This window comes from Burkholderia sp. PU8-34 (assembly GCF_053427725.1).
Map to the genome: position 1 here is coordinate 1 of NZ_JBSAXC010000018.1, position 114,469 is coordinate 114,469.

The following is a 114,469-nucleotide window of genomic DNA, read 5'->3' on the forward strand; positions in this document are numbered from 1 at the left end:
TCGCGCGGACAAGTTGAGGCCCTTCCTCGAGCGCTGAGCCCAGGCGGGGGCGTCCTCTTTCGACGCCCCGCTCCAGAGACCTGCACACCCGCTGAATTCGCCACCCACTTCTGCCGCGCGGCCCGACGTGGAACCACTGGCCACTTCCAGACTGCAACGGCGCTTGCCGGCGCCCTTGTGCGAACTTATCCTGTGCAGGAACCTCGCCCCATAAACGAGCATGCAAGTTCAACCTTTGCGCCTTTCTCCCGGCGATGACTTGCGCGCCGCTGTCGAGGACGTCCTGCGCCAGCGCGAGTTGCGCGCGGCCTTCGTCATCCAGGGCGTCGGGAGCCTCAGCGTCGCCCATTTGCGATTTGCCGGAGCCGCTGCCCCGACCGAGCTGCGCGGCGACCTCGAAATACTGACCCTTGCGGGTTCGATATCGCCTGATGGCGCACACCTGCACATGTCCGTTGCCGACGCGCGCGGTCAGGTATTCGGTGGCCATGTCGCTCAAGGGTGCAGGGTCCGCACCACTGCCGAGCTGATGCTCGCGCTGCTTCCCGAATATCGCTTCTCCCGGCAGCTCGACCCGAGTACCGGGTTCATGGAGCTGGTGATCCAGGCCGAGCCACGCGCGAATCCGGCTTGAACCGCGGATCCGGCACTGTACACATCGCGTGTCGCCGCAGGCTTCAAGGTACCGCCGGTGCAACCCGCGAAACCGGATGCTTCTTCTTTAGTCTGAGGTAAAGCCTGTTCAGATTCGCCTGAATGGGTTTGTCGCTGTTGCGGTCGGCCGGTTGTTGTTGGCGGTCCGCTGCAGTGCTAGGCTGAAAGCGTCATCTTGCTGGCCAGGCGGAGACAAGCACATGGTCGAAGCTTCCGGACTGAAGTCGGGCATGGTCGTCATGCTGGAAAACGAACTTCACAGTATCGTCAGCGCCGGGTACCACGCTGGGGGCGGCCAGCAGGGTAGCGCGGTCTTTGCCAGGGTCAAGAGCCTGAAGACCGGGCACATCAAGGAGCTGCGGCTACACCCGAGCGACAAGCTCGAAGACTACGCGCTCGATCGCAAGGATATGGAATATCTGTACACGGATGGTGTCGCGTTCTACTTCATGAATCCCGATACCTTCGAACAGATCAGTTTTCCGTCGGAAACCATCGGCGCATACAAAAAGTTTCTTCAGCCCAATATGCGAATCCCGGTGCAGCTCTATGAGGGCGAGCCCGTCACCATTGCATTTCCGCCTGCGGTCGAGTTGAGCGTCGTGTCCACGCCGCCGGGCCTGCACGAGCATGAAACCTCCACCTTCAAGGCTGCCACCCTCGAGAACGGCATGGAAGTGCTTGTTCCTCAGTTCATAAAGGAAGGGGACACGGTGCGAATCGAAGTCGCCTCTGGAAAATATCTGGAACGGGTGAGACGAGAGACCCGTAAGCCATGACTGCAACATTTCTCGTCCTGCCGGCGGCTGATCTGGCTGTGTCGCGCGCTGTCGGGGCGCATTGAGTCCCTCATAATTTTCGACGCGCTCTCGTGAGTGGCAGGCGCTCGCGAGTGAGATCGTTGCTCGAATTACCGCCCGCGTGACAATAAATCGGCCAGCTCCGCTTTCGCGCGTCAGATCGAGCCCCACCGCAACGTGGCGGCTCGCCGTTCAATCCGTCATGTCGCCGACTTCCATGGCCACGACGGATAAAAGGGCCCGCCGCCTTCGACGCTCTCCCGCTCATTCATCGCGGACGCTTCGCCACGCTCGACGTCGCCAACGACTGTGGGCTCAGCCACGCGCGCATCTTCTGCTCCCATGTCACACGGGTCGGCGCGCGTTTCTGCGGCTGCACCCTCCGCTGGCAGCCCGTCGCCGAACCACGCCACCTCCGGTTTCAATTCCCTGACATAGGCGCGCCACCCCGCTGTGTTAGCCGCGAACAGATTCCGCTGGACCATCGCGGCAAGATGTTCGCGGTTCAGTTCGGGCTCGAGCAATGCTCGCGGCCAAGTGCTGAAGGCCGCGCTTGCACGCTGAACGAACTCGTGCAGCGTCATCTGCTGCGACACCTGTTGCAGCAGCGGGAGGCCGGCGAGCGCCTCGTTCGCCGCGATCAACTGGTGCAGCGTCTTGCGCTCGCCCTCGCCGCCTGCCGCCAACCGTTCGATGGCCTCGAGTACGTCGCCGAGGTGTAACAGCAGTGCACGGCGTTCGAATGCGTCTTTCATGAATCCCTCTTCATGCATCAGTCCGGACTGTGATTCTAGACGCCTCGTCGGGCGAAGACATGAATCGAACTGGATGCCTCTGCCGGATCCGCAATCGGGTAACGCCTGTCCCCGCCGGCGGTTGGCGGCATCGGCCGCCGCGGTTTAGACTGCCCGCTGGGCGTGACGGTCTCGGGACCGCGTCGAAACGGTGCGCCGCAACGTCGGCCGGCGCCTCTCCGGCCACGCCATGTTTCTGGCCTCCCACGCGCCTGACGCGCGTCGGGGGCCGTCTGCATTGTCAACGCGCGGTTATGACGAGGTGTGGACAATGGATATCGTGCTGGCCATGAGAGTATTCGCCCGCGTCGTGGAAACGAAGAGCTTCACGCGCACGGCCGACACGCTGGACCTGACGCGGGGACGCGTGACCGTGATCGTCCAGAGCCTCGAAGCGCACCTGAAAACACGCCTGCTGCAGCGCACCACGCGCAGCCTGAACCTCACGGCGGACGGCGCGGCCTATTACGAGCGATGCGTGCGCGTCCTCGCGGACATCGACGACATCGAAAGCTCGTTCCTCGGCAAGGAGCGATCGCCGCGCGGCAAGTTGCGGGTGGACATGCCCGGCGCACTCGGTCGCCTCATCGTCATGCCGGCGCTGAGCGACTTTCACGAGCGTTATCCTGAAATCGACCTGATGCTCGGCCTCGGCGACAAGCCGCTGGATCTCGTGCAGGAAGGCATCGACTGCGTGGTGCGCATCGGCACCTTGCAGGATTCGTCGCTCGTCGCACGGCGCGTCGGCATCTATCAGGCCGTCACCGTCGCGAGCCCCGAGTATCTCCGTCAGTCGGGCGCCCCGCTCACGCTGGACGAGCTCGCGAATCACCGTACGGTGAACTACTACTTTGGGCGCACGGGCCGGATCATGCCGCTCACGTTTGAAATCGACGGCAGGATGGTCGACGTGAAGATGCGCGGCTCCATCGCGGTGAACGACGCGGAAGCCTATTTGCGCGGCGCGCTGAATGGTCTCGGCATCGTCCAGGGTGCCCGCTTCATGGCGCTGCCGTACCTCGAATCGGGCGCGCTGGTCGAGGTGCTTTCGCAATGGAAACCGCCGCCGCTGCCCATTTCCGCAGTCTATCCGCACAATCGGCATCTCTCCGCGACGGTGCGCACGTTCGTCGACTGGATCGCCGAACTCTTTCGCACCAACCCGTTGATGTCCAGCACCCCTGAGACGGATGCGCGATGCCGCCCGACGAGCATCGAGGCCCAGGACGGCGACGTGATCGACCTTGCCGGCGACGAAGCGGAGCCGATCGCGTAAGCAAGCCCCGCCGGTAAAGGACGAAGCATTGTTCTCTTGAGGAGAACACTGTTGGGGCGAGCCCAGGATTTATCCGCCCGGGGGTAACGACCAGAATTCGTGCATTGTTCCTGTAAGCGAGAACGCTGCGCGTTGGATGGTATGTCTACCGTTTCCCATTCGAGTTTGCTGATCGAAGAAGTTCGCATCAACGGCTACAGCCAGCCGATTGCGATGCGCAGCTTCAGGCCGTCGGCACGGAAGCACCGGCTCTCGATCATCCTCTATTTCCACGGTGGCCTGTTCACCGCCGGCTCGCTCGACGAGACGAACGCGGTGTGCGAGGCGCTCGCGCTGCACGTACGCGCGTGGGTGCTCTCCGTCGGCTACTCGCTCGCGCCTGCGTTCCCCTTTCCGACTGCCGTGGAAGACGCGCATCGCGCATTGCAGTGGGCCCGGTCGGAAGCCGGCGGTGTGTGCGCGGACAAGCGGCAGATGGCTCTTGCCGGCCACGATGCCGGCGGGAATATCGCCACCTGCGTTGCCGCCATCGCGCGCGACCGTGGCGACGCAGGCATCCGGGCCCAAGTGCTGCTCGCGCCGCTGCTCGACCCCAGCATGACCCGCATCGGTCGCGACACGACGCATGCCGCATCCGGCATCGACACGCTGGCGGCCAGCTACCGCGCCTATCTGCCCACGCTCGCGCAACGCGTCCATCCGTACGCCGCGCCGCTCGAATCGCGCCGCCTTGCCCATTTGCCGGCGGCGTTCATTGCCAGCGTCGAGCATGACCCGCTGCATGTCGAAGCCGAACATTACGCCGCGTCGCTGATCGCCGCGGGCATCCCCACGGAATGCGCCCGCTACGCGAACACGACGCGCGCCGGCATCGCGACGCACGCACCCGCCCTGCTCGCGGCCGGCGGATTTCTCCAACGGCATCTCGCAGGCGGCTGACGGCTGCGATCACCGATCAAGACATTTCCAGGAGCTACCCGACATGAACCCGCTTCCCGCATTCGATGCGCTGCCGGACGTCCTGCAGACGGTGCGCACGCGCCCGCTGTTCGTCATGGCACTCGACGTGAAGCCGCTCGTCGTCGTAGGCGCGACGCCTGGCCCGTTCCGCAGGATCGGCATTGTGCCTTCGGGACGCTTCGAAGGCGAAAGGATGGCTGGCCGCGTGATCGACGGGAGCAGCGATTGGCAGGTCGTCAGGAACGACGGCAGCGTCACGCTGGACGTGCGGCTCGTCCTGCATACCGATGACGGTACGGCAATCACGATGCGATATGGCGGCGTACGCCATGGGCCGCCCGATGTCATCCGCCGCCTCGAAAAAGGCGAAGACGTCGACCCCGCGCACTACTACTTTCGCATCGCACCGACGTTCGAGGCACCTGCCGGCCGCTACGACTGGCTCAATCGCATCGTCGCCGTCGGCACGGGCCATCGCTTTCGCGACGGCCCCGTTTACAGCCTGTTCGAAGTGCTCTGACCCACCTCCTGCCAAACAAGGAAAGCTCATCATGAAACTCACCGGAAACACCGTATTCATCACCGGCGGCACGTCGGGCATCGGCCGCGCACTGGCGGAAGCCTTTCACCAGCGCGGCAACAAGGTCATCGTCGCGGGGCGCCGCAAGGCGCTGCTCGACGAGATCGCGAAACAGCATCCCGGCATCGACACCGTCGAACTCGATATCGGCAATGCCGAACAGATTCGCGAAGTCGCCACGCAACTGATCGAACGCTATCCGACGTTGAACGTCGTGATCAACAACGCGGGCATCATGCCGTTCGACGACGCCGGCGGCCCGCTCGACGACGCCCAGGCCGTGCATCTCGTCGACACGAACCTGCTCGGCCCGGTACGCGTGAGCGCCGCGTTCGTCGAGCATCTGAAGCGGCAGCCCGAGTCGACCCTCATCAACAACAGTTCGGTGCTTGCGTATGTGCCGCTCGCAGCAACCGCGCTGTACTCGGCGACCAAAGCCGCGATCCACTCGTACACGCTGTCGCAACGCTTCGCGCTGCGCAATACGAGCGTGCGCGTGCTCGAGATCGCGCCGCCCTGGGTCGACACGGATCTCGTTCACAAGAGCGGCGACCCGCGCGCGATGCCGCTCGACGCGTTCATCGCCGAGACGATGAAGCTGCTGGAAGCCGCGACGACCGAGGTTGTCGTCGATGCGGCCAAGCCGCTGCGCGACAACGTGGGGCCCAACGAGCATGCGTTCGTCGAACAGTTCAACCAGTTCATCGTCGACAACCCGATTCCCGTCGCATGAGGGCCGCGCGCACCACGTGTCCGTGGCGCGCGACGACGTCCTGATGAAGCCTCTCGGTCAACCGCCGGTGTCGCGCGTGACCGTCGTTCCCGACCGGCAGCGAATCCCGAACGGGTGACGCGACACCCTCAACCATTGGAGTTCATGTCATGGCAACAACACTTGAAGAGCAGAACATCGCCCTCGTTCTCGAGGCGCTCGACACGCTGTTCAACAAGAAGGATTACGAAAAGGCGGCCCGGTTCTGGTCCGAATCCTACGTGCAGCACAGTCGCATCGTTCCTGCCGGACGAGACGGACTTTTCGGCCTCGTGCGCACGCTTCCCGACGTGCGATTCGAGTACGACAGGGTGGCCGCCCAAGGCGACTTCGTCTGGTTGCATACCCGTTACACCGATTCGGCAAGCCCCACCGCGTTGATCGGTGTGGATATCGTGCGCATCGAGGACGGCAAGCTCGTCGAGCACTGGGACGTTCTGCAGGACGAAGCGAAGCGCGACGAATCCGCCGGCGGCTATCCGATGTTCGGCGATACGTTCGCCGGCGAACGGTGACAGCCGCGAAACGCCGCTCCACACGAGGAACACACAATGAGCACACTACTCGCGCAGGCCGTGCTGGCGCATGGCGGAATCGACAACTGGGCGAAGCTCCGCCGCGTGTCGGCGGTACTCGATATCGGCGGAGCCGTCTGGCACCTGAAAGGCCAGCCCGATATGTTCCAGGGTATCGAACTGGCTGCCGACCTGCGGCACCAGCACGTCGCGATCAATTCGCCGGCTGGCGGCTGGCACGGCACGTTCGCGCCGGACGTCGTGCGCATCGCCTCGGCGGACGCCCGTGCCACCGACGAGCGAAGCGCACCGAGAACGTCGTATCGAGGCCATACCCAGGAAACCCGATGGGACCGCCTGCATGCGCTGTACTTTACCGGCTACGCACTCTGGACCTACCTGACCATTCCGTTTCTCTACACGCTCCCCGGTTTCCATACGGAGGAACTACCCGAATGGAAGGAGAAGGGCGAAGTGTGGCGACGCCTGAAGGTTACGTTCCCGGATTCGATCGCCAGTCACTCGCGCGAGCAGATTTCCTACTTCGGTGAAGACGGGCTGCTGCGCCGTCACGACTACACGGTGGACGTGATGGGCGGCGCGCGAGGCGCCAACTATGCGTCCGACTACCGCAGCATATGCGGCGTCATGGTGCCGATGTCGCGCCGGGTCTTTGCTTACGACGATGCAGCACAAAGGGTCGACGAGCCATTGCTGGTGTCGATCGATTTTCGCAGTATCGATTTCCACACTGAATAGCACCGCGCGTCGGACCCGATCCTCGTGCCGACAAGGCAACGCGTGTCGGGAGATCCGGCGAGTGCATGGCGGCCGGCGCCTCCTTCGACGGAGCGTGCCCGTAGAGGCCACCCGCGGTACATCCTTCAAACTTCGCAGGAAATGTTCGTGAACAAACCAAGCAACCAGCCCTTGCTCGAGCCGATTCGCCTGGGCAACCTCGACTTGTCCAACCGCATCGTCATGGCGCCGCTCACACGCATGCGCGCCGCCAATCCGGAGCAGGCCCCGACCCGCCTGCATGCCGACTACTATGCACAACGCGCGTCGGCCGGACTGATTGTCAGTGAAGGCGTGTTCGTGAGCCCCGAGGCGGTCGGCTGGGCAGACGTGCCCGGATTGTGGAGCGACGCGCAGGTGCGTGGCTGGAGCGTGGTGACGGATGCCGTGCACCGTGCGGGCGGACGGATCGTCGCGCAACTCTGGCATACCGGTTCACTCGGGCATCCGGATTTCCACGGCGGAAACGCACCGCTGTCCGCTTCCGCGGTCAACCCTGATCAGCAGAGCGTCACCGTGTCCGGCCGCAAGGACACCGTCGTTCCGCGTCCGATGGAAAGGGACGACATCCGTCGCACCGTCGCCGATTTTGGCCGGGCAGCACGCAACGCGATCGCGGCCGGCTTCGACGGCGTGCAGATCCAGGGCGGGTACCACTACCTGTTCAACCAGTTCCTCAACGTACGCACCAACCTGCGCACGGACGAATATGGCGGTTCGACGGAGAACCGCGCACGCTTTCTGTTCGAGGTTCTCGAGACGGTGGCCGACGCAATCGGCGCACACCGGACGGGAATCAAGACGGGGCCGGCGACATCCGAAACGGGGGCGTTCGTGTCGACGGATGAAACCCTTGCCACGTCCGAATACGTGATCGGCCGACTCAACGACTTCGATCTTTCCCATCTGCTGCTGATGGGCGCCATGGCCGACCTGTCGGCGACGCCGCTGGCAGCCCTGGCCGGCGACGGCATGTTCCGCCATTTCCGGAACACCTATCGCGGCCACATCATCGCCAATGTCGATATCGACCGTGCACGCGGCAATCGGCTGATCGAGGCGGGGCTGGTCGATATGGTCGCCTTCGGTCGCCCTTTCATTGCCAATCCGGATCTGCCGGCGCGCTTCGCCATCGATGCGCCGCTTGCGGAAGTCGACTGGCCGAAGGTCTATGGCCCGACTGCGGAGGGCTACACCGACTATCCGGCCTTTGAGGCTTTGCCGGCATGACTTGGCGCCACGCCATTCACGCGGATGGCGACGCCCGCCGCGCGGGGCAGCTCTTTCTGGATGCAGACCTTGCCATCCTCGCGGCCGACGAGGCGCGGCTGCTGCGGTACGACCGGAGCATTGCCCGCGAGTAGCGACGGAATCCGGACACCCCGTCCGACGCATTCCGCAACGCCGGCGGCACGCGCTCGAGCAGCTGCTCGAGCACGATCCAATTTTCCTGTCTGCCGGGTTCGCGCCGCTGGCCGCGCCGGCCCTTGCAAACCTCCGGCTGCTGATTCAGCGGCATTTTTGATCAGACGAACATTACCGCTCATATTTGATCGGTATTACGGGATAACCGATCAAATATGAACGGTAATTCGCCGTCCGTCTTGACAGGCCGCGTGCGCGGCGTGAGAATGTCATCACCTCGAAAACGAGGCCGTAACCGCTCAAATGAGTAACCTAAAGCCCAATAACCGATCAAATATGATTGGTAAACGCCCAGGCGAGTCGTTGCCGACCCCGGTCACGCGCGCCCTCAAAAAGCTTGGTACAGACTTGGCGCTGGCGCGCAGGCGGCGCCATCTGACGCAAGAATCGATGGCCGAGCGTCTGCGGATTTCCGAGGCCACGGTGCGTCGAATGGAGCGCGGTGACACTGGCATCTCGATTGGGACCATCGCGCAGGCATTCTTCGTCCTCGGCGAACTGGACAAAATCACCCGACTGCTCGATACGGCGTCCGACGATATCGGCCTGTCCCTGATGAACGAGCAACTGCCCCAGCGCGTACGCAGGAAGCGCATCAAAGCAGACTCGGGAGCCTTATGAGCAAGCCGGCGGCAAAACAGACCGTCAAGGTCGCGCTGGGCGAGGCGGCGCGACCAGTCGGCACGCTCACCTACAGCAAGGACGGCGGACGCGAATTCACGGCGTTTGCCTACGACGCTGCGTGGCTCGCGGCGCCGGACCGCTTCGAGTTGTCGCCCGACCTCGCGCTCGTCGAGGGACACCAGTTCCGCAAGGCGCCGTCGAAGGACGATTCGATTTTCCACTTCGCGTTTGCGGACACCGAGCCGGATGGCTGGGGCTGCCGCGTGATTGCGCGCGATCATGCGAAACGGCGCAAGGCGGCCCAGGCAGCAGGCAACCGCGCGCCCGGCGCGACGCTGACCGAGATGGATTACCTGCTGGGCGTGGACGATCTGAGCCGTATCGGCGCGCTGCGCCTGACTGACGAGGCGGGTAACTTCATGCGCACGATCGAGGATGGTGGCCGCGGCACGCCGCCGCTGCTCGAACTGGCGCAGATCATCGGCGCCACGCGCGCGGTGGAGATGAACAAGGAGACAGAGGCTGATCTGAAGTACCTGCGCGGGCGCGGTACCTCGCTCGGCGGCATGCGGCCCAAGTGCACGATACTCGACGAAGACCGACACCTGGCCATCGGAAAATTTCCGAGCATCAAGGACGACCGCAGCGTCACACGCGGCGAGGTGCTGGCCCTTCACCTGGCCGCGGCGGCCGGCATCACTGTCGCCGAGTCGCGCATCGTCATGTCGGATGACATCCCGGTCGCGCTCGTGCGTCGGTTCGACCGTGCCGCCGGCGGACGCATTCCGTATCTCTCTGCCGGTTCCATGCTGCAGGCATCGCGTGCAGACGACCACGCCTACACGCAGATTGCCGACGTCATCATGACGCGTTGCGTGAACCCGGCGCGTGACCTTGAGGAGCTGTGGCGTCGACTGGCGTTCAACCTGCTCATCACGAACGTAGATGACCACGTGCAGAATCACGGATTCCTGCACGTTGAGCACGGTCAATGGCGGCTCGCGCCGGCTTTCGACATCAACCCCTTTCCAGACAAGGATCCTGAGCTGAAGTTGTGGCTCACCGGGGATTCCGGGCCCGTCGATTCCATTGCGGACGTGCTGCGCATAGCCTCGTATTTCTGGCTGTCAAGGGACGATGCAATGCGCGTGCTCGCTGAGGTACGCGCGGCGGTCCAGAACTGGAGAGCGATTGCGAAATCTGCGCCAATCGGTATGACCGACGACGACCTCGATGCCTTTGCGCCAGCGTTCGAGAACGAGCAGATGCGCGTCGCAGCTGGCTTGCTCGCATAGCTGCCGTCAGTTCGCGCAAGCGGAGTCGAACGCCCTCGACAGCCTCCCCCTTGCGTGCGGAGGCACACCAGCGTACGCCCGCTTGCGCGCCGAAAGGGTGCGTGCTGCTGCGCCGCTGTCGCCAGCAAATCTCGATGCTCATGCATCCGGTCGGACGAGCCAGCCCCACGCGCCTCGGGATACTACCGCTTTGCAGACCGGCCGCGCGTCGTTGATTTCGTTGCGGTGACCGGTGTCGATTCCGTCGCCGCGCCCCCCGCGGGCGCGCGCTTGAACCACTGAGAACCCAGCGTGGCCGCGCCCATGTCGGAGGCCGCCTCGAGCAGCAGCGGCGCAAGCTCCTTGAGCCGGGATTCCGGCAGCCGACTCGTCGGGCCGGCGAGGCTCACGATGCCAACCACGGTGCCCGTTACCGGATTGCGCACCACCGCCGCGATCGATGCCATGCCGACCTCGTAAGTCTCGATCGCCATCCCGTAGCCGCGCTCGCGCGCGCCGTTCAGGTCTTTCAGGAAATGCTGGATCGTCTTCGGCGCGCGCGGCACGTTCTGCGCTTTGGAGCTGAGCCCGCCCTGCTTCGAAACGAGTTCGATCGCGCGTTCATCAGGCAGCGTCGCGAGCCACGCCTGGCCGCTCGCGGTGCAATGCAGCGGCGGCTGGCTGCCCATGTCCGGGTCGTAACGCAGCCCCGATTTCGCGCCCTGCGCCTTGCCGACGAACGTGATGCGATCGTCCTCGACCACGCCGAGCCGCGCCAGTTCACCGGACGCCTCGGCCAGGCGGTCGAGCACCGGCTGGGAAATGTCGAACATCCCGCTCGTCGACAGATAGATCAGCGCGAGCGAGACCAGCTTCAGCGCCAGCATGTACTCGCCGTGTTCCTCGTCCTGCCGCACGAATCCTTCGTCGATCAGCATCGACAGCAGGCGATGCGTGCCGCTGCGAGGAATGTCGAGCGTATCGGCAATGGTGGCCAGCGGCATGCGGCCGCCGTTCTTTGCCAGCAATTCCAGCACTGCGAGCGCACGCTCGAGATTTCCTGCCATGGCGCCTTCCCATCCGTATCGTGATGGGCAAATGAGAACACAATTCCACACTGGAATTCAAGCGGATTCGCGCGACGCGCCGCCATGCTCCGGCACGCCGCCTGTCGCCCCGCGCCCGCGTTCAATGACCGGCATTCACGCTCACGGGCACGAACGTTCCCCGGTGGCGCGCGCCCTTGAGGAGCACCGCCGCGCCGCCCACGGCCGCCGGCACCGCGAGCGCCGCGAAGACCTGGCCGAAGCTCCAGTTCGCATGGAGCATGGCCGCCCCCAGCATCGCACCCGCAATGCCGCCGAAGCGACCGACGCCGAGCATCCAGCTCGTCCCGGTCGCCCGCATCTCGGTTGGATAGGAACCGGCCGCGAGCGCACAAAAACCGGTGTTCGAGCCGTTCATGCAATAGCCGATGCCGAGCGCCAGCACGCAGATCACGCTGAACGGGTGTGCCGATGCGCCCATGAACCAGGCGAGCACGCCGCCCGCGAGCACGGTCACGCCGAGTGCGCGGTGCGGGTTGAAGCGATCCATCTGCCAGCCGATCAGCACGGAGCCGACCGTGCCGCCCGCCTGGAACAATGCGCCCACGACCGCCGCTTCGGCCAGCGAGAAACCGAGGCCGCGAATCAGCGTCGGCAGCCAGTTGCCGAGCAGATAGACGGTGAGCAGGCCCGCGAAGTAGCAGATCCACAGCATCACCGTGCCGAACGCGTGCTCGCGCGACAGGATCGCGCGCACGGGGCTGCGCGCGTCGCGTGCCGGTTCGTGCGAAACGAATCGCGTCCGACCGTCGGCGGTGCCGGGCTGCACACGGTTCAGCACACCGACGAGGCGTGCGCGCCGGCTCTCCTGCAGCGCGAGGTAACGCGCGGACTCGGGCAGCCACTTGACGAGCACCGGGACGTAGGCGACCGGCAACACGCCGCCGAGCAGCAGGACCGAATGCCAGCCCCACGTTTCGATCAGCCACGCGCTCACGAAGCCGCCGCCCGCCGCACCGAAGGTGAAGCCGCAGAACACCGCCGTCACCATCAGCGCGCGGCGCCGCGGCGGCGCGTATTCGGCCATCAGCGTAGCCGCGTTCGGCATCGACGCGCCAAGGCCGATGCCCGTCAGGAAGCGCAGCAGCGTCAGCGACGCCACGCCGGTCGCAAACGCCGACGCAACGCTCCACAGCCCGAAGAACAGCACGGCGCTGACCATCACCGTCTTGCGACCGAAGCGATCGGACATCGGGCCGGCAGCGAGCGCGCCGAACGCGAGGCCGAGCAGGCCGCCGCTCATCACCGGGCCGAGCGCGTCGCGCGGTATCGCCCACGCGCTGGATATCGACGGCGCGATAAAGCCGATCATCACCGTGTCGAGTCCGTCGAGCATCACGATCAACATGCACAACAGCAGAACGAGCCACTGGAAGCGGCCCACCGGCTGCGTGTCGAGGAAGTGCTGGACATCGAGCGGCCGCGCACGTCTCGCTTCGTGATCCTGATGAATGCGTTTCGGCCGCGAGGCCGTCTGCGAGGAAGTCATGTGTCTGTCTCCGGGTTGTTGTTCTTGTTGTCTTGCTGGATGCCCGATCCTCGCGCCGGCGTGACGCCTGGAACGGATCGGGCCTGTTATGCCGCCATACCGGCCGACGTGCGATCAGGCCGGCACGGCCGCCGCCTCGATCACGGCAAGCGTCGCTTCGCGCAGGCGGCGGGCGCGTGCCACGGCGGACGTCGTCTTCGCCCATCGCTCGTTCGGCACCTCGACGCTGACCGGCAGGTGAGCGGGCAGTGCGCGCAGGATGCCCGTCAGGTCGAGGCCGCCCTCGCCCGGCACCATACGTTCGCAGCGCGCCTGGAACAGCAGTGTGTCGACGTCGGTCGGGCGCTCGGCCGGCGCGTCGCAGAACTGCACGTAGCCGAAGTACGCGTGCGGCAACGCACGCAGCGCGTCGGGCGACGATCCCGCGCGATCGAAGTGGATCGGATCGACGATCAGCCCGGTGTTGCGCCGGCCGCATGCGTCGACGATGCGCGCGCCGGCGTCGATGTCCTTCACGTCGGTCCACGGCATCGGCTCCAGCGATGGCGACAGGCCGAGCGGCGCGGCGAGATCGCACAGCCGGCCGAGCCGGTCGGCGGTGCGCGCTTCGTCGGGATCGTTGCCGGCCACGAGCACATAGCGCGCGCCGAGTTCCGCTGCCGTTTCGAGCATCGGCAAGTAGCGCGTCACGTCGGTGTCTGGCTTCAGGCGCGCGATCTCGACGTCGAGCACGCGCATGCCCGTATCGCGCAGGATCGCCAGCGTTTCGCGCTTGAGCGGCGTGTCGCCGATGATCTCGTGGCGAATCTCGGTGTCGGTGGCCGGCAACAGGCGCAGGCCGACGTAGTCGTAGCACGCGTCGACCGCGCACTGCACCATCTGCGGCGGGCTCAGCTCGAGCACGGTCAGCGCCGACAGCGACAGCGGGCGGGGTTGAGGCTGGGTCATACCATCTCCTTGATCGTCATCGCGCGGCGCGCGTCATGTGATGTTCAGCGCAACGGCGAGAACGGCGCGGGCACGCAAATCGTCGAGGCCATCGTCGTCAGATGGGCAGGGCCGCCCTTCGGCGGCCAGATGCCGTCCTTGACCGCTTCGGCGCGAATGCGCGATCGCTCGTCCACGCTCGCATACGGCCAGATGTTGAGAAAGTGCGGCACGTCGCCGTCGAGCGCGTACATCGCGCCGACCAGCGGCGAGCGCTTTGTGCGCTCCGGCACGGCCTGTTCCCACACGTCGATCGTGTGCTGCAGGCTGCCGAGCTTCGTGCCATACACGCGCATCTCATAGATGCCGCCATGCACGGCTGGTTCGATCGGCGGCAGGAAAGGGAACAGCGCGTAGCTGGCCGTCTTCACGTCGACGATGCACTCGCCGCAGCCGAACGGATTGCCTTCGAGCAGCATCCGCTTGCGCTCGGCGACGAGCGCGGCCTCCGATTCGTAGCCGCGCAACACGAGCACCTGGCCCAACGTGCCGATGTCCGAGTACCAGCAGCCCAGCAGCCTGCCGCCCTGCGGGTCGCCGCTTGCGTTGATTCCTTCGAAGACTTGCGCGTTCGCGCCGATCTTCACCGTGAGCGTCACGACGTCATACAGTGTCATTGCATTTTCCTTGAGGACGAGTCGATGCCGACGCGCACGCGGTGTCCGGCGCGGCGTTGGCGAGAGAAAGCCCGGCGAGATAGCCGAAGGTCATTGCAGGCCCGAGCGTGATGCCGCCGCTCGGATAACAGCCGCCCATCATGCTGGCTGCATCGTTGCCCACCGCGTAGAGGCCCGCGATCGCGCGGCCGGCGCGGTCGCGCACGCGGGCATCGCGGTCGGTGGCAAGGCCCGCGAACGTGCCGAGGCTGCCCGGCAGGAGCTTCACCGCGTAGAACGGCCCCGATTCAATTGGCGCGAGGCAGGGGTTCGGACGATGTTCGGCGTCGCCCTGCACGCGGTTGTAGGGTGTCGAGCCCTTGTGGAATTCCGGATCGGTGCCCTGCTTCGCGTACTGGTTGTATGCCGCGACCGTACCCGCGAGCGCCTCGCCATCGATCCCGCATTCGCGCGCGAGCGCATCGAGCGTGGCGCCGCGCTTGAGATAGCCGGAACGCCGGTACGCGCCGGCCGGGAACGGAAACGGCTTCGAGAAGCCCAGCCCGTAGCGCCGCTGAAAACGATGGTCGCATACCAGCCATGCGCAGACTTCATCGCCGGCGGGCGTCGTATCCAGCAGCGCGGCGATGAAGTCGTGATACGACGACGCCTCGTTCACGAAGCGCTTGCCCGCGCGCGTCACGGCGATCACGCCCGGCTTCGCGCGCTCGATCAGATGCGGAAACGCGACGGCGGTGCCACCGGATTGCGGCACGAGCGAGACGGGCGCCCACGCGGCCGGCGCGTCGAGCGAATCATCGAAATGCGCGCCGATCGATTCGCCGAGCCGGATCCCGTCGCCCGTATTGCAGAGCGGCGCCGCCGACCAGTGCTCGCGCCCCGACGGCGTATACGCGAAGGTCTGCGCGCGCCGCACCGGATCGTGCGGAAAGCCGCCGCAAGCGAGCACGACGCCGCGCGCCGCGCGCACCTCGTGCACGACGCCGGCGATCTCCACGCGCGCACCCGTCACGCGCGCGGCATCGCGCATCAGGCCGATCGCTTTCGCGTGCGTGCGCAGATCGACGCCGCAATCGGCCGCCGATTTCAGCAGGCGGGCAACGAGCGCATTCCCGTTGACGAGATGCATCGAACGCCCGTAACGCAGCTTGTGCCACGCAAACGCGGCGAGCCGGCGGCCGACATGCAGCGCCGATTTCAACGATCGCGTCGCCCGATAGAAATGCGCGAGATCCTGGCCGGAAGCGAGCGCCATGCCCTTGATCGTCGTGACCGACAGCGGCTCGCGCAGCTTGTCGATCAGCGGGCCCAGTTCGCGGCCGTCGAACGGCATCGCACAGACCGAGCGCCCGCCCTTGCCAGCGCCCGGCGTGGTATGAAAGTCGGGAATGCGGTTGCCGTCGACGAAGCGCACCGCCGTATGCCGCTCGAAGAATTCGACCATCTCCGGCCCGCGTTCGAGCAGCGCATCGGCCTTCGCGGCATCGAACTGCGCGCCCAGCTCATTCTTCAGATAAGCACGCGGCGCATCGATGCCTTCGCGAATCCCCGCGCGCGTCGCGAGCGGATTGCGCGGAATCCACATCCATCCGCCCGACCACGCGGTCGTGCCGCCGAACACGGCTTCCTTCTCCGCGACGATCACGCGCAGGCCCTGCACGGCCGCCGTCACCGCCGCCGCGAGCCCACCCGCGCCGGAACCCAGCACCAGCACGTCGCAATCGAGTATCGGTTCACGTTTCATGTTCGGTATCGCCCGTTCAATGTCTCCAACGTCGAATGCGATGCAGTTGCGACGTTTATGGAATCTTCTTTCGATGTGGAATACTATTCCACAATATCGAGTTTCGCAAAGACTTTGTGACGACAAGGAGGCACGACAATGCGGGTACTGGTAACGGGCGGCAGCGGTTTTCTCGGCGCGTGGATCATCAAGAGGCTGCTGGCGCGCGGCATGGAATGCGTGAGCTTCGACATGTGCGCGAACCCGCGTCTCGTCGATGCGCTCGCGCCCGAGCGCGCCGCGACGGTGCAATGGCGCACCGGCGACATCGCCGATGCCGCCGCCACGACGCGCGCACTCGACGGCTGCGACGCGGTGATCCATCTCGCGGGCATCCTCACGCCCGGCTGCGCGAGCGATCCCGTGCGCGGCGCGCAGGTCAACCTGATCGGCACGCTGAACGTGTTCGAGGCCGCCCGCGCGGCCGGGCTGCGGCGCGTGCTCTACGCGAGCAGTGCCGGCGTATTCGGTCCGGATGACGGCGCCGTGCCATTACCGCAAACGCACTACGGCGCGTTCAAGCTGGCGTGCGAAGGCTCGGCGCGCGCGTACTGGCATGACCACGGGATCGCGAGCGTGGGCTTCCGTCCGCTGGTGGTCTACGGCGCCGGACGCGAGACGGGGTCGAGCGCGGGGCCGAGCCTGGCATGCCGGGCGGCCGTGCGCGGCGAGCGCTACACGATCCCGTTCAGCGGCACGACAGGCCTCGTGTTCGCCGACGATGTCGCGGCCGCTTACGAGGCCGCGCTGCTGCACGAGATCGAAGGCGCGCACGCATTCACGCTGGCGGGCGAGATCACCCCCGTGACCACGCTGATCGAGCGGATCGCGGCCATCGCGCCGGACGCGCGCATCGACGCCGACGGACCGCCGCTGCCGATCGCGACGGCGTTCCCTGACGATCCCGCGCTCGCGCGCCTGCTGCCCGGCCTGCCGCGAACCGCACTCGACGACGGCTTGCGGCAGACCATGGCGTTCTACCGCCACGCGCGCGAGGCACGCGCCGGAACCCGCGGCTAGGCGACGGCGACGTCCGCGGGTGGAACACCCGTGCGCGCCGCCACCGCGCGGTGCACGGCGAGCGTCGCCGCGAGCGTGCGCGCGGCGTCGTCGGCGGAACACAGCGGCGCTTCGTCACCTGCGATCACGGCCGCGAAGTGGCGCAACTGCTCGTGGTAAGGATCCGCGCCGTGCGGCGTGCAGCGCTCGACCGTCAACGGTTCGTGCCAGCCCTTCCCGCTGCGGTACTCCCACAGATCGAGCTGCGGCAGCGTGAGCGACGCATCGGTGCCGATCAGGAAATGGGTGTTCACCTGCTGCCGCGGATAGTGCGCGGCCTCGCTCGCCGCCAGATCCCAGTTCCACGGCGACGCCGCGCAGTCCGACACGGCCAGCGTGCCGAGCGCGCCGCTGCCGAAACGCAGCAGCACCGCGGCCGTGTCCTCCACGTCGAAACCGCGCACGCGATTCGACGCCTGCGCCTGAACCTCGACGATCTCGCCGAGCAGGAAACGCATGATGTCGATGTCGTGAATGAGGTTGATCAGCACCGGGCCGCCACCCGCACGACGGCGCCATTCGACGTCGAAATACGCGTCGGGCTTGTAGAACGTCGCAAGCGCATTGGCCGCGACCGGCTTGCCGAGCCGCCCGGACTGCACGATCTCGCGCGCGCGCCGCAGGATCGGATTGTGGCGGCGATGGTGGCCGACCAGCAGCGGCACGCCGGCTTCGCGCGCGGCGCGACTCAGGCTGGCCGCCGCTTCCACGCTGTCCGACACGGGTTTCTCGATCAGCGCGGGCACGCCACGCGCGATGCACGCGAGGCCGACCTCCACGTGCGTCGCATTCGGCGTCGCGACGATCGCGCCGTCCGGACGCGTCTCGTCGAGCATCACCGCGTAATCGGCGAACCAGCGCAGCCCCTCGGCGCGCGCGAACTGCTCCGCCGCCGGCGACGGGTCCGCAATCGCCACGACTTCCGCCTGCGGATGCACGCGCGCGCGCTCCACATGCATCCGCCCGATCGCGCCTGCGCCGATCACTGCCAGCCGTCTCCTTGCCATCTCTTCATCTCCATGTTCGGGTTGTACGACTCGCGTCGGGGGACCAACCCGGTGATTACCCCGATTTCTTGAAATCGTCTTTGATTGTTGAATCCTATTCCAGTTTGAACTAGAGTTCATAAAAAATTTCGACGCGTGTCGCGAAGGCGCGCGCCGGACGAACCATCCACCGGGAACAGGAGCGGAGACAGATGACTGACGAGCACCAGCAGGACGACAACCTTTCCAGCCATCGGGCAGGCGAGCCCGACAGCCCGGCGCTGTCGCGCCGCGCGTGGCTCGTGACCGCGGGCAAGGCGCTCGCGGGCGGCGCGGCAGCACTGGCCGCGCCCGCGATCGTGCGCGCACAGGGCGAACAGCCGTTGAAGCTCGGGCTGCTGATGGCCAAGCAAGGCGTGTGGACCGAACAGGGCGAAGTGATCGCAAACGGCGTCAAGCTCGCGCTCGACGAGGCGGGCAACCAGGCGCGCGGCCGACGCGTCGACCTCGTGTGGTACGACGAGCCCAATCCGCAGTCGGCGCAGCAGAACATGCAGAAGCTCGTCGAGCAAGACAAGGCGATCGCGGTGATCGGCGGCACGAACAGCGGCACGTCGCTGGCGATGTCGTCGGTCGCGTGGCGCACGAAGACGCCCTATATCGCGCCGAACGCCGCCGCGCGCGAGCTGACCGGCAGCAGTTGCAATCCGTATACGTTCCGCGTGCTGAGCCCGACGCCCGTCACCTGCCGCGCGCTCGCGCCGTCGCTGCTCGCGATCGGCAAGAAGTGGCACTTCCTCGTCGCGAACTATGCGTACGGGCAGGACATCCAGCGTTCGATGTCCGAATTGCTGAAGGTGTCCGGCGGCTCGATCACCGGCGCCGACGTCACGCCGCTCAACACGACCGATTTCAGCTCGTTCATCCTGAAGATCCGCCAGTCGAAACCCGACGTCGTGCTGCTCGGGCTGCCGGGCGGCGACCTGTCGACGTTCCTGAAGCAATACGCGGAAATGGGCATGAAAGGCCGGATTCCGGTGGCCTGCCCGATCATCGGCGATTCGGATCTCTGGTCGATCAGCGTCGATGCCGCGACCGGCTATTACGGCAAGCCTTGGCACTTCAGCTCGCCCGGGCATTCGCCGGACGAAGTCGCATTCGTCAGGAAGTACACGGCGAAGTACGGCAAGCCGCCCGCTGACAAGGCATGGATCGGCTGGTTCACGACCCGCGCGCTGCTGCAGGCCATCAACCAGGCGAAAAGCACGTCCGGCGCGGACATCGTGCAGAGCCTGGAGACCGTGCAATTCGGCGACGGCAGCGGCCCCGCGCACTTCCGCCCGTGGGACCACCAGATGCTGCGGCGCTGGACCGTGTTCAAGGTGAAGGACCGGATCAGCGACAAATGGGACTGGCTCGACCCGATCTCGGTCGTGCCGCAAAACCCCGCCGAACTCGACCGCCTCTACGGCACGCGCCAGGAGATCGGTTGCACGATGGCTGCGCGCTGACGCCGTGCGCCGCCGCACCGGCGCGGCGCACGGGCCGGCAAGCCAAAAACGTATCCCGCGCGCGTCGCGGCCCGCCGCTCGCCCCGTTCCGACGGGCCGCGGCGCGGCCCTGGCGCGCCGCAATCTGGAGTATGGGCATGGCTGAAATGGTGTTGTCCCAGGTCGCCAACGGACTGGTGCTGGGATTTCTCTACGTACTGCTCGCGATCGGACTGTCGATCATTTGCGGGCTGCTCGGCATCGTCAATTTCGCGCATGGCGCGCTGTTCGCGCTCGGCGCGTATTTCGCGATCGCGCTGTCGACGCAGTTCGGGTGGGCGGCCGTCGTGCTGGCGCCGGTGCTCGTCGCCGCGGTGGGCGTGCTGATCGAGGTGGTCTTCATCCGGCGGCTGTACGGCAAGGAGCCGCTGCTCAGCCTGATCGTGACGTTTGCGCTGTCGTTGCTGCTCACCGCGCTGACCCGCCTCGTCTGGGGCGCGGGCGGCCTGCCGTTCAGCCCGCCCGATGCGCTCAACGGCTTTCTCGTATACGGGCCGCTGCTGATCACGAAGTACCGGCTGTTCGTGCTCGCCGCGACGATCGCGATCCTCGCCGCGCTGTGGTGGTTCATGAACTACACGCCGTATGGGCGGATTCTGCGCGCGGGCAGCCGCGACCCGGAAATGGTCGGCCTGCTCGGCATCAACCTGCCGCGCGTGCTGACCGGCGCGTTCGCGCTCGGCGCGCTGCTCGCGGGCGCCGCCGGCGTGCTGGCCGCGCCGCTGCTCACGGTCACGCCCGGCATGGCGACGGCCGCGGTGATGCCCGCATTCGTGATCGTGACGATCGGCGGCCTCGGCTCGTTCGCGGGCGCCGTGGTCGCGGGCCTGCTGGTGGGCATCGTGACCGCGCTGGCCGTGCAGTTCTTTCCCGAAGGCTCGTCGGTCGCGATGTACGTGCTGATGGCCGTCGTCCTTCTCGTGCGCCCTCGCGGGCTGTTTGGTGAACGGTGGGAGCGTTTCGAATGAAACTCGGCTATCTGACCCGGCACCCGGTCGCGGTGCTGACTACCTCGCTGATCGTCGTGTCGCTCGCGCTCACCGCCACCGGCACGCCGCTCGAACGCGCGACGCAGATCGCGATCTATACGCTGTACGGCATGGGCGTGAACCTGCTCGTCGCGTACACGGGGCTCGTGCCGTTCGGCGCCTCGGTGTTCTTCGGCACGGCCACCTACCTGGTCGCCGTTTCGCTGCTGCGTGTTCTCGGCAACGAAGTGCTCGCCCTCGCGGCCAGCGTGATCGTGACGACCGCGCTGGCTGCGTTGATCGGTGCGATCGTGCTGCGCCGGCGCGGGCTGTACTTCTCGCTGCTCACGCTCGCCTGCACGCAGATCGCATTCGAGATCGCCTTCAAGTGGACCGACGTGACCGGCGGCGAAAACGGCCTGCAGAACGTGCCGCGCCCCACCTTCTCGACGACCGCCGGCTTCCACGTGTTCGCGTGCGTGACGGTGATCGCCGTCGCCTATGTGCTGTGGCGCATCGTGCACGCGCCGTTCGGGCGCGCGCTGCAGGCGCTGCGCGACAACGAGCAGCGCGCGGCGAGCCTCGGCTACGACACCTATCGGCTCAAGCTGCGCGCGTTCGTGATCTCGGCGGCCGTGATCGGTTACGCCGGCGGCCTGCTGTGCCTGATGCTGCAGGGCGCCTATGCGAACAACCTGAGCTGGGAACACGCGGGCGACAGCCTGCTGATGACGGTGCTCGGCGGCGTTCACCAGTTCCTCGGGCCATTGTGGGGCGCCATTGCATTCATCCTGCTCGAGGACAAGCTGAGCAGCCTGACCGAACACTGGTGGCTGATCTTCGCGCCGATCATCATCGCGTTCGCGTTCTTCTCGCCCGAGGGCATCCAGGGCATCGTGCAGCGGTTGCTGCGGCGCCCGGGCTGGACGCTCGTGCGTGACACGATTCCCGCGCGCCCGGACGTGATCGCGCCGTATCGCGCGAGCCGTATCGACTCCGATCCCGATACGCCCGTGCTGAGCGTGCGCGGCCTGTCGAAGCGTTTCGGCTCGCTCGTGACTGCCGAGCAGATCGACCTCGACGTCCACCCGTACCGCCTGCACAGCTTCATCGGCCCGAACGGCGCGGGCAAGACCACGTTCTTCAACATGCTGACGGGGGTGCTGTGGCCGACGGCCGGCACGATCACGTTCGACGGCCAGGACGTGACGAAGCTCGCGATGTTCCGCCGCGTGCGGCTGGGCATGAGCCGCTCGTTCCAGATTCTCAGCGTATTCCGCAACCTCACCGTGTTCGAGAACGTGCGGGTTGCGGTGCAGGCCGCGCAGCACGATCGCCTTGGCCTCTGGCGCGACGCGCACACGCTCGACGAACAGAATGCGCAAACCTGGTCACTGCTCGCGGCGGTCGGGCTCGTCGAGCGCGCGGCGCATGCGTGCGAAAGCCTGTCGCATGGCGAGCAGCGTCTGCTGGAAATCGCGCTGTCGCTCGCAACCCGGGCCCGCCTGCTGCTGCTCGACGAGCCGCTCGCGGGTCTCGCCGAAGCCGATCGCGCGCGCGTGGCCGCCATCATTCGCGAACTGGCAAACCATCACGCGGTGCTGCTGATCGAGCACGACATCGATCGCGTGCTGACGATCTCCGACCGCGTCAGCGTGCTGCATCGCGGCCGGCTGATCGCGGACGGCTCGCCGGCCGAAGTCGCGCGTCACCCCGAAGTGATCGAAGCCTACCTGGGCCATGCGAAGGGCGAACGGCCGGTCGATGCGCGGCTGGCCGCACGCGACGACGCGCGTGGCGGCGATGCCGCGGCCGCGCGCCGCCCGCTGCTGCGTCTCGAAGGCGTGAAGGCGGGCTACACCGGCAACACGATCCTCGACGGCATCGACATCACGCTGCACGAAGGCGAAGTGATCGCGATCCTCGGACGCAACGGCGTCGGCAAGACGACGACGCTGCGCGCCGCAACCGGCGTCGCCGACATCACGGCCGGCCGCATCACGTTCGACGGCCACGACATCACCGGCCGCCCGGCGCACGAGATCAACCGCCTCGGCCTCGCGATGGTGCCCGAGGGTCGCCGCCTGTTTCCGAACCTCACCGTCGCCGAAAACCTGCGACTTGCCGCACGCAAGGGCGGTGCGAGCGTCGACGAGATGTTCGCGCTGTTCCCGCGCCTCGCGACGCGCAAGGACGCGCGCGCCGAACATCTTTCGGGCGGCGAACGGCAGATGGTGGCGATCGCGCGCGCGCTGATGGCGCCCGCGAAGGCGATCCTGCTCGACGAGCCGTTCGAAGGGCTCGCGCCCGCCGTCGTGCAGGAAGTGCTCGATGCCGTCGTGAAGCTGCGCGCGCGCGCGAGCGTCGTGATCGTCGAGCACCAGGCCGACATGGTGCTGCCGATCGCCGACCGTGCGTATGTGCTCGTCAACGGCCGCGTCGCCCACGAAAGCAGCGCGGCCGCGCTCGAACAGGACGCGGCCACGCAAGCAAGATTGCTCGGCATCGTGCATGACGATGCCGGTTCTACCCTGGAGATGAAAACAGCATGACTTCCCCCTTGACCCCGGCCATCCCCGTTTCGCTCGACGAAGGCCTGAGCGGCGCGACGCGCATCCATTTCATCGTCGGCGATCCGATCGCGCAGGTTCGCTCGCCGAAGGGCATGACGGCGGCGCTGCGCGAGGCCGGGCTCGATGCGCTCGTCGTCCCCGCGCACGTCGCGCCGGACGACCTCGTGGCGTTCTTCGCGGGCGTGTCGCCGATGCGCAACGTCGACGGCGTGATCGTCACCGTGCCGCACAAGTTCAGCGCCGCCGCGTTCTGCACCAGCATGTCCGACGAAGCCGCATTCCTCGGCGCGGTGAATACGTTGCGCCGCACGGCCGACGGCGGCTGGCACGGCGGCATGTTCGACGGCACCGGCTTCGTCGCCGCGCTCGCCGACGAAGGTTGCGACCTGCGCGGCAAGCGCGCGCTGCTCGTCGGCGCGGGCGGCGCGGGCTCGGCGATCGGCCACGCGCTCGTGACGGCGGGCGTCGCGTCCGTCGACGTGCGCGACAACGACGCCGCGCGCGCCGGCTCGCTCGTCGATCGGCTCTCGACGCTGCGGCCCGGCACGGTACGCGTTGCCGCCACGGACGTCGCGCCCGAATCCTTCGACGTGGTCGTCAATGCGTCACCGATGGGCATGCGCGCGGACGATCCATTGCCTGTCGACGTGTCGCGCCTGCCCGCCACCACGTTCGTCGGCGACGTCGTCACGAAGCCGCCGCTCACGCCGTTCATCGAAGCGGCGCGCGCACGCGGCTGCCGAACCGTCACGGGCACGCAGATGTTCGCGCGCGTCTGCGACCGCATGGTCGCGTTCCTGACGGACGGCGCCGCATGAACTCATCAACACATCATTCGCCGCGCGTCGAATCCGGACACACGGCGGGACGGAACGAAGGAGACGTGGACATGGGTTCGGTCATCGAACAAGGCTGGGACGAAGAAGTGGACTTGCTGGTGTTCGGCGCGGGCGCGGCCGGCATGACTGCCGCGCTCGTCGCGGACCACGAGGGGCTCGCCGTCCTCGTGTGCGAAAAAACCGGTTCGGTGGGCGGCATCACGTCCACGTCGGGCGGCACGACGTGGGTGCCGGGCACCCGGCTGAGCGTCGACGCAGGCGTGCCCGACAGCGTCGACGATGCGCGGCGCTTTCTGCAATCGGTGGTCGGTGCACGCGGCGGCGACGACGCGCGCGAAGCGTTCCTGCAAAGCGGCCCCGAGGCCATCGACGAACTCGCGCGCATCAGCGACGTGAAGTTTGTCGCCGCCGCCGCGCACCCCGATTACGTGAACGGGCCCGGCGCGGCGTACGGCGGGCGCGCACTCGTGCCCGCGCCGTTCGATGCGCGCGTGCTGGGCAGCGCATTCGCACGCGTACGGCCGCCGCGCAAGGAGTTCATGGGCCTCGGCGGGATGATGGTTGCCCGCAACGACCTCGACGCGCTGCTCGCGCCGTTCGCGTCGGTCGCGAACTTCAAACGCACGATCGCGGTCGTGGGCCGCTATGCGATGGACCGGCTGCGCTTTCCGCGCGGCACCCAGCTCGTGATGGGCAACGCGCTCGCCGCTCGGCTCTATTACAGCCTGTGCAAACGCCGCGTCGAGGTCCGCTTCGACACGCCGCTGCTCGAACTGGTGCGAGAGAACGGCCGCGTCACCGGCGCGATCGTCGCGACGCCGGACGGCGGCCGCAAGCGGATCGGCGCGCGGCGCGGCGTGGTGCTCGCGACGGGCGGCATCGCGCGTCATCCGACGTTGCGCCCGCAGCTCTTTCCCGCCGCCGCGCGCCCGCTGTCGCTCTCGCCGGATACCCACACCGGTGACGGTGTCGATCGCGCGCTGCGCGTCAACGCGCGTGTCGAGAACGGCGGCGACAGCCCCGGCCTGTGGATGCCCTGCTCGATCCGCCGCGCACCGGGCGCAGACAACAGCGGCAACGGCAACGGCGACAGCGTGTGGCCGCATATCATTCTCGACCGCGCGAAGCCCGGCCTCATCGCGGTCAACCGCCGCGGTGAACGCTTCGTCAACGAATCGAACTCGTACCACGACTTCGTGATGGGGATGCTGCGCGACGACGGCAACGGGCCGAGCGTACCGGCCCATCTGATCGTCGATGCGGCGTTCGTTCATACCTATGGTCTCGGCCTGCTGATGCCGGCACGCAGCGCGGCCCGCATCGCCGATTTCGAACGTGCCGGCTATCTGGTCAAGGGCGCGACGCTGGCCGAACTGGCGGCGAAGCTGCAGGTGGACGCGACCGGTCTCGCGCGCACGGTCGCGGCCTACAACCGCGATGCCGAAGCAGGCAAGGATCCGGCGTTCCAGCGCGGCAGCAGTCCGATGAGCCGCTTCAACGGCGATGTTGCGCAACAGCCGAATCCGTGCGTCCGGCCCATCGGCGCGGGGCCATACTATGCGGTGACCGTGTGGCCCGCCGATCTTGCGTGCAGCGCGGGGTTAAGCGGCACGGCGAATGGCGAGGTGCTCGATGTCGAAGGGCGCGTGATTCCCGGCCTGTTCGCGTGCGGAAACGATCTCGCATCGATCTTCCGCGGCACCTACCCCGGCCCCGGCACGACGCTCGGCCCGGCCATCGTGTTCGGCTGGCGTATCGCGAAGTTCGCTGCGCGACGCGATGCGGCTTCGACGGGCACGTCGCCCGCAGGCGCGACGCCGCGCCGTTCGACGTGCGAGAACCCGCACGGCTGACGGACGTTCCGGCACCGCGTTCCAGCATGCAGGCGCCGCGCCGGCTCAATACGCCGAGGAGGAGTCCGATGTGCTGGCCCCTCGCTTCGGCGGCGTCACGTTGCCATGTCGATGTGGATGGAGCCGGCGGCTGGCGAAGCGGCACCGTTCGCATACGATGCCGCACCGCTGTGCGATCCGCGGTTCACCAGTTTTTCACCAGGTTCGTCACATTGACCGTGCCGATGCCGGTCGCGAAGTTCCAGCCGACCCCGGCGCCGAAGGCTTTCCGGTAGCTGTTGCTCGTCGTCGAGAGCACCCCGCTGACGCCGCCCCCGAGATAGCAGTTCGTCGAACCCGTACAGTTCACGTCCATGTCACCCTGCGTGACGTTATAGAAAATGCAGCTGCTGCCGACATTCCTGCCGTTGCTCGAATTACAGCTGCTGCTGCCGTGAGCCCCATATTCCGTTCTGGCGAGCCGGTAGAGAACCGGATTCGGGTTCCCTTGCCTGGCGTTCATCTTCTCGTTGACGAGCGCCTGGAATCCAGCCCAGATCGGCGACGCAAATGAAGTCCCGCCCGCCCCCGCCCAGCCGCTCGGCTCGCCGGTGCAGGCGACGCCGCCATCAGCGGTGTCGGAGTCGCAGAACACGTAGAAGTGTCCCCACGCGCCGTCGGCAGCGAATAGCGAAACATCGGGAAGATCGCGCACCTGGTCGGACGGATTGCCGACGAGAGACGCCTGCCAGGATGGCTTGGCGTAGCCCTTGCACGTGCCGCCGACGATGCCCTGTTTTTGCGGAACACCCGTCGCGCAGCCGCTTGGTCCTCCGCTGCCGCTCACCGTGGTCTGATAAAGCGACAGGCCGTACAAGCTGTTGCAAAAGCCCGCCGGTCCGTACGTCGTCTTGTAGCCGTATGCTGCGGCGAGCAGCGTGCTCGCGCAGGAGTTGTTCCATGGAATTTCGTTGACGTATGACAGCGCCGAGCCGTAAGTCGAGCTGTTGGTCGAACTCCAATAGGTCGAGTTTGTCCCGGCGTAGGTGTCGCCGAAGTCGGTGCCGCCGACAGCCACGTTGTGGGGTGTCGACGCAAGGCCGTTGACGCCGATGCCGTGCGTGGCGGTCGATACATTCGGATCGCAGCCGGCTGCCCCCTCGTCGCCGGCCGCCACGAACACGGAAACGCCCTGGCTGGCCGCCTGCTGATACGCGGCATTGTAGGCCGCGTTGGCGGCCGCGCCATTCTCTGCCTCGCATTCGCTGTAGCTGATGCTGACGATAGCCGGCGCGCTCTCGCTGTTGAGCAGGTTCTGAAGTGCAATCAGCCCACCGAACATGGTGCTGGTGTCCTGGCATGACGCGACCACGATGGCTGCGCCCGGAGCAGCCGCGCTAGCCCATTCGGCATCGAGTTCGGCCTCCATCTCGTTGCCGGCGACGACACCGGGGTCGGCGCAATTGCCGGGGTGCACCTGCGACAGCGAGCCTGTCTTGTAGTTGGACAAGCCGAAGGTCGAACGGAATGCGGTCCAGTCCGCCATGCTGTACACGTTTGTATCTTCGATGACGCCGATCGTCTGCCCGTTGCCGGTTATTCCGGCCGAGAACAGCGGCTGCAGATTGTAGATGGTCGCAAGATCGGCCGGGACGACTGCGTTGTACGTCGCGTACAACGACGGGATCGTATAAGCCCGCCTTGGCTTGAAGTTCGCGTGGGGGCGGAAGTCATGCAAGGACACGACGCCGCGCACGATACCGGCGAGCGCCTGCGGAACATGCGGATTGCTCATGTTCGCGATGTGGGCCATGCCGTTGATATCGAGCTTATGGATCTCGGTCTGAAACGTGCGGCGAACCTGCTCGGCCGTTCCCGAGAAATCAATCACCATCGCATTCTTTTGCACGTTGTTGACGGTAAAGCCATGACGGCCCAGCCAATCCGTGACCACGGCGACATCTTCTTTCGCGGGACCGAACTCGGCTCCAAACTGTTCCGGGGTGAGCCAGTGATGCGAATTGGGTGAATTCGGATCGTAGAGCTGATCGATGAACCGATCGAGCGCGGCTTCGGTTTCCGCAGGGCGGTTGAGGAGCAACTGCATGTGCTCCAGAACCAGGTTGTCGTCAACCCGGCCGCGATCGTTGCCGGCGGTTGCCTCGTGACGGATATTGCCGGGCAATTCCACCGTCTGGCGCTCGTCGATGATCTGGGTAACGAGTCGAGAAGGCGAAACCGTTCTTGCCTGGGGCAAGCCGGGAACCATGACGAGCAGAATGCCGAGCAGCGGTATCAGGATTTCCGATTTCAGTTTCTTGAGCATGATCTTCTCCTGGAAGCCGATTTCCCTGGTTGCCTTCGTCGTTGGATGCCCCAGCCACGCCGCTCCGGAAAAAAACCAAGAAGTCGTGCGCAGTGCGAGCGAGCTCGCGTTGAGCGGAACCCTGCCCGCAACGGGCGAATTGCCGATGCCAGGCAGGTTGGGTCAAGTCGAGTTCCGGCCCCATCTGCGCGAGCACGCATCGTTCATGCCATGCACGGGTAACCGAATGATTTGATTGCGGTTCGCCCATCCCCTGGCATGCAAGGCCGGGCAAAAACACGGGAGTTGTTTCAGTTCCGAAACAAGCCATCGGTGCCGGGAATCAATCTTTCCGATGCGCGAGCGGGGTGAGACCTTCGCACTCCGTCGCCCCAAAGTGCGGCCCGTTATCGCCGGGAGTCGAACACGCGTCGGCTTGCGGAAAAATGTTCGCAGCCGGCCGCGCAAATTTCTCCATGAACGACGCGTGGTACGTCTATAACACCCGAACGGGGCTGCGCTCAGATCATCGATGACCAGCTGCGTGATGTTCACGAAACGCCTGGATGGCGTACCGCCCTTCACGAATTCGTGGTTGTTGATGCAGGAAGGCGACTGGCAACATCTGTGTCCGTTTGGAGGCAAATATGGACAAGCGATTGAATGAAGACGGGATGGATCTGCTGTTCCGTCAGGCTCGAACCTACAATAGCTGGCTGCCCAAGACGGTCAGCGACGACACATTGCGCGAACTCTACGAGCTGATGAAGTGGTGTCCAACGAGCGCAAACTGCTCCCCGGCACGCATTCTGTTCCTGCGCACCCAGGAAGCGAAGCAACGACTTCTGCCGGCATTGGCACCAGGCAATATCGACAAGACGATGAGCGCACCGGTGACTGCCATCATCGCTTATGACGGCAAGTTCTATGACAAGCTGCCTAAACTCTTCCCGCACGCAGATGCGCGAGCCTGGTTCGCTGACACACCGGAACTGGCCGAGGTCACGGCACGGCGCAATAGCTCGCTACAAGGGGCTTATTTCATCCTGGCGGCCCGCTCGCTCGGACTGGATTGTGGTCCGATGTCCGGGTTCGATCATGCAAAAGTCGACCATGAATTTTTTCCTGCGAGCGTAGAGGAAGGCGCGTTCCAGCAGGAGTACTTTCCCGACAGCCACATCAAGTCGAATTTCCTCTGCAATCTGGGCTATGGTGATCCGGCAGGGCTGTACCCGCGCAGCCCACGCCTGGATTTTGACGAGGCCTGCAAATTGCTCTGACCAGGAACCCGGCTTCGCGAGCCCGATCTCCGTCGCTTGCCCGGGTATAAACGGCCCACATGCCGATGGATCGGCATGTGGGCCCAATTGCATGACCACTGCAAAGAAGACGTTCCGGCCTATTGTTGGTCCTGATCAGACGCTCGTGACCTGGAGCCCATCACTGGCGTAATGGTGCCGAACAGTCCGTTGGTTTCCTTGTTCGGACCTGCCGTGAAGTACAGCGTGTCCGGGCTTGAGCCGCGGCCGCCACCGAGTGTCAGTGTCCACAGGCCGTCGATAGCCAGTGGATTGCCGGACGCATTCTCCAGTTGATCGACAAACCTGCCGGCATCGTCAAAGACATTGATGTGGCCATCGCCAAAATTGCCGATCAGGATCTTGCCGCTGAAGCGGCCGAACGCAAACGATGCGCGTGCTATTCCCCACGGCGAGTTGAGCGACCCGTGAGTCGCAAAGCGGCGCAGCAGGTGGCCGTCCGTATCGAATACGTCTACGAATCCGTTGCCTCTGCCCGCAACGTCGTCGTGCTTCGCATCGTCCTGCTTCGCATAGGTGACGAAAAGGTCGCCGTCGATATTCGCAATACCGAACGGAGCGTAGCCGGCCGGGATGCGTCGGTCGATGAAGCCGCCGTCCGTCTTCGCTGGCGTAAACATGCCGTTCGTACCGTTCGGCCCGAATACATCGATGTGACCCGAGCGGAAGTTCGTCGCGAACAGGAAGGCTCCGTTCGCGTTCACGCCAAAGGCGAGCCCCTTGTAGACGGCCCCATTGGCGGCGGATGGCGTAGCCGAATTATCGACCGCGAGCACCGCGTTAGTTGCCGGACTCAACCCACCGGCCCAAGCGGAAATCGTGCCGTCCTCGGTCGCGAAGATGAATGCGGCCTGGGTCTTGGTACCGGGCACGAGAAATGCCGATGAGGGATTCCACACGATGCCAGTCGGCGCTGCAGGCGCGGGATTCGGTGGATTGCTGGCCAAGACGGGATGACAGGCGCTGGCCGGTATGACGTTGCCTGGCAGCGGGATGGCAACCTGCAGCGCCACCTTCGTCCCCACGCCGTCATACAGCGTGGCGCAGCCCGTGGCATTGTCGTTGATCCAGAATGGACTACCTGCCGGACTGAATGCAACACCCCACGCATTCTGCAGTACGCGGTCGACATTCGGCGCAGCGCCTGCCAGATTGGACACGAGTGGTGTGACGACGTAAGCATCATTGTCGGCGGCATGCCCGATTGTGACACCGGCGGCGACGACCATCACCGCCGCCGCTTTGAGACCCCACGAGACATAAGACATGACTCCCCTCCTCAGTCTGACTGGTGAGAAATCGCGCGGCGCAATAGCGCCGCCGCAGGCTAAACGTTCGCCGCATCTCGGATATTCCCGCCGTCGTCAAAAATGCCGCCCACCGACTGCTCGAATGGCGCGACAGGATTGCGAGCGCCGCCCTTCGACTCGTACCTCTGCACAGAAGTTATGACGGTTTGTTAGTGGTCGGTACGGGATAGGCATTGGCCAATTTTTCCGGGCCGTTTCGGTAGAGAACATCCAGTTGACGCGAGCGCCGCAGGCGTTTCGCAGTTGCTTCCAGGCCGCGACCTCGATGATCAGCCGGTCGCGGCAGTCGATGCGGCCATCCATGCACTGACTTCGCAGCACACCGATTTCGATCTCGACCATGTTGAGCCAACCGGCGTGCTTGGGGGTGTAGTGGCATTCGATCCGCTGCAGGATGCGGCTTGCCTCTGCTGGTGGCAGGGCTTGGTATAGTGCAGCAGGCGTGCGGGACGACAGATTGTCCAGCACGATCCGGACAGCTATATTGAATTATTTGACACAGTAAGATTAATTGAGATGCGGTCTATGGTGCTGTCACTCCGCTATCTGGGAGTTTTGGGAATCTGCGCTTTGTTCGCTGCTTGCGGACAGATTCCGTCCGAACAAGCTGCGTGCAGAGTGGATTCCTGTCGCATGCGACACGAGATGTTGCAATCCGGCGAGGCGTCATGGTATTCGGCAACGTTCCAGGGGCATCTGACCGCCAACGGAGAACGCTACGACGGCGGCGCATTGACGGCGGCCCATCGAACGTTGCCGCTCGGCAGCCATGTGCGCGTCAGTTCGTTGGCGACAGGAAAGTCGGTTGTCGTGCGCATCAACGATCGCGGACCATACATCAGGAACCGAATTATCGATCTCTCATATGCCGCGGCGAAGACCTTGGGTTTGACAGCCGCACGGTCGATGCAAGTACGGATTGAACGTGTGGAGAGTACGGCGAACCCACAGACGGAGTCGGACGGCGGCGGAATCTTGACGACGGGAAAGTGAGGGTTGGCCTGAAGAACCCGCGCCTGAAGGACATGTCAATGACGCCTGAGTGTCCAACTGGGTCGATTGGCAAATGGCTCGAGATGGCCACGTGCCGCGCCACGTGAGCGCAGGAGTTGATCGCCTCCCGCCACTGGGCATCCTCGATGGGCCATTCCGATCGTTATGCCAAGCCGGTTTCACGACCTTCAGTCGTGCTGGATCGGTCTGCACGCTGTGAGAGCGCCGTGCCGCGCGTGCGGGAACGGAAAGCCGTGCACAATACCCCCATGCGAGCCCCAGACCTTGAACGCCTTGTCACCCTCACCATGCCCTTCGGCAAATACAAAGGCCGACTCATCGCCGACCTACCCGGGCCTTACCTTAATTGGTTTGCCCGCGAAGGGTTCCCGCCGGGCGAGCTCGGGCGGCTGCTCGCGCTGATGCACGAGATTGACCATAACGGCCTGAGAGGCCTGCTCGAGCCGCTGCGCAAGCGCGGATAGCGCCAATCAGGCGCCATCGCCACGGCGCGCCACTCCGGCCCCCGTATCGATTGGTCGGTTGTCGCCGATCGTTATCGGCGACAACCGACCCGTTGCTGCCGGGGAGCCGTTGCAGTTCCAAGGGCAGGTGTCAGATGCGGATTCAACCCGCCGATGCAACACACTTGAAGCTGCATGGCAGCAAGGCGTGTTGCAATGAAACAGCGACGGCGGATTTACTATACAGACGGTCAGAAAGCGTTAATGTGGGAGCGCTGGCGCAAGGGCGAGTCACTGCAGCAGATCGCTCAGTTGTTTGATCGGAACCATTCCTCTGTACAACGGATTCTGGCCGAAACGGGCGGCATACAGCCGAAGCACCGGCGCCGTTCACGATTGGCACTGACCTTTGCCGAGCGTGCCGAGTCTTGTGGACTCCATGTTCTGAAGCGCAAAAGTTTACGGCAGGTTACTCTGCGGCGGCAGGCTGGCGCACGCGGTCAACACACAGGCAAGAACGCTTACGATGAGACGCTGAAGCTTTGTCATGTCCGCACCTCGCTGAAGCATCCAACGATCAGGTTTGACGCCGCGGCGCCACTCCAATGGGGTGCTCCAGACTCATTCAGGAATGGCCTGGATGCGTCCTGCCTTGACTGCCGCTTTCAAAACCGTCCAGTCCGCCTCATTTTGTTCCGCATACGCGAGCGCGAATCGTTCGATGGCCTCGTCGAATGCACCCGATTTACCGACATACCCGCTGATCAGCGCCGGATCGCCCGCTTTCGCCATCGAATGGGCCAGCGCGTGAGCGCAGGAAACCGCATATTCGCTGAGATCTTCAACGTCGAAAGTGGTGTAGTCGAATGCGCCCTTCATGTCGCGCAATTGTCGAACATAAAAATCATTGCCTGTATGGCGCATCTTGGACCAGCCCAGAAAGATGTCGCTGGCCGATTGGAGCAGACGCTGCCCGTTAACCACGCGCTGGCCATGATTGGGAAAGCGGCTGGGCGGCAGATAACCCTCCAGTACGGAAGCCCGGGCCTCCTTGAGTTGCAGGAACAGTGGACACTGTCCATCAGCCATGAAAAGTGCCTCGTAGCAGCGAGTCCCTACCGACCCGATGCCCACAACGCGAATCGCAGCATCCACCAGTTCATAGCGATCGAACAGCGCGCGTCTGTCGTCGGGAAGCGTCAACCGGTAGTCGGCGAAGAAGCGCCGTACGAGCGCATCGTACTGTTTGCGATCGTGGGGACTCTCCAATGGGACGTGATATACGAGCGGCGGCACGTCCTTGATGCGCAGCTTGCCGTTCACCAGTTCGGTTTGGTGAGTCATCAGGGCGCGCGACGACTGCTGTCTCGCCTTGTCGATGACGGCCAGTTCTCTTCTTCTTTCCTCCGGCGAATCGGCAATGGCCAGCATGCCCGCCGCCTTGAACTGGTAGTACCAGATGTCGAGTGTGTCCATCCGGCTAAAGTCAACGACCCGTTGGCGGAACGTATCGCACAGCCGGCGCACCACGCTGCGCTGGTCACGCGTCGCAAATCCCCGTTCGCGCGCAGCAATCACGAACGATGCAGCCAGCCTGCGCACATCCCAGTCGAAGGGGCCGGGCAGCGTTTCGTCGAAATCGTTGGGTCCGAAAAGAACGCGTCGCTCCGGGCTCGCGAACAGTCCGAAATTCGCCAGATGCGCATCGCCGCCCAGTTGCACGATCACATCCGAATGCGGCAGTTTCGACAGGTCATATGCCATCAGCGGCGCGGCACCGCGATAGAACGCGAACGGACTCGCGACCATGCGCCCGTAGCGAATGGGTATCAGCTCTGCGACCCGGCCCGCGTTGGACGCGTCGAGCAGCCCGATGGGGTCTCGATCCTCGATCGTGCAGTCGGCAAGCTTCGCGCGCGGCACCTTTGTGCGCGCCGCCTTGCCCTGCTCGATGCGCGCCGCCGACGAGCCTCGCCCCGCAAATAGCGTTGACGGGTCTTCTTGCACCAACAGGGTCTTCGGATCAGGGCGTTGCGCAGCAGATTCGTTGCGCGTTGCGGCAGCGGATTCAGACACGTGTCTCTCCTCTTTCCGATTCGATGTCAAAGCAGCTCTGCTTCATTCCGTGTGCGTCATTCCGGTTTTGCGCCAGGTGAAGGCGCTGATGCAGGCGGCGAAAGATCACGCAGCGCTTCAATCGCAGCATCCACTGTCGCAAAGATCTCGCGATGGGCGCCGCGTGCACGCAGTGCCTTGTACCGTTCGATCTCACGCCGCACACCCGTCGGAAGCGCGACCGCGGCTACCCCCACGCCGCGGCGGTCGAGCTCCGCACCCAACTGGATCAGTGTCTTGCCCGCCGTGTAGTCGATATTGTTAATCTCCGATGCGTCGATCACCACCCAGCGCAACGGCGGGCTCGCGTCATTGACGAGTTTCAATACTTCGTCCGTGAAGCGGCCAGCGTTCGCGTAGAACAGGTCCGCTTCGAACCGGTAGACGACAATGCCGGGCGCCGCGAGCACATTCGGCGCGACATGCTGCGTGATCCAACGGCCGGCGGGGCTGCGGGTCAACACGCGCGTGCGCAGCCGGTAGCTGTGCCGCGCATGCGCAATCAGCGACAGCACGACGGCAGCTAGAATGCCGTGCATCACGTCGACAAACACGACCACGCACGCCGCGAGCAACGCGACGACGAACTCGTCCTTCTGCATCCGATAGAGTTCCTTCATGCCCTTCACATCGATCAGCTTCACGCCGATCATGAATACGATGGCCGACAGGACGGGGGCAGGCAGAAGACTGAGCGGCTTGGTGAGGAACAGCAGCACCAGCAGCACGATGACGGCCGTGGTCAGATGGGCGGCCTGGGTGCGGCCCCCCGCATCGTCAACTATCTCGGTCTTGGTCGGACTGCCGTTCACGACAAAGGTACCCGTCAACGCGGCCGCCGCGTTCGCAGCCGCGAGGCCGATAATGTCGGCATTGTCGTCGCCCTTCTCGTTGTAGCGGTTGGCGTACGCGCGCGCCGTCGCCGCGCTTTGCGCGATGATGACGATGAAGCACGAGGCGGCCGTTGCCAGCACCTGGTTGATCTCGTTCATATGCAACGACGGGAGGTACAGCGACGGAAGTCCGCCGGGCACTTCACCTGTTACCGCAATGCCATGCGCAGCGAAATTGAACACGGCGCTCGCCACGATGGAGCCGATCACGGCAATCAGCGCACCCGGCGCCCGCGGCGCAAGCCGCTTGCAACCGACGATCACCACGAGCACGGCAATCGAAAGCACGGTCGTCGGCAGGTTCGCCCCGGCGACGCGTTGCAGCACCGATACCACTTGCATGATTGGCCCATGCCCCTGCTTCGTAAGCCCGATTAGCCCGGCGAGCTCGCCTGCGGCAACCTGCACGCCCACGCCCGTCAGGAAGCCGATCAGGGCGCTGCGGGAAAGAAAGTCTGCGAGAAAGCCCAGACGAAAGATCCGGGCAATCACGAGCATCACGGCGACCGTCAGCGCCACGGTACTGGTGAGGCCGACATATTCCTTGCTGCCCGATGCGGCGATGGCCGTCAGCGTGCCAGCGAGGATGGCCGCCGTCGCGGAGTCTGCTGCGACCACCAGTTGACGCGACGCACCAATGACTGCAAACGCGATCAGCGGCAGCAAGATCGTATAGAGGCCGGTGACGGTGGGCGTGCCGGAAATCTTCGTGTACCCCATCACCTCGGGAATGCCAAGGGCCGCCAGCGTGATCCCCGCGATGACGTCGTGCGGCAGTTGTGCGGGATTGACGGGCAGAAGTCCCTGCAGGAACGGCATGCGATGCGCATTAGACTGCATCGAAACCCCCGGCTTCATGGCGTTGCCTCCATCTTTGTGAGCTTGCTGACCAGTGCATCCGCAATGATCTCGTCTGCAATGACCACGTCAGATGCCCCCGCGCTCTCGAACAGCTCCTTTCTCAGCGGGTTTTCGCCGGGCACGACTATCGCGAGCGAGGCATTCAGCGTATGCGCCAGCAAGGTGATGGCCAGATTGTTATTGCTGTTGGGCGTCGTCACGACGACGGCTTTGGCGGTGTCCAGCCGCGCATGTCTGAGCACATCGTCGAACGAATCGGGCGAACCGAGCACGACCATGTGGTCGCAATCCGCCGCGCGGTCGGCCTGGCCCTGATCGCCGACGAGCACGAGCACCGTCTGCCCCGCTTCGCGTAATCGCTCGGCAACCTGTTCACCAAGCGAATGAAAACCGACGAGGACGACATGTCCAGCAAGTTCTTCGAGTTTGCGTTCCATGATCCGGTTCTCCCGATAAGCCATCACATCGTCGCCAGATAGCATGCCTGTGAGCCTCGCGACCGCAAATCCGCCGATCAGCAGCGTGGCAATCATCGCCAGCAGCATGAAGACCTTCTGGGGCTGATTGAATTCCGCAAAGGAACCAAGCGTCGTGACGAGATTGACCCCGTCCCAAAGCGCCGTGAAAATTTTGTTGGGGAGAGAAGTATCGGACTGGTCGAGCAGGACCAGCCCAGTGGCGGAGCAGACAAGCAGCAGAGCAAGAAGGCCGACAGCATGGCGCGCGCGGCGTCGCCATTCGCGCATGCGAATGACTCCAAGTCGCGGCTCAGCGACGCGATAGATCCACATCATTACCTCGGGTAGACAGCGTGATCGAGACAAGTGCGAACCTGATGCTAGATGTAAAGCTCTCCCTTTTTTTATCAACAGTCAATAGTCAAGAGTCCCAGTACGTGCCACACGCGCAGCGGAAGGGCGGGGTACTGAGCACATGCCACCATGCCGCAAGCGGGCCGGTGACTGGAGCTGCAGCGCACAAAGCACGCGAGCCTATGATCACGCGGATTCTCATGGCTCCATTATTATGTATGTCTGATCAAATAAGGTTCAGGAGTCAGGGACGCAATTGACTGCGTCTCCCTTTGGTATTTGCCTGCTGTGTGTTGTCCGCACACTGCAAGGACACTAATTGCATTCAGCAGTCGGGCATTTAATTCAGAAATTGATGCGCGTCGCGACGGCGAACGTGGTCTAATTGATTAGCTTAAAAAAGTGCCAGACTATAACGCTGCGTCGCCATACTAGAATTCATTTGAACGTGTTCGTCCTTTTCTTCCAATATCGTAAGCTCGACATTTGAGGCTGCTAAAACCGTGACAGACAGCGCGATGATTGAGGATGATCCAATTCTGACCGAGCCGATCCTTGGCCCGGACATGGATGTGTGGTTTTCCGCATACGGCTTCGGATGGGGGTATCGTGCGTTTACGTTGGGCGAACATGTTGTGCGAGAGGAACTTGGGGCGGCGGATGCGTCGCCAAAGCAACTTTTGCTGGCATTCAAGCTTGGCCGTCAGAGAATCCGGCTTGCTGTCAAGCAACATGGTGGATCGAACGCTGGTGAACGCGCTAGTCTTGATTCAGCCGACCTTTGACTACGATATGGATTCGGCCCGCCCTCGAGTAGACAATTTTCTGGCCGGGGCGGGCACCCGATCGAGTATCCCGCAGTGCTATAGCCGATTGCTCCTCCAGTTCTAGCCCAACGTCCATGTCCTGCGACGCGTGCGCCAGAATGCAAGAGACCCCGAATCCGACAGCCCATGCCGGGCTGGTGGAATCACGCAATCCCGCAAGATTGCGTCGGCTCGGGCGACCTGCGGTGGTCTTGCAATTGTATTGTTGCCGCCTATGCGGCAACAACTGGCTATCAGAGAACGACCCTTTGCATCTGGGCGCCGCCGAATGGCTTTGTCTGCACAACGCCTCGAATATCCTCACCCCGGTTTCATCGCTGCAACCGGGGACAGCCCGCACTTCGCATACCCCGGCTTTCGACGCGGCCTCGTGCAACCCGGCATTACAGACGGAATCGAGACGTCACAGCTTCAGCTAGCTACTCGACTTCCTCACGCCCGCCCTCTGCGGCCATCATCGTACGATATCTTTTAGCATGAAACGACGCGCGCACGCGCGTTTACGTATGGTCGTTCCCGATTGACGGACGCACGCACGTATACGACGATCCTCGCCGTGCTGAGAAGTGGGAAATGAAACCTGTGATCGTGCAAAGTGGGATCGGTGCGCCGCTCGATTTGCGGTTGCTCGCGGTGTTTGACGCGGTCATGCGTAAAAACAGCGTGACGGTAGCGGGCGATTGCCTCGGCATGAGCCAGCCGCTCATGAGTCAGTCGCTTGCCAAGCTGCGGCAATATTTCGGCGATCCGCTATTCGTGCGAACCTCCGGCGGCATGTCGCCGACACCCCGTGCGCGCGAACTCGCCCCGAAGATCGCGGCGGTCATCCAGCTCATGCAGGAAGCGCTCGAAAGCCCGGGCGATTTCGATCCAGCAAGGTCCGTGCGCACCTTCAGCTTCGCGGCGACGGATTTCGGCGCGGCCTTCCTGCTGCCCAAACTCCTGCAATACCTGGCCCAACATGCTCCCGGCATCCGCGTGAGGGCGACCCACGCGCCGCGGCATGGCGTCGAGGATCTCCTGGAGGATGGCGAGGTCGATCTCGCCATCGGCAGCTTCGCGATCAACAGGCTGCCGTTCTACCAGCGGCGCCTGTTCAAGTCCGACTATGTCTGTCTTGTGCGCAACGGGCATCCGATGATACGAGGTCCGCTTACGCGAGAGGCTTATCTGTCCGCGACGCATGCACTCGTCGCCCCACTGCCCGTCGGCTACGAGGCGCTTGAGCGCTTTCTTCTGGAGAACGTGGCTGCCGCGAACTTCACGGTCACCTTGCCGAATTTCCTGTCCGTACTCACGACGCTGCCGAGTTCCGATGCGGTTTTCACCATGACACGGAACTCCGCCGAGCACTTGGCGGAGCTGCTGAACGTACAGATCCTCGAGTTGCCGGTCACGATCCCCGGTTTCATCGTACGGCAGTTTTGGCACGAACGTTTTCACAAGGATCCCGCCAACAAGTGGTTTCGTGATCTGGTCTATTCGCTGCTGGCGCGGGACAGCAACGCGCCGGGCGAGGGATCCCTCGCAGTCGACTCCTCCGAACCGTAAGGCGCCGGCAGCCTACCTGCCGGCGCGATATGCCGATTCGGCATTCCTTCCATTACGGGGTGACGATGGCTATTCGCGCCCCCGGTCTCCATACTGCCTCTCAAGCCTGCCGGCACACGCGCCGTTGACTTGCGCCAGGCAGGCCCTTTTATTGATCAGGAGACGCAATGGAAACCGGGCTGATTCAGGGGCTCCACCACATCACGCTGTGCACGTCGAGCGCGCAAGGCGACGTGGATTTTTTCGTCAAGGTGATGGGCCAGCGATTCATCAAGCGTACGTTGTTCTATGACGGGCGCATTCCCATCTATCACCTCTATTTCAGCGATGCCGACGGCACGCCCGGCACGGTCATGACGACGTTCCCGATGCGTCGCACCGGCCTCGTGGGTCGCAAAGGATCGGGTCAGTTTACCGCTGTCGCCTATTCGATCCCGACCGGTTCGATCGACTTCTGGCGCGAGCACTTTGGCCGAAACGGCGTCAAGGTCGTCGAGGAATCGGAGCGCTTCGGCGAAAAATACCTGCGCGTCGTACATGCCGGTATTGACTTCGAAGTCGTCGAGGATCCGACCGATACCCGCGAGCCGTGGAAGTCGGAGTATGTGCCCGAGCAATATGCTGTCCGTGGCTTTCACAACTGGACGGCGATCGTGCGCGAGCTCGAGGACATGGAGGTCTTCCTGAAGGACGCGTGGTATTTCCGGCGGACGATGAGCGACGGCAAGTTCACGCGGTATGAGGCGGGTGCGGGCGGAGCCGGGCGCCGCATCGACATCCTGCACGAGCCCGACATGCGGCAAGGTATGTGGACGCTCGCCGAAGGGATCATCCACCACGGCGCGTTCGAGGTGCCGGACTACGATGCGCAGACCCGCGTCAAGTTCGACACCGAAGGCATGGGCTTCACCGACTTTTCCGACCGGAAGAACCGCGGGTACTTCGAGTCGATCTACGTCCGCACGCCGGGCGGCGTCATGTTCGAGGCGACGAAGTCGCTCGGCTTCAAGATGGACGAGGAGGAAGCGAGGCTCGGCAGCGAGCTGAAGATTTCCCCGCAATTCAACGTGTCCCACGATGACCTGCGCGCTCTGATGCAAGTGGAGGACCCCATCCATGTGTGATCGATACAAACGCGCAAGTGACGCCATCGCGGCGGAGGGGGCACTGTGAAATCGTTCAAGCTCTTCGGCCGCGGGCCGCGCAAGGTGCTGTTGCTACCCGGCTTGCTCGGCACCCGCGATTCGTTCGACGACATGCTGCGCCATGCCGATCTCGACGAATTCCAGTACGCAGTGGCCGAGTATCGCGGCTACGGCCATGCACGATCGGTGCCTGGCCTGATGACGCTGCGCGAGGTGGTGATCGATGCAGTGAGACTCGTCGAGTTTCTCGGCTGGAACACATTCACCGTGGCAGGTCATTCGCTTGGCGCGCTTTGCGCACAAATGCTCGCGGTTGCATTGCCGGAGCGCGTCAACGCCATCGTTTCGATAGCCGGGCTGAGTGCGAATGGCGCGAGCGGCGATCCCCAGCGGCTCGCGTTCATGCAGGCACTGGCGACGTCACGCGAGAAGCGTGAAGCGCTGGTGGCCAGCGGTACGGGGAACCGTTACGCGTCCGGGGTGGCGCGTGGGCTCGTCGCGCAGACGTGGGAAGAGATCGACGGTCACGCGCTCGCGAGCTACGCGCTCGACGCGAGTCGCACGGACATCCACGCGCAAGTGCAGCGGCTCGACACGCCTATCCTGGTACTGGTCGGCGAACACGATCCCAACTGCACGGAAGTCGCCGCTCGCGAGACGACGCTGCAATGGTATCGCCACGCGACACTGCGGGTGATGCGTGGTGCGGGGCATTACCCGATGTTCGAAGCACCCGCGGCAACGCTCTCCGAGCTTGAGCAATACGTCGAATCGGCCACGCGATCTACTCAGGAACGGGCCGCCGAGCAGCCCGTCTGACGCGTATCACGCGCAGAGGAGCCGCCGGACCGCCCCTGTATGTGCGGTCCGGACGGCGCTTCTGATAGCCGGGTGCGCAGCCCGAAGGCAAACCTTTCCCCTGTCACTGGGCCCCTCCCGGGCCCCGGGCTGCCGCCGCGCATTCACTTGCCGACTCCATAAGGATTTCCGATGTTCCAACGATCATTTACCTACGCCCCGCTTCCCGGGCGCGTTGTATTTGGCGCGGGCAGCCTCGATCAGCTTTCTCGCGAATTCAACGAACTGGGCGCCAGCCGCGCACTGCTGATCTGTACACCCGAGCAGTCAGATCTCGCGCAGAGCGTCGCCTCACGTCTTTCCAGCCAATGCGCTGGCTTGTTTCCGAAAGCTGTCATGCATGTGCCGATTGATGTGGCGCGCGAGGCGCGTGAGTACGCCAGCCATGTCGGTGCAGACTGCATCGTCGCGATCGGGGGTGGCTCGACGATTGGATTGGGGAAGGCGATCGCGCTGGAGTCCAGCATCCCGATTCTCGCCGTCCCAACGACTTACGCAGGCTCCGAAATGACGCCGATCTACGGCATCACCGAAAACGGCGAGAAAAAAACCGGACGCTCGCTGAAGGTATTGCCGCGCTCCGTGATCTATGATCCATTGCTGACACTGACGTTGCCCGTGAGAATGACCGCGACGAGCGGCATCAATGCCATCGCGCATTGCGTTGAAGCACTTTATGCGGACAACGCCAATCCGATCGCGTCGATGATGGCTGAGGAAGGAATTCGGAGTCTCGCGCAAGGATTGCCCCGCGTTGCCGAGCATCCTGAAGACCTTGATGCGCGAACCGCTTGCCTCTATGGCGCGTGGCTCGCGGGGTCGGTGCTCGCGGCAACCTCGGTCGCGCTGCATCACAAGCTGTGCCACACTCTGGGCGGCATGTTGAATCTCCCGCATGCGGAGACACACACGATCATCCTGCCGCATGCGGCAGCGTACAACGCCGCCGCAACGCCTCACGCGATGGCGCGCGTCGCCAGGGCCCTGGCGGTCGACGATGCACCACAGGGCTTGTTCGATCTGGCCGTGCGCCTCGAAGCGCCGACATCGCTCGAAGTCTTGGGCATGCGATCCACAGATCTCGACTGGGTAACCGATACCGCGTTGGCCGCGCCGTACCCGAACCCACGGCCCCTGCAACGCGAAGCGATTCGTGCGCTGCTGGAGGATGCGTATTACGGCCGTCGTCCTCGTGCCTCGGCAGCCGTGAATTAGTCGGATGCACAGCACCAATTCGGATTTCGCATGACGCGAATGCGTGTTCGAGAATCGACATTGCTCCTTCCATTCGTTAATTTTGATTCCGTAGTTCACCAAAACGATATGGATGGAGACAAATGTTCAAGGTTGCTTTCAGAGGCGCGACCGTCGCCTCACTCCTCGCGACGACGTTCATGACCACCGCCGCACTTGCCCAGAGCTCGGTCACGCTCTACGGCATCGTCGACACCGGCATCGATTGGGAGAATCACGTCGCGACCGGCCCTGGGCAGCGATCGGCAGCGGGCTCCGCAATCCGGATGACGTCCCTGTCCTCGACCGTCCCGTCGCGATGGGGACTGCAGGGCAAGGAGGATCTGGGCGGCGGCGTGCGCGCGATCTTCGAACTCGAAAGCGGCTTCTCGCCGAGTTCCGGGACGCTGCAATACGGCGGCCGTGAATTCGGGCGCACGGCGTTGGTCGGCCTCGAGACACCGTTCGGCACTGTCAAGCTCGGCCGCCAGATCAACATGACCTACGTGGGCTTGTTCAAGAGCACGGTCCTCGGCCCGAGCATCTATTCGATCGCCGCGCTCGACCCTTATCTCCCCAACGCGCGCTCGGACAATGCGATCAGCTATCTGGGCAACTTTCATCAGTTCGTTCTTGGCTTGTCGTACAGCTTCGGACGGGATGCGGCATCCGTTCCGGGTTCGCCCGCGAGCAATGGCGGCGCAGCGTACAGCCCGAGCGCATCGAACTGCCCGGGCAACGTCGCGGGTGACCCGCTCGCCTGCCGACAGATCACCGCGCTGATCGGCTACTGGGGCACGCTCGCCGGGGGGCAGTTGGTCTACGACGAATTGCGCGGTGGCCCGGGCGCGCTCGCCAACAGCGCGTCGTTCGATCCGTCTTCGCCCGTGGTTCTCCCCATCAGCGGAGACAAGACGACTCGCTACATGGCAAGCGGCTACGTCCAGCTCGGCGACGTCAAGGTTGCGGGGGGCGTCATTCACAGACGAACCCGCACCACTTCCACCTACGAAACGAATATCTATTACGGCGGGTTCTCGTACGCGCTGCGCGCTGACCTCGTCTTCGACGGCGAAATCTCGCGCATCTCGACGACGGATCGCAAGAACGCCAACTACTACGTGCTCAGGAGCACCTATCTGCTCTCGAAGCGAACCTCGATCTATTCGATGCTCGCTTTCATGCAGAACAGCAGCAATGCGTCGTACTCCGTTGGATCGGGTTACTTCACCACGCCCGGCGCGAAGCAAATGGGTGTGCTCCTCGGCATGCAGCATCGCTTCTAGGCCACGTCCGCACAGCGCACCCGAGCGCGGGCGTCTACTCACTATCAGGAAATCAACATGCATCACGATGAACGAATCGCCATCATTGGAGCCGGGCCGGTCGGATTGACGACGGCGCTCGGTCTCGCGCGCCGCGGCGTGCCTTGCGTCGTCTACGAGGCCAACACCCAGATAGCGCGCGAGCAGCGCGGCGCCGCGTTTCATCCGCCGACGCTGGAGATGCTCCACGCGCTCGGCGTCGGCCCTGCGCTGATGGAAATCGGCTTGCGTATCCCGGTCTGGCAGATGCGCGATCGCGAAGTGGGCGTGTACGCTGAATTCGATCTCGGCGCGCTTGCCGACAGCACCGATTTCCCGTATCGATTTCATCTGCCGCAGCACTATCTTTCCAGCATCCTGCTCGACGAGCTGAAGCGTCAGCCCGGCGTCGAACTGCGCTTTGGCGAAACACTCGAATCGGTTTCCACGGATGGCGCCTGCGCGCGGCTGACCTTCGCCGGCAAGAGCCGGCGCGGCGAGACCGTCGTGCCATGGGTCATCGGCGCGGACGGCGCGCGAAGCAGCGTGCGCAAGACCGGCGGTTTCACCTTCGACGGCTTTACATGGCGCGAAAAATTTCTCGTCACCAATGTCGCCGAGCCGCTCGAGGTGCTGGGCTACACAGGCACGGCATACGTGTCCGATCCCGATGCGTGGGCGGTCGTGCTGAAACTCTACGACGACGCACGGGAGCATCTATGGCGCGTCGCCATGCCCGCGGACCCCGATGTCGACGACGAAATCCTGCTCGACGAGCGCAACGTGCAGTCCCGATTGCGCGACGCGCTTGGCGTCGAATGTACCTTTTCGCTCGCCTATTCGGGAACCTATCGCGTCCATCAGCGCGTGGCCAATACCTTCGTGAACGGACGCATCCTGCTTGCCGGCGACGCCGCACATATCAACAACCCGATCGGGGGGTTCGGTCTCAACGGCGGGATTCACGACGCGTTCAATCTGGCCGGAAAGCTCGCGGACGTGTGGTTGCATCGCGCGGATCATGAGGTGCTCGAATTGTATTCACGCCAGCGCCGCACGGTCGCGCTGGAGGTCGTGCAAAAGAACAGCATCCGCAACAAGAGCCTGATGGACGAACGCGACCCGGAGGTGCGGCGGCGCAACCGGCAAGGCCTGTCCGAGATCTCGCTGAACCCCGTCAAGCGAAAGGAGTATCTGCTCGAGACCTCGATGATCAGCTCGATCCGCCGCGCGGAGCAGGTCGGCTGACGGGCGACTGACCCACATAACGAATCGCAACGAACGGAGACAACGTGATGAATGCTACGCCGGCCGAACTTGATGCGGCGCCTGATATCGAACGGATGGACGCGGAGCAGCGGCTGTCCGCCTTGCAGTGGTGGATGGTACTGCTGTGCTTTCTGGTCGTGATGCTGGACGGTCTGGATACGGCCGCGATTGGCTTTCTCGCTCCATCGCTGGCGCATGATCTCGGGGTTTCGCGAGGCACGCTCGCGCCGGTGTTGAGCGCTGCCCTGATCGGCATGGCAGGAGGCTCGCTCGTCGCCGGGCCGCTCGCGGATCGCATCGGCCGCAAGCCGGTGCTGATCGGCTCGGTGCTGCTCTTCGGGACGTGCTCGCTCGCTTGCGCATGTGCGCATTCGGTGACGTCGCTCGTGCTGCTGCGTCTGGCGACCGGCGTGGGCCTCGGCGGCGCGATGCCGTGTGCCGGGACATTGCTGTCCGAGTACCTGCCGGCGCGGCGACGCTCCCTGTTCACCAACGTGATGTATTGCGGCTTTCCGCTTGGCGCATCGGCAGGCGGCTTTCTCGCCGCCGCCCTGATACCCCGCTTCGGCTGGCCGGCCGTGTTCGCTGTCGGCGGCGTATTGCCGTTGATCCTGGCCGGAGCGCTGCTGAGCCTGCCCGAATCGATCAGGTTCATGGTGACCCGCAATTGGGCCGAGTGGAAGATAGAGCGCGTTCTCGCGCGCATGCCCGGCATGACCGTCACGATGGATGCGCCCGCCGTCGCGTCATCGGGTCATGTTCGACGGCTCGCGAGCATCGGTGCGATTGTCTCCCGTCGACTCGTGTTCGGCACCGTGATGCTGTGGGTTGGGTATTTCATGGGCCTGTTGGTTTTCTATCTGCTGACGAGCTGGCTCCCGACGATCCTCCTGGATTCCCATCTGAGCGCGGAACAATCGACTTCGACCGCGGCGCTGCTCCCGCTCGGCGGCGTCATCGGCACGATTCTGTGCGGCTGGGCGCTCGACCGCTTCTGGCCGTATCGCGTGGTGGCATGCACATTTGCGTTGGCCGGCCTGGGTCTGTGGGTGGCGAGCCAGGTACTGCCCCATGCTGCACTGCTCTCTGCCGCGATGTTCTTCGCCGGCTTCTTCCTCGTCGGATCGCAAGGGTCGATGCTCGCACTCGCGATGCGCTACTACCCGACGGATTGCCGCGCAACGGGAAGTGCCTGGATGCTGGGTATGGGGCGAGCCGGAGGAATCATTGGCGCACTGTTCGTCGGCGCCCTGTTGCACAGGGGATTCGACACGGCAAAGCTGTTTGTCGTCCTGACGCCGCCTTTGATGGCGGCCGCTGTAGCAGTTGGCATATGCGGGATCACCGCACAGGCGCGTATCGGAGGCGATAGGTAGTTGAGTGCCAGCGCACGCGCCCAGGTGGGGCGTGCGCCAAGGGCTATGATCGAGGTCGATTGCACGCTCGAGATCGCAGAATAAACTTTCGATTTGTCACTCAATGCCGGGCCGGAGCCGACTTCGGTCGCGGCGTCCGGGACTGGAACGCTCATTTCTGGCCAGACTACGACGCGCCGGCCATCCTCCCGGCCCAGTCGAGCGCCGAGGCCGTGGCCTGAGCGGCGCGCCCCCAACGGCCGCAAACTGCAGCCCTACAGCACGGTCACGTTCCAGCTCTTATCGAACACTACGGCAATCAGGAAGTCAAAATGCGCACCGGCCAAGTCTCGAATGGGACTCATTTGCGAATACACCTCAAAAAATCTGCGTTGCCGGTCAAATTGCTTTGCCTTTTTCCTACGTCAGCGAAAAGCCGCCCGCAAGTGCGCGTGCAGCCCGTTGCGCTATATGTCGACGAAGTACGGATCATCACGTCAGCGGGATCGGCGGCGGGGCTATGCGTTGTGGCTGGGCACACAGATATCCGGGTCACATCGTCGACGATTTCAACAGGCGTGTCGAACGGCCGGTTGTGGCCGCACTGAGACAAATCAGCGCCGTGCTCACGACGCATGCGAGACCGTGGCGCCCGCCCAGTGGCGGCATTCATCACGCCACGGAAGCGGCGGTGGGGTGTTGGGTGAATAGCAAGGGTGACGGGTCTCCATGCGCCGCACTCTGTACCGCAAGTCAGGGAGGGTCTAGCCGCACTCCCGGGAGCGTTCGTGGAAGACGGTTCGTCGTCTGCTGCCACGAGCCCGTGATGAAGGCGGTCAACGCGCATCAACCACATCGTGCGAATCTCGACGCGCAATGCAGCCAATTCGCAGATGATTTCGGACACAGCCCCGGAGGACCATATCGCATGGCGCCAGCGAAATTGCCAATGGCCTCCCTCACTGAGCGCCCAGCGGACTCCGCGTCAGTCTGGTAACGCAGACGGCCAGGATTTCGTATCCGGGGTCGGCATGCTCGTTCGCCGCCTTTTCCGCTTCCTCATACGAAAGAAAGGACTTGGCATCTTCAATCGCCGGTGCCATGCCGACGTCGCCGTCCTCGGCGGTGCAGAGAAACTGCTCACCGGTCTTCACCACGTAGATGGACATCATGCCTCCTCCATGGTTTGCATGGGTACTCTTCAGTCTAGCAGGCCGGAACGGTTGCGAGCGGTGCGCTGAGTCCTTTCCGTGATGTCCCCGCCGGAGGCATTCCCGCCTCGACTGTCCGTGCGTCGTTTCACGATTCCGAACACAACCCGGTAGTCAAATTGATCCGCTGCCGTCGCCTGCGACGAACGTCGAGCAACTGTCGAGGAGAATGTATTGGCAAATCCGTTTCCCGACGATTCAACATCCCCCGTTATTCCAGCTAGGGTCAAACGCTATCCCTCGCTCGCCAAAGGGAAAGCTGAGCGATAGGCGCTTGGCGACCCGAAGCGGCCGACCAACTTTCTCGTAAGCAGACGTTCGAGCGAGTTCGGATCTATGTAATCAGCGCTACTTTGTCGACGGAGTAATGTAGCGTCGATAAGCACGCCACAAAGACCGCATTCGCGCATTGCGTTCAGGACTCGATATCCAGCCTTTGGTCACCTTAATAGCTAGATCTAAACATTCCTTACGACAATGTGGTATCGGCCGCGTGCGAACACATATTTTTTTACTGAGTAGGCTCAATGGGTGTCGGGCGGATGCATTGCATTTGAAAAAATTATTAAGATTTTGGTGGTTTATAGGTTGGATCTGGAAATTTCCCTTTATATTGATACCCGACATCTGCAACACGGGAATCGTAAGGGTTGCGGATAGAGATAAGCACACCATAAATTACCAATGGAATAAGTTTAAGCCATGAAGCAATCCACTTCCACTTTCCACCGCGGGACTCAAAAAATATTATGAAACGCTTTGCCATCATGGACCCATGATCGGCGGCCAGCTTGAAATAGTGAATAGCCCTCTCCATATCTGCAGGCACCTCATTGCCACCATAATAATAAATTATCGCGATCCAAAAATACGATCTTTGAGTCTCTTTGCTCGCCGCACGCTCTAAGTGCGAGAGAGCAGATCGAAAGTCGCCTTGCCTTATAAAAATGCAGCCCAAACCAAACAAAGCCTCGCAATCTCCCTGCCCCGCCGCCTTAAAAAACCAATAAGCTGCAGTCTCATTCTCATTTTGTTGATAGTATGTCCAGCCAAGGTAATTTTGGCAATAAGGAAGCGCCGAATAAGGTTCAGTTTTGCAAAATTCAATCGCCTTATCATACTGCTTGTTCTTTATGAATCTTGTCACCACGGACCAGCAGTCATATGTATCCATATTTTTGCCCCGCCTGCTTTAATCGATTTCGACCAGAACGATCGAATCCGCCGTCATCGGCGATTGATCGTCGTCTTCATAGGTCATTTTTACAGCCGCTCAGCCATGGTTATATCGCAGCCTCCTTAATCCATTTTTTGGTCTGGCAGACGGTGCCCGGATAATAACGGGCCGGAACACACATATTCTGTGCACCGGCGAACCTATATCCCCGTCACACGCAATCAGAACATTTGGCACGGATTGACGACGATCTTGATGGTGGCACTGAACGTCTCAAACTGGCCGGACTGCGACGGCGGCAATACGTCGAGAAATGTTTTCAGTTGCGTTTCTGAACGACGCACCCCCAACCATCGTAGGTCAGCCCAAAAAACGCAGAGATACACGTCATGAATCCCGACACAGCTAAAATATTGTGCTGGAGAACTGGCATATGGATGAAGACTAGGACGCGAAAATGGTCGTCGACTTGTTGCACCGAAGCGCGGCCGTACTGGTGGTCGTTAATGAACCCCGAAACGATCGATGCCTTCTCGGCAGACGGTGCGATCAGGCAAAAATCGACTTCGCGAGGTATGCCAAAGTCGTCTCCTTGTGTATCCATTACACGCAATTGATCAACGTCAGCAACTGCATTTTCCATCAAGGTCTCGATAACTGACACGGCTTTCCCCTCTTTTTTATCGTTGAAGATTTGCAATGACGGCCATGATCGAGTGCTTACTGTCGATTTGCATATCGTGGATTTCACCATGCTACCTGCGGTGAATGTCGGGAGAGATGTTGTTCGTTGTCGACGATCTATGATCTGACACCGAATGTCCCTTCTTGGCCGCCCCCGGAAGTTTGCCGCTGGGTACCGGCCGTGCACTGCAACATCAGCCGCCAACCCTTCACGACCCGTAAAGCACGCCATAGATCAAAAGGCCTGCAGCGACAAAACCAAGTATTCCCTGAATTCTAAAATTCCATTTTTCTTTGGGCTGCAGCAATTTTTCTGACGTTTTGTTGAGCATCACGCGAAAATACCACGACCATATCCGACTCTTGATAATATATCCGACAATCCATTCTGGTCTAAAAAGAGCAACCGAGGAGTAGAACACGATCCAGCATATTGCTATGGACACGACAATTTCTTTTGTCACAATTTCCTCCCACATTCCCACTGACGCCCATCAGCGCAACCTTGCTGCTCAGTGCTTCCATGACAATGCTTCTTGCCCCGCGGCTGTCAGTGCGGCGCGTCGATAGGCGGGTGTCGAAGCGAACGAGCCGTACGAGCGACCGCGCCTTTCATCAATCCAACGACCGGAGATGGCTGCGCATTCAACCGGCCTTGCGCCGCAGCATCAGCCGCCAGCTTCCGTAGCCGACCCGAAGCGGGCAGACGCAATTCCCCAAAACGGTCATTCAATATGCGCCGCTTAACTTGATCCCGTTTCGTCCGGCCCAGGGACGAATCGCTGCCAGATTGCAGGCATTCGTTGGATATCAGTGCCGTCTACCTTATAAATTTCGATTTCGTGGCAAACTCCATCAACGACATGCAGGAGCACGCTGATTTGAACTCCATCAACATCAGGACCATATAGCTCGGTTGGAACGCGATGTAACACTGGTGCCGCGATCGCGTGTGGAGGAATGCCTACTTCAAGACTGCCGTCCTCATCGATCAGTCGCACGACACACTGCTGAAGTTGTTTGATCACTTCGGCTCGACCGGGGAACTCTGCAGCTGTCAATTCTGAGATTAGTTCTCTTTCGACCGCCGATGGCGAGCGAAAATTATTGATGTCCGTACTTCTATACATGGCAGTCTCCGCTCGCGGCCTTCATTAGCAAGTACACAAGACAAACGCTACCCCAGATTTCCCAGGCGCGCATCCAGATATTGCTGACGCAACCCAACGATCGTTCCTGCCCCATTGCGTCTCACGGCCGATCCCCTTTCACTCGGACGCCTCCCCGATAGCCCGAGAAATGAGGTGTTGATCGTCAATTACACTCTCATCTCCGGCAAAGCGGGACATTTCCATATGCCCGTCGTCGAACACGTCGATCTCGATACGCTCACCTGGCACGGTTATCGAGATCAGAATGGTGTCTGGACGATGCCGGCCCAATGTATAAAAGAGGCCGCGATCGTCGAGATCTCTAAGCAATTCGTATAAGGCATGCGTCATATGTCCTCCTTCGCGGTCATCGGAGGTGTGCCTTCGATTGTCATGGCCTGAAAGATGAAACATTTGTCGGATGGCAAGCCCTCGGTCGCCAGTCATAGGATGTTTTTCTGGCCTACGTGCTTGACCGTGCTTTGGCCGCACGAATGTATGCGTCTGTCTGCCACTCTTCGTAACCTAGAAGGAATCCCTCCATGCGTTCAAGCGCTTCGTTCCAGCCAGTCAATTCTCCTGTATGCCAAAGAAGTATATAGGCGTCGATCCGCCACGCTTCGTCAGGTCGCGCATACAAAACGCGCCTTGTACGGTAGCCTTTGAGAATCTTTGTTCCGACGTACTCTCTCTTTATAAATCGTCCAGCCGCCACATAACGGTCGAATAGCCGCTCTGGAATCACACTATCGTCTGTCAATGACGGATATTCTTCGGCGAAAGCGGCAAAGGGTTTCACGCCGTCAAGCATCAGCGCAAGCTCCCGAGTTGTGTGGACCTCGTAAGGAAGGTCATCAAGCCAATGGCGGGGTCTCAGAATTGCTGAGGCCGATTTTCCAACCGAGAAACCGAAATGCGCTGAGATTCTAGCCGTCGCGTGCGCGTCTAACTCATAGAAACCATGTGCATCAAATTCCTCGTCCTCCAGTAAAGAGGACACGATAGACGTATCTGGCAGTTCGATCGCAAAGCTCTTTGCAGGACACGCTGTGTCCACATCAATGATTTCGAGGATGAATTTCGCAATCATATCGAAGCCCCCGAAGTTTGGTGCTTAGGGTTGTCGCCAATCTAGCACCATCAGGCCAATGACCGCACCTGGCCGATTGCTCCACTGCGACGAACGTTCTAAGGAGCTGACGTTGGATATCTCAACGGCAGCTTTCGGGCGGTTTACGTAGACGCGTGCTGCTGGCCAGTAGCGGAAGTTCGTCGCAGCCGAAGACCTGTCGTTGGTATGGCTGCCTTACTCTGACCAGCCGCAAGGCCAATTCACACAACTCGGCCTGAAACCCGGGGCAGGTCAGCGCGCCTGAAATACCTGACTGCCACCTGCGGCGAAGTGCTATCGGCTCGCCGGTTCGCGCGCCGTCTCGCCAAGGTGAGCACGCACGAAGCGGACATGCTCACGAAGCACATAGAAGGCGTCCGCATAGGCAAGCGGCATGCGCAACGTATTGAGGGACTCGTCGATCTTGTCGAGTTCCTGAAGGAGCGCCTGTCCGTCACCCATCGACGCGTGATCCAGCGCGCGACGCTCGATCGCGATCAATGCGCCGTAGTACCGATAGAGGCGCGACTTCACGCGCCAGCTGTAAATTGCGGGGATCAACCGTAATGCTGGGAACACCAGAAAGGCGATCGGCAATACGACGACCAGCAGGCGGTCTGCAATGCTGGCGAGCCAGAAGGGCATCGTGCGATAGAGAAAGCTTTTGCCGGACTTGTAATAGCGCGCGGCGTCCTTGCTGATCGGGTACTCGCGTTCGGTCGGGCTCGGAAATTGCCCGGCGTGCTGCAGGAGCCCCGGCATGCTATGCACTTCCTGGGCAGCTTCGATAATGAGATCCGAAATGGCCGGATGCAGGTTCGACCGGGCCACGATTTCGACGGTCGGGCTGATCAGGCGCACCGTGTCGGGCGGTATCCGGTGTCGCAGATCGAACACACCCGCCGGCAGGTCAATTTCGTCGAGATAGGGAAAGAGTCGCGTATACGTGCTGGCATCCCGGAAATCCAGCAACGAGATACCTGGAGTGCGATACAGCTTCAAAATCAACGCGCGCGTGGCCGAGTCGCCGCTGAACACGGCTGCATCGATCCTCCCCGCCGCCAGTTCCGTGGCGGCTTGCGTGCCGTCCAACGGCAGGAATGCCGTCGCGCCGCCCGGTTCGATGCCGTTGACGGCGAACAGCTTGAGAGTAAGCTTGCGCGTGCCGCTGCCCTCGCGGCCGACTGCAATCTTCTTGCCCTCCAGCTGCAACAGCTGCGTCAGGCCCTTGCCTCGATAGAAGATCACCGATGGAATATAGAAGACGCTGCCAAGGGATACGAGCTTCGACACGGCGAATCCGTCCGATACGCCGCCTTGCACCAGCGCGACGTCAACCTGCCCTTTCGGGTCCAGCAGGCGTTGCAGGTTCTGGACTGAGCCCTCCGATTCCAGCACGTTGAGCGTGACGCCGTTGCGCGCGAGGATCTTCTTGTATTCTTCGGCCGTTTGCAGAAACGCGCTGTCGTGAGAGCCTGCGCTCATCGTGATCGATTTTGGCGGAGCCGGGTTCGCGACCCAGACAATCACCACGACCCCCACTGCAATGACGAGGGCAATCGACGCGACCATCAACGCGACGTCGCCCCACATCGAATGGCGGTGGCGCAATCGGAGTTGAAGCTGCTTAGGGAGCAGGCGAAATCGTTTCATGAAACGCCGTCCGTAGAGCCTGGTTGTCAGATCAATGCCATCATGCCAAATTTCGGCAAAAAGCTGCAACCCACCCGGCGCGAACAAAGGACCGTTGGAATCTGAGAACGGCCGTTGGCGTCCCTGCGACCTGAGTGACGGCAATGGGTGGCTACCGAAGTTCGGCGCTGCCACCCACGAGCCTGGCCAGACATGGTCACTCTCTACCTAAGATCGGAAGCACGAGCCTGGAACGGCTTGGTCGGCAGATACTTCCCGTCGAGTGTGATTACTGCGCGATGACCACCCTCGGGATCCGGTACCTTCTGGATGTCCAGCTTGAAGTTGATGGCGCTGATAATGCCGTCGCCAAATTTCTCGTGAACCAGAGCCTTCAGGGTCGAGCCGTAGATCTGCACGATCTCATAGAAACGGTAGATGGTGGGATCGGTCGGAACACCGCCTGGAATACTGCCGCGCACAGGAATCGTCTGGAGCTGGAGCGCGGCGTCTTCACCAAGCTCCAGCTTGTCAGCTATCTTTTTGGCTGCCTCGGCAGGAAGCGGGTGTTGGCCGAGCAGGGCTGCGGTCACGAAAGCCAGCGTCAGACCGGTGCCTTCATTGATCTCTTCAAAGGTCAAGCCTTTGCGAATCTTCGCGTCGATGACGGCGTCGGTGAGGGCCTGGCGATTTGCCTGGCTGTATTGTGATTGGGGCACTTTAATCTCCTTTAAGAGCGGGGAATGACTCAGGCAGTTACGCTGAGTCGGGGCGGATTCGCGGAGACAAGGGGGTTCTCTGCAAGCGAGACGAAGCGGTTAGCAATGCCATCCAGTGCATCGATGGAGCCAGTCTTGATGTCGTACACCCATCCGTGCAGGCCCAGCCGGCCCTGTTCGACGGCGAGTGCTACCGACGGGTGTGTCCTGAGGTTGGCGAGTTGCGCTATGACGTTCTCGCGGACCATGGAATCGACGCGTGCGCGGTCGGATGAGTGCTGCCGAGCTTCATTTACCGCTTTCGCGGCATCGGCATGACGCAACCAACCCGCCACCGCAGGCATACGGTCCAGGCACTTGCATGTGGCGACGGCAGTCATCGCACCACAGTCGGAGTGTCCACAGATGACGACGTCAGTTACGTTCAGGCCTGCGACTGCGTATTCGATGCTGGCTGACACGCCACCAGGCTGTACGCCGTAAGCCGGAACTATGTTGCCGGCGTTGCGAATGACGAACAACTCTCCTGGCTCTTGCTGTGTCAGCAGCTCCGGCACTACACGGCTGTCTGAGCAAGCGATGAACAGCGTTCGCGGATTCTGAGTGGTTGCAAGCTGCTTAAACAACTCCGTGCGCTTGGGAAACTCTTCGCGCTGGAACTTCAGGACGCCTTCGATCAGGTCTTGCATGATGTCGCCCGTTTGGTTGTGTGGGAACTCGATGTGCAAAATGGATGATCTGAGCTCTATCGGTTCTGGTCGCGTAGATGCCAATCACCGTGAGCAGCCCCAACGAGTTGCTCACGCCGATGCCGAACAGCGCACCCCGCACGCCAAGGCGCGACAGCGCCTCACCCAACTCGCCCGGACCGAACACGGCCGCGCTTTGCCGCAGGTCTTCCCATGCGAAGACATCGTCGTTGACGATCAGGCGGTCACCGAACCGCATGCAGGTCTCGCGTCGGCGTGAGCGGTATGCGCAATCGGGGCCGGCCGGTATCGAATGCGCTAACCGGCTCGCAACATACTGCCATCGAGGTGGCCACGAAAATATGCCTGCGCTTTATGCTCAGATCGTGCACCCCCGACATCCATGACCGGGGGCGCGCCTAGGCTGGGAATGCTTCAGACCGACTTACCTTCTAGCATCTTTACCGTATCGTCTGTGGTCCAGACCCCATCGGCGATGAAGCGATAATTGACTAGCGCAGCGCCATAGCCATCGCCTTCCGGCAGCTTCGGTCCCGCTACGGCGTCACGCACGACTGCCACCTCGAAGCCATTCTCGAGCAGATCGCGCAGATGCGACTCCACGCACAGGTTGGCCAGCATGCCCGCCAGAATGACCTGCTCCACGCGCTGCTTGCCCAGTTGGAGCTTCAGGTCGTTGACCTGGGGGCCATAGAGCTTGTGCGGCGAGCAGATGATTGTCTTGTCATCCTCGATGTACGGTTTGAACTCCGGAAGGAAGTCCGAGCCTGACCCGCGGAAGCCTTCAAGCGAGAGCGCACTCGGACGGTCGAACAGGCCGAGGTTGTGCTGAAATATCTCCGCCCCACCCTGGAACTGCCACCGATGGTCCTGCGGATAGTAGTAATGGGGGGAAATCGCTATCGTAATTCCGGCCTTCTTGGACGCCTGAAACAGTCGCACCAGGTTCGGCACCATATTCTGTTCGGTCACGCTTTCGCCCACCACCGGCCACGCCTTGCCCTTCGGGCTCATGAAGTCAATCTGCGGATCGATCACGACGAACGCAGTACGGGTGAGGTCAAGCTTCATGCCCGTCTTGGGCAGTGCCGGTTTGACCGGATCCGCGTACTTGGCACCGCCACCGGCGGGTGCTGAGTTGGCCAGCGAGGGCAGTTGCGTGGAGGCCACTGCCGCGGCGGCAGCCATGCCCTTGAAGAAGGTACGGCGGCCATGAAATTTTGAGGTTTCACACATAGTAATTCTCCGGTTGGCTGCGCGGGAACGCTAGCAGGTGCGGCAGACGCACTGTCACGGGTCCAATGCGCACGTTCGCTAAAGCAACTTCCAGAATCGGGAATAGACGGAGTGATTGTCACAGCCGCCAGTTTTCATCACGGCCTGGAAAGCTCACTGCGGCTACCCGAACGCCTTGTCAGACGAGCCGGGCGATGCAGGACGCAACGTTTACGGGGTACCAGTTGTTGATCGTCCCCACGAGGCAGGTGAGGATCGGCAGTTCCTGCTAGCTGTATTGGGTGTGCACGCGTTCTCGCGAATTGGCCCTTCGATCGTGATCTTCTGAAACAGCGGGCCGAACTCCATGCGCTTCGTGGACAGTTCTCTGGACTGCTTAACGTATGTAGGAAGTTGAGTCATGAGGTCTCCTGGATTAGATGACTGACGGCGTGTTTCTCGACCATGGCGGTGCGTTCCAGATCGAGTGTCATCGTGGGAACGGGCATGGCGCGCTCGCTCGGATCGGTGTACTACGCCGGTTGTTCTGCTGTTGGTAGTTGCTGTGTTGGGTCATGTTGGTTGCTGGGACTGGGGTAGACAACGAACACGCCGCGAGGTCTCGAGCCGATGCATCGATGCTGACGTGATGCTTTGAAATCTAGAAGCAAATGCCTGCCTGAACTAGGGGCCGGGTGCGGATAGTTATGTCAATCGCGACGCACCAATCGCGTTCAGCGAGAGTTCATCAAGAATGAGCCGGCGCATTTGAAGATCCTGTCGTGCGGATGGCTGAGCTCGGTGAACGACCCAGCGGCACGCGCTGGATGCGTTGCCGCAACATTGGTGAAGCACCTGCAACATCGAATTGCACGTGATGCATATCGCACGGCGAGGAGACCGTGGCTAGACTGATCGCGTCTCCACTCAGGTCTATACCCATGAAGATTGATCCCGCGCCAATACAGCCTAGCTTCGCTGGCGTCACGCGCCGTCAGTTTTTGGTCATCGGGGCAGGCACTGCAGCAGCAGTGGCTTTGCCATTCGCAGCGTCCGCTGCTCTTACTGCGCCGAATGGCGCCGAAACTCCGGAAGGAAATCCACCCATGAGCTATATCACTACCAAAGACGGGGTCCAGATCTTCTACAAGGATTTGGGTCCCTCCAATGGCACCCCGATCGTCTTCTCGCACGGATGGCCTCTGAGCTCCGACGATTGGGACGCGCAGATGATGTTCTTCCTCTCCAAGGGCTATCGTGTCGTCGCGCACGATCGGCGCGGGCATGGCCGCTCGGCGCAAGTCTGGAACGGCCACGACATGGATCACTACGCCGACGACCTCGCCGCGGTCGTGAACCATCTCGACCTCAAGGGCGCGATCCACGTCGGCCACTCCACCGGCGGCGGCGAGGTCGTGCGCTATCTGGCTCGCCACGGCGAGAAGCGGGCCGCGAAGGCCTGCCTCATTAACGCCGTGCCGCCGCTGATGGTCAAGACCGCGTCGAATCCCGGCGGCCTGCCGAAGGACGTGTTCGACGGCCTGCAACGGCAGACGGCCACGAACCGGGCGCAGTTCTACCGCGACATTCCCGCCGGGCCGTTCTACGGCTTCAACCGGCCGGGCGCGAAGCCGCAGGAAGGCATCATCCAGAACTGGTGGCGCCAGGGGATGATGGGCAGCGCCAAGGCGCACTACGACGGCGTCGTCGCGTTCTCGCAGACCGACTTCACCGACGACCTGAAGATGATCGGACTGCCGGTGCTGGTGATGCACGGCGACGACGACCAGATCGTCCCCTACGCAGACTCCGCGCCACTGTCGGCCAAGCTGCTTAAGAACGGCACGCTGAAGACCTACAAGGGCTTCCCGCACGGCATGCCGACAACGCACGCGGACGTCATCAACGCGGACCTGCTGGCTTTTATCAAGGCCTGATCGAGTCCGAATCAGTCGGCACCGTCGATGGCCGGTCCACCCTTGGGGTGAAGGCCATCGACGCGACGCCCACTCTGGACGTCCAGTCCTCCCTCCTGAAGACGCTCCGCTGAACCCTTCTTCTTGCCCACATTGCCATGACCAAACTCACTTTTGCCAACGGCGCCCCCGTTGTCGACAACTTCAACATCGAGACCGCCGGTGCGCGCGGCCCAGCGCTGTTGCAGGACATCTGGCTGCTTGAGAAGCTCGCCCACTTCGACCGCGAGGTGATCCCCGAGCGGCGCATGCACGCCAAGGGCTCCGGCGCATTCGGCCACTTCACGGTGACGCACGACATCACAGCGTACTCGAAGGCCAGGCTCTTTTCCGGCATCGGCAAGAAGACGGACGTCTTCGTGCGCTTCTCCACGGTGGCCGGCGAGCGCGGCGCGGCGGATGCCGAGCGAGACATCCGCGGCTTCGCGGTGAAGTTCTATACCGAGGAAGGCAATTGGGACCTGGTGGGCAACAACACGCCCGTGTTCTTCCTGCGTGACCCGCTGCGATTTCCCGACCTGAACCACGCCGTCAAGCGCGACCCGCGCAGCAACCTGCGCAGCGCCCAGAACAACTGGGACTTCTGGACGCTGCTACCCGAGGCGCTGCATCAGGTAACCATCGTGATGAGCGATCGCGGCCTGCCCGATGGCTATCGCCACATGCACGGTTTCGGCAGTCACACGTTTAGCCTCGTCAACGAGGACAACGAGCGGCACTGGGTGAAGTTTCACCTGCGCAGCCGGCAAGGCATCCGTAACCTCACCGACGCACAGGCCGCCGCGATCGTCGCCAACGACCGCGAGAGCGCGCAGCGCGACCTGCTCGAGGCGATCGATGGCGGAGACTTCCCGCGCTGGACGTTGTGCATCCAGGTGATGACCGAGCAGCAGGCGCAGGTCTGCCCGTTCAATCCCTTCGACCTCACCAAGGTCTGGCCGCACGGCGACTACCCACTCATCGAGGTGGGTGTGCTGGAGCTCAATCGCAACCCCGACAACTACTTCGCCGATGTGGAGCAGGCGGCGTTCTCGCCTGCCAACGTCGTGCCGGGCATTGGTTTCTCGCCGGACAAGATGCTGCAGGGGCGGCTCTTCAGCTACGGCGACGCGGTCCGCTACCGTCTGGGCGTGAACGCGCACCAGATCCCGGTGAACGCCCCGCGCTGCCCGATGCACAGCTATCACCGCGACGGCGCGATGCGCGTGGACGGCAACCAGGGCGGGCTGCCCGGCATCGTGCCAAACAGCCGCGGCGAGTGGGCCGACAGCCCGCGGCTGGCGGAGCCGCCGCTGGCGGTCTCGGGGGCAGCCGCGCACTGGGACCATCGCGCGGACGAGGACTACTACTCGCAGCCGGGGGCGCTGTTCCGACTGATGTCGCCCGAGCAGAAGCTGCAGCTCTTCGACAACACGGCGCGCTCGCTCGGCGGCGCGAGCGAGGACGTGCAGCAGCGGCATATCCGCAATTGCACGATGGCCGATCCCGCCTATGGCGCAGGAGTTGCCGAGGCGCTGAAGAACCGCTAGTCAGGTACCGGCCGCGTTGGTGCTGCAAGTTGCCCAACGCGCCCGTGAAAGGCGGGGCAGAGTGCGTACGCTTATGCGCATCAATGAAGAGGTTCACTTGAAGCGATGATCACAATGCTTAAACTGTCCTCCCTTGGCGCGGTGCACACCGCATTCGCCCTCGTGGCCGTTGTCTGCGGCTACGCAATGCTCCTGCGCTTCGGCCAACATACCAACGTCTTACCGCAATCTCCCAACTGACAGATTGTCACGTGCCGAACGTTCCCTTGATCCTCACCACTTTCGCAGTGGCCGAACTTCAATACGTCTACAGCGCTCGCCGTCCGTTGGATGCACCCGGCGCAAGGAGGCTTTCATGAGTGCCCCATCCATTGTCCGCTCATCGTCTCCGCTCCCAGCGACGAGTGCCTGTCCGACCTCGCTGCGCTTTGCCGTGCGGTATGGACGAGCCCTCTTAACCCGTACTCACATGTCCACAACGACCTGGTCTGCCGCGCGGGTGGCGGCGAGACTGTCGGCAAGCTCGCCGACAGTCACACGACCATCCTGCCGGTAGGCTCGGGACGTCGCACGTGCAGACGCCGGAGCTCGTTGCCACGCCGGAGCCCGGCCGCCTGCAGGCCGTATCGGCGGGCGAATTCGGTGGGGGTGGCCCAGTCCAGCGCAGAGTGGGATCGACTCTCGTTGTTGTGGGTCCGCCAGGCAGAGATCTTGGCCCTGGCGTCGTCCACTCGTGGCGCAGCCGGTCGTTGAAGTCGCGTTGTCAGTCGTCCTGCCAAGTCTATTGACTCGGCAGGGGCACCAATGGCGCCGAGGCGGCCTGTCGATCATCACGCGTTGGTGAAAAAGCCCCCGTGCATTGAAGGTCCAGCGCCCGGATTGCTTCCGTCATGTGATCGACGAACACGCGAATACGCGACGGCAGATGCTGACGACTCAAGTAGCAGATGTGGTGGCCGCAGTCATCGGGTGCGTACTGTGGCATGGAGTAAACCAGTTTCCCCTCGCGCAGCAGATCGCAGATCAGGTACCCCCCCAACTGAGCGATGCCCTTGCCTTGGAGGACGGCCTCCAGCACTAGCCCGACATCGTTGAACATGAGGCGCGATGGCGGAGTCAGCTTGCGCGATCCCCCCTCCACCTTGAACTCCCATTCGTAGACGCGGCCCGACGGCAGACGGACGTTGATGCAGTCGTGCTGCATCACCGCATCTGGCGACTCGGGCATACCGCGCCTTACGGCATACTCGGGCGAGGCGCATACCAAAGTCTGCATCGGGACGATCTGTTTTGCGACGATCCGGGTGTCGGCCAGGCGCCCATTGAGAAACGAGACGTCGATGCGGTCCGACGTGAAGTCGCTCGCGACATCGCTCAGGTGCAGCTCGATCTCGATGCCGGCGTACTTCTCCTGGAAGCCCCACAGCAGCGGTGCAACCACCTTGCGGCCGAAGCCCACGGAAGCGGAGACCCGCAGGCGTCCTCGCGGCGGACCGTCGCGCAGATCGCGCATGTCTTCCATCGCCTCTTTGATGAGAGCGACGCTGGGCTGGCAGCGGGCATGGAAGATCTCGCCTTCGCGCGTGAGCGAAATGCTGCGCGTTGTCCGACTCAACAGACGCAAGCCGACCTGCGCCTCCAGTTTCCGGATGCCGCGGCTGACCGCGGAACGAGTGATCCCGAGCCGGTCAGCAGCCTTGGAAAAGCCGCCTTCGGCCACAACGGTGATGAAGGCGACGACTCCGGGATAGCTCATCGCGAAACTCGATGCAAGCGCGTCCGAGTTGTCCGCAGCGGCAGTCGCCAAAAGAGGGGACTGCATGGCGAAGCAGGACTGAGCCTTGTAGCGATCGAGCCAGTCCTCGAACCGGATCGCGCCGATGCGGGGGTTCTCCCCGGGCGTGAGCGTCCGATCCGAGAGGAGGCCACCGAAGTAGCGCGCGTGGATGTCCGGCACGACCTTGCGCGTATCGTGCGTCGCCCGCAGGAAGCGCCTGACCAGTTCGTCCAGTGGCATCGCCTCCGGACCGGCGGCTTCGACCGTGCCGTTGACCGGCGGCGCGACTGCGACCTCGGCAAGCGCCGCTGCCACGTCCGCTGACGCGATCGGCTGGATCAGCGCCGGCGACAAGCGAATCTCCTTGCCTAAGGTGGCCAACTGGGCAGCCGACTGGGCAATGTCGCCGACAAACTCGTAGAACTGCGTCGCACGCACGATGGTGTATGGAATGCCGGATGCCTTGATGAGGCCCTCCTGCGCGACCTTCGCCCGGAAATAGCCGCAGTCGGCAAGCCGTTCGCTACCAACGATCGACAGGGCCACATGGTGGCGTACGCCGGCGGCAGCGCCCGCAGCCAGCAGGTTGCGGCCCGATGTCTCGAGCAACTCGATGGCCGCCTTGTCTTCCCATACTGGCGCGTTCGCCGCATCGACGACGACCTCGGCGCCGTCGAGCGCTTTGGCCAAACCCTCGCGGGTGATGGTGTTGTCGCTGGTGTCAGGGGCGGCTCTGAGCACGTCATGGCCGCGCTTGCGAAGGTCCTCCACAAGCATCGTTCCGATGAGGCCGGTGCACCCGATGACGACAATTTTCATGTTTTCTCTCCGTTTCTCGACCGCAAACCGTTGTCGTCGATGTGTATGGAGATTGCCTGCGCGCTCCGGGGAAGTCCTTGCCTTCACCTTGAATTTCTCTGCAGGAGAGCTTGATTCTTCGTCCAAGCGTTGCCCGATCGGGATGAGATGCTCTCACCTCCGGTTGCAGTATCATCCATGGACGGAATTCGCCAGTTGCCCCCACCTGGGAGCCGAATCGGCCACGGGATGTCAAGTGAAGTTCGAGTTTGGAGACTACGTGATCGACCCGGAACGCCGGGAGCTTTCGCATCGCGCGAAAGTCGTACCTCTCGGGCCGCAGGTCTTCGATCTGCTCCTGCATCTTGTCAGGAACCGCGACCGTGTCGTCAGCAAGGACGACCTGCTGCAGGTGGTATGGCGCGGCCGAATCGTCTCGGAATCGACGATCACCAGTCACATCAATGCGGTCCGCAAGGCCATCGGCGACACCGGCGGGGAACAGCGCTTGGTCAGGACTGTCGCCCGCAAGGGTTTCCGCTTCGTCGGCGAGATCGGCGAACACATCTCCAGAGAATTGAGGGAGCCGCCGTCCGCGCTCATTCTTCCGGGTAAACCCTCTATTACCGTACTGCCCTTCCAGAACCTGAGCGGCGATCCCGAGCAGGAGTATTTCGCCGACGGCGTGGTGGAGGACATCATCGCTGCGCTATCGCGCATACGCTGGCTGTTCGTCATCGCGAGCGACTCGAGCTTCACCTACAAGGGCCGCGCAGTCGAGGTGAAGGACGTCGGCCGCGAGCTTGGCGTGCGCTACGTGCTGGAAGGTAGCGTGCGCAAGGCTGGCAACAAGGTGCGCATCACAGGGCAGCTCATCGATGCCAGAATCGGGGCACATCTCTGGGCGGAGCGCTTCGAAGGCACGCTGGACGACATCTTCGAACTGCAGGACCAGGTTGCGGAAAGCGTCGTCGGCGCCATCGCGCCGCAGCTCGAGCGGGCGGAAATCGAGCGTGCCAAGCGCAAGCCGACGGAGAACCTGTGCGCCTACGACTATTACCTTCGCGGCGCCGCGCACGTGCACAGCGGAACGCGCGAATCAATCGAGGCGGCGCTGCCCTTGTTTTACAAGGCCACCGAGCTCGATCCGGATTTCGCATCGGCCTATGGCATGGCGGCCTGGTGTTATTTCTGGCGCAAGATGAATGGCTGGATGACCGATCCGCCCCGGGAGATTGCCGAGGGCACTCGCCTGGCGCGACTGGCGGTGGAGCTTGGCCGGGACGATGCTGTGGCGCTCACGAGAGGAGCTCATGCACTCGGGCATCTCGCCGGCGACCTCGACGGCGGTATCGCGCTGTTCGACAGAGCTTTGCTGCTCAATCCGAACCACGCCCCTGCATGGTCGCTGTGTGGGTGCCTGTACGCTTGTCGCGGTGAAACAGACGCTGCGATTAAGTATTTGGCGCGTGCCATTCGCTTGAGTCCATTGGATCCAGAAATGTTCAGGATGCAGGCTGGGATGGCGCTGGCACATTTCTTTGCAGGACGCTTCGACTCCGCTTCGGATTGGGCCGAAAGGGCCAAATGGAATCTACCAAGTTTCCTTGCCCCGGTCGGCGTTCTGGCGGCGAGTCATGCGCGCGCTGGACGCATGGACAAAGCGAAGGAGGCGATGCAGCGCCTGCGCACGCTCGATCCGTCACTCCGCGTCTCCAATCTCAAGGACTGGCTTCCGATCCGTCGCCCAGAAGACCTGACCGAGTTTGCGGAGGGGCTGCGGCTGGCCGGATTGCCCGAGTGACTACGGCACGATTGCTCCTCGTCGATGGCGCATACCGTGCCGAGCAGAGCGTACTCTCGAACGGCCGCACCGATCGCATGGATGAGACCGCGAAGGCCTACCGCTGTCGAGCGGTGTGCCGCCTGGTGCGACCGGTGCTGCGATCATGCAGACCCATGGATGAGCGTCGGATCGGATCGATGCCTTTCGACCCGCGAGCCACCGCCATGCCGCGGGTGTCCATGCCTGACTTGTTAACGGCCATTCGCAACATGCAGCGCAATGTCGCCAACTGGCCGACAGCCGCCCGACGCGACGGGCTGCAACGACCCAAAGTGGTAGTTCGCGATGAGCCGATCAAATGACGGCTTTCATGTGAGAAGCGGACACATTCGCCAGAGGCGACCTCGATCGGACGCTCGCTACGCACGATTTCAACGTCCGTTCGACCCCGAAGTTGTTACGGATCCTGGATTCAGTTCGTCGTTACCCGCCGACCTGTTGCTCGCCGAAGCTGCACCGCTACCTGCCAGCGGCCCGCAAACCGCCAGCCTGTTCCATGGCTGGCGTTACTCATCCCCGCGGATCAGGGTTGACGTTTGCCACGGCCACCAGCGGGTTTGCCAGCCGGCTTACGTGAACCCGCAGCTGGCTTACCGGCGGGTTTGCTGCGTGGCTTTTGCACGCTGAATGGGCTACCGCCGGGCAAACTTGTGCCTTTACCTGCGGCTACAGCGCGCTGCGCCGCAGGCTTGCGCTTGTTTTCGCCACTTTGCGGGCGCGGCTTTTTGCCGAGCGTCTGCACGGCGCCCGCCGCAGCTTGCGGCACTTTGGGCTTCTTGGGCTTTTTGGGTTTCTTGATGATCTGGCCCGTTGCGCTGGTTTCCGGCACGCGGTGTTCGGCTTCAAAACCCGGCTCTTCTTCACGGGGCAGCGTTTGCCGGATCAGCGCTTCGATCGCGGCCAGTTGCGGCGCTTCATCGGCACACACAAGGGATACCGCCACGCCGCTCGCGCCCGCGCGGCCGGTACGGCCAATACGGTGCACATAGTCTTGCGCCACGATCGGCAGATCAACGTTGATCACCAGCGGCAGGTCGTCGATATCCAGCCCGCGCGCCGCCACATCGGTGGCTACCAGCATATCGACTTCGCCCGTCTTGAAGCGCTCCAGCGCACGCAGGCGCGCGGGTTGCGGTTTGTCGCCGTGGATGGTGTCGACCGCATAGCCGGCTTCATCCAGCATGGCCGCCAGGTAATCCACGCCTTTTCGGGTTTTCACGAACACCAGCGCGTGCTCCCAGTTGTTCTCGGCCACAAGGTGCATGAAGAGGTCAGGCTTGTTCCTTTTATCCACCGGCACCACCCACTGCTTGATCTTGCTGGCCGTGGCATTGGGCGGGCTGACGCTGATATTGACCGGGCCGCGCAGAATGCCCGCCGCCATGGCGCGGATATCATCGCTAAACGTCGCAGAGAACAGCAGCGTCTGGCGCTGAGCGGGCAACGCAGCAAAGACGGCGTCGAGTTCGCGCGCAAAGCCCAGATCCAGCATGCGATCGGCTTCATCCAGCACCAGCGTTTGCACTTGATCAAACTGCACTGCGTTCTGGCGATTGAGATCCAGCAAACGGCCCGGCGTGGCAACGAGCACATCCACGCCTTTGCGCAACTTCATCATCTGCGGGTTGATACTCACACCGCCGTAGGCGGCCAGAAATCGTAAGTCGAGGCCTTTGCCGTAAGCGATAAAGCTTTGCAGCACCTGTTCGGCCAGTTCACGCGTCGGCACCAGCACCAGAACACGTGCGCGGTTGCTGGACACCGCAGGGCCGTGCTGCACCAGCCGTTGCAACAGCGGAAGCGCAAAACCCGCCGTTTTGCCAGTGCCGGTCTGTGCCGCCGCCATGACGTCCTTGCCACCGAGCACGGCAGGAATCGCCTTGGCCTGCACCGGCGTAGGTGTCTGGTAATTGAGGTCCTGCACATTACGCAGCAAGGGATCGATCAGGCCAAGCGAGGCAAAAGACATGGGCGTATTCCGGGCTAAAACCGCAATTCTAGCGGTTACCGCGCCAGTGGCCGCGCAACCAGCCACGCGCGTACCTGCATCGCCACCAACTGCCCGAAATAAGGCCAGCGTCCTGCCAGGCCATCCATGATCGAATCTGTCGCGGCAACGAAAATCAGGAAAAGCGGGACGGCACGAACAGGAATGCTTATTTCGCGAGATCGTAGAACTGCCAGGCACTGAACTATGCGGGCTACCGTCACCCCTCATCTTCCCTTTCGCTATCATCTGCGTGAGTTCGACACCGCGAAAAATGATGCGGGCGCAACGAAAGCTCCTGAATCCTGGCACCGATCGTACGATGCGTTCGATCGCTCGATGGTCCTGCTCCACCGCGTTGGATTGATAAAAACCACGTACCCGAAACGATCACAGTGGACAAGAGCGGCGCCAATCTGGCCACCCTCGAAGCGCTCAATGCCGGGCGACCGACGCCGATCAAGGTCCGCCAAAACAAGTATGGGACTCACGACGCCCGCAACTCACGGACCCCCTTGCCCAGCCGCCGCCGCAGTAGCGTGCGCAAAGTGACGCCGTCTGCATAGCCGACCTGCTCGGCGATGCGCTCCACGCTGTCCTTGCTCGTCTTCAGCAGATGAACGGCGCGCTCGACCCGCAGATCCTGTATGTACTCGACGGGTGTTTTACCGAGCACTTCGTTCAGACGTCGCGTCAATGTCCGCGTGCTCGTCGCCAATGCGTCTGCGGCGTCGTCGAGTGCAATGGCCGTGTCGAGGTGTTCGCGCACCCAGCGATCGAAACGCTCGACGAGCGGGTCCGAATGGGACAGGTGATCGGAGATCGCAAACGCGGACTGGGACGGCCGCGAATCGAATACGAGGTACTTGGCCACGAGCCCCGCAAGCTCAGGGCTGTTGTTGCGGATCAGCCAGAGCGCAAGGTCGAGATGGCTCAATGCGGCCCCCGCCGTCACCGTGCTACCGCTGGGAACGACGATGCGATGCGCATCCAGGTGCACTTCGGGGTAACGCTGCCGGAACACCGGCGAGAGCCACCAGGTGGTCGTGGCGTCGCGCCCATCGAGCAAGCCGCTTTCGGCCAGCACGAAGGTTCCCGTACAGGCGGCTCCAATATGAGCGCCGGCACTGTGCCACGAGCGCAATGCACCGAGTGCATCGATCACGTCGGCGCGGCTGAGCGAAGGCACGAGCAGCTCCGTCGTCGTCCTGTTGAGCGCCGGTACGATGACCCAATCCGGCGCACCGGCGTTTGTCGTGTCGTGGACGGGAACCTGCAGCCCAAGCGCGGTGCGTACCTCCGGTCGCATCCCCGCCACCGTGACTTCGAAGCCCGGTATGGCCATCCCGGTCGCGCGCGCAAGTTCGTTGGCGGTCGTCAACGCATCGAGCACGGTGGTGAGGCCGGTGTCGAACACGCCCTCAAGCGCGAGAACAAATATTCGCATGGCGGAATCGATATCAAAATTGTCGATTCAGACAGTGTTCTCCAGCCTGCCGCGTTTGTAAAGTGCGCTCATCGCGTGGCCCCTCACGCGGAAACTGGAGAACGCAGATGATCAAGCACGCTTTATTTGTCCGACTTGAAGCCAAGCCCGGAAAGGAGCAGGCGGTAGCGGACTTTCTCGCCGACGGCCTGGAAATGACGAATCAGGAGGCAACTACGCCGATCTGGTTTGCTCTCAGGCTGTCGCCGAACACGTTCGGTGTCTTCGACGCTTTTGCGAGTGAAGAGGATCGCCAGGCGCATCTGGCCGGCAACATGGCAAACAGCCTGATGGCGCGGGTCGACGAGATGCTGGCACGCCCGCCTGCGGTCGAGACGCTCGACGTTCTGGCCATGAAGAACGTACTGGCCTGAACCCCTTTACATGAATATGCGCAAGCAATCCTGGAGATTAAAATGTTCGCATTCCGAAAAATGTTTTCCGTTGCCGTCATGGTTGCCATGGGTAGCACGATGGCCCACGCCGAAACTGCGAAGCCGGCAAAAGATATCGTCATTGTTCACGGCGCACTCGTGGACGGCTCTGGCTGGCGCGCCGTCTACGACATCCTGTCGAAAGACGGCTACCACGTGAGTATCGTGCAAGAGCCGCTGACCAGCCTGAACGAGGACGTCGACGCGACCAAACGTGTCATCGATCGGCAGCAGGGCCCTGTCGTGCTGGTCGGTCATAGCTATGGCGGTTCCGTCATCACGGACGCAGGCGCCGACCCGAAGGTCAGCGCGCTCGTCTATGTCGCCGCGCTCCAGCCCGACAAAGGCGAAGCCAGCGGCCAGCTTTTGCAGAAGTTTGCCGCGCCAAACGATGCCATGCGCGCCACACCGGACAAATTCTTCTACATCCCGCCGGTGAGATTCCGTGAGACCTATGCGGAGGATCTCCCCCCTGCGCAGGCGCAATTCCTGGCGGACTCGCAGCAGCCACTCGCAGAGAAAGCCGTGGCAGCCCCCGTGCCTGTCGCGGCTTGGCGAACCAAGCCTAGCTACGCGGTTCTGACCACCCAGGATCATGTAGTCAGCCCCCAGCTTCAGCGCTGGATGTACCAACGCTCGGGCGCCAAGGTCACCGAAGTGAGCGCAGGCCACGCTGTCTATATGTCGCAACCGGCCGCGGTCGCTCGAGTCATTGAGGCAGCCGCAAAGTAGACGATAGGGCAAGCTGCCCGCGGCCTCGTGCACACCGGGACGTAATCCGGGCGCGAGGCCGTGCGAATCGCGCCATGAACCCACCACGGACGTCGCTCCCATGCTTTTACTGATCCTTGCTTACCTGGGCGGGGTACTCACCATTCTGAGTCCCTGCATCCTGCCTGTGCTGCCTTTCGTATTCGCGCGCGCAGACCGACCGTTCGCGCGTAATGGACTGCCTATGCTGGCCGGCATGGCGCTCACCTTCGCCGCAGTTGCCACCCTGGCCGCTGTCGGCGGCGGCTGGGCCGTCCACGCGAATCGGTATGGCCGCATCGTGGCTCTCGCCGTGCTCGTCGTGCTCGGCCTTACCTTGCTTTCGAATCGCGTCGCCGAGTGGATCGCCCACCCGTTCGTGACGCTCGGCAACACGCTCACCGAGCGCAGCGGGAGCGAAAGTGATTCCGTGCTCACGGCGGCGGGCCTGGGCGTGGCGACCGGACTGCTGTGGGCGCCTTGCGCAGGTCCCATCCTGGGCCTGCTGCTCACGGGTGCGGCTTTGAACGGGGCCAGCATCAAGACGACCTTCTTGCTGCTCACCTATGCGGCCGGCGCAACAACGTCACTCGCGCTGGCCCTGCTGATTGGCGGACGCGTCTTCGCCGCCATGAAGCGCTCGCTTGGCGCCGGCGAACTGGTGCGCCGCACTTTGGGCGTGCTGGTGCTCTCGGGGGTGGCCGCCATTGCGCTCGGGCTGGATACTCACCTGCTGACACGGGTGTCGCTGGCGGGTACCGGCGCAGTCGAACAGAAGCTGATCGACGCGATACATCTGGTCGGCCCCGTGCAGGCCGCTGCCAGAGCCGTGGGTGCGCTGCCGGTAGAAGGTGAACTGCCATCACTGGCTGGCGCCACCCAGTGGCTCAACAGTGCGCCGCTCACTGCACAGTCGCTGCGCGGCAAGGTGGTGATGGTCGACTTCTGGACCTACTCGTGCATCAATTGCATCCGTGCGCTGCCCTACGTGCGCGGCTGGGCCGGCAAATACAAGGATCACGGCCTCGTGGTGATCGGCGTGCACGCGCCCGAGTTCGCCTTCGAGAAGGATCCGCAAAACGTCAAGCAGGCCGTGAAGGACCAGGGCGTCGACTACCCGGTCGCGCTCGACAACGATTACGCCATCTGGAAGGCGTTCGGCAACGAATACTGGCCCGCGCATTACTTCATCGACCCGCAGGGGCATATCCGTCACCACCATTTTGGCGAAGGCGGCTACAAGGAGAGCGAGGACGTGATACGCCAGATGCTTGCCGATGCCGGCCAGAAGGACTTGCCCGGCGGCTACGTCCAGCCAAACGCGCAGGGCGCCCAGGCAGCCACCTCAGGCGATGCCGCGCGTTCGCCGGAAACCTACGTAGGCTATGCACGCGCAGAGAACTTCGTCGGTGGAGATCTGGCGCACGATGAGCCCAGGACATATCGCGTGCCCGGCACGCTGATGGCCAACCAATGGGCGCTCGACGGACGCTGGTCGGTGGCCGACGAAAATGCGCGGCTGGACAGCCCCGGAGGACGTATCGTCTACCGCTTCCGTGGCCGTGACCTGCATCTGGTGCTGGCGCCCGGTCGAGACGGCAAGCCTGTGCGCTTTCGCGTGCTGATCGACGGCAAGGCGCCCGGCGCCGACCGTGGCATGGACATCGATGCGGGCGGAAACGGCACGGTGACCGAGCAGCGTCTCTACCAGCTCGTGCGGCTGGCCATTGGCAGCGGCGAACATACCTTCGAAATCACGTTCCTCGACCCAGGCGTGCAGGCTTACGCGTTCACGTTCGGCTGAGTCCTTGGGTGCGAGGGGGAACTCATGTCCTGCATTCAGGAAGTCATGAAGCTGGAGCGGCGCCGCTTTCTGCGCGTCACGGTCACGGGCAGGCAGTTGCGCGCCGCCCGTCTTTATGCACCAACGCCCTCACGCCTGCGACTGCAGGCCGAATGGCCGTATTCTGAGTCGAACCGACGATTCATCGTCCAGGCCAACGCGCCAGGCAGTGACCGTTCATGGCCGGCTACTGCCCGATGCGGTCGACCGAAGCCGACCGAGCGTGTGTGAAAAGGCAAAGCTACTCGGTTTTCGGGTGTCGCTTAACCATTCCCAGGCCGCTGCCGACCCGATAGAGGGTGATCTGAAGGGTCGAGTTTTTCGAGATGAGCGTCCGGCTGCGGCGGGTGTTATTCGCGGGGTACAAACGCACACAAAGGCGGACGGCGAACCGGAAAAGACATAGACTTATCCACAGTCGGCTCCCTCCCGGACCAGCCTCCGCCCTGGCACAAGATTCAGTCGGCACAGCGGCCCAAAATTCAAGCAACGCGGACGGATGCATGTTCTGATCGCAGCGCTCCGCGCGGTGCTCGCCTCCCGGGCACGCTTGCCGACATGCGAAGGCGGCGGCCAATGTCGTCGAATGGGGAAGCCGCAGTTTGTGCTGAGCGGTGAGCGTCCACTGAATCCCTGAATCCCGTGAAATGCAGTACTCGATCGCACCGCGTACCTGCTGCCCGATCCTTGCGTGCCGCTCTCACCCGAGTCGAAGGAGGTAAAGCAATGTCCAGCAGCCTCACACAACGAATGACGATCGGCGACTTCCTGCTTCGCCGTCTGGAAGAGGCCGGCGTTCGGCACCTGTTCGGCGTTCCCGGCGACTACAACCTCGCGCTGCTGCAGCAACTCCAGGATGGCGGCGCGCTGGAATGGGTCGGCAATACCGGTGAGCTGACCTCCTCCTATGCAGCGGACGGCTATGCACGGCTGAATGGCCTGGGCGCGCTGCTCGTCACGAACGGCGTAGGTGCCCTGAGCGCACTCAACGGTGTCGCCGGCTCCTACGCCGAGCATGTCCCGGTCATCTGCATCTGCGGTTCGATCCCGCTCAGGTCCATCGATCGTGGCCTGGGGATGCACCACACCATGGCCGACGGAAACTTTGACCACTTCCTTCGCGCATACGCTCCGGTGACCGCGGCGCAGGTCAGGATCACCCCGCGTAACGCGGCAATCGAGATCGACCGCCTGATCCTCACCGCCTGGCGCGAGAAGCTCCCGGTGTACATGGAGCTGCCGTCCGACATCGCTTATCTCGAGATCGAGGTGCCTGCAACTCCGCTCGTCCTTGCCGAGCCGCCCGGCGATCCGGAACGTCTGCGGTCGTGCATCGCCGCGGTCGCGAACCGGCTGTCCGCCGCCAACTCGCCGGCGATCCTGGTGGATGCGGACGCGGACCGGTTCGGCGTCGCCCCCGAGCTCGTGGAGCTGGCCCAGAAGATGCAGGTTCCGGTGGCGGTGATCAACGCGGCCAAGGGCGTGATCAACGAGTCGTTCCAGCATTACCTTGGCATCTACGCCGGCAAGGGCAGCGAGCCGCAGGTACGTGAGACGATCGAGAGCAGTGACTGCCTGCTCGCTGTTGGCTACCGGCCGATCGAGGTAACCACGGGCGATTTCACGGCAACGCTCCCCGCCGGCACGATCCACGCCCGCGGACACGCAGTGGACGTCGGCGAAGACAACTATCAGGCGGTGACGCTCAAGGAGGTGCTCCGCGGCGTCATCGATGCGGTCCCTCAGATCACGAACCGCGCTCCGCGCCCTGTGGCCGCAGCAGTGTCGGACGTGCACGTCGACGGCTCCGCCACGCTGACTCAGGCTGTGTACTGGCAGGCCATCCAGGACTACCTGCGGCCCGGTGACGTCCTGTACGTCGACAATGGCACGTCATTTTCGCTCCTTGGCCTGAAGCTCCCACCGCACTGCACCTTCATCGGGTCGATCAACTGGGGATCGATCGGCTATTCGGTCGGAGCCCTGCTTGGCGCGCTCACTGCGGCGCCAGACCGTCGTCACGTGCTGCTCGTGGGCGATGGCTCCTTCCAGGTCACGGCGCAGGAGTTGTCGACCATTCTGCGACACGATCACAAGCCGGTGATCTTGCTGATCAACAACGGCGGATACACCATCGAACGCGGCTACCTCGGCAAGACCGAGCCTTACAACGACATCGCCAACTGGGCCTATGCCGATCTGCCGAAAGTGCTCCATCCCGGCGCCTCGGCGCATTCGTTCGTGGTCAGGACTTGCGGGGATCTGCAAAATGCCCTCGGCGCGCCGAACGACAGGCTGATTTTCGTCGAGTCGATCATGGACCCGTGCGACGCTCCCGCCGCAATCACCAGAAGCAGCAACCTGGGGGCCGAGCTCGACTACGGGCCTCGCGGCCCGCAGCACCGCGACAGCCTGCAGCTCCGGTCCGACACATTGTAGATAAAGACAAAGTCGGCGCGGCGCGCCGCGTTTGATGAGGCGATCACGCGCCGTACCAGAATCGCACCGCTGCGCGAGTATGAACGCCCCTCGGGTGCAGTTGTGCCTGCGTCGAAATAGTCATCGAGTGACTTGAGGACGTTCATGGAGACGACTTCGACGTGGCGGCGCAACGCGAGAGCTCCATTCGATGCCTTCTCCTTGAGGTTGTTCTCCATGCTGGAAATGAACGCAGCAGGCAGTCCTTTCAGACGGCGAGACTCAATAGCCGCATTTGGATGACTGGCGCACCGGCTAAATGAATGCCAGGAAACGTCGATGACCAACCCGACGCATCGCTTTCGCGAAGGTCTGCTCACTGATGCCGATCAGCGTTCAAATGACTGAGCGGCGCCATCCGCCCGCCTCGTTCGACGAACGCCGCCGCGCATGTCTGATATTCCTCGAAAGATGGCAATATCGCCACTGCCGCTCGTTTCGGCCAAGCCCGATAATTTGGCGACTCTTCATTTCCGGAACCCGAACATGCCTGGAAACGCCTTTTTCTCGACGAACCTGCTGCTTGCCTATACGGCGTATTTCGTTGGCACCGCGAGTCCAGGGCCGAGCAACCTTGCAATTATGTCCATAGCGGCCAGTCACGGCCGGAAAGCGGCGTTGATGTTCGCACTCGGTGTCATCTCGGGGTCGATGTTTTGGGCGACGGTGGCGTCGCTAGGCGTGTCGGCTGCTCTGATCGCCTATTCGCAATTCATCATTGCAGTCAAGATTTTTGGTGGTCTGTATCTGTTGTGGCTAGCCTTCAAATCCGGACGCAATGCGCTTGCGACAGCAGCTGAATCCGTCCTGAAGGTGGAACGAACACAGACATTGACGCACCTCTACTCCCGCGGAGCGATGCTCCATCTCACTAATCCGAAAGCTATCCTCGTGTGGGTTTCAATTGTTGCTCTATCGTCGAACAGCACGGGGTCAGCCCATAGTGCTGTAATTGCAGGTTGTGCAGCCATCGGATGTCTGGTGTTCGCCGGTTATTCAGTGTTGTTTTCAACGGACTCGGCTCGCAGGTTGTACGTGCGGACCCGTCGTGCCCTGGAAGGATGCCTGGCCGTAGTATTCGGGATTGCCGGCATCAGACTTCTCGCGTCGCGTGTCTAGTTGGCTTCAGTACCTTCGCTTGTCCAATGGGATACCGAGGGTCATACCGCGGAGCAGTGCACGGGCAGCGGGCCTTGATCGTCAGCGCCCTTCTTTTTTCGTCTTCGGTTGTTCGGGTTGCCGCTGCGCGTCAGGCCCGCGTTGCTGCGGCGCCCGCGTACATGCGTCCGGAGGGGTCACATAGGGCACGTCCTTGCAGCAGCACGCATAAACCGGAAACCCGTACGCGTTCGTGCCGATGATGGTCGTTGGCCCGTGCAGCGGGCAAACCGCTTTCATGGTTTCCATATGAAATATTTCGGAGAGCTGGCCTCGGCGTCTCACCGAGGCCGCAGCGTTCCATCCACGCACGTGACGGAATGCCCGCCGATCCATACCCCATCATCCCTATAGCGCACCTCGATCTGGCCGGTTCGACCCATCGCGGCCCCTTGGCGCACGCGGTAGCCGTGCTCCGGCGCCATGTCGGTGCGTTGCAGATAGAGCGCCAGGCACGCATTCGCAATGCCGGTAACCGGGTCTTCGTTGATGCCGTCGGCGGGAGCGAAACAGCGGACCTCATAAGCGGCGCCCGCCTGTGGCCCGAGTGGCCCGAAAGTCGCCACGCCCCCTACGCCCAACTGCTCGCTGAGTCGCGTCAGAGCGGCGAAATCGGGGTGCAGCGCGAGACAGGCCTCGCCGTCGCGCAGGCAGCACAGCAGCCACGCCACGCCGATGTCGACGATCTGCGGCGGCGGATTGTCTTCCACGCGCTCGGCCCCCAATGCACGCGCCAGCGACGGCCAGTGTTCGCGTTCCACTTCACGCCAGCGCGCGGCCGGCACTTTGAACGCCAGCGATCCGTCGTCATCCTGACGCAGCTCCACCAGACCGACACCACACTCCTGCCACAAATGCCCCGGGCTGTGCGGCGTCAGGCCGCGCTCCAACAACGCGTGCGCGGTGCCCAGCGTTGGGTGGCCGGCGAACCGCAGCTCCATTTGAGGTGTGAAAATCCGTACCCGGTAATCGGCTCGCGAATCCGTAGGCGTGACCACAAAGGTGGTTTCCGACAGATTGGTCCAGTTGGCGATGGTTTGCATCTGCGCATCGCTCAGCCCGTCGGCCTCGAAGATCACGGCGACGGGATTGCCTTTGAAAGGCGTGGCGGTAAAGACGTCGACCTGCTTGAAGGGTAGAAGCATGGCGATCTCCCGAAATGCTCACTCGACTTCACGCGATCAGCGCAATCTCCACTCAAGCTCCCAACGGGATCCGCGTTCCGGGCGCCGAGGGCGCTTCCTTGCCGCGCTCCCCAGGCACGTCGTCCAATCGTTCCGATACTCCCGTGGTCTCCAGGTGCTGCCCGGTGAAGCCGGCGTCCAAGGTCGGCGGGCGGAGTACTCGCGCAGTGCCGTGATTCAGCATAGGCGCCAGTTGCAGTCTGTAGTGGACTGGGTAAACACTGGTTCATCCGGGCCCCGGCCATGAGGACGGTAAGGTCGGCGCCACTCCCCCGATTGCTCGGGCGTGTTCGTCAGGTCACGACAGGGCCACTTGTTACCGGGCGCCCCACGCACAGATTCCGGCGTGCGCTATTCGCGCACCAGGCTGCTTGCGTTGAGTACGCGGCATCCAAGCGCCCGAGCCTGGAAATCCGGCACGCGGCCGATTCCAGCATCAGCCCAATGACCGCAATTTGGCCACCCAACGAAACCGCTTCCGAGCGAGGGGCGGGCCTCAGGGCACCGTCATCGCAGTTCAATCGGCACGCCGTGCGGCGTTCGCCGGGCAGCTTCGTCCCATGCGTCCCGACGTTGCAGCAACGCATCAACCGTCACATACCCCTTTTCCGTGACGATGCGTTCGAGTGCCGTCAGCCAGTGCTCGTAGTATGTGTCCCCGCGGTCCGGATCGCCAGTTGCCTGGGCATCGCGTATCGCGCTGCTCAAGTGAACCGTCCACTCTGCCCACGTGAACAAGCCTCGTTCATGCAGGGCAAGCGTCATTGCGAATGCCGCGGCTTGCCATGGCGCACTAAAAACCGGGCCCGCGCTGCCGTGAGGCATGCCCGGCAAGTGCGTGTATGCCTCCGATGGCGGCATCTTCATTCGAGTCATGTCAGGCTGCCCGCGTGCGCGGCCTCGAGATACGGTTCCCAGCAGTCCACGCAGACCGATGACGCAGTCGTATCGGGGCCCCACAGTTCATTAGCTTCGAAGCGCACCGTGTAGAGCCAGTGCGGTTGCTCGCCCTCGCCGATCGCGTTGGTATCGGGAAATACATGCGCGCCATGCCGTGCAACAACCTGGCCTTGCTTGCCACGACAATAACGCGGCAGCCGAGTGTGCGTGAGAGGATTCATCAGGCGAGTGCGTACCCTGTCGCCGACCGCAAAGCGTGCTTCTCCGGGCGCCGGACGGTCAACCGGGTTGCCTCGCGCCAGCGCCGCGCCCACTTGGCCAGCAGTCAGGACACGCGCGACAGGCGCCGCCGCTGTCAACGACTTGCCCCCTTCGATTTCGTCGGCGGTGGCAAGGCCCGTCTGGATCAGCAGCGTCTTGAGGCCCTCGAACCATTTTTCGTAGTAGGTACTGGCGAGATATTGCGCGGGCGGCAGGCTTTCGCGAGCGGCGCGGGACATGTCGATGTTCCACTTGCCGGTAGCGCCCATCGCCAGCGTCAGAGCGTGAACGCGACGTTCCCAGCCTGCGTGAAAAGGCGGCTCATCGGGCTCCGGCTGAACGGGGCCGAACGCTTGCATGCCACCGAGATCCTGAGCGCCGTTCATCGGACTACTCCTTTCCATTCGTCAGGCGCCTTGGGTAACCCCGTACCGATCATCGAATCGCGCGTGACGAGTTGGGCGAGTGCATCCTCATTCATGCCATCGGTGCCGGGCGGACGCATCGGCAACACCAGATAGCGAACCTCGGAAGTCGAGTCCCATACGCGAACCTCGATGTCGGCTGCCAACGTGACGCCGAATTTCTCCAATACGCCGCGCGGGTCGATGACCGCGCGCGATCGGTAGGGTGCCGACTTGTACCAGACAGGCGGCAGCCCGAGTACGGGCCACGGATAGCATGAGCAAAGCGTGCAGACCACCATGTTGTGCACGCCTGGCGTGTTTTCCAGAACCACCATGTGCTCTCCCTGTCTGCCCGTGTAGCCGAGGGACGCCATGGCCGCACTGGCATCGGTCAGAAGCCACTGTCTGTATCCGGGATCGCACCAGGCCCGAGCGACGACGCGTGCACCGTTATGCGGACCGACCTTGCTCTCGTAGGTCTCGATCAGGATGTCAAGCGCAGCCGGATCGACGTATCCCTTTTCCACCAGCAGGGATTCCAACGCGCGCACCCGCAAGTCCAGATCCGACAATGCACTGCCTTCGTGGCGGTGGCCATCGTTATGCGCTGCACCATGCGAGTCGTCGTGGCTCATCGGAATTCACCAGGAAGGATGCCGATCCGACGAAGTATGGTTGGCCGAAAGCGCAAATTCAAGCTGCCAAGTCCCGACGTCTGCTCCGTGGCAGATTCGCCGAACGGGTCTGTCGGCGACGGACGAACACGTCAGGCGATATCCGGCCAGTCGGTAGCACTCGGAATCGCCAAGAATGTGTCATTCAGACGACCGTTTCGCACCGAAGGCGATCACCCGTCAGCAATTTTCGCTTGCCGATTTGTCGGCCTTTAGCGACGTTCAAATATCGGAGTTGGTGCGGCGGTTATAGGTGCCTTCCGAACATACGGAACTTCAAAGAACGCGAACACGCCGGTAGATAGCGTCAAGCAGCATGGCTGGTCGCCAAAATGATTGGCGCTGCTCACCCGGTGTCACTGCCGGAAGATACATACTGTCGCAAGTAGCTCATGACACCCATGCCATACTCATCGGCATGCCAGTCCCAAAATCTGAGCCCATGAAACGCGTCGCCGGTTTGCTGCTATTGACCGCTGCTGTCGAGGTATCCCTCGCGGTGACCTGGGACTACCTCCTGACAGTTGAGGAGACGTGCAACATTGAAGCGCCCGGTTTGTGTTTTCAGACGCTATTCTGGCTAGTTGACTCGGGGGAAAGCTGGCAAGAAGCGGCGGCTCCAACCCTGTCCCACGCGAACCGGCCCTCATCCCACCCTCGGCCTTTGGCGGCTGCTAAGCGATTGGGACATGAATAGTGACGGGGGCAGAGAATTGGGCCGCACGTTCTACAATCGAATCTGGTCTGCAGTCTACGGGCATGCCGCCTGGTCCGTGAAAAAGGGGCATGGAAGCTTTCTTACCTTGGAGTTTGGACAACCCGAGCTTCAGCCAAGAGAGCCGCGACTCGCTCGGCTGGCCTGTCTCGGCCATGACGAGACATTAGGATTGGGCCGCTGGATGAGCGGTTCCTGGTGTGTTGTGGACTGGCGATTCCACGATTGATCGCACCGCATCGAACTTGGCGCCCGGTCGACAAATCACCCAAAAACGTTTCCGTCATTTTTGCTGCGGCAGATGAGTTTGGCAGTCAAGAGCGGCTGCGCGTCGGGACTCAGCCCCACCCTGTTCGCCCCAGTCTGCGCATTTAGTAAAGGACATTTACCTATATTCATAACTTTGAACTAACATGGTGGAGCAATCAGCTAGCTTCCGGTGCTGGACGCAACCCGCACCCGCCGAAGGAGATCAAAGTGAATGAAAAACCAAAATCTGTTCGCACAGCCGTAAATTTGCTTTGGGCATCCGTGGCCGTTGGCTTAGTCAAGGTGCTATTGGATTTTTCATATATCAGGACCGTAGCACCAACGGCGCTTACGAATATTGTCTTGATTTTTGTATTTGCCTTTATTAGTTTTCTGATCTTTAAGATTTCTGCCGGCAAGAACTGGGCACGAATCACCTTCCTTGTACTATTCGTCATTGGCGTGCTGCCGACACTGCCGGTGATGTTCGACGAGTTCTCCCGTTTGCCTGTTGTTGGCGCGTTGTCTGTGGCTCAAATCGGCCTCCAAATTTATGCGCTTTCCATTCTATTCACGAAGCCGAGTAGTGCGTGGTTTCGGAAGGTTGGACCCGCTATGCAATGACATGGATGAAAGCGCGCCCCAAGTCCCGGCCCCTCGGATATGTCGACTCGTTTGCGCGTGCCAGAGCGGTCGGTTTGGAGCTGTGATAATGACATTCGCCGAAACAAGCCGAAGGGCGGGAACGGGTCGGAGATCGCCGCTCGCGAACGTCGGCCCGCCAAGAGCGGTCGCCCGATCGAACTCTCAGACGGACATTCGAGCGTCGGCTCCCGCCGAGACAACGGACCTTCTCCCGACGGTAACGCTTGCAAAGTGATCGGAGATAGCCAACGTTCGCCCAACACGCCGTTCGAGCATCGTCAAGGATGAGAGGACTCCCGTCCACTAGGCTGAACTCTTCTCCTCGCAGCAGAGTCTTTCAACATAGCAGGCTCGCGCAGATATCGGCCTTGAGAAATATCATCACCTCACTTCGCATTGCCCATAATTAGAAATGAGACTGAGTGGCACCAGATTTCATCGGCGAACGTGTATGGGCAAGCGATATACCTTTTCTGAATCGGCCAATGGCGCCAAGGCCTGCGATCGAGCTCTTCCTTTAGCTCGCAGCCACGATCAAAGTCGGCGGAATACCAAGCTGGCATTGACGCCCCCAAAACCAAAGCCATTGGAGATCGCATATTCCGTCGATATCTTGCGGGCCGTACCTCTGACAATATCGATGCCTTCCGCGGCCGAATCAGGCTGTGTCAAGTTCAGTGTGGGCGGCGCAAGCTGATCGCGCAGCGCAAGCACGGTGAAAATCGCTTCCACACCGCCCGCCGCCCCAAGCAAATGTCCCGTCGAGGACTTGGTGGCTGATACGGCGGGACTTCGACCCGTTCCAAATATCGCCTTGATGGCAGCCAGTTCACTGATGTCGCCTACCGGCGTGGACGTCGCGTGGGCGTTCAAATGCCCGATCAGCCTGGGTTCGAGATTCGCCTGCTGGATTGCCAGTTCCATCGCTCGTTGTCCGCCAGCGCCGTCTTCGGGCGGCGACGTCATATGGTGTGCGTCGGCGCTCGTGCCATAACCGAGCACTTCTGCAATCGGAGTGGCGCCGCGCCGCAATGCGTGCTCAAGATCTTCGATGACGAGCATGCCGGCACCTTCTCCCATGACAAAGCCGTCTCGTCCAGCATCGAATGGGCGAGATGCCTGTGTGGGATGGTCATTAAAGCCCGTGGACATGGTTCTCGCGGCTGCGAATGACCCCAGGCTGACGCGATCGATGCAGGCCTCGGCTCCGCCACACACCGCAATATCGGCTTCGCCAGCACGAATGAGGCGCGCTGCGTCGCCGATGGCCTGTGCGCTCGCAGCACAGGCAGTCACCGGTGCGCCCAAGGGACCACGAAAGCCGTGGCGGATGGAGATGTGGCCAGCTGCCATATTGGCCAGGAAACTGGGAACGGTGAAAGGAGAAAGGCGCCTTGGCCCGCGGTTATCCGTGATTCTGACCGCATCCACGATCGCACCGAACCCGCCTACGCCAGACGCCACAATGGTTGCCGTCCTTTGGCGAGCGTCTTCAGTCTCAGGTTGCCAGCCGGCTTGCTTCAATGCCTCTTGCGCCGCGCTCAGCGCAAACAGACTGAAGCGGTCCATCTTCTTCTGGTCCTTGGGTTCAACTGCGAGGGCTGGATCGAACCCCCACGGGCAGCCGGACGTCACCATGGGCACTACGCCCCCGACCTTTGTTGCAATGCCTTCCGTGATGTCGTCAGGCAAACCAGCCAAGCCGGAATGACCCTTCAAGAGACGGCTCCATACGGATTCAATCTCACATCCCAACGGCGACACGATACCCATTCCGGTCACGACGATGCGTCTCGAATTCAAACGAAAACTCCCATTTCGATTGGCGAAGAAATGCGGCCAGTTATTGGCACAATGCGCCATCTGGCAGCTACAAGGGCTGCAGGAATCACGGAACTCCGGTGCAGTATAGGTAGGCTGAATGCCAAAAATTGGCGCATCGCGCCAATCGATATGCAAAGTGCGCCATAATGAGCGGACCATGAACCTGTCCCGCCAAAGCCCTCTCACGCTTTCCGCTCACTTCCTGCACGGGATGCTGCGCGTCATTCGCACCCGTCACGGAGAAGACGTGGCGGCGAAGGCACTCGCAAGCGCCGCCATCCCCCAGTCCCTGCTCGATCAGCCTGATGCACGAATGACACGCGAGCAATACGTCGCGTTGTACCGGGCGGTCGCGGCGAGACTCGATGATGAGATGCTGGGACTTTGGTCCAGGCCAATCCGGGGCGGCACGTTAAAGTACCTCATGCTCAGCTTGCTGGACGCGCCTACCGTGCTGGTAGCGTTCAATCGATTTGTTCGCTTCTGGAATCTGCTGCTCGATGACTACCGGCTGCAGATTTCTACGAAGAGCAATCTGGTGCGATTAGCTCTGGTGGAAAGGACGTCCGGCACGCAGGTCACGCCACTCGGACATGAGTTAATGATGAAGCTGGTTCACGGCATAGCATCATGGTTGCTCGGCAGGGAGATCATCCTGCACCGTGTCGAGTTCAGCTTCGCGAGGCCGAGGCATGTGGACGACTACGCGTTCCTGTTCCCCGGCGCGGTGCATTTCGATACACGGGTGACGAGTATTTATTTCTTGTACCAGGACTGCGCGGAACTGTTCAAACGCGAGAAGCACGAGCTATGGGCATTCCTGAAACGTGCTCCTGGAGACTGGACGTTCAGTGCATTTCATCACGGCTCCATTGTGACTAAGACGCGGGAATATCTTGAACAGAACATCGCGCGGGCGGTGACGATACAGGATCTTGCAGAAGCATTGCACACCTCTGTACGCACGCTCAACCGTCGGTTTGCAGAGGAGGGAACGCATTTCCAACTGGTGAAAGACGGACTGCGACGGGATATTGCAGTTCATCGGTTGACAAACTCAAACACGAGCATGGCGGTGCTAGCATTTGATCTCGGCTTTTCCGATTCCACCGGCTTTTGCCGCGCATTCAAGCATTGGACCGGCAGTAGTCCTTCTGACTATCGCAAGGGCAGCCGTCAAGGTGAGTGACGAGAAATTGATATTTTCCGGCACATCGAATACCAGTCGAGTTTCCTTATTGACTCGGCCCGTGACCCCATGGGCCGAGCGGTAAGCCGCTTTCATCTGATGCCTGGGCATCGGGGAGGTGGGTAGCGCCCCTGGCCGACCGGGGTAACAGACCACCCGACGATCGTGTTCCGCTCTTCCAACGTTGCAACGCTGTCGCTTGGTGCCGGTCAAGAGAAGCTGCCTTCCAGCTGTGGTGTGACGCTTCCCTGAGTGTCTCTAACGACCCGAAAGCGGCCTTCGCTGGCCTCGTGTGACGAGAGGCTGCTTCGGGTCGGCTACGGCCGATCTAGTCCGGCGAGTTGCTACTAGTTTGACGCGAACGACGGCCAGTCGCACTCACTCTGACGCATCTGCCGGGGTACATGTGGCACGAATGCATGTAGGTCATTGATTTTCGGTGCGCACCGTTGTCCTTGCTCTGGCGCCACAGTTTTGCGACCGCCCTACATTCTTGTGGACGCTCGCCCCGGCGATCGCCCCGAGGCCGGTATGCCAGCGAACCGGGGAGCTGTCCGATGATCGCACTTCCGAGCTGAGGCTGACCCGTTCCCACATTTCTTTTGCGCTGACTTCGAGAATTGCCTGATTCAGGTCGGCAACCGCGATTGCACGTTGCTTCTTCAGCCCGATGAGCGTCTTTTTCGCCCGGACTTCTTCGCCGCGATCGGTGCGCGACAGTGAGCCGGCCGCGCGGCGATCGTCACGCATGGCCTGTGCGGCCTCGACGATCGCATCGGCATCGGTGCGGTCATTCTTGTTCGTCTTGATGATGAGCCGTAGGGAAAAAACGAGAAGGCAGCGTGCACATTAGAATGCTTTCGCGAAACCCAAACGTTTCGTCGAGCATGTTCTGACCTCGCGATCGTTTGCGCGAGCTTAGGTTGTTTGCATGACAACCCATCACGGAAGAATTTTCTTGGCGGAAAACAGGAGGATTCGACTTACAGAGAGGCCGCGCTCGTGTGTGACCTCAATCCATGAGGGTTTCCATCCGATGTATCGAATGGCCATTGCAAGTAAGCTGCAACGAAGCAGAACAAGCAGGGAAAATTTATGCAGACCCTTTACGAATTGCTAGGGGTCCGGGGAACAGCTTCCGCAACAGACCTTAAGGTTGCGTATCGGCGTGCCGCCATGAAGTGGCATCCAGACCGCAATCTGGACTGTCCCACTGAAGCTGCTACGCGGTTTATCGAAATCCACACCGCGTATGAAGTGCTGTCGGACGCAGCGCGCCGCGACCATTACGATGCGTCGTTGCGAGAATCGGCCGCGGCCCGGAATGCCGATGCCTACCTGCGGGACGCGAGGAGAGCGTACGCACAGGAAGTGCGCGAGGCTCGGGCACGGAAAGCCAGCGAGGCTCGGGTTCGACGGCAGCAGACGTGTGTTGCGGCGTGCGGCGCTGTCGTCGCGTCCGTTATGTTTTTCGCGCCCCGGGGCACGATGGAGAGGGGCCCGGAGTGGACGTCGGTAGAGACGGTGCGGTCTGCAGCCCTACCGGCCGCAGCGGCGGACGTGTCACTGCCGCGGGCGAGATCGAGAGGAATGCTGGACCAAGGCGAATTCGTGGATAACTCTTCCCGTAGCGAGGGGACCCAAAACATCGGGCCCGTTCTGTAGGCCAAGCCTTGGGGAGTATTACCCAAAGGTGGCTATTCAGTCAGGGATAACGCGGCGGCGTCGACTTACGGGCAACCATATCAGTTGTGCGTGCCACCATCTGTCCTTCCACCGTTGGTGTGTCCTTGGCCACCACCGGTGGCATTCAAGGTAGCGGCTGTCATGGTCGAAGCCTTCGCGACCGTGGTCGCCGCCACTGACACCTCCACTGCTTACGCAGCGTCTAGTGTGTTGCATCGACCAGTTGAATCTGCCGCCAGGATCGGCCGTTCGACATCGGCGCGTGGAGCGTTGACACCCATTAGCAGACCCGATCCCGCGATGCTCACCATGAGCAGGCGCGAGCCGGATCGTCCGAAGGTTGGGAAAGCCGTCGCCCGCGCCGGCCATCCTTCATCACCCGCCCGTCACTTCCAATCCACCAGCAGCTTCCCGACCGCCTCGCGCGTTTCACGTTCCAGCTGCGCGAACAGTTCGCCAGCCGGCAACGCCCGCGCGAGCGGCGCGGCCTGCCCGGCCCATTGCGCGCCGTAGCCGAACTCCCCCTTCGCCTTCGCGGCCGCATGCAGCGCCTTGCCGGCGTCGTATGCGATCGGGTAAGCGGGCGTCGCCGGTGCGCGCGGGTCGTTGCCGAGTTCCGTCAGGCGGTTCGCCATGCTCCGCGCGACCCGCCCTGAAATCGCCGACGTGAACGTCGTGCGGCGCGCCGCGTCGCCCAGCAGCGCGCGGCGATAGCCTTCGTCGATCGCCGTTTCCGCGCATGCGACGAATGCGGTGCCGAGCTGTGCGGCCTGCGCGCCGAGCGCAAGTGCCGCCGCGATTCCCGCGCCGTCCATGATGCCGCCCGCGGCGATCACGGGCAGCGCGAATTCGGTGACGAGCAGACGCGTCAGCGCGAACGTGCCGAGGCGGTCGTCGTTCGCGGTCGAATCGAATACGCCGCGATGCCCGCCGGCCTCGATCCCCTGCGCGACGATCGCGTCGACGCCAGCCGCAGCGACCTGCCGCGCTTCGTCGACGTTCGTCGCACTCGCAAGCAGCGTGATGCCGGCGCGCTTCAGCGCGGCGATCACGTCGGCGGACGGCAGCCCGAAATGGAAGCTGACGACCGCCGGCCTTTCGTCGACGAGCATCGCCTGCATGGCGGGATCCGCGATGAAGCTCGTATAGATCTCCGACAACGCGCCGGGCGGCGTCGCGCCGTACTTCGCGAATTCCGGTGCGAGCCAGTCGAGCCATGCACGCTCGACCGCCGCGTTCGCCGTCGCCGGCTGGTGGCAGAACACGTTGACGTTGAACGGCCGGTCGGTGAGCGCGCGCGTGTCGCGGATCATCTTGCGGGCGCCTTCTGCGTTCGTCGCGCCGACGCCGAGCGAGCCGAGCCCGCCCGCGTTCGATACGGCGGCAGCGAGCGCCGGCGTGCTGACACCCGCCATCGGCGCCTGAACGATCGGCGCCCGGATGCCGAGCTTGCGCAGCAAGGTGCGGCTGTCGGAGGAATTGTCCATGTCGTTTGCTCCTGTTACGAATCTGGATGTCGGGTTTGCGCCCATGCTACGCCGGTCGTTTCCCGCGCGGGCACCCACTGTCCGCGCTCGAACGGCTAGCGGCCACGCGCCCAGTGAACCATCGCCGCGCAAGCCGCCAGCAGCCCACCCGTCACGAAAAACACCGAATGCAGGCCGAGGCTCACGCCGATCTGCCCGCCGATCACGGGCCCGATCACCTGCCCGCTGAATTGTGCCGACTGCAGGTAACCGAGCATCTGTCCTGTCGCACGTTCGTCGACCGACTGCCTGACGAGCTTGCCGATCGACGGCAGCAGCCCGGCGAGCGTCATCCCCATCAGCACGCGCAACGCAGCAAGCTGCCACCAGTGGGTGACGAACGCCTGCGGCAGCATCGCGAGCGCAGTCAGCAGCAGGCAGCCGACGATCACGTTCCAGCTGCCGATACGGTCCGCCAGCGCGCCGAGCCGCGCCGCCGTCAGCATGCTGCCGAGCGCCGAACAGGCCATCACCACGCCCGCGACGCGCGCGAGGTGCGCGGCTCCGACGCCGAGCCCGCCGATGTAGACCGTAATGATCGGCTCGATCGACATGTTCGCGAGCAGCACCATCATCGCGGTCACGAGCAGCGCGACCACGATTGCGAACGGGGTGCGGCGCGCCGCGTCCGCGGCCTGGCCGGCCGTGTTGCGTCGCGCGTCGGTGGCCGGATGGAAATCTTCCTTCACCACGAAGATCGTCAGCAGCGCCGCGAATGCGATCATCGCGCCGCCGGCGAAGAACGTGCCGCGTATGCCGAGCCACTCGGGCAGCAGCCCGCCCACCAGCGGCCCGACGAGATTGCCGGCGAGCGCACCGGTCGACAGGATGCCCAGCGCCCAGCCCGCACGGTCGCGCGGCGCCTGCGTGCCGACCATCACCGTGGACGCCGACGCGTATCCGCCGACAAGGCCGGCAACGAGGCGCAGCGCGACGAGTTCGTAGACGTTGTGCGCGACGCCGATCAGCGACATCACGATCGCCATCCCGACCGCGGCCCGCACGAGCATCGGCTTGCGGCCGAAGCGATCCGCGAGGCGCCCCCACAGCGGCGCGGTCACCGCGGTGCCGAGGAAGGTCGCGCTGAACGCGACGCCCGACCACTGGATCACGGCCGCCTGCGAATCGACGCCGAGTTGCCGCACATACAGCGGCAGGAACGGCAGCAGCATGCTCAGGCTGACCAGTGTCGTGAACGAACCGAACACGCAGACCGCGAGATTGCGCCGCCAGTGAAGCGCGTTGCGCTCCGCATAGCCGGCTGCGGCAGGCCGGGCGAACGGGCCGGAAGCGGATCGGGCGATGGTGCTCATTGCGCCCTCCACGTCGCAGCGAACAGATCGACCGTCAGCGCGAGCACCAGCGCGGCGGCACCGACCGCGAACAACACCCGGTAATCGCCGCCGTTCGACGAGAACAGGAATGACAGCCCGTATGCGGCCAGCGCCTGCATCACTGCGAAGCTGGTCGTCGCGTGGGTCCACGCGCCTTTTGCGGCGGACGGATGACGCGCGAGCCCGATGCCGATGAGGCTCGCGCTCGCGCCGGCCACTGTGCCCCGCCGCACGTTGAACGCGGGCGGCGCCGGCCGGTCCAGGATCGCTTGCTGCATGTTGACCTCCATCCGCTGAACGAGCGCCACGCCGGTGCCCGTCATGTTGGAAGTCAGTCTAGATTGAACCGGAAAAGGAGAGAATCCACGCGATACGCAAGATGTCCTTCCGCGGCGCGGTTCAATTCCGGTCGGTGAACTGCGCGCGCCGTGGCGAAACGCCCGCGCAGCCGCTGCGCCGCGCAATCGATGGACACTCGCATATTGGGGACGGACAGACGCCCGCGCGGCGTCAGTGGATGATTGCGTCGTCGACGCACCTGTTCAAGCCATGCGTCGCGATGAAGCTGAAAGCGGCATTGGATTTCGGCGCAAGTCGCGCCGAGTTGATGGACGCGCTCGAACTGACCAGCCCGATCGGCATTCATGCGGCAAATGCCGGGGGACGAGATCCTGCCCGAAACATTGAATGATGATGGGTTGACGCCGAAGGCCCACAAGGACGAACAACGCGCCGCCATCCACAGCGCATGCAACTTACTCGGCCCCGCTGTCGAGCGAGTCAAGCGAAAACGGTCCCGCCGAATTCATCCAGTCGAACGATTCGCTTTGGGGCGCCCACGCCCAATTGGGTGACGACGCCACACGGCGCACGACACCTGCCGCTCCATCATCGGCCGCGACACCCGCGCCGCCTTCCCTTTCCATCTGAAGAAAATCCCGAACGTCGTCTTTCATGGCATGACCTCGAACTGTGTGGCTAACGATGCGATTCAGCTGCGCTGCGCAGCTTCGGTTTGCCTTGCTGCCTCAATCAGCTCTGCGAACCGCTCCAGAGCCGCGATACTGCTGTGCACCGACTGGTATTCCTGTTGGCCGATGCGCGCGTCGAGCACGATCGTCATGCCGGATTGCCGGGCGAGATTCAGGATGTCCATTTCAATCTCCTTGCCTGATGACCGGATAACTCGCCTACTGCCGAATCGATTCCGTCGTTGCTTGAAGATTACGCGCGGCACCACGAACATCAATGAGGCCGGGACGAAAGCTCCGTTGTTCAATCGCGAACAATCGCGGTAAGCCCGGCGTGTTCAGATTGCCTGCGCGCATGCGGCGCACGCGGAGGTATGCCGCGGCCGGTGCCCGGAACAGGTCGGACATGACTCGCGGCACCGCCATCGCAATGGCGTGGCGCGCCCTGATCCTTGCAGGTCCGTCGGCATGCTCAAAAGCTGTGGCGCATCCCGATCTCCAGGCCAAGCTGGCTTGACCCGGCAAACGGAGCCGCCGGAACTGCAGTGGCCACGGAAACAGAATAGATGGCCCCTCTGCCCGAATTCTTCATGTACCCCGCCACCCCATAGAGCGCCGTACGCTTGCTGAGATAGTAGTTCGCCCTGACCGCGCCAAGCGTGCCGTTTGCATCGTCTGCGTGGTTGCCGATGTGCGAGATCTGCGCATCGAGCTGCCACGCTCCGTGTAGCCATGACGCCCCGACAAATTCCATATCGGTTCGAACCGATCGGGCGTCGCCGTGAAGAAGCCGATGGATCCAGCCCACGCCGAAGCGCATTTCTCCGGTAGCCAGATACGCGTTCAGCTGATAGCGCCGATCGGTGTCCCCGGACTTCGTGAAGGCAACGCCCGGCGCACCGGCAACAACGGTGATCGGCGCAGCGCCCGGCCCTCCTCGCAACTCTTCGTACGTCGCCGCAACCCCCCATTTGTTCGCGTCATACTTGACCATCGCGGATAGCCCGCGGCATGCGAGGAAGTCGCTTCCCGTCTGGCCCGGACAGTTCCCTGCAGCGGATGCATCGCGGCCGAACGAATAGCTCGCGCCAATGGTCAGCCCGGAGAACGTCCCCTTGTAGGCGATGGCGTTGTCGAAGCGGTCGGCCAGCACCGCACTGTCCAGCGATCCCAGACTGCCGACCCCCGCGACCCCGATGATGTTCGCGTCGATCAGCCCCCATGTCTGCATGCTGTACTGTCGGCCAAACGTCAGTTGTCCAAATGAATTGCTTAAACCGACGTAGGCCTGCCGGCCGAACAGGCGGTTGGCTTGCTGCAATGTGCCGTTCGAAGCCGAGAAGCCGTTTTCCAGCGTAAAAATGGCTTTCAGGCCGCCACCCAGGTCTTCGGCGCCTCTGAATCCCCACCGTGACGGTGCATCGCCGCCACCAATGACAGGCATCCTCGCAAGCGATCCGCCGGTGGGCGTCGCATGCGTGATGAACTCGACGCCCGTGTCGATAATGCCGTATAGCGTGATCGAGCTCTGCGCAAATACCGGCACCGACATCGTGGCTGTCAGTACCAACGCGAATCCCGTCTTCTTCATCGTGTCTCCTCATGCCTTGTATCGTGGTTTTGCAGCGTGGTGGTCAATTCGACCAATGGCGCAATCAAACAAGGGGACAGCGTCGCACCGACGTCCCGGGCCGGCGAACATCGTCGATTACGTCGATGTTCATCGCGGCGGAGGGAGTCTTCATCCGGTTCGGCGATTGTTCCTGCAGGCATTGTGTGAAATTCGCACTCCTCGCGTTTGACATGGGACGCCAGAATCATGCGGTTCGTGACACACGCAGGGCCGTTTCGTGCACGCGCATCCCGGCGCCGACGCGAGGCAACCACGAAGGGCGGCTTGCATAATGGTTACTCCGCAGAGACGTCGTGGCATTCCTGCGATACATTGAATCTTCAGATCTTCGCAGTAACGACATGACCATCCTGGTTCGCAGCGCATCCCTGATCAAGTACTCCGACATCGCCCGCTCAGTCGGCATCGATCCGGTCCGCAAGGTCCAGGACGCCGGGCTCGATCCGGCGTGTCTTTACACGCCCGACATGCGCATTCCGGAATCAGGCCTCGCCAGGGTGTTCGAGTCATCGGCGAAGTCGTCGGAGCTTCAACTCGTCGGCGTGCGCATCGGCGAATCCTGGCGGCTGGCCGACTTTGGCGCGCTGAGCCTGTATCTCCAGCATCAACCGACACTTCGGCATGTCCTCGCGGAAATCGAGCAATACCGGCACCTGCTGAGCGACTCCGTGTCGATTCGAGTGGAAAATTTCGCGGATATTGCGGTGATGCATGTCCTCCTCGTGACCGGAAGGCCGGATCCGGGGCGGGAGATCGTCGAACTGACCGTCGGGGCGGCCTTCAATCTCATCAGGACCATACTGGGCGCGCAGTGGAAGCCCCGTGGTGTCCATTTTTCCCATCGGGCGCCCGATAGCCTTCGCGTGCACCGGCCTTTCTTCGGCCCGAACGTCGAGTTCGACTGCGAGTTCGACGCCATCGTGCTGACGCAGCAGGAACTCGATCGGCCCAATCCGCTTGCCGATGCCGCGCTCGCGCGCTATGCGAAGGAACTTCTCGACCTTCGGCCGAGACCCAGAGGTGACGCCATTGCGGACGATGTCCGGCGCGTCATTCACATCCTCATGCCGCAGGGGCATTGCGCGATCGAACTGGTCGGGCAACGCCTCGGCCTCACTTCCCGTACCCTGCAACGCCAACTCGAACAGGCAGGCGAAAGCTTCTCTGCGCTGGTCAACGAAGTGCGCTGCGAGCTGGCTGTGCGTTATCTCGGCAATCGTCGCCATACGGTCTCCGAGGTCGCAGCCCTTGTGGGCTTTTCCGAGATCAGTGCGTTTTCCCGCTGGTTCAGCACGGAGTTCGGCAAGCCTCCAACGCGATGGAGAAGCGATTTTTTCGCCCGTGCCGCGGATACCCCTGTCACGGGGAAACACTAACGGCTGTCGGACGGGCTGCGCGGCCGCACCCGGGTTGACCTTGCGGTCGGGCGCGGTGGCACCTGGCGCATATGGGGCGCCGGCTGCTTGAGCAGCGTGTACGCGTACTCGGCAATCAGGGCCGCCGCGCGTGCCGTGTTTATGGAACCAGCACCGTCGAACCGATCGTCTTGCGCGATTCGAGCGCGCGATGCGCGTCGGCAGCCTCAGCGAGCGCGAATGTCTGGCCGGGCTCGCTCGTGATTTTCCCGGCCAATACGAGATCGAACAGTTCGCGGGCCATCTCCAGCATGTGCGAGCGCGGTGTTGCGTAATGCACCATCGCCGGACGCGTCACCCAGATCGAACCCTTGCGGGCCAGCACGCGCGTGTCGATGAGCACCGGCCCCGACGACGTGCCGTTGCTCACCAGCGCACCGCGAACCTGCAGGCTGTTCAGCGACGCCTCCAGCGTATCCTTCCCGACCGAGTCGAACACCACCTCCACGCCCTTCCCATTGGTCAGCTCACGCACGCGCGCGGCAATGTCTTCGCGTGACGTCACGATGGTGTGCGTACAACCATTCTTCTTCGCCACCTCGGCCTTCTCGTCGGTGCTAACGGTCCCGATCATGGTCACGCCGAGCGCCCGCGCCCACTGGCAGGCAATCAAGCCCACGCCGCCCGCGGCAGCGTGGTACAGGATGGTCTCGCCGCCTTTGAGCGGGTAGACCTGGCGAAACAGGTACTGTGCGGTCATGCCCTTCATGATGAGCGTCGATGCGGTGCTGTCGCTCACGCCATCGGGCAGTGGAATCAGCACGTCCGCGGGCATCACGCGTACCTCCGAGTAAGCGCCCTGCGGCCCCAGCAGGTACCCCACCCGGTCGCCGACCTTGATGTCTGTAACGCCCTCGCCGACGGCTTCGACGACACCCACCGCATCCGAGCCCAGGCCATTGGGCAAATCGAGCGGGTATTGGCCGGTGCGAAAGTAGATATCGATGAAGTTGACGGCGATATACGTGTGACGCACCCGTGCCTGACCGGGCCCAGGCTCGCCGACCTGAACCGTTTCCAGCCGCAATACTTCGGGCCCGCCTACCTCGTGAAATCGAACAGCCTTTGCCATAGTGGGAAATTCCTCGATGAGATATCAAATTGCACGCCGCCATCACGCAACGCGTTGCCGTGCCGCGTCATTCGCGACCATGCATCGCCTGGATACCGGACGGACTCAAGCATCGACGCGCGTGCGGTCACATACGTAGCTGCGCTTGCCGATCGCGAATGCGGTGGCCGCAACCAGGCTGACGAACGGCACGAACTGCAATGCGCCGAGCAACCCGATGCGGTCCGCGACGAACCCTGTCAAGTAAGGCCCTGGTGCGCTGCCGAGCAGGTTGTAGGTAATCGTGAGAAGCGCGAACGCCGATGCGTGGATGGAGCGCGACGTGAGATTGGCCACCATCGCGCCGCCCGGGCCGTTCGTACCGGACGTGACGAACATCGCCGCGCCGATCAGCGCGAGTTGCAGGGACCCCGGCGCGATCCGGAAGGCGACCGCAAGCAACGTGAAGACCACCAGGCAGTAAAGGAACGCCGCATCCCATTTCCGCACCGGCAGCGTTCTGCTGGCCCTGTCGGCGACCAGACCGCACGTGATCATGCCGATTCCCGACAGCAGAACGAATACGGCCGCCATCATCGCCGCCCGCGCGGGCGGCATCGCGTAGTAGCGGTTCAGATAGCTCGGCATCCACGCCCACAATGAGGCCGTACAGAAAAGTTGCAGTCCGCTGCCGAGGTACGCGCACACCAGGGATCTGGACGAAACGACTCCGACCATCAGCGTGTGCAATGTCTCCCTTGCGCCTAATGCGCGGGGCGCCTGGGCCGCACTCGCCGACCGGTACCGGGACAGCTTCGTTTCCGTGACGACGATGCGAAAGACGATGACCAGCAGGATGCCGAAGAGCCCCATGGATGCGAACGACCACGGCCATCCCATGTGAACCGCGATCATGCCGCCGCACGCCATGCCGATCATGGAACCGAACGATGCACCTGCAGTGAAGGCACCGATAAGGCTGGCGCGCATGTTTACCGGAAAGACGCTCAGCAACAGCGCCGGCGCGACGGCGCCATAAGCGGCCTCGCCGATTCCGACCAATGCGCGTGCGACGAGCATTTCTTCATAGTTGGTCGAAATGGCGCAGCCCAGCGTTGCGAGGCTCCACAAGGCCGCCATCAGGAAGATGCTTTTGACATGCCCCCAGCGGGCTGCCAGCAGCGACAATGGAAGGGTCAATACGCCGACCAGCAACGCAACCGCGCTATTGAGCGAACCGAGCTGCGTGTCCGACAGCTTCCATGCCGACTTGATCAGCGGGAACACGGCGGTCAACACCTGCCTCGACATATAGTCGGACATGACCAGACCCAGTGTCAGCGCAAATACGACCCACGGATACACCGGTAACTTCTCGCGTCGCGCCACGGCAAATCCCGGCCCGGCGTCATAGTCGTGCATCCTCATTCGTGTCTCCTTCATCTCCTGTTTGGCCAGGATTGTGTCAGCCGGATCGACCCTGTTGGCCGGCTTGTGTGAGCGACGAGGCGATCTCACCGGTTGATTGTATGGGGCCGTGGTTGACCTGACTTTGCAATCCATGACATCGGCTTGACCCTGGATGCCAAAGCCGGCCGAAACGATCGCCTCGAATTACGCAGGTCAGGTCAGCCCAGTTCGTTCACCAGCTCCGGAACGACGGCGAACAGATCGCCGACCAGGCTGTAATCGGCCACGCTGAAGATCGGGGCTTCCGGATCCTTGTTGATCGCGACGATCACCTTCGAATCCTTCATGCCGGCCAGATGCTGGATCGCGCCCGAGATGCCGACCGCAATGTACAGCTGCGGCGCGACGATCTTGCCGGTCTGGCCCACTTGATAGTCGTTCGGCACGTAGCCCGCGTCGACCGCCGCGCGCGATGCGCCGAGTGCGGCTTGCAGTTTGTCTGCCAGCGGCTCGAGCACCAACGCGAAGTTCTCGCCGCTGCCGAGACCACGGCCGCCCGACACGATGATGTTCGCGCTGGTGAGCTCCGGACGGTCCAGCTTCGTCACTTCGCGGCTCACGAATTGCGAAATGCCGGCGTCCGCCGCCGCTTCGATCTTCTCGACCGCTGCGCTGCCGCCTCCGGCTGCGACCGGATCGAAGCCCGTTGCGCGGACCGTGATCACCTTGATCGGATCGGAGGATTGCACCGTCGCGATCGCGTTGCCCGCATAGATCGGGCGCTCGAACGTATCGGCACTGGCAACAGCCGTGATGTCCGAGATCTGCGCGACATCCAGCTTCGCAGCGATGCGCGGCGCGATGTTCTTGCCGGACGCGGTCGTCGGCGCGAGGATGTGCGAGTAATCCTTCGCGATGTTCAGCGCGGTCGCCTCGACGTTTTCCGCGAGGCCTTCGGCCAGTTGCGGCGCGTCGGCCAGCAGGACCTTGCTGACGCCTGAGATCTTCGCCGCCGCATCGGCAGCCGCTTGCGCGTTGTGGCCGGCAACCAGCACGTGAATGTCGCCGCCAATCTTCTGTGCAGCAGCCACCGTGTTCAGCGTCGCTGCCTTGATCGACGCGTTGTCATGTTCCGCAATAACCAGAATCGTCATTTCTTTCCGCTCCCTTGTATCTTCAGTAAGGGTTTGAAGTCAAAGCGCTTCAATCGTGTTAAAAGGCTGTGGCCTTTACAACACCTTGGCTTCGGTCTTCAGCTTCTCGACCAGCGTCTTCACGTCCGGGACCTTCACGCCGGCCGCGCGCTTCGGCGGCTCCGCCACCTTCAGCGTCTTCAGACGCGGCGTCACATCCACGCCCAGCTCTTCCGGCTTCACGGTCTCGAGGGGCTTCTTCTTCGCCTTCATGATGTTCGGCAGCGTCACGTAGCGCGGCTCGTTCAGGCGCAGGTCGGTCGTCACGACCGCCGGCAGCGTCAGCGACAGCGTTTCCGCGCCGCCGTCGACTTCGCGTGCGACCGTTGCACGGCCGTCGGCTACTACGACCTTCGACGCGAACGTCGCTTGCGGCAGACCGGCCAGCGCAGCCAGCATTTGTCCCGTCTGGTTCGAATCGTCGTCGATCGCCTGCTTGCCGAGGATCACGAGCTGCGGCTGTTCCTTGCCGACCAGCGCCTTCAGGATCTTCGCGACGGCCAGCGGCTCGACGCTGTCGTTCGACTCGACGAGGATCGCGCGATCCGCGCCGATCGCCAGCGCGGTACGCAGCGTTTCCTGCGCCTGCGCAACGCCGACCGACACCGCGACCACTTCGGTCGCCACGCCCGCTTCCTTCAGGCGCACCGCTTCTTCCACGGCGATTTCATCGAACGGGTTCATCGACATCTTCACGTTCGCAATATCGACACCCGTGTTGTCCGATTTCACGCGGACCTTCACGTTGTAATCGACCACTCTTTTCACTGGAACAAGAATCTTCATGCAATTCTCCTGAAGCTATTTGATGGTACGAAAACGACCCGCGGCAGGCACCGCCGATGGACTCCGGTCCTCCGACTGCCATATCGGCAGGCAGGCAAGCACCGCGTGTCGCTCTTTCATGGTGAAGCGGCGTTGTGTGGCTCGGTGCGATGTCAAACGACACCTTCCGCCTTCAGCCGCGAAATCCGTTCATCGGAGAGCCCGAGCAGCGAATGAAGCACGTCCCGCGTGCCTTCGCCGAGTTGCGGCGGCGCACGCCGCACGGGCGGACGCGCCCCGTCGAGGCGATACGGCGGCGCGAGCACTTTCGTGCTGCCGCTCTCCGGATGAACCTGCGTCGTCACGAGCCCGGCGTCGACCGCGCGCTTCGACGTCAGCGCCTCATGCACCCCGAACACTTCGCCGCACGGTATGCCGACTTCGGTCAGGCGTTCCAGCAGGACGCGGCGCTTGCGCCGGCCGATCTCGCGATCGATTTCCGGCACCAGCAGCGTGCGGTTTTTCGCACGATCGATGTTCGTCCTGAAGCGATCGTCGTCGGCGAGGTCGGGACGTTCGATCACCTCCCGGCAGAAGCGATCGAACTGGCTGTTGTTGCCGACCGTGATGACGAGCGGCCCGTCTTCCGCGTTGAAGACGCCATACGGCACGATCGATGGATGGGCGTTGCCGTAGCGCAGCGGGTCGTCACCCGTCATCAGCGCTTCGAGGCCGTAGTACGACGTGATCATCAGGCCGCAATCGAAAAGGGCCATCTCGATGTGGCGCCCCGTGCCCGTCCTCTGTCGCTCGAACAGCGCCGCGAGCACCGCCTGGGCCGAGTACATGCCGGTAAAGAGATCGACCGCGGCGACACCGAACTTCAGCGGCGGCTGGCTGGCCTCACCGTTCAGCGCCATCAACCCCGCCTCGCCTTGCACCAAGAGGTCGTATCCGGGACGCGCGGCTTCCGGCCCCGAACGGTCGTAACCGGAGATCGAGCAGTAGATCAGATCTGCACGGTCCTGTTTCAGTTGCTCGTAGCCGAGCCCCATTTTTTCCGCACCGCCGAACTTGAAGTTCTGGATCACGACGTCGCTTTGCCGCGCGAGGTCCCGTGCGATCTGCTGGCCTTCGGCGGTCTGCAGATCGATCGTCACCGAGCGCTTGTTGCGGTTCGCACTGTTGAAGTAGGAAGTCTCGGTCGAGCCGATCCGCAAGCCCCAGTCGCGCGTGTCGTCGCCACGCCGCGGGTGCTCGACCTTGATGACCTCGGCGCCGAGATCGCCAAGCACCATCGCACACCATGGGCCCGCCAGCACGCGGGAGAGATCGAGAACGCGTACGCCCGCGAGCGGCAGCGAAGAATTCAGATTCGACATGACAAGTCAGGATGGTCAGGGTTCGGGGTGAAGAGGCAGTGATCCGCGCGAGCGCTTCGGCGCGGGCGCTGCCGGCGTGCGTCAGCCAGCGCGTCGCATCCGGTTCGCGCGCGCGGTCGGCCATGGCAGGTGGTGCCGTCACCGCGCGCGTGGCGCGGCGCGTTCATTGCCGGTTGTCTCGGCCGAGCGCGATATAGCGTTCGAGATGGCTGTCTGCGTCGCCGAGCTGGTGGTCGATCATCACGACGCGCTTCGCGTAATGCGCGAGTGGCAGCTCCCACGTCATGCCGATGCCACCGTGAAGCTGGATGCACTCCTCGGCCACCAGCGCACCGATGCGGCCGATGCTGTACTTCGCCGCCGACAGCGCGCGCTCGCGCGCCACTCGTTCACCGTGCAGCACGGCTGCCGCGTTGATGACCGCCGAACGGGCCTGTTCGATTTCGAGCAGCAGGTCCGCCATCCGGTGCTGCAGGGCCTGGAAGCTGCCGATCGGCACGCCGAACTGCTTGCGCGTGCGCAGGTATTCGAGGGTGTGGTCCCTCGCCACCGCCATCGCGCCCAGCGCTTCCGCGCAAAGCGCCAGCACGCCACAGCCGATTCCGTACTCCAGCGCGTCGAACCCGCGTCCCTCGCTGCCGAGCAACGCCCCTGCGTCGAGCCGAACATCGTCGAGCGAGACCTCCGCTGCGCGCCCACCGTCGATCCTGCGATAGCCGCGCACATCGACGCCGGCCGCGTCGCGCGGCACCAGGAACAGCGAGATGCCGTCCTCGGCGTCGTCGGCGCCCGCCGTGCGCGCGGAAACCAGCAGCAGTTGCGCTTGCTCGCCTTGCTGCACGACGGCCTTTGCACCGTTCAGTCGCCAGCCGTCCGCTTCGCGCACCGCACGCGTTGTCACACGGGGCAGCTCATAACGGCTGTCACGCTCTCCATGCGCGACCGCAACGATCGACGCGCCGTTCATGATGTCGGACAACATGGCCATTTGCGCATCGTTGCCGCAACGCGCAATGATCTTCCCGTCGATCAGCGCATCGAGAAACGGCTCCACGACGAGCCCGCGGCCGAGCTGTTCGAAGACGACGGCAATCGCAAAGCCGTCGCCGTCGAACCCGCCGTGCGCCTCGTCGAACAATGCGCCGACGATACCCAGTTCGGCGAATCGGGCCCACATGTCGTGGCTGAATCCGCTCTCCGAAGATGCGATCCTGTCGCGTCTTTCGAAGCCGTACTGCTCGCCGATGAAGCGGCTCAGCGTGTCCGCCAGCATGCGGCGGTCTTCGGTATGCTGAAAATTCATGGAGTCGCCCCTTACAGCCCGAGGATCATCTTCGAGATGATGTTCTTCTGGATTTCGTTGGAGCCGCCGAAGATCGACAGCTTGCGATTGTTGAAATAGAGCGCGGCGGCGCTCGCTGCTTCCTCGGGACCGAGCGGCGGCGCATCGTGGCCGTCGTGCAGCGCCTCTTCGACGAACGGCAGCGCATACGGCCCCATTGCCCGGCGCAGCAGCGACGAGATCTCCTGCCTGATCTCCGTGCCCCGGATTCTGACCGTTGATGATGTAATGATCGCCGTCTGCATCGGTGCCGCGCACGGCCGTCGTCCTGAGTGACGCCAGATTGGAGCCCGAACCGGGCTCCGAGTAGCCCTGGCACCACCAGTCGGATCCGTCGAGGATGCGCGGCAGCCAGTGGCGTTTCTGCGCGTCGCTGCCGTACTTGATCAGCACAGGGCCGAGCATGTTCACGCCGAACGGAACGACGCGCGGCGCGCCCGCGAGCGCACACTCGTTCTCGAAGATAAATTTCTGCACGGCACTCCAGCCGGGGCCGCCATGCTCTGTCGGCCAGTGATTGGCGAGCCAGCCCCGTGCATGGAGGATCGCGTGCCATTCGTCCATGTCGGCGCGCGTGAGCCGCTTGCCATTGCGAACCTTGTCCGACAGACGTCGCGGGAGGCTCTCGCTCAGGAAGCGCAGCACCTCGGTGCGAAACGCCTCCTCTTCACGGGTAAAGTTCAGATCCATGATCGGGCTTCTTTTAGTAGATTTCGAACAGGGCGGCGGCACCCATGCCGCCGGAGATGCACATCGTGACGACCGCGAACTTCGCGCGGCGGCGGCGGCCTTCGACCAGCACGTGCCCCGCGAGACGCGCGCCGGTCATGCCGAACGGATGACCGATGGCGATCGCGCCACCATTGACGTTCAGCCGTTCGTCCGGGATACCGAGGCGCTGCTGGCAGTAGATCGCCTGGGACGCGAACGCCTCGTTGAGTTCCCAGAGGCCGATGTCGTCCATCGTCAGACCGTGGCGCGCGAGCAGCTTCGGCACCGCGAACACGGGGCCGATGCCCATTTCGTCCGGCTCGCAACCCGCCAACGCAAGGCCGCGAAATGCGCCAAGCGGCGTGATGTTCGCGCGCTCGGCGTCCTTCGCTTCCATCATCACGCACGCCGATGCGCCGTCGGACAGCTGCGATGCATTGCCAGCCGTGACGAATCGTTCCGGCCCCTTGACCGGAGCAAGCCTGGCGAGCGACTCGTACGTGGTGCCACGACGGTTGCACGTATCGGCGCCAATCGTGACCTCGCGTTCGCTGACCAGGCCGGTTTCCTTGTCGCTGACGGCCATCGTCGTGGTGACCGGCACGATCTCGTCGGCAAAACGGCCCGCAAGCTGCGCTTCTTCGGTCTTGCGCTGGCTGGCCGCCGCGAAGCGGTCCTGCGCTTCCCGGCCGATGCCGTAGCGTTGCGCAACGATATCGGCGGTATCGATCATTTCCATGTAGAGCGCCGGCTTGTGTTCGACTAGCCATGGATCGAGGTCGCTCGCGCCATGCAGATGCCGGCGGATGCCCGAGATGCTTTCGACACCGCCCGCGATCATCGCCGGCGCGCCGTCGACGACGATGCGGCCCGCGGCAATCGCAATCGCCTGCAAGCCCGATGCACAGAAGCGGTTGACGGTGGTGCCGGCGATCGACAGCGGCAACCCGGCCCGGACGACAGTCTGGCGTGCGACGTTGCGGCCGGTGATGCCCTCGGGATAGCCGCATCCGAGGACCGCATCCTCGATCAGGCCGGGGTCGATGCCCGAGCGATCCACCGCGGCGCGCACGGCAAACGAAGCGAATGACGGGCCGTGCGTGATGTTGAGTTCGCCACGATGCGCCTTGGTCACCGGCGTGCGTGCGGTAGAGACAATGACGGCTTCTCGCATGATCAGGATTTCTTATCAAATAAAGAGAATGAACGGGGAAATCAGTTCGATCGAGGCTCGCGAAGCCCGTGCCTGAATCGACGAGATCGACGATCGGCGTCGACGGTCAATACGACATCGACGACGGAATGTGCACAGGTGGCTTCAATCGCGGCCAGCAGGCCACACCGGACGCGGCGCGCAAGGGTGACTGACGTTCGACTGGACGACCGTCGCGGCAGCAATCTTGTCGCCTGTCGCGATGCCGACGCACCCGTCAGACTGTTCGGGGCCCATCGTTGTCTCGTCTCCATGTACTGATCTGTGTTTCAGTACATTGTCGAGAGACCGGCATTCCTTGACAATCACACTGCGAATTGACGGACTGTTAATGTCCAATTGACAACGGGCGCTAGCGTCAGGCCCACGTGTCGGCGAGTTCGACGATTTCGTCGCGCAAGAAGTCGATCAACGCCTGTGTCGCCGGCGACGGATAGCGGTTCGGCAACGTGACGATGTATAGCGTGCTTTGCCGGCCGACGATGCGGTACTGCGGCAGGATGGGCAACAGATCCCGGTTCGTCGGCAGATGCATCACATAATCCGGCAACACGCCGATTCCCATGCCCTCGCGCACCGCTTCGACCAGGAACGGATAGTCCGACGACTCCAAGGCGGTCGGCGCGGTGATCGTGTGGGTGTCGGCATCGTTCTCCCGGTGTCTGAGTTCGATCGGCACACGCCGGCCGCCATAGGGCGAACAGATGAGCGCATGCGTTTCGACGTCTGCGGGACAGGCGATCGGATCATGCTTGCGCATATACTCGGCCGACGCGCACAGGCTCCAGCCGAATGAGCAGATCTGGCGCGCGACACAGTCCAGCGGCGGTGCCGATGTAATCGTAAGCGCGACATCCACTTCAGCGGCGATCAGGTCCTCGATCCAGTTGTTGAACGTCACGGCGAGTGCGATGCCCGGATGCGCACGCGCGAACTCGCGCAGTTTCGAACCGACGAACATCCTGCCGAACCCGGTCGGCACGCTGATACGCACACGGCCGCGCAGTGTCGTGCCGAGGCTCTCGATCGATGCGCGAGCGGTGCCCAGTTCCTCCATCATTCGCTGGCCACAGTCGTACAGGGTGCGCCCGGCCTGTGTCAGTTCAAAACTGCGCGTCGAACGACGCAGCAGTTGGGCTCCGGTCTCACGTTCAAGCGTTTTCAACCGCTGGCTGACATTGGCACGCGTCATGCCGAGCTTTCGCGCGGCGGCGCTGAGGCTGCGCGATTCGACGATCTCGACGAACAGGGCGATCAGGTTCAGGTCCATGGGTACTCTTCGGGATTTGTCGTCCGGGTGCCGCCTCGGGCCCCTTTTTCTGCGCACATCTTACGCGCTCGGCACACCGGCGTGACAGCGCCGTCTTTTGTACACGCGCCCGCGACGGCGCCATGGCAAAAGCACGATGCCCGATATGCAAAACTTTGGCGCGATGCGTCAAGCGTGCGGATGGTCGGGTGCCGACAATCGGTGGCAGGCCAATCGTTGGCACTGGCGCGTCTGGGCAATTCCGGGTTCGAGGATTGATGCGGACGCGCGTCAATCCCAAATATCCAAGGAAATGTCACCATGCACATCAAGCTTCTCACATGCTCGATTGGTGCCGAACTCACAGGCGTAAGCCTCGCCGATGTGGCACGAGACGATTCGCTGCGTGCCGAGATCAATGCGCTTCTGCTCAAGCACCGGGTGCTGTTTTTCCGCAACCAGGACATGACGCGAGCCGACCATATCGCATTCGCGAAGTGCTTCGGTGACCTGGAAGACCATCCGGTCGCGAACACGGTGCCCGGCTACCCGGGCCTGATCGAGATCTACAAGAGCGAAAAGCGGGACCACTTCGAAAATACCTACCACAGCGATGCGTCGTGGCGCGCGAATCCCCCGAAGGGCGCGGTACTGCGCTGCATTTCCTGCCCGGAAGTAGGCGGCGACACCATCTGGGTGAACATGGTGGAGGCATACAAGAACCTGCCGGAGGACATCAAGACCAAGATTGACGGTTTGCGTGCGAAGCACGGGATCGAGCATTCGTTCGGCGCAGTGATGACGCAGGAAGAGCGTGAGGAACTGGTCAGGAAGTATCCGCTGGTCGATCACCCGGTCGTCAGGACACACCCGGAGACGGGCGAGAAGATCCTGTACGTGGGCCCGTTCTCGACCCACTTCATCAACTACCACACGCCGGAAAACGTACGCTTCGGGCAGGACAAGACGCCGGGCGCGAGCCTGCTGCTGAACTATCTGATCAGCCAGGCGGCGATTCCGGAGTACCAGATACGCTTCCGCTGGGAACCGAACAGCGTCGCGATCTGGGACAACATGTCGACGCAACACTATGCGGTAAGCGACTACTGGCCGGCGCCGCGCCGGATGGAGCGCGCGACCATCAAGGGCAACCGCCCATTCTGATCTTCGCGTGACCGTGTCGGCATCACGACCCGGTGGAGTCCCAGCCATGCAACACGTCGACAAGCTGATTCGCAGCGCCAGCCTGAACGGCTACATCGAACTGGTGGAGTCGCTCGGGCGCGATCCCCATGCGTTGCTGCGACGCGCGGGCGTATCGGCACGCTTGCTCGACAACCCGGAAACACCGATCCCCAGCCGGACCGTGCGCGAACTGCTCGAGGCGACCGCACGCGCCACCGGCGTGGAGGACTTTGCGCTTCGGCTGGCGGCGCGGCGCACGCTCTCCAACCTGGGACCCATCAGCCTCGTGTTGAAGGAAGAACCGACCCCGCGGCAGGCGCTCGACACGTTGTGCCGTTATCTGAAACTGCTGAGCGCCACGCTGATCACGCGCATCGAGGACGCGGGCCAGGCTGTCGTCATCCGGGAAGAACTGCTGCCGAGCCCCGGGCTCGTCACACGCCAGGCGATGGAGCTCGCGGTCGGCGTGAAATTCCGCATCCTGCGCGAACTGATCGGCCCTCAGTGGCGGCCGCAACAGGTTTGCTTCACGCATCGCCCGCCGGCCGATCCGTCGCCGTACCGGGCGTTCTTCGGCCGCAACCCGATGTTCAACCAGCCGTTCAACGGCCTCGTCTGTGCCGCCGCCGATCTGCAAACGCCGCGTACGTCGGACAACCCGGGTACCGCCTTCTTCGCACGGAATTTTCTGGAGACAGCGCTGCAGCGCCGCAGCGAAAGCATCCGCGAATCATGCCGGGAAGTGATCCTGGCGCTGCTCCCGGGCGGACGGTGCACGGCGCAGTCGGTCGCACGGCATCTGCGCGTCGACCGCCGCACGCTGCACCGCCACCTCAGCGACGACGGGCTGACGTTCTCGGCCGTGCTCGATCAGGTGCGCTCGGAACTGGCGATGCGCCATCTGCTGGAGAGCGACCTGCCGGTAGGCGAGGTCGCCGCGCTGCTCGGTTTCTCCGCACATAGCAGCTTCAGCCACTGGTTCCGCAGCACCTTCGGCTGCAGCGTCACGCACTGGCGCAACCAATCGGCTGGCCAGAACGCATCAGCCGATTGAATCGCGGGCCTCGTGCCGCCGCGCGCGGCATCGACAGTCAAGCCCCGCCCATCAAGCACGACGATCATGTCCACGGCCCGCATGTCGGGCCGTGGGCCGCCAGATCGTCGATCAGGCGGTCTTGCGCAGGAAGCCCTGGTTGCCGCCATTGCGGTTGGGTGCGAAGCCGTTCGCGTGCAGGGATTCCTCGACCGTATCGTAGAACACGCCGATCTTGCTGATCTCGCGCGCCTGCTGCGCGGTCGCGATCTCGCGGCCGAACTCGCGCGAGATGCGGACGAGCTGCTCGATCTGCTTCACAGTGCTGATCTTTTCGGTGCGAGACTGGTTCCACAGGCAGTCTTCCGTGCCGCAACGCACGTGCAGGCCCATCGCAATGCCCATCATGTTGACCGGCAGTACGTTGCGGACGTTGCTCTCCACCGTCACCACCGCGCCGTCAGGCACGGCGCGAATGAAGTTGGCGAGACTGTAGACGCTCGGCGTGTCCATGCCGCCGGCGATCGCAACCCAGTTCATCACCAGCGGGCCCTTGTAGAAGCCGCGTCGCATCAGTCGCTCCACCGATTCGAAACTGTTGATGTTGTAGCACTGGAACGCGCTCTGAATGCCCTTGGCCGTCAGGCGACGGACGTGCTCTTCGACCCATCCCGGCTGCGCGGGCACGGTCATTTCCTTGTACGCGTTGAAGAGCGTGGGGTTCTCACGGGACGTCCCCCTGAAATCCGCGTCTTCCGCCTGATCGGTGACGTTCATCTGCGACGTGTTGACGGTCACCGTCACCTGGTCTGGCGTGGGGTCGAGGTCGGCCAGCATGTGACGGGTGTCGTCGGACAGCCACTTCGCGGCCTGCCCTTCGTTTTCGGGGGCGAACGAAATGGAACCGCCGACCTGGATGATCATCTCGGGCACCGCCTTGCGCACCCCGGCAATCAATTCGTTGAACTTGGACAGACGCTTGCTGCCCTTGCCGTCCAGCTCGCGCACGTGCAGGTGCAACACCGTGGCGCCGGCGTTGTAGCAGTCCACCGCCTTCTGGATCTGGGCGTCCATCGTGACGGGGATATCCTCGGGGAAATCGCCGGGCAACCAACCGGGCGCATAGGGTGCGGCGGTGATGATCAGCGGCTGCTGGTTCTCGGGGAAAAGATGGCCGTCGAGAAAATTCATGATGCTCCTCCAGGGGGAAATGGCTGCTGCGTATTCAGCAGGAGATGTCGTCCACGACGCCGGCACGCCATCTTGCGCGGCGTGTCAGGCTCCGATCCATTCCCCCGAGTATCCGGAGTCCTTGAGATCCCCGCTTGCTTATCGGGGACATTCGCTTGCTTTGTTGGGACACGGCCGGACGGCGCGAATGTGCCGACTGCGCCGTCCGTGCACTCATGCGAGCGCGTCGCGGGTGATTTCGTCCACCGTGCGCGTACCGAGCATCGCCATGTTCCGGTCGACTTCGTCGTGCAGCAGGCCGATCGCATGCCGCACGCCCGGTGCGCCACCGACCGCCGCCGCATACATGAACGGGCGTCCGACGAAAACGAAACGGGCACCGAGTGCAAGCGCCTTCAGCACATCCCCGCCGCGCCGGATTCCGCTATCCATCATCACCACCAGGTCATTTCCGACCGCATCATGGATCTCGGGCAGCACCTGCAACGGTTCGACGGCACCATCCAGCTGGCGGCCACCATGGTTCGAGATGATGATGCCGTCTGCGCCGATGGACACCGCACGCGTTGCGTCGTCGACATGAAGGATGCCCTTGATCACCAGATTCCCGCGCCATCGATCGCGTATCCGGGCGATGTCGGTCCATGAAAGGTGATCGCGGCCCGTGGTATCGCGTATGGCCGACGCAGACAGCATCGGCGCGCCCCTTGTCGCGAACGAGTTCTCGAAGTGCGGCATCCCGTGGTTGACCAGCGTCCGCAGGAACGTGCCGCAAAGCCACCGGGGCCGGGCGAGCCCGTCCATCGCCAGACGAAGCGACGGGCGCAGCGGCAACGAGAAGCCGGTGCGCACGTTGTTCTCGCGGTTCGCCCAAACGGGAATGTCGACGGTGAGGACGAGCGTCGAGAAACCCGAGGCTTCGACCCGGTCGATCAGCGCGTCGATGCGCGTGGTATCGCCGGGAAGATAGGCCTGAAACCATGTGCCCGGCGCAGCGGCATGAACGGTCTCCATCGGAATCAGCGACGTGCCGCTCATGATCGCCGGGATGTTTTCGTCCTGCGCGGCGCGAGCCAGCACGATGTCGCCCCGATACGCGGAAATTGCGCTGATACCGACCGGAGCGATGCCGAACGGAGACGAATACGTGCGGCCGAAAATCACCGTTTCCTGGGTTCGGCGAGCCACGTCGACCAGCACCTTCGGACGGAATTTCACGCGCTCGAATGCGCTTCGATTCGCGGCGATGGACAGGCCGTCCTCGGCGGCGCCGGAAACGTAGCCGAACAAAGGACGAGGAAGGAAGCCCCGCGCGGCCGTCTCGAAGTCGGCCAACGAGAGTATCTTGCGGAGCCTCGCGGGGACTTCGCGCTTGACGCCATACGCGGTCTGGCTTTGTTGCCTGGCAGGCGGGATCCGCTGGATGTCTGCGGCGCCGAGGTGATCTTTCATCCATCTCTCCACGATCAGATTCTTCAAACAGCCGGGCGTCGCGCGATTCGGTACGCCGGTTGCGCACCGAATCGCGCGACGGCCCTGTCATTGCGCGAACGTGCCGCGCTGACGCATCAGTTCCCTGAAAAGCGCTTCGTTTCGTACGAACGGGGCACGTCCGTGCACGTAGAAATAGTTGTTCAGCACGACCAGATCCCCGACCGGCAGCACCACTTCCTTCGTGCCCGACGATGCCTCCATCGATGCCGACAGTTCATACAGATAGGCGGCCTCTTCGCGGTTGGCGGGCTGCACGAACTGGTCGATGAACGACATCGACAGACCGAATTCGCCCTGGAAGAACACCGGGCGCTCGACCTTTTCGCTGACATTCTTCGAGCCCGGCGCCTTGTACAGGAGCGGCCGGGTTGCGAGCTTGTGATTCACGAAATCCTCGCATTCCTCCCAATCATCGAGGTGCAGGAATCTCGACTCGCCGCCGATCGCGTTCTGCTCGGCAAATTTCATCATCAGCAGCCAGTCCGTAGCCTCGCTGACGAACGTGCCGTCGGTGTGCATCGTAAACAGTCGGTAGGCCTGACGAAGATAGGAGTCGCTGTCGTCGGAGTGCCTGACCACGAAGCGCGCGTAGTAGGTACCCGACATTGCATCGTGGTTGCTGGGGCCGAGGATATGACCCACCGCAGTACCGAACCTGACGTAGTCGGAATCGTCTTGCGAAAGACCTTGCAGGCCGATGGTGAAGCCGCCGTGACGACGATCCTTGACGATGTCGACCAACGTCCAGGCGAACTCGACGCCGAGATGCCTGACGAGCAGATCGGCGAGATGGAACCGCACGAATGGCACGTACTCGAGATTCTGAACATCGATATCCCGCGCTTCCTGCAGGAAACCGGCAAGCGCGTCGCGGTCGGCAGTCACATGAACGATTCGATGATGATGCGGGTGCGGCGTCAGGCGAAAAGACGGCTGGCGCGCCGCGAGAGGCTTGTCGGCAAGCATGGCTTCCATGGTGATCTCCGTTGGGCTGATGGCTCCATTTCAGCCTGCTTTTTTGATAGCATCCAGATTAGAAATGTGAATTTTTATTCGCCTATGGAGATCAAATGATCGATGCCCGTCAGCTCAGGTACTTCACGGCGGTGGTCGAGGAGCTGCACTTCGCCCGAGCGGCGGATCGACTGAACGTGGCTCAATCTGCGCTGAGCGCGCAGATTCAACGCCTCGAGCAAGAGATCGGCGTTCGCCTGTTGAACCGGAACAAACGTCAGCCAGTGACGCTGACCGACGCAGGACGGCTGTTCCACGCGGAAGCGGTGGCCGCGTTGCGGCATATCGATCGCGCGGATCAGGTCGGACGACTGGCGGCAAGAGGGCTGGCGGGCATCGTCCGGATCGGCTTCGTCGCGTCGGGTGCGAGTAGCGGTGTGGTGTCGGACATGCTTCGCCGGTTTCGGCGCTCGCATGAAAACGTGCGGGTCGAAGTCGTCGCGATGGAGACGCCCCGGCAGTTCGAAGCGCTGAACAATGGTGAAATCGACGTCGGTATCGTGCGGCCCAGGCGTCAGTATCCATCGGGCATCGTGTCCGTCATCGTGCACACGGAGCGGCTCATGGTCGCGATGGCGGAGAACCACCCGTTGGCGGCACGGCGTCACGTGCATGCACGCGACCTGAAGGACCAGCCGTTCATCTCCCCCCAGTTCGACGAGGACGAGGGATTCAGTGAGGTACTGACTGCGCTGGGGGCTGCGGGAGGCTTTTCCGCGTTCCTCGACTACCGCGTGCAGGACTTCATATCCGCAGTCAGCCTGGCATCGGCCGGTTATGGTGTCGCCGTCGTCCCTGAATCGATGCGGCATTTCGTTCAGCCGGGAATCTGCTATCGAGCCCTGGACGACTTTCAGTTCTCCGTTGACCTCGCAATGGCGAGCAGGCGGCGGGAGCTGTCCCCCGCAGTCCGCGCGTTCATGAACGAGGCGAGCCCGCAAGCGGACCCCGGCCGATGAGATCTTCTGCCGTCGCCATGCGACGCAGCCGGCGCGAGGCCCGCGACCTTTCCCCTCCGAGATCCCCCTCGCTCAAACTGCGTTGCTGGTGCTCAGGTTCCCGGTGAGGCCTGGCGCCACATCCAGCTTCACCGCGGAGATCTCGGCCGCGTCCGCGTCATAACTGCGCATGCTGACGATAAAGAACACGGCGGCCAGAACGCTGAACAGAGGAATGACTGTCATCGCGTGCTGCAGCCCCCATCGGTCCGAGATGACGCCTGCGAGGAACGGTCCCATCGCCAGGCCGAACACGTTCTGAAACAGCGAAAGCACGGCTGCTCCGGTCGAGCGCACACCCGGGTGAATGACGTCCATCGCGATGCTGGCGACCACACCGACCGTGCAGTTCATGAAAATGCCGCCGATCACGATCAGCTTGAGCTGTGCAACACCTGTGTATGAGCCGCCGAATGCGACGACGAAGATCACCGATGTGATCAGGCACAGCACGGACAACGCGGGCAGCTTGTTTCGCGGCTTGCGAAGCGCAATGCGGCCTACGACGATGCCCCAGAACATGCAACTGAACAATTGACTGTAATTGTTCGTGAACATGCACGAGATCGTGGCGAGGCTCCATGCGATGGCCATTACGACGATGCTCTTCACGCGGCCCATGCGGTCGGCCAACAGCGCGACCGGCAGCCCCCCTACCCCCACAACGATGGAAACGATGGACACCAGCGAACCGAGTTGCTTGTCGCTCAGGCCCCATTCGCTCTTGATGTGCGGAAACAGCGAGACAATCACCTGCCGGTCGATGAAGTCGAACAACATGAGCGCGAAAGTCATCGCAAAGGCAAACCATGCTTGCCGCCTGCTCGTCAGGAAGTGGTCGTTGCCGCCGGCCTCGTGGCCATCGGGAATTACGTTCATGCTCGTCTCCTAATCGTTATGTGATGCCGGCGTCGGCACTTCAAATGCCGCAGGCCCGGTTTTTCTTCGTTGACGGCGTTCGGCTACTGCCCGGTCACGAGAGTTCGCGAATGAACGCTTCCGCCCGCGGCCACTCGCCATGGCCCGACGCCGGATTCAGGTGCCCGACCGCCCCGAGTTCGACGAAGCGACTGCCCCACGCGCGCGCGAACGCGCGGGCGCGATCGACACGCGTCAGCGGATCGTTGCTGCTTGCCGCAACGATGCTCGGAAACGGCAAAGCGCATCGCGGGATCGGCAGCCAGCCGTGGTCGTGCAGCGTGTCGATGGTCGGATAACCTGCCGGCATGGGTGTCTCGAGATCCGCGGGCGCGGCGAGCAGCGCGCCGCGGACTTCGCGCGTCGCGCCCCGGGCCACCCAATGCGCAACCATCATCGTGCCGGCGCTGTGCGCGACGATGATCACCGGCCCGTCGATCGTGGCCAGTTCGCGGTCGATCGCGTCGACGCGTGCTGCACAGCTCAGCTTGTCCCGTTCAAGCGGCGCGACGCTGCGTACCCGACGCAATTTCGCTGCCAGCAGTGTCTGCCAGTGGTCCGGCACATGGTCACGCAGGCCGGGGACGATGAGTACGGTGGGTATCGTGGCGGTCATATCGATCACTCAATGCGGGATGTCGCCGATGATGGCGGTGCGTTCCATCTTGCGGTGGCACGCCGGGTAGTCCATCACAGCGTAGTGCTGGGTTGAACGGTTGTCCCAGAATGCGACGCTGTTCCGCTTCCAGCGGAAACGCACCTGGTACTCGGGGATGTTGGCCTGGCTGGCCAGGTAGTTGAGCAACTGACTTGCGCCCGGCGACTTGTCCAGTCCAAAGCGCACGTTGTCCGGCGTATTGAAATTGGTGAAGTGCGTCGTAAAGCTGCCGTTGACGAACAGCACCTTCTCCCCGGTTTCCGGATGGATGCGCACGACCGGGTGCTCGGCGTCCGGGTACTGAGCCTTCAGCGCAAGGCGCTTCTCGATCGGCATCGCAGCGCCAAAGCTCGCCTCGATGCTGTGGCGTGCGCGCAAGGACGCAATCTTCATCTTGATATCGTCGGGCAGTTGCTCGTAAGCCTCGACCATGTTGACCCACATCGTGTCGCCGCCCACCGGCGGGCATTCGACGCAACGCAATACGCAGCCCATCGGAGGCCTTTCGCGCCACGTCGCATCGGTGTGCCAGGAATTCTCGTGGCGTTCGGGCGGACTCTCCGGCGTCTTGTAGATCTGAACCAGTCCCGGGTAGTCGGGATGGCTGCCCACCACCGGGTGGTCTTCCAGCTCGCCGAAGCGGCGCGCAAAGGCCACATGCTGCGCGCGCGTGATCTCCTGGTCGCGGAAGAACACCACACGATGCTTCAGCAGCAGCATCCGGATTTCTGCCAGCAGGTTCCCGTCCTCGGCAGCCGCGCCCAGGTCGACGTTGCCGAGCTCGGCGCGGTCGGATTGCTGATCCGCGACCAGGCGACGCTGCGCGACTCGCTCGATGTGCTGATGCGCTACGTGGCGCTGCTCAACGACGCGCTGTCGCTGGCGGTCGAGGAGCACGGAGATCGGGTCATCATTCGCGAGGCCGTCATCGCCGGCCATGCGCATCAGCCCACGCGCCAAAGGGTCGAGCTGGCGCTAGGGGTCATGGTGCGATTGATACGCCAGCTCCTCAAGCCCGACTGGCAGCCGCGACGCGTATGCTTCGAGCACCCGGCGCCACGCGACGTCCGTACGCACCTGCGGTTTTTCGGTCCTTGCATCGAGTTCGATCGCGACTTCAACGGCATCGTCTGCGCGAAAGCCGGTCTCGATGCACGCAACTCGTCCGCCGATCCGGCGATGGTGCGTTACGCGCAGCAGTTGCTGGGCACGTCGGCCAGGCCGCATCAGGCAACCATGCTCGAGGACGTGCGGCGCACGATCCTGCTGCTGTTGCCCAGCGGGCGCTGCGGGATCGAACAGGTGGCCGAGCACCTCGGCGTCGTGTGCCGCACCATCCAGCGCCGGCTGGCGGAACACGGGCGGAGCTTCTCGTCGATCGTGAACGACGTCCGCAAGGAACTTGCGTCACGGCATGTCACCGAGAGCGATCGCCCGTTGACCGAGGTGGCGACCCTGCTCGGCTTTTCCGCACCGAGCGAATTCTCACGCTGGTATCACGGGCAATTCGGCTGCAGCGCGAAGGAGAGCCGCGCAGCAAACCGGCGTGCGCGAGAACCGGCCGCCACCGTAGTCCGTCCGTTCTGAGATGCGCGCAAGGCTGCACGGCGTGTTGCGCTCTTGGCGCTGCGCCAGCTCACGCCGTCTCTCGGCTGGCACAGCGGGCCCGACCGCGGGAAATGGGCTGCGGCGTCTCGAGAAAGCCGACTGTGCCATCGCCCGGTCGGCAGTTGTGCTCAAGCCGGAACGGCCTTGGCTGTCGCTGCGCTCCAGTCGCTGTTGGAGAGGGCATTCAGGCGCCGCTTCGTTTCGGCCTGACGCTGTGCTTCCGCAGAACGCTGGCTTTCGCCGGGGTAGTACGCACCGTCATACAGCAGGAAGCCGCGCTGGCCGGGCTTGCGCAGCGGCGGGTAGCCGTTCCTCGCCAGGGCTTCCTCGATGCTGTCGTATTGCACGCCGATCTGATAGATGCGCCGCGCTTCTTCGCCGGTAGCGATTTCGCGGTTCAGTTCGCGGGAAATGCGCACCAGCTTCTCGACTTGCTTCACCGACGGGATGCGCTCGCCGAGGTCATCCTGGAGCGTGTCTTCGATCCCGCAGCGCACGTGCATGCCGAGGCAGATGCCCATTGTGGTCAACGGCCACGTAGGCCGGTTGGTACCTTCGATCGTCAGCACGGCGCCATCGGGCACGTGATTGATGAACTCCATCATCGCGCGTGGGTTGGGGCCGTCCATCCCGCCGCCGATGGCCACCCAGTTCAGAACCAGCGGCCCCATGTATTTGCCGCGGCGGATCATGCGCCCCAGTGTTTCGAGCTGGGCCAGGTGGCCGATCTGGAAGTGGGGCTGGATGCCGTTGGCCACCATGCGCCGGATGTGCTCATCCACGAACGCAGGGCCGGCGGGGATGGTCATCTCACGGTACGGGCTGTTTTCAAGGTCCTCCCACGATGTGCCCACTACATCCGTGTGCACCTTCAGCTCCGCAGTGTTCATCTGGCTGGTGTTGATCGCGATCGTTACCTGGTCGGGGCGCGGATTCAGTTCGGCCAGGCCGTGGCGTGTGTCGTCGTTCAGCCAACGGGCGATATCGCCATCGTTCTCGGGCGCAAACGAGATCGAGCCCCCCACTTGTAGCACCATCTTCGGCACGGCGCTACGCAGGCGATCCAGCATTTCGTTGAACATCGCGGCGCTTGGAACCCTTACCGTCGGCTTCACGCACGTGCACGTGCAGCACGGTGGCACCGGCGTTGTAGCAGTCCACCGCCTTTTGCACCTGATCGGCCATCGTTACCGGCACGTCGTCCGAATCGCCCGGCAACCATTGCGGTCCGTAGGGTGCGGCCTGAATGACCAGAGGCTGCTGATTCTCAGGCAACAGAGAGTCGTCAATGAAATGCATACAGATCTCCTTAAAGCGGTTGATGTCCAGGTGTCTGAAGCGACGAATGAATCATCTGGCCTGGCGCCACTTCCCGCTTTACATTGGATGCCGCGAACTTTACTTTTGATGACAGCAACCGGCCCCGCCGCAACCGGCCGCCCATCCGGATTCAGCGGGTCGCCGCGAGCGGCCTGCCACGGGCCGTGGCAACGGGACCGACGACAAGAACAACAACGATGACGATGCACTCAGATGCTTTTCCAGCGCCCGGCCAGCCGGGCGCGACCTGCGCGAATCTCGCCCACGCGCCAACGACCATTCCGCTGGTGCCACTCGCCGATCCAAACGGCGTCGCGCAGCTGCCCGGCAAGCGCTTCATGCTGCACGACGAGCGCACGCGTCTACGAATGCGCAGTGGCCCCCCGCGCGCGTTGCCGCGCTGCGGTACCGCCATTACTTCCGCGCGCGGCGCATCGATGCGCGCGGCGCGCTGCTGCAGGTCGACGCGACGATCGTCGATACCCGGCAGGGATTCGACGAATGGGCCGCGACGATCCGGGCGCGATCGCCTGTCGAATCGACTACTGATCGCCGCCCAGGTGGCTACCGAGATCCAGGCGGCTTTCCTCGATCCACCCTTCGAAATCCTCGCCCGTCCTGCCGTTCACGTACAAGATTTGCATCCACTTCTTGTACGGCTTGTAGACCGTCACCGAGTCGCCGGGAATGATGAAGTGCGCTTGCTCATGCATTGGGCCGCAGGCGCCGAATAGAAATAGGCGCGCCCCGACCCGATGACTTTCGCGGAAAGCGGCGGTCTAAAGTTGTAGTCCGGGCCGCTGGCCGCTTCGTTGAGTTTCCGGCAGTCGACCGGACTTCCGCATGCGCGTACGTGGCGGTAAGGCTCGCGCACAACGCGAGAATCGCGCCCAGCTTGCTCACTGGAATTCTTGTCATGAGGTTTGTGTGCAACGACGCGCGGCCTTGCGCCTTCCCTGTCCGTTCCCGACCGTGCAAAAGGGCGCGAGAACGGCGTAGTGTACGCGGCACTGCCTTGTGCCAACGGGAGCATGTAACCTGGCGCAACGCGATTCAGGTCGCCTCGAATCCTGTCGAGCAGAAATCAGCCGGCGTTGGCGTCCCGCAAGCACCCGTCGCGCACCGGCGCGAACCCATCGCGATACAGATCCGCCAGTTCCCTCGCCTTGCGTTCGAGCATCGCCGCATCCGCCCGCAACGCGTCGCCGATCGCATCGGCGATATCGTCCACGCCGACGACGCCCGGGACGCCCGCTGCTTCCCATGTCGCCGCATAGGCGGTCAGCTTCGTCGTCCGCGCGCCGACGGACGGATGACGGACGTTGACGCGCGGAAGCGCGAACGCCATCGCCACGATCCGGCCATGCAGGCTGCTGCCGCAATACACGCGGCTCTGCGCGATCAGCGCACAGATGTCCCACAGATTCAGCGACGCAAACAGCCTGACCGAACCGCTGCGCATCTTGCCGGCAATGCGTCGGTAGCACGCGAGGTCGTCATGCCACGGTGCCGCGCCGGCGCGAAACATCACGACGCCGAGCCGATGCGAGGACGCCGTCCGGTCGAGCGCGCGC

Annotated in this window: 102 protein-coding genes and 9 pseudogenes (1 of these 111 cut by a window edge); 50 read left to right on the forward strand and 61 right to left on the reverse strand. The window is 62.9% G+C overall.

Annotated elements, in window-relative coordinates; all coding sequences use genetic code 11:
- Positions 1-220: 220 nt before the first annotated feature.
- Entirely contained in the window at positions 221-634 is a 414-nt protein-coding gene (locus tag ACV22Z_RS29740) for a PPC domain-containing DNA-binding protein (RefSeq protein ID WP_448079831.1), read from the forward strand.
- A gap of 220 nt (positions 635-854) precedes the next feature.
- Positions 855-1,433, forward strand: coding sequence for an elongation factor P (locus ACV22Z_RS29745; RefSeq protein ID WP_448079832.1), 579 nt, complete (start codon positions 855-857; stop codon positions 1,431-1,433).
- Between the two features lie 221 nt (positions 1,434-1,654).
- Here the strand turns inward: ACV22Z_RS29745 and ACV22Z_RS29750 are convergent, their stop codons facing one another.
- The gene (locus ACV22Z_RS29750) at positions 1,655-2,209 is read right to left on the reverse strand and encodes a hypothetical protein (protein WP_448079833.1); all 555 of its coding nucleotides are present in this window, start codon (positions 2,207-2,209) and stop codon (positions 1,655-1,657) included.
- A 310-nt stretch (positions 2,210-2,519) separates the two neighbouring features.
- Here ACV22Z_RS29750 and ACV22Z_RS29755 point away from each other — a divergent pair, with 310 nt between their 5' ends.
- The 10 genes from ACV22Z_RS29755 (at position 2,520) to ACV22Z_RS29800 (ending at position 10,493) form a co-directional block, all read left to right on the forward strand.
- Positions 2,520-3,524 carry a LysR substrate-binding domain-containing protein gene (locus ACV22Z_RS29755; protein ID WP_448079941.1) on the forward strand — a complete coding sequence of 335 codons (1,005 nt, stop codon included), beginning with the start codon at positions 2,520-2,522 and terminating at the stop codon, positions 3,522-3,524.
- Between the two features lie 165 nt (positions 3,525-3,689).
- On the forward strand, positions 3,690-4,463 hold the full coding sequence (locus ACV22Z_RS29760; protein ID WP_448079834.1) for an alpha/beta hydrolase: 774 nt from the start codon (positions 3,690-3,692) through the stop codon (positions 4,461-4,463).
- A 43-nt stretch (positions 4,464-4,506) separates the two neighbouring features.
- Entirely contained in the window at positions 4,507-5,004 is a 498-nt protein-coding gene (locus tag ACV22Z_RS29765) for a DUF3237 domain-containing protein (RefSeq protein WP_448079835.1), read from the forward strand.
- A gap of 31 nt (positions 5,005-5,035) precedes the next feature.
- On the forward strand, positions 5,036-5,797 hold the full coding sequence (locus tag ACV22Z_RS29770; RefSeq protein WP_448079836.1) for an SDR family oxidoreductase: 762 nt from the start codon (positions 5,036-5,038) through the stop codon (positions 5,795-5,797).
- Positions 5,798-5,946: 149 nt separating this feature from the next.
- Positions 5,947-6,351 (forward strand): nuclear transport factor 2 family protein, encoded by a 405-nt coding sequence (locus ACV22Z_RS29775; protein ID WP_448079837.1) that lies wholly within the window; start codon positions 5,947-5,949, stop codon positions 6,349-6,351.
- Positions 6,352-6,387: 36 nt separating this feature from the next.
- Complete coding sequence (locus tag ACV22Z_RS29780; protein ID WP_448079838.1) at positions 6,388-7,110, forward strand: hypothetical protein; 723 nt, start codon at positions 6,388-6,390, stop codon at positions 7,108-7,110.
- Positions 7,111-7,257: 147 nt separating this feature from the next.
- Positions 7,258-8,379: an alkene reductase gene (locus ACV22Z_RS29785; protein WP_448079839.1), complete on the forward strand. Its 1,122-nt coding sequence runs from the start codon at positions 7,258-7,260 to the stop codon at positions 8,377-8,379.
- Positions 8,376-8,513 (forward strand): hypothetical protein, encoded by a 138-nt coding sequence (locus tag ACV22Z_RS29790; protein ID WP_448079840.1) that lies wholly within the window; start codon positions 8,376-8,378, stop codon positions 8,511-8,513. The genes ACV22Z_RS29785 and ACV22Z_RS29790 overlap by 4 nt, the downstream gene beginning before the upstream one ends.
- A 337-nt stretch (positions 8,514-8,850) precedes the next feature.
- The gene (locus ACV22Z_RS29795; RefSeq protein WP_448079841.1) at positions 8,851-9,195 is read left to right on the forward strand and encodes a helix-turn-helix transcriptional regulator; all 345 of its coding nucleotides are present in this window, start codon (positions 8,851-8,853) and stop codon (positions 9,193-9,195) included.
- Positions 9,192-10,493 (forward strand): type II toxin-antitoxin system HipA family toxin, encoded by a 1,302-nt coding sequence (locus ACV22Z_RS29800; RefSeq protein ID WP_448079842.1) that lies wholly within the window; start codon positions 9,192-9,194, stop codon positions 10,491-10,493. The genes ACV22Z_RS29795 and ACV22Z_RS29800 overlap by 4 nt, the downstream gene beginning before the upstream one ends.
- A 182-nt stretch (positions 10,494-10,675) precedes the next feature.
- Here ACV22Z_RS29800 and ACV22Z_RS29805 read toward each other — a convergent pair whose 3' ends face one another.
- From ACV22Z_RS29805 to ACV22Z_RS29825, 5 genes are all read right to left on the reverse strand, one after another.
- Positions 10,676-11,539, reverse strand: coding sequence for an IclR family transcriptional regulator (locus ACV22Z_RS29805; RefSeq protein WP_448079843.1), 864 nt, complete (start codon positions 11,537-11,539; stop codon positions 10,676-10,678).
- A 121-nt stretch (positions 11,540-11,660) separates the two neighbouring features.
- A complete protein-coding gene (locus tag ACV22Z_RS29810; RefSeq protein ID WP_448079844.1) occupies positions 11,661-13,067 on the reverse strand; it encodes an MFS transporter in 1,407 nt (468 codons plus the stop codon).
- 114 nt (positions 13,068-13,181) lie between these two features.
- On the reverse strand, positions 13,182-14,015 hold the full coding sequence (locus tag ACV22Z_RS29815; protein WP_448079845.1) for a sugar phosphate isomerase/epimerase family protein: 834 nt from the start codon (positions 14,013-14,015) through the stop codon (positions 13,182-13,184).
- Between the two features lie 44 nt (positions 14,016-14,059).
- Positions 14,060-14,671 (reverse strand): NIPSNAP family protein, encoded by a 612-nt coding sequence (locus tag ACV22Z_RS29820; protein ID WP_448079846.1) that lies wholly within the window; start codon positions 14,669-14,671, stop codon positions 14,060-14,062.
- On the reverse strand, positions 14,658-16,415 hold the full coding sequence (locus ACV22Z_RS29825; RefSeq protein ID WP_448079942.1) for an FAD-dependent oxidoreductase: 1,758 nt from the start codon (positions 16,413-16,415) through the stop codon (positions 14,658-14,660). Before ACV22Z_RS29825 ends, ACV22Z_RS29820 begins: the two co-directional genes overlap by 14 nt.
- A gap of 138 nt (positions 16,416-16,553) precedes the next feature.
- Between ACV22Z_RS29825 and ACV22Z_RS29830 the strand changes: the two genes are divergently transcribed.
- The gene (locus tag ACV22Z_RS29830) at positions 16,554-17,474 is read left to right on the forward strand and encodes an NAD-dependent epimerase/dehydratase family protein (RefSeq protein WP_448079847.1); all 921 of its coding nucleotides are present in this window, start codon (positions 16,554-16,556) and stop codon (positions 17,472-17,474) included.
- On the opposite strand, the gene ACV22Z_RS29835 is transcribed toward ACV22Z_RS29830, so the two are convergent.
- A complete protein-coding gene (locus ACV22Z_RS29835; RefSeq protein WP_448079848.1) occupies positions 17,471-18,520 on the reverse strand; it encodes a Gfo/Idh/MocA family protein in 1,050 nt (349 codons plus the stop codon). The genes ACV22Z_RS29830 and ACV22Z_RS29835 overlap by 4 nt on opposite strands.
- A gap of 191 nt (positions 18,521-18,711) precedes the next feature.
- Here ACV22Z_RS29835 and ACV22Z_RS29840 point away from each other — a divergent pair, with 191 nt between their 5' ends.
- From ACV22Z_RS29840 to ACV22Z_RS29860, 5 genes are all read left to right on the forward strand, one after another.
- Positions 18,712-20,010: an ABC transporter substrate-binding protein gene (locus ACV22Z_RS29840; protein ID WP_448079849.1), complete on the forward strand. Its 1,299-nt coding sequence runs from the start codon at positions 18,712-18,714 to the stop codon at positions 20,008-20,010.
- A 137-nt stretch (positions 20,011-20,147) separates the two neighbouring features.
- A complete protein-coding gene (locus ACV22Z_RS29845; RefSeq protein ID WP_448079850.1) occupies positions 20,148-21,017 on the forward strand; it encodes a branched-chain amino acid ABC transporter permease in 870 nt (289 codons plus the stop codon).
- Complete coding sequence (locus ACV22Z_RS29850; protein WP_448079851.1) at positions 21,014-23,569, forward strand: branched-chain amino acid ABC transporter ATP-binding protein/permease; 2,556 nt, start codon at positions 21,014-21,016, stop codon at positions 23,567-23,569. Before ACV22Z_RS29845 ends, ACV22Z_RS29850 begins: the two co-directional genes overlap by 4 nt.
- Complete coding sequence (locus ACV22Z_RS29855) at positions 23,566-24,408, forward strand: shikimate dehydrogenase family protein (protein ID WP_448079852.1); 843 nt, start codon at positions 23,566-23,568, stop codon at positions 24,406-24,408. The genes ACV22Z_RS29850 and ACV22Z_RS29855 overlap by 4 nt, the downstream gene beginning before the upstream one ends.
- Positions 24,409-24,479: 71 nt before the next feature.
- Complete coding sequence (locus tag ACV22Z_RS29860; protein ID WP_448079853.1) at positions 24,480-26,282, forward strand: FAD-binding protein; 1,803 nt, start codon at positions 24,480-24,482, stop codon at positions 26,280-26,282.
- A gap of 184 nt (positions 26,283-26,466) precedes the next feature.
- Here ACV22Z_RS29860 and ACV22Z_RS29865 read toward each other — a convergent pair whose 3' ends face one another.
- Positions 26,467-28,587 (reverse strand): S53 family peptidase, encoded by a 2,121-nt coding sequence (locus tag ACV22Z_RS29865; protein WP_448079854.1) that lies wholly within the window; start codon positions 28,585-28,587, stop codon positions 26,467-26,469.
- Between ACV22Z_RS29865 and ACV22Z_RS29870 the strand changes: the two genes are divergently transcribed.
- Positions 28,580-28,822, forward strand: coding sequence for a hypothetical protein (locus ACV22Z_RS29870; RefSeq protein ID WP_448079855.1), 243 nt, complete (start codon positions 28,580-28,582; stop codon positions 28,820-28,822). The two genes, ACV22Z_RS29865 and ACV22Z_RS29870, sit on opposite strands and share 8 nt — an antisense overlap.
- A gap of 391 nt (positions 28,823-29,213) precedes the next feature.
- Positions 29,214-29,846, forward strand: a complete 633-nt coding sequence (locus ACV22Z_RS29875; protein ID WP_448079856.1) for a malonic semialdehyde reductase — start codon at positions 29,214-29,216, stop codon at positions 29,844-29,846.
- 119 nt (positions 29,847-29,965) lie between these two features.
- On the opposite strand, the gene ACV22Z_RS29880 is transcribed toward ACV22Z_RS29875, so the two are convergent.
- Both ACV22Z_RS29880 and ACV22Z_RS29885 read right to left on the reverse strand, forming a co-directional pair.
- A complete protein-coding gene (locus ACV22Z_RS29880; RefSeq protein WP_448079857.1) occupies positions 29,966-31,153 on the reverse strand; it encodes a TIGR03118 family protein in 1,188 nt (395 codons plus the stop codon).
- A 178-nt stretch (positions 31,154-31,331) separates the two neighbouring features.
- Positions 31,332-31,672: pseudogene (locus ACV22Z_RS29885) on the reverse strand (transposase); the annotation flags it as partial.
- Between the two features lie 156 nt (positions 31,673-31,828).
- Between ACV22Z_RS29885 and ACV22Z_RS29890 the strand changes: the two are divergent.
- The 3 genes and pseudogenes from ACV22Z_RS29890 to ACV22Z_RS29900 form a co-directional block, all read left to right on the forward strand.
- Positions 31,829-32,188: a septal ring lytic transglycosylase RlpA family protein gene (locus ACV22Z_RS29890; RefSeq protein WP_448079858.1), complete on the forward strand. Its 360-nt coding sequence runs from the start codon at positions 31,829-31,831 to the stop codon at positions 32,186-32,188.
- A gap of 269 nt (positions 32,189-32,457) precedes the next feature.
- Positions 32,458-32,673 carry a DUF3820 family protein gene (locus ACV22Z_RS29895; protein ID WP_448079943.1) on the forward strand — a complete coding sequence of 72 codons (216 nt, stop codon included), beginning with the start codon at positions 32,458-32,460 and terminating at the stop codon, positions 32,671-32,673.
- Between the two features lie 195 nt (positions 32,674-32,868).
- Positions 32,869-33,078: pseudogene (locus tag ACV22Z_RS29900) on the forward strand (IS30 family transposase); the annotation flags it as partial.
- Positions 33,079-33,273: 195 nt separating this feature from the next.
- Here the strand turns inward: ACV22Z_RS29900 and ACV22Z_RS29905 are convergent.
- Genes ACV22Z_RS29905 through ACV22Z_RS29915 form a run of 3 tightly spaced genes read right to left on the reverse strand, consistent with a single transcriptional unit; the run spans position 33,274 to position 37,312 of the window.
- Positions 33,274-34,728, reverse strand: a complete 1,455-nt coding sequence (locus ACV22Z_RS29905; RefSeq protein WP_448079859.1) for a DUF2252 domain-containing protein — start codon at positions 34,726-34,728, stop codon at positions 33,274-33,276.
- A 56-nt stretch (positions 34,729-34,784) separates the two neighbouring features.
- A complete protein-coding gene (locus ACV22Z_RS29910; RefSeq protein ID WP_448079860.1) occupies positions 34,785-36,518 on the reverse strand; it encodes a SulP family inorganic anion transporter in 1,734 nt (577 codons plus the stop codon).
- Positions 36,515-37,312, reverse strand: coding sequence for a potassium channel family protein (locus ACV22Z_RS29915; RefSeq protein ID WP_448079861.1), 798 nt, complete (start codon positions 37,310-37,312; stop codon positions 36,515-36,517). The genes ACV22Z_RS29910 and ACV22Z_RS29915 overlap by 4 nt, the downstream gene beginning before the upstream one ends.
- Positions 37,313-37,836: 524 nt before the next feature.
- Here ACV22Z_RS29915 and ACV22Z_RS29920 point away from each other — a divergent pair.
- From ACV22Z_RS29920 to ACV22Z_RS29955, 8 genes are all read left to right on the forward strand, one after another.
- Positions 37,837-38,118 (forward strand): hypothetical protein, encoded by a 282-nt coding sequence (locus tag ACV22Z_RS29920; protein WP_448079862.1) that lies wholly within the window; start codon positions 37,837-37,839, stop codon positions 38,116-38,118.
- Between the two features lie 615 nt (positions 38,119-38,733).
- Positions 38,734-39,711, forward strand: a complete 978-nt coding sequence (locus ACV22Z_RS29925; RefSeq protein WP_448079863.1) for a LysR family transcriptional regulator — start codon at positions 38,734-38,736, stop codon at positions 39,709-39,711.
- A 167-nt stretch (positions 39,712-39,878) separates the two neighbouring features.
- On the forward strand, positions 39,879-40,835 hold the full coding sequence (locus ACV22Z_RS29930) for a hydroxyquinol 1,2-dioxygenase (protein WP_448079864.1): 957 nt from the start codon (positions 39,879-39,881) through the stop codon (positions 40,833-40,835).
- A 45-nt stretch (positions 40,836-40,880) separates the two neighbouring features.
- On the forward strand, positions 40,881-41,675 hold the full coding sequence (locus tag ACV22Z_RS29935) for an alpha/beta fold hydrolase (protein ID WP_448079865.1): 795 nt from the start codon (positions 40,881-40,883) through the stop codon (positions 41,673-41,675).
- Between the two features lie 171 nt (positions 41,676-41,846).
- Positions 41,847-42,929, forward strand: coding sequence for a maleylacetate reductase (locus tag ACV22Z_RS29940; protein WP_448079866.1), 1,083 nt, complete (start codon positions 41,847-41,849; stop codon positions 42,927-42,929).
- A gap of 122 nt (positions 42,930-43,051) precedes the next feature.
- Positions 43,052-44,233, forward strand: coding sequence for a porin (locus ACV22Z_RS29945; protein WP_448079867.1), 1,182 nt, complete (start codon positions 43,052-43,054; stop codon positions 44,231-44,233).
- Between the two features lie 57 nt (positions 44,234-44,290).
- Positions 44,291-45,499 carry an FAD-dependent oxidoreductase gene (locus ACV22Z_RS29950; RefSeq protein ID WP_448079868.1) on the forward strand — a complete coding sequence of 403 codons (1,209 nt, stop codon included), beginning with the start codon at positions 44,291-44,293 and terminating at the stop codon, positions 45,497-45,499.
- 47 nt (positions 45,500-45,546) lie between these two features.
- Positions 45,547-46,896, forward strand: a complete 1,350-nt coding sequence (locus ACV22Z_RS29955) for an MFS transporter (protein ID WP_448079869.1) — start codon at positions 45,547-45,549, stop codon at positions 46,894-46,896.
- A gap of 938 nt (positions 46,897-47,834) precedes the next feature.
- On the opposite strand, the gene ACV22Z_RS29960 is transcribed toward ACV22Z_RS29955, so the two are convergent.
- The 12 genes and pseudogenes from ACV22Z_RS29960 to ACV22Z_RS30015 form a co-directional block, all read right to left on the reverse strand.
- Positions 47,835-48,047 (reverse strand): hypothetical protein, encoded by a 213-nt coding sequence (locus ACV22Z_RS29960; RefSeq protein WP_448079870.1) that lies wholly within the window; start codon positions 48,045-48,047, stop codon positions 47,835-47,837.
- A gap of 604 nt (positions 48,048-48,651) precedes the next feature.
- Positions 48,652-49,260: a tetratricopeptide repeat protein gene (locus ACV22Z_RS29965; protein ID WP_448079871.1), complete on the reverse strand. Its 609-nt coding sequence runs from the start codon at positions 49,258-49,260 to the stop codon at positions 48,652-48,654.
- Positions 49,261-49,582: 322 nt separating this feature from the next.
- Entirely contained in the window at positions 49,583-50,017 is a 435-nt protein-coding gene (locus ACV22Z_RS29970) for a ribonuclease E inhibitor RraB (protein ID WP_448079872.1), read from the reverse strand.
- Positions 50,018-50,156: 139 nt separating this feature from the next.
- Positions 50,157-50,411: a hypothetical protein gene (locus tag ACV22Z_RS29975; RefSeq protein ID WP_448079873.1), complete on the reverse strand. Its 255-nt coding sequence runs from the start codon at positions 50,409-50,411 to the stop codon at positions 50,157-50,159.
- Between the two features lie 279 nt (positions 50,412-50,690).
- The gene (locus tag ACV22Z_RS29980) at positions 50,691-51,077 is read right to left on the reverse strand and encodes a DUF6984 family protein (RefSeq protein WP_448079874.1); all 387 of its coding nucleotides are present in this window, start codon (positions 51,075-51,077) and stop codon (positions 50,691-50,693) included.
- A 138-nt stretch (positions 51,078-51,215) separates the two neighbouring features.
- On the reverse strand, positions 51,216-51,545 hold the full coding sequence (locus tag ACV22Z_RS29985; RefSeq protein WP_448079875.1) for a hypothetical protein: 330 nt from the start codon (positions 51,543-51,545) through the stop codon (positions 51,216-51,218).
- Positions 51,546-51,561: 16 nt separating this feature from the next.
- Positions 51,562-52,188 (reverse strand): hypothetical protein, encoded by a 627-nt coding sequence (locus ACV22Z_RS29990; RefSeq protein ID WP_448079876.1) that lies wholly within the window; start codon positions 52,186-52,188, stop codon positions 51,562-51,564.
- A gap of 315 nt (positions 52,189-52,503) precedes the next feature.
- The gene (locus ACV22Z_RS29995) at positions 52,504-53,802 is read right to left on the reverse strand and encodes a TAXI family TRAP transporter solute-binding subunit (RefSeq protein WP_448079944.1); all 1,299 of its coding nucleotides are present in this window, start codon (positions 53,800-53,802) and stop codon (positions 52,504-52,506) included.
- 263 nt (positions 53,803-54,065) lie between these two features.
- Positions 54,066-54,560, reverse strand: a complete 495-nt coding sequence (gene cynS / locus ACV22Z_RS30000; protein WP_448079877.1) for a cyanase — start codon at positions 54,558-54,560, stop codon at positions 54,066-54,068.
- A 29-nt stretch (positions 54,561-54,589) separates the two neighbouring features.
- Positions 54,590-55,249, reverse strand: a complete 660-nt coding sequence (locus ACV22Z_RS30005; RefSeq protein WP_448079878.1) for a carbonic anhydrase — start codon at positions 55,247-55,249, stop codon at positions 54,590-54,592.
- Positions 55,250-55,346: 97 nt separating this feature from the next.
- A pseudogene (locus tag ACV22Z_RS30010) lies at positions 55,347-55,502 on the reverse strand (dihydrolipoyl dehydrogenase); the annotation flags it as partial.
- Positions 55,503-55,684: 182 nt separating this feature from the next.
- On the reverse strand, positions 55,685-56,506 hold the full coding sequence (locus tag ACV22Z_RS30015) for a cysteine hydrolase (protein ID WP_448079879.1): 822 nt from the start codon (positions 56,504-56,506) through the stop codon (positions 55,685-55,687).
- Between the two features lie 1,085 nt (positions 56,507-57,591).
- Here ACV22Z_RS30015 and ACV22Z_RS30020 point away from each other — a divergent pair.
- Together ACV22Z_RS30020 and ACV22Z_RS30025 are read left to right on the forward strand one after the other, a co-directional pair.
- On the forward strand, positions 57,592-58,422 hold the full coding sequence (locus tag ACV22Z_RS30020; RefSeq protein ID WP_448079880.1) for an alpha/beta fold hydrolase: 831 nt from the start codon (positions 57,592-57,594) through the stop codon (positions 58,420-58,422).
- 137 nt (positions 58,423-58,559) lie between these two features.
- Positions 58,560-59,990, forward strand: a complete 1,431-nt coding sequence (locus tag ACV22Z_RS30025; protein WP_448079881.1) for a catalase — start codon at positions 58,560-58,562, stop codon at positions 59,988-59,990.
- Between the two features lie 533 nt (positions 59,991-60,523).
- On the opposite strand, the gene ACV22Z_RS30030 is transcribed toward ACV22Z_RS30025, so the two are convergent.
- The gene (locus tag ACV22Z_RS30030; RefSeq protein WP_448079882.1) at positions 60,524-60,769 is read right to left on the reverse strand and encodes an integrase core domain-containing protein; all 246 of its coding nucleotides are present in this window, start codon (positions 60,767-60,769) and stop codon (positions 60,524-60,526) included.
- 2 nt (positions 60,770-60,771) lie between these two features.
- Positions 60,772-62,586 carry a LysR substrate-binding domain-containing protein gene (locus ACV22Z_RS30035; RefSeq protein WP_448079883.1) on the reverse strand — a complete coding sequence of 605 codons (1,815 nt, stop codon included), beginning with the start codon at positions 62,584-62,586 and terminating at the stop codon, positions 60,772-60,774.
- Between the two features lie 235 nt (positions 62,587-62,821).
- On the opposite strand from ACV22Z_RS30035, the gene ACV22Z_RS30040 reads away from it, so the two are divergent.
- Complete coding sequence (locus ACV22Z_RS30040; RefSeq protein WP_448079884.1) at positions 62,822-64,369, forward strand: winged helix-turn-helix domain-containing tetratricopeptide repeat protein; 1,548 nt, start codon at positions 62,822-62,824, stop codon at positions 64,367-64,369.
- Complete coding sequence (locus ACV22Z_RS30045) at positions 64,366-64,713, forward strand: hypothetical protein (protein WP_448079885.1); 348 nt, start codon at positions 64,366-64,368, stop codon at positions 64,711-64,713. The genes ACV22Z_RS30040 and ACV22Z_RS30045 overlap by 4 nt, the downstream gene beginning before the upstream one ends.
- Before the next feature lie 221 nt (positions 64,714-64,934).
- Here the strand turns inward: ACV22Z_RS30045 and ACV22Z_RS30050 are convergent, their stop codons facing one another.
- On the reverse strand, positions 64,935-66,380 hold the full coding sequence (locus ACV22Z_RS30050; protein WP_448079886.1) for a DEAD/DEAH box helicase: 1,446 nt from the start codon (positions 66,378-66,380) through the stop codon (positions 64,935-64,937).
- A gap of 187 nt (positions 66,381-66,567) precedes the next feature.
- A pseudogene (locus ACV22Z_RS30055) lies at positions 66,568-66,767 on the reverse strand (IS6 family transposase); the annotation flags it as partial.
- Between ACV22Z_RS30055 and ACV22Z_RS30060 the strand changes: the two are divergent.
- Positions 66,761-66,880 (forward strand): annotated as a pseudogene (locus ACV22Z_RS30060) (IS6 family transposase); the annotation flags it as partial. The pseudogenes ACV22Z_RS30055 and ACV22Z_RS30060 overlap by 7 nt on opposite strands.
- A gap of 5 nt (positions 66,881-66,885) precedes the next feature.
- On the opposite strand, the gene ACV22Z_RS30065 reads toward ACV22Z_RS30060, so the two are convergent.
- On the reverse strand, positions 66,886-67,845 hold the full coding sequence (locus tag ACV22Z_RS30065) for a GlxA family transcriptional regulator (protein WP_448079887.1): 960 nt from the start codon (positions 67,843-67,845) through the stop codon (positions 66,886-66,888).
- Between the two features lie 107 nt (positions 67,846-67,952).
- Between ACV22Z_RS30065 and ACV22Z_RS30070 the strand changes: the two genes are divergently transcribed.
- The 5 genes from ACV22Z_RS30070 to ACV22Z_RS30090 all read left to right on the forward strand — a co-directional run bounded on the left by ACV22Z_RS30070 (position 67,953) and on the right by ACV22Z_RS30090 (position 74,508).
- On the forward strand, positions 67,953-68,258 hold the full coding sequence (locus ACV22Z_RS30070; RefSeq protein WP_448079888.1) for a putative quinol monooxygenase: 306 nt from the start codon (positions 67,953-67,955) through the stop codon (positions 68,256-68,258).
- A 42-nt stretch (positions 68,259-68,300) separates the two neighbouring features.
- Complete coding sequence (locus ACV22Z_RS30075) at positions 68,301-69,050, forward strand: alpha/beta fold hydrolase (RefSeq protein ID WP_448079889.1); 750 nt, start codon at positions 68,301-68,303, stop codon at positions 69,048-69,050.
- Positions 69,051-69,150: 100 nt separating this feature from the next.
- A complete protein-coding gene (locus ACV22Z_RS30080; protein WP_448079890.1) occupies positions 69,151-70,872 on the forward strand; it encodes a cytochrome c biogenesis protein DipZ in 1,722 nt (573 codons plus the stop codon).
- 765 nt (positions 70,873-71,637) lie between these two features.
- On the forward strand, positions 71,638-73,350 hold the full coding sequence (locus ACV22Z_RS30085; protein WP_448079891.1) for an alpha-keto acid decarboxylase family protein: 1,713 nt from the start codon (positions 71,638-71,640) through the stop codon (positions 73,348-73,350).
- Positions 73,351-73,875: 525 nt separating this feature from the next.
- On the forward strand, positions 73,876-74,508 hold the full coding sequence (locus tag ACV22Z_RS30090; protein ID WP_448079945.1) for a LysE family translocator: 633 nt from the start codon (positions 73,876-73,878) through the stop codon (positions 74,506-74,508).
- A gap of 320 nt (positions 74,509-74,828) precedes the next feature.
- Here ACV22Z_RS30090 and ACV22Z_RS30095 read toward each other — a convergent pair whose 3' ends face one another.
- From ACV22Z_RS30095 to nthA, 4 genes are all read right to left on the reverse strand, one after another.
- Positions 74,829-75,692: a PhzF family phenazine biosynthesis protein gene (locus ACV22Z_RS30095; protein ID WP_448079892.1), complete on the reverse strand. Its 864-nt coding sequence runs from the start codon at positions 75,690-75,692 to the stop codon at positions 74,829-74,831.
- 546 nt (positions 75,693-76,238) lie between these two features.
- Complete coding sequence (locus ACV22Z_RS30100; protein WP_448079893.1) at positions 76,239-76,607, reverse strand: nitrile hydratase accessory protein; 369 nt, start codon at positions 76,605-76,607, stop codon at positions 76,239-76,241.
- A complete protein-coding gene (gene nthB / locus ACV22Z_RS30105) occupies positions 76,604-77,278 on the reverse strand; it encodes a nitrile hydratase subunit beta (protein WP_448079894.1) in 675 nt (224 codons plus the stop codon). Before nthB ends, ACV22Z_RS30100 begins: the two co-directional genes overlap by 4 nt.
- Positions 77,275-77,934: a nitrile hydratase subunit alpha gene (gene nthA / locus ACV22Z_RS30110; protein WP_448079895.1), complete on the reverse strand. Its 660-nt coding sequence runs from the start codon at positions 77,932-77,934 to the stop codon at positions 77,275-77,277. Before nthA ends, nthB begins: the two co-directional genes overlap by 4 nt.
- A 1,231-nt stretch (positions 77,935-79,165) precedes the next feature.
- Here nthA and ACV22Z_RS30115 point away from each other — a divergent pair.
- Positions 79,166-79,561, forward strand: a complete 396-nt coding sequence (locus tag ACV22Z_RS30115) for a hypothetical protein (protein ID WP_448079896.1) — start codon at positions 79,166-79,168, stop codon at positions 79,559-79,561.
- Positions 79,562-80,116: 555 nt separating this feature from the next.
- Here the strand turns inward: ACV22Z_RS30115 and fabF are convergent.
- Positions 80,117-81,385: a beta-ketoacyl-ACP synthase II gene (gene fabF, locus ACV22Z_RS30120; protein WP_448079946.1), complete on the reverse strand. Its 1,269-nt coding sequence runs from the start codon at positions 81,383-81,385 to the stop codon at positions 80,117-80,119.
- Positions 81,386-81,563: 178 nt separating this feature from the next.
- Here fabF and ACV22Z_RS30125 point away from each other — a divergent pair, with 178 nt between their 5' ends.
- Positions 81,564-82,595 (forward strand): AraC family transcriptional regulator ligand-binding domain-containing protein, encoded by a 1,032-nt coding sequence (locus ACV22Z_RS30125; protein WP_448079897.1) that lies wholly within the window; start codon positions 81,564-81,566, stop codon positions 82,593-82,595.
- A 426-nt stretch (positions 82,596-83,021) separates the two neighbouring features.
- Here ACV22Z_RS30125 and ACV22Z_RS30130 read toward each other — a convergent pair whose 3' ends face one another.
- The gene (locus ACV22Z_RS30130) at positions 83,022-83,345 is read right to left on the reverse strand and encodes a hypothetical protein (protein WP_448079898.1); all 324 of its coding nucleotides are present in this window, start codon (positions 83,343-83,345) and stop codon (positions 83,022-83,024) included.
- A gap of 345 nt (positions 83,346-83,690) precedes the next feature.
- Here ACV22Z_RS30130 and ACV22Z_RS30135 point away from each other — a divergent pair, with 345 nt between their 5' ends.
- Entirely contained in the window at positions 83,691-84,260 is a 570-nt protein-coding gene (locus ACV22Z_RS30135; protein ID WP_448079899.1) for a J domain-containing protein, read from the forward strand.
- Positions 84,261-84,667: 407 nt separating this feature from the next.
- Here the strand turns inward: ACV22Z_RS30135 and ACV22Z_RS30140 are convergent, their stop codons facing one another.
- The 3 genes and pseudogenes from ACV22Z_RS30140 to ACV22Z_RS30150 all read right to left on the reverse strand — a co-directional run.
- On the reverse strand, positions 84,668-85,768 hold the full coding sequence (locus tag ACV22Z_RS30140) for an NAD(P)H-dependent flavin oxidoreductase (RefSeq protein WP_448079900.1): 1,101 nt from the start codon (positions 85,766-85,768) through the stop codon (positions 84,668-84,670).
- 95 nt (positions 85,769-85,863) lie between these two features.
- Positions 85,864-87,120, reverse strand: coding sequence for an MFS transporter (locus tag ACV22Z_RS30145; RefSeq protein WP_448079901.1), 1,257 nt, complete (start codon positions 87,118-87,120; stop codon positions 85,864-85,866).
- Positions 87,117-87,323, reverse strand: a pseudogene (locus tag ACV22Z_RS30150) (YbfB/YjiJ family MFS transporter); the annotation flags it as partial. The gene ACV22Z_RS30145 and the pseudogene ACV22Z_RS30150, both read right to left, overlap by 4 nt.
- Positions 87,324-87,520: 197 nt before the next feature.
- Between ACV22Z_RS30150 and ACV22Z_RS30155 the strand changes: the two are divergent.
- Positions 87,521-87,832 carry a hypothetical protein gene (locus ACV22Z_RS30155; RefSeq protein WP_448079902.1) on the forward strand — a complete coding sequence of 104 codons (312 nt, stop codon included), beginning with the start codon at positions 87,521-87,523 and terminating at the stop codon, positions 87,830-87,832.
- 64 nt (positions 87,833-87,896) lie between these two features.
- On the opposite strand, the gene ACV22Z_RS30160 is transcribed toward ACV22Z_RS30155, so the two are convergent.
- The 4 genes from ACV22Z_RS30160 to ACV22Z_RS30175 form a co-directional block, all read right to left on the reverse strand.
- Positions 87,897-88,097 carry a hypothetical protein gene (locus ACV22Z_RS30160; RefSeq protein WP_448079903.1) on the reverse strand — a complete coding sequence of 67 codons (201 nt, stop codon included), beginning with the start codon at positions 88,095-88,097 and terminating at the stop codon, positions 87,897-87,899.
- A gap of 35 nt (positions 88,098-88,132) precedes the next feature.
- Entirely contained in the window at positions 88,133-88,297 is a 165-nt protein-coding gene (locus ACV22Z_RS30165; RefSeq protein WP_448079904.1) for a hypothetical protein, read from the reverse strand.
- A gap of 34 nt (positions 88,298-88,331) precedes the next feature.
- Complete coding sequence (locus ACV22Z_RS30170) at positions 88,332-88,520, reverse strand: hypothetical protein (protein ID WP_448079905.1); 189 nt, start codon at positions 88,518-88,520, stop codon at positions 88,332-88,334.
- A gap of 64 nt (positions 88,521-88,584) precedes the next feature.
- Positions 88,585-89,703 carry a porin gene (locus ACV22Z_RS30175; protein WP_448079906.1) on the reverse strand — a complete coding sequence of 373 codons (1,119 nt, stop codon included), beginning with the start codon at positions 89,701-89,703 and terminating at the stop codon, positions 88,585-88,587.
- Between the two features lie 383 nt (positions 89,704-90,086).
- Here ACV22Z_RS30175 and ACV22Z_RS30180 point away from each other — a divergent pair, with 383 nt between their 5' ends.
- Positions 90,087-91,121: an AraC family transcriptional regulator gene (locus ACV22Z_RS30180; RefSeq protein WP_448079907.1), complete on the forward strand. Its 1,035-nt coding sequence runs from the start codon at positions 90,087-90,089 to the stop codon at positions 91,119-91,121.
- A gap of 139 nt (positions 91,122-91,260) precedes the next feature.
- Here the strand turns inward: ACV22Z_RS30180 and ACV22Z_RS30185 are convergent, their stop codons facing one another.
- From ACV22Z_RS30185 to ACV22Z_RS30225, 9 genes and pseudogenes are all read right to left on the reverse strand, one after another.
- On the reverse strand, positions 91,261-92,232 hold the full coding sequence (locus tag ACV22Z_RS30185; protein ID WP_448079908.1) for a quinone oxidoreductase family protein: 972 nt from the start codon (positions 92,230-92,232) through the stop codon (positions 91,261-91,263).
- Positions 92,233-92,337: 105 nt separating this feature from the next.
- The gene (locus ACV22Z_RS30190; RefSeq protein WP_448079909.1) at positions 92,338-93,639 is read right to left on the reverse strand and encodes an MFS transporter; all 1,302 of its coding nucleotides are present in this window, start codon (positions 93,637-93,639) and stop codon (positions 92,338-92,340) included.
- A 200-nt stretch (positions 93,640-93,839) separates the two neighbouring features.
- Positions 93,840-94,775 carry an electron transfer flavoprotein subunit alpha/FixB family protein gene (locus ACV22Z_RS30195; protein ID WP_448079910.1) on the reverse strand — a complete coding sequence of 312 codons (936 nt, stop codon included), beginning with the start codon at positions 94,773-94,775 and terminating at the stop codon, positions 93,840-93,842.
- A gap of 75 nt (positions 94,776-94,850) precedes the next feature.
- Positions 94,851-95,600, reverse strand: coding sequence for an electron transfer flavoprotein subunit beta/FixA family protein (locus ACV22Z_RS30200; RefSeq protein ID WP_448079911.1), 750 nt, complete (start codon positions 95,598-95,600; stop codon positions 94,851-94,853).
- A 152-nt stretch (positions 95,601-95,752) separates the two neighbouring features.
- Positions 95,753-96,961 (reverse strand): CaiB/BaiF CoA transferase family protein, encoded by a 1,209-nt coding sequence (locus ACV22Z_RS30205; protein WP_448079912.1) that lies wholly within the window; start codon positions 96,959-96,961, stop codon positions 95,753-95,755.
- A gap of 163 nt (positions 96,962-97,124) precedes the next feature.
- A complete protein-coding gene (locus ACV22Z_RS30210) occupies positions 97,125-98,264 on the reverse strand; it encodes an acyl-CoA dehydrogenase family protein (RefSeq protein ID WP_448079913.1) in 1,140 nt (379 codons plus the stop codon).
- Positions 98,265-98,275: 11 nt separating this feature from the next.
- Positions 98,276-98,993, reverse strand: a pseudogene (locus tag ACV22Z_RS30215) (acyl-CoA dehydrogenase family protein).
- Between the two features lie 13 nt (positions 98,994-99,006).
- Positions 99,007-100,188 (reverse strand): acetyl-CoA C-acyltransferase, encoded by a 1,182-nt coding sequence (locus tag ACV22Z_RS30220; RefSeq protein WP_448079914.1) that lies wholly within the window; start codon positions 100,186-100,188, stop codon positions 99,007-99,009.
- Positions 100,189-100,585: 397 nt separating this feature from the next.
- Positions 100,586-101,497 (reverse strand): LysR family transcriptional regulator, encoded by a 912-nt coding sequence (locus ACV22Z_RS30225; RefSeq protein ID WP_448079915.1) that lies wholly within the window; start codon positions 101,495-101,497, stop codon positions 100,586-100,588.
- 300 nt (positions 101,498-101,797) lie between these two features.
- Between ACV22Z_RS30225 and ACV22Z_RS30230 the strand changes: the two genes are divergently transcribed.
- Entirely contained in the window at positions 101,798-102,640 is an 843-nt protein-coding gene (locus tag ACV22Z_RS30230; RefSeq protein WP_448079916.1) for a TauD/TfdA dioxygenase family protein, read from the forward strand.
- A 46-nt stretch (positions 102,641-102,686) separates the two neighbouring features.
- A complete protein-coding gene (locus ACV22Z_RS30235) occupies positions 102,687-103,715 on the forward strand; it encodes an AraC family transcriptional regulator (RefSeq protein WP_448079947.1) in 1,029 nt (342 codons plus the stop codon).
- A gap of 111 nt (positions 103,716-103,826) precedes the next feature.
- Here the strand turns inward: ACV22Z_RS30235 and ACV22Z_RS30240 are convergent, their stop codons facing one another.
- From ACV22Z_RS30240 to glaH, 3 genes are all read right to left on the reverse strand, one after another.
- The gene (locus ACV22Z_RS30240; RefSeq protein WP_448079917.1) at positions 103,827-104,885 is read right to left on the reverse strand and encodes a 3-keto-5-aminohexanoate cleavage protein; all 1,059 of its coding nucleotides are present in this window, start codon (positions 104,883-104,885) and stop codon (positions 103,827-103,829) included.
- 213 nt (positions 104,886-105,098) lie between these two features.
- The gene (locus ACV22Z_RS30245) at positions 105,099-106,337 is read right to left on the reverse strand and encodes an alpha-hydroxy acid oxidase (protein WP_448079948.1); all 1,239 of its coding nucleotides are present in this window, start codon (positions 106,335-106,337) and stop codon (positions 105,099-105,101) included.
- An 87-nt stretch (positions 106,338-106,424) separates the two neighbouring features.
- Complete coding sequence (glaH, locus tag ACV22Z_RS30250) at positions 106,425-107,354, reverse strand: glutarate dioxygenase GlaH (protein WP_448079918.1); 930 nt, start codon at positions 107,352-107,354, stop codon at positions 106,425-106,427.
- Positions 107,355-107,449: 95 nt separating this feature from the next.
- On the opposite strand from glaH, the gene ACV22Z_RS30255 reads away from it, so the two are divergent.
- Positions 107,450-108,352, forward strand: a complete 903-nt coding sequence (locus tag ACV22Z_RS30255) for a LysR family transcriptional regulator (RefSeq protein ID WP_448079919.1) — start codon at positions 107,450-107,452, stop codon at positions 108,350-108,352.
- A gap of 72 nt (positions 108,353-108,424) precedes the next feature.
- Here ACV22Z_RS30255 and ACV22Z_RS30260 read toward each other — a convergent pair whose 3' ends face one another.
- The 3 genes from ACV22Z_RS30260 to ACV22Z_RS30270 all read right to left on the reverse strand — a co-directional run bounded on the left by ACV22Z_RS30260 (position 108,425) and on the right by ACV22Z_RS30270 (position 110,780).
- Complete coding sequence (locus ACV22Z_RS30260) at positions 108,425-109,270, reverse strand: MFS transporter (RefSeq protein WP_448079920.1); 846 nt, start codon at positions 109,268-109,270, stop codon at positions 108,425-108,427.
- Between the two features lie 94 nt (positions 109,271-109,364).
- Positions 109,365-109,925, reverse strand: a complete 561-nt coding sequence (locus ACV22Z_RS30265) for an RBBP9/YdeN family alpha/beta hydrolase (RefSeq protein WP_448079921.1) — start codon at positions 109,923-109,925, stop codon at positions 109,365-109,367.
- A gap of 9 nt (positions 109,926-109,934) precedes the next feature.
- Positions 109,935-110,780: a TauD/TfdA dioxygenase family protein gene (locus ACV22Z_RS30270; protein WP_448079949.1), complete on the reverse strand. Its 846-nt coding sequence runs from the start codon at positions 110,778-110,780 to the stop codon at positions 109,935-109,937.
- Here ACV22Z_RS30270 and ACV22Z_RS30275 point away from each other — a divergent pair.
- A complete protein-coding gene (locus ACV22Z_RS30275) occupies positions 110,670-111,554 on the forward strand; it encodes an AraC family transcriptional regulator ligand-binding domain-containing protein (RefSeq protein ID WP_448079922.1) in 885 nt (294 codons plus the stop codon). The two genes, ACV22Z_RS30270 and ACV22Z_RS30275, sit on opposite strands and share 111 nt — an antisense overlap.
- 296 nt (positions 111,555-111,850) lie before the next feature.
- On the opposite strand, the pseudogene ACV22Z_RS30280 reads toward ACV22Z_RS30275, so the two are convergent.
- The 3 genes and pseudogenes from ACV22Z_RS30280 to ACV22Z_RS30290 all read right to left on the reverse strand — a co-directional run.
- Positions 111,851-112,874: pseudogene (locus ACV22Z_RS30280) on the reverse strand (3-keto-5-aminohexanoate cleavage protein); the annotation flags it as partial.
- Between the two features lie 563 nt (positions 112,875-113,437).
- Positions 113,438-113,813, reverse strand: a pseudogene (locus ACV22Z_RS30285) (hypothetical protein).
- 166 nt (positions 113,814-113,979) lie between these two features.
- Positions 113,980-114,469: the end of a polysaccharide pyruvyl transferase family protein gene (locus tag ACV22Z_RS30290; RefSeq protein ID WP_448079923.1), read on the reverse strand. Its footprint extends 770 nt past the window's final position; the window shows 490 of its 1,260 coding nt (coding positions 771-1,260); its start codon lies off the right edge, out of view — the gene reads right to left on this strand; the stop codon is at positions 113,980-113,982.

Bases quoted from the DNA above. Each gene is read 5' to 3' on its own strand.
- ACV22Z_RS29740 (WP_448079831.1), top strand. From the start codon at position 221: ATGCAAGTTCAACCTTTGCGCCTTTCTCCCGGCGATGACTTGCGCGCC.
- ACV22Z_RS29745 (WP_448079832.1), top strand. From the start codon at position 855: ATGGTCGAAGCTTCCGGACTGAAGTCGGGCATGGTCGTCATGCTGGAA.
- ACV22Z_RS29750 (WP_448079833.1), bottom strand. From the start codon at position 2,209: ATGAAAGACGCATTCGAACGCCGTGCACTGCTGTTACACCTCGGCGAC.
- ACV22Z_RS29755 (WP_448079941.1), top strand. From the start codon at position 2,520: ATGGATATCGTGCTGGCCATGAGAGTATTCGCCCGCGTCGTGGAAACG.
- ACV22Z_RS29765 (WP_448079835.1), top strand. From the start codon at position 4,507: ATGAACCCGCTTCCCGCATTCGATGCGCTGCCGGACGTCCTGCAGACG.
- ACV22Z_RS29770 (WP_448079836.1), top strand. From the start codon at position 5,036: ATGAAACTCACCGGAAACACCGTATTCATCACCGGCGGCACGTCGGGC.
- ACV22Z_RS29775 (WP_448079837.1), top strand. From the start codon at position 5,947: ATGGCAACAACACTTGAAGAGCAGAACATCGCCCTCGTTCTCGAGGCG.
- ACV22Z_RS29780 (WP_448079838.1), top strand. From the start codon at position 6,388: ATGAGCACACTACTCGCGCAGGCCGTGCTGGCGCATGGCGGAATCGAC.
- ACV22Z_RS29790 (WP_448079840.1), top strand. From the start codon at position 8,376: ATGACTTGGCGCCACGCCATTCACGCGGATGGCGACGCCCGCCGCGCG.
- ACV22Z_RS29795 (WP_448079841.1), top strand. From the start codon at position 8,851: ATGATTGGTAAACGCCCAGGCGAGTCGTTGCCGACCCCGGTCACGCGC.
- ACV22Z_RS29800 (WP_448079842.1), top strand. From the start codon at position 9,192: ATGAGCAAGCCGGCGGCAAAACAGACCGTCAAGGTCGCGCTGGGCGAG.
- ACV22Z_RS29805 (WP_448079843.1), bottom strand. From the start codon at position 11,539: ATGGCAGGAAATCTCGAGCGTGCGCTCGCAGTGCTGGAATTGCTGGCA.
- ACV22Z_RS29810 (WP_448079844.1), bottom strand. From the start codon at position 13,067: ATGACTTCCTCGCAGACGGCCTCGCGGCCGAAACGCATTCATCAGGAT.
- ACV22Z_RS29815 (WP_448079845.1), bottom strand. From the start codon at position 14,015: ATGACCCAGCCTCAACCCCGCCCGCTGTCGCTGTCGGCGCTGACCGTG.
- ACV22Z_RS29820 (WP_448079846.1), bottom strand. From the start codon at position 14,671: ATGACACTGTATGACGTCGTGACGCTCACGGTGAAGATCGGCGCGAAC.
- ACV22Z_RS29825 (WP_448079942.1), bottom strand. From the start codon at position 16,415: ATGAAACGTGAACCGATACTCGATTGCGACGTGCTGGTGCTGGGTTCC.
- ACV22Z_RS29830 (WP_448079847.1), top strand. From the start codon at position 16,554: ATGCGGGTACTGGTAACGGGCGGCAGCGGTTTTCTCGGCGCGTGGATC.
- ACV22Z_RS29835 (WP_448079848.1), bottom strand. From the start codon at position 18,520: ATGGCAAGGAGACGGCTGGCAGTGATCGGCGCAGGCGCGATCGGGCGG.
- ACV22Z_RS29840 (WP_448079849.1), top strand. From the start codon at position 18,712: ATGACTGACGAGCACCAGCAGGACGACAACCTTTCCAGCCATCGGGCA.
- ACV22Z_RS29845 (WP_448079850.1), top strand. From the start codon at position 20,148: ATGGCTGAAATGGTGTTGTCCCAGGTCGCCAACGGACTGGTGCTGGGA.
- ACV22Z_RS29850 (WP_448079851.1), top strand. From the start codon at position 21,014: ATGAAACTCGGCTATCTGACCCGGCACCCGGTCGCGGTGCTGACTACC.
- ACV22Z_RS29855 (WP_448079852.1), top strand. From the start codon at position 23,566: ATGACTTCCCCCTTGACCCCGGCCATCCCCGTTTCGCTCGACGAAGGC.
- ACV22Z_RS29860 (WP_448079853.1), top strand. From the start codon at position 24,480: ATGGGTTCGGTCATCGAACAAGGCTGGGACGAAGAAGTGGACTTGCTG.
- ACV22Z_RS29865 (WP_448079854.1), bottom strand. From the start codon at position 28,587: ATGCTCAAGAAACTGAAATCGGAAATCCTGATACCGCTGCTCGGCATT.
- ACV22Z_RS29875 (WP_448079856.1), top strand. From the start codon at position 29,214: ATGGACAAGCGATTGAATGAAGACGGGATGGATCTGCTGTTCCGTCAG.
- ACV22Z_RS29880 (WP_448079857.1), bottom strand. From the start codon at position 31,153: ATGTCTTATGTCTCGTGGGGTCTCAAAGCGGCGGCGGTGATGGTCGTC.
- ACV22Z_RS29890 (WP_448079858.1), top strand. From the start codon at position 31,829: ATGCGACACGAGATGTTGCAATCCGGCGAGGCGTCATGGTATTCGGCA.
- ACV22Z_RS29895 (WP_448079943.1), top strand. From the start codon at position 32,458: ATGCGAGCCCCAGACCTTGAACGCCTTGTCACCCTCACCATGCCCTTC.
- ACV22Z_RS29910 (WP_448079860.1), bottom strand. From the start codon at position 36,518: ATGAAGCCGGGGGTTTCGATGCAGTCTAATGCGCATCGCATGCCGTTC.
- ACV22Z_RS29915 (WP_448079861.1), bottom strand. From the start codon at position 37,312: ATGTGGATCTATCGCGTCGCTGAGCCGCGACTTGGAGTCATTCGCATG.
- ACV22Z_RS29925 (WP_448079863.1), top strand. From the start codon at position 38,734: ATGAAACCTGTGATCGTGCAAAGTGGGATCGGTGCGCCGCTCGATTTG.
- ACV22Z_RS29930 (WP_448079864.1), top strand. From the start codon at position 39,879: ATGGAAACCGGGCTGATTCAGGGGCTCCACCACATCACGCTGTGCACG.
- ACV22Z_RS29940 (WP_448079866.1), top strand. From the start codon at position 41,847: ATGTTCCAACGATCATTTACCTACGCCCCGCTTCCCGGGCGCGTTGTA.
- ACV22Z_RS29945 (WP_448079867.1), top strand. From the start codon at position 43,052: ATGTTCAAGGTTGCTTTCAGAGGCGCGACCGTCGCCTCACTCCTCGCG.
- ACV22Z_RS29950 (WP_448079868.1), top strand. From the start codon at position 44,291: ATGCATCACGATGAACGAATCGCCATCATTGGAGCCGGGCCGGTCGGA.
- ACV22Z_RS29955 (WP_448079869.1), top strand. From the start codon at position 45,547: ATGAATGCTACGCCGGCCGAACTTGATGCGGCGCCTGATATCGAACGG.
- ACV22Z_RS29960 (WP_448079870.1), bottom strand. From the start codon at position 48,047: ATGATGTCCATCTACGTGGTGAAGACCGGTGAGCAGTTTCTCTGCACC.
- ACV22Z_RS29965 (WP_448079871.1), bottom strand. From the start codon at position 49,260: ATGGATACATATGACTGCTGGTCCGTGGTGACAAGATTCATAAAGAAC.
- ACV22Z_RS29970 (WP_448079872.1), bottom strand. From the start codon at position 50,017: ATGGTGAAATCCACGATATGCAAATCGACAGTAAGCACTCGATCATGG.
- ACV22Z_RS29980 (WP_448079874.1), bottom strand. From the start codon at position 51,077: ATGTATAGAAGTACGGACATCAATAATTTTCGCTCGCCATCGGCGGTC.
- ACV22Z_RS29985 (WP_448079875.1), bottom strand. From the start codon at position 51,545: ATGACTGGCGACCGAGGGCTTGCCATCCGACAAATGTTTCATCTTTCA.
- ACV22Z_RS29990 (WP_448079876.1), bottom strand. From the start codon at position 52,188: ATGATTGCGAAATTCATCCTCGAAATCATTGATGTGGACACAGCGTGT.
- ACV22Z_RS29995 (WP_448079944.1), bottom strand. From the start codon at position 53,802: ATGTGGGGCGACGTCGCGTTGATGGTCGCGTCGATTGCCCTCGTCATT.
- ACV22Z_RS30005 (WP_448079878.1), bottom strand. From the start codon at position 55,249: ATGCAAGACCTGATCGAAGGCGTCCTGAAGTTCCAGCGCGAAGAGTTT.
- ACV22Z_RS30015 (WP_448079879.1), bottom strand. From the start codon at position 56,506: ATGTGTGAAACCTCAAAATTTCATGGCCGCCGTACCTTCTTCAAGGGC.
- ACV22Z_RS30020 (WP_448079880.1), top strand. From the start codon at position 57,592: ATGAGCTATATCACTACCAAAGACGGGGTCCAGATCTTCTACAAGGAT.
- ACV22Z_RS30025 (WP_448079881.1), top strand. From the start codon at position 58,560: ATGACCAAACTCACTTTTGCCAACGGCGCCCCCGTTGTCGACAACTTC.
- ACV22Z_RS30035 (WP_448079883.1), bottom strand. From the start codon at position 62,586: ATGAAAATTGTCGTCATCGGGTGCACCGGCCTCATCGGAACGATGCTT.
- ACV22Z_RS30050 (WP_448079886.1), bottom strand. From the start codon at position 66,380: ATGTCTTTTGCCTCGCTTGGCCTGATCGATCCCTTGCTGCGTAATGTG.
- ACV22Z_RS30065 (WP_448079887.1), bottom strand. From the start codon at position 67,845: ATGCGAATATTTGTTCTCGCGCTTGAGGGCGTGTTCGACACCGGCCTC.
- ACV22Z_RS30070 (WP_448079888.1), top strand. From the start codon at position 67,953: ATGATCAAGCACGCTTTATTTGTCCGACTTGAAGCCAAGCCCGGAAAG.
- ACV22Z_RS30075 (WP_448079889.1), top strand. From the start codon at position 68,301: ATGTTCGCATTCCGAAAAATGTTTTCCGTTGCCGTCATGGTTGCCATG.
- ACV22Z_RS30080 (WP_448079890.1), top strand. From the start codon at position 69,151: ATGCTTTTACTGATCCTTGCTTACCTGGGCGGGGTACTCACCATTCTG.
- ACV22Z_RS30085 (WP_448079891.1), top strand. From the start codon at position 71,638: ATGTCCAGCAGCCTCACACAACGAATGACGATCGGCGACTTCCTGCTT.
- ACV22Z_RS30090 (WP_448079945.1), top strand. From the start codon at position 73,876: ATGCCTGGAAACGCCTTTTTCTCGACGAACCTGCTGCTTGCCTATACG.
- ACV22Z_RS30095 (WP_448079892.1), bottom strand. From the start codon at position 75,692: ATGCTTCTACCCTTCAAGCAGGTCGACGTCTTTACCGCCACGCCTTTC.
- ACV22Z_RS30100 (WP_448079893.1), bottom strand. From the start codon at position 76,607: ATGACTCGAATGAAGATGCCGCCATCGGAGGCATACACGCACTTGCCG.
- nthB (WP_448079894.1), bottom strand. From the start codon at position 77,278: ATGAACGGCGCTCAGGATCTCGGTGGCATGCAAGCGTTCGGCCCCGTT.
- nthA (WP_448079895.1), bottom strand. From the start codon at position 77,934: ATGAGCCACGACGACTCGCATGGTGCAGCGCATAACGATGGCCACCGC.
- ACV22Z_RS30125 (WP_448079897.1), top strand. From the start codon at position 81,564: ATGAACCTGTCCCGCCAAAGCCCTCTCACGCTTTCCGCTCACTTCCTG.
- ACV22Z_RS30130 (WP_448079898.1), bottom strand. From the start codon at position 83,345: ATGCGTGACGATCGCCGCGCGGCCGGCTCACTGTCGCGCACCGATCGC.
- ACV22Z_RS30135 (WP_448079899.1), top strand. From the start codon at position 83,691: ATGCAGACCCTTTACGAATTGCTAGGGGTCCGGGGAACAGCTTCCGCA.
- ACV22Z_RS30140 (WP_448079900.1), bottom strand. From the start codon at position 85,768: ATGGACAATTCCTCCGACAGCCGCACCTTGCTGCGCAAGCTCGGCATC.
- ACV22Z_RS30145 (WP_448079901.1), bottom strand. From the start codon at position 87,120: ATGAGCACCATCGCCCGATCCGCTTCCGGCCCGTTCGCCCGGCCTGCC.
- ACV22Z_RS30155 (WP_448079902.1), top strand. From the start codon at position 87,521: ATGTCCTTCCGCGGCGCGGTTCAATTCCGGTCGGTGAACTGCGCGCGC.
- ACV22Z_RS30160 (WP_448079903.1), bottom strand. From the start codon at position 88,097: ATGAAAGACGACGTTCGGGATTTTCTTCAGATGGAAAGGGAAGGCGGC.
- ACV22Z_RS30165 (WP_448079904.1), bottom strand. From the start codon at position 88,297: ATGGACATCCTGAATCTCGCCCGGCAATCCGGCATGACGATCGTGCTC.
- ACV22Z_RS30170 (WP_448079905.1), bottom strand. From the start codon at position 88,520: ATGTCCGACCTGTTCCGGGCACCGGCCGCGGCATACCTCCGCGTGCGC.
- ACV22Z_RS30175 (WP_448079906.1), bottom strand. From the start codon at position 89,703: ATGAAGAAGACGGGATTCGCGTTGGTACTGACAGCCACGATGTCGGTG.
- ACV22Z_RS30180 (WP_448079907.1), top strand. From the start codon at position 90,087: ATGACCATCCTGGTTCGCAGCGCATCCCTGATCAAGTACTCCGACATC.
- ACV22Z_RS30185 (WP_448079908.1), bottom strand. From the start codon at position 92,232: ATGGCAAAGGCTGTTCGATTTCACGAGGTAGGCGGGCCCGAAGTATTG.
- ACV22Z_RS30190 (WP_448079909.1), bottom strand. From the start codon at position 93,639: ATGAGGATGCACGACTATGACGCCGGGCCGGGATTTGCCGTGGCGCGA.
- ACV22Z_RS30195 (WP_448079910.1), bottom strand. From the start codon at position 94,775: ATGACGATTCTGGTTATTGCGGAACATGACAACGCGTCGATCAAGGCA.
- ACV22Z_RS30200 (WP_448079911.1), bottom strand. From the start codon at position 95,600: ATGAAGATTCTTGTTCCAGTGAAAAGAGTGGTCGATTACAACGTGAAG.
- ACV22Z_RS30205 (WP_448079912.1), bottom strand. From the start codon at position 96,961: ATGTCGAATCTGAATTCTTCGCTGCCGCTCGCGGGCGTACGCGTTCTC.
- ACV22Z_RS30210 (WP_448079913.1), bottom strand. From the start codon at position 98,264: ATGAATTTTCAGCATACCGAAGACCGCCGCATGCTGGCGGACACGCTG.
- ACV22Z_RS30220 (WP_448079914.1), bottom strand. From the start codon at position 100,188: ATGCGAGAAGCCGTCATTGTCTCTACCGCACGCACGCCGGTGACCAAG.
- ACV22Z_RS30225 (WP_448079915.1), bottom strand. From the start codon at position 101,497: ATGGACCTGAACCTGATCGCCCTGTTCGTCGAGATCGTCGAATCGCGC.
- ACV22Z_RS30230 (WP_448079916.1), top strand. From the start codon at position 101,798: ATGCACATCAAGCTTCTCACATGCTCGATTGGTGCCGAACTCACAGGC.
- ACV22Z_RS30235 (WP_448079947.1), top strand. From the start codon at position 102,687: ATGCAACACGTCGACAAGCTGATTCGCAGCGCCAGCCTGAACGGCTAC.
- ACV22Z_RS30240 (WP_448079917.1), bottom strand. From the start codon at position 104,885: ATGAATTTTCTCGACGGCCATCTTTTCCCCGAGAACCAGCAGCCGCTG.
- ACV22Z_RS30245 (WP_448079948.1), bottom strand. From the start codon at position 106,337: ATGAAAGATCACCTCGGCGCCGCAGACATCCAGCGGATCCCGCCTGCC.
- glaH (WP_448079918.1), bottom strand. From the start codon at position 107,354: ATGGAAGCCATGCTTGCCGACAAGCCTCTCGCGGCGCGCCAGCCGTCT.
- ACV22Z_RS30255 (WP_448079919.1), top strand. From the start codon at position 107,450: ATGATCGATGCCCGTCAGCTCAGGTACTTCACGGCGGTGGTCGAGGAG.
- ACV22Z_RS30260 (WP_448079920.1), bottom strand. From the start codon at position 109,270: ATGAACGTAATTCCCGATGGCCACGAGGCCGGCGGCAACGACCACTTC.
- ACV22Z_RS30265 (WP_448079921.1), bottom strand. From the start codon at position 109,925: ATGACCGCCACGATACCCACCGTACTCATCGTCCCCGGCCTGCGTGAC.
- ACV22Z_RS30275 (WP_448079922.1), top strand. From the start codon at position 110,670: ATGCTTCAGCAGCAGCATCCGGATTTCTGCCAGCAGGTTCCCGTCCTC.